This window comes from Sphingomonas sp. IBVSS2 (assembly GCF_002127225.1).
In the GTDB taxonomy this organism is placed as follows: Bacteria; Pseudomonadota; Alphaproteobacteria; order Sphingomonadales; family Sphingomonadaceae; genus Sphingomonas.
The window spans coordinates 224864-337344 of the sequence record NZ_NFUR01000004.1; the positions used below are offsets into that span (position 1 = coordinate 224864).

Annotated in this window: 110 protein-coding genes, 1 tRNA gene and 2 pseudogenes (2 of these 113 running past the window's edge); 81 read left to right on the plus strand and 32 right to left on the minus strand. The window is 67.9% G+C overall.

What is annotated here, in order from left to right; translation table 11 throughout:
- The 14 genes from CAP40_RS14735 to CAP40_RS14800 all read left to right on the plus strand — a co-directional run.
- Nucleotides 1-389, plus strand: the 3' portion of a protein-coding gene (locus CAP40_RS14735; protein WP_086130297.1) for a hypothetical protein. 274 nt of this gene lie to the left of the window's left edge; 389 of the gene's 663 nt are visible here — the last part of the coding sequence; its start codon lies off the left edge, out of view; its stop codon occupies nucleotides 387-389.
- A complete protein-coding gene (locus CAP40_RS14740) occupies nucleotides 386-1702 on the plus strand; it encodes a FliI/YscN family ATPase (protein ID WP_086130298.1) in 1317 nt (438 codons plus the stop codon). The genes CAP40_RS14735 and CAP40_RS14740 overlap by 4 nt, the downstream gene beginning before the upstream one ends.
- Nucleotides 1695-2144, plus strand: coding sequence for a hypothetical protein (locus CAP40_RS14745; protein WP_086130299.1), 450 nt, complete (start codon nucleotides 1695-1697; stop codon nucleotides 2142-2144). Before CAP40_RS14740 ends, CAP40_RS14745 begins: the two co-directional genes overlap by 8 nt.
- The gene (locus CAP40_RS14750) at nucleotides 2141-2926 is read left to right on the plus strand and encodes a hypothetical protein (protein WP_144034378.1); all 786 of its coding nucleotides are present in this window, start codon (nucleotides 2141-2143) and stop codon (nucleotides 2924-2926) included. Before CAP40_RS14745 ends, CAP40_RS14750 begins: the two co-directional genes overlap by 4 nt.
- On the plus strand, nucleotides 2923-3366 hold the full coding sequence (locus CAP40_RS14755) for a flagellar hook capping FlgD N-terminal domain-containing protein (RefSeq protein ID WP_086130301.1): 444 nt from the start codon (nucleotides 2923-2925) through the stop codon (nucleotides 3364-3366). The genes CAP40_RS14750 and CAP40_RS14755 overlap by 4 nt, the downstream gene beginning before the upstream one ends.
- 3 nt (nucleotides 3367-3369) lie before the next feature.
- Nucleotides 3370-4542, plus strand: a complete 1173-nt coding sequence (locus CAP40_RS14760; RefSeq protein ID WP_086130302.1) for a flagellar hook-basal body complex protein — start codon at nucleotides 3370-3372, stop codon at nucleotides 4540-4542.
- Nucleotides 4539-5321 carry a FliM/FliN family flagellar motor C-terminal domain-containing protein gene (locus CAP40_RS14765; protein WP_086130303.1) on the plus strand — a complete coding sequence of 261 codons (783 nt, stop codon included), beginning with the start codon at nucleotides 4539-4541 and terminating at the stop codon, nucleotides 5319-5321. The genes CAP40_RS14760 and CAP40_RS14765 overlap by 4 nt, the downstream gene beginning before the upstream one ends.
- Nucleotides 5322-5329: 8 nt before the next feature.
- Nucleotides 5330-5647: a FliM/FliN family flagellar motor switch protein gene (locus CAP40_RS14770; protein WP_179188213.1), complete on the plus strand. Its 318-nt coding sequence runs from the start codon at nucleotides 5330-5332 to the stop codon at nucleotides 5645-5647.
- 113 nt (nucleotides 5648-5760) lie between these two features.
- On the plus strand, nucleotides 5761-6072 hold the full coding sequence (locus CAP40_RS14775) for a hypothetical protein (RefSeq protein ID WP_144034379.1): 312 nt from the start codon (nucleotides 5761-5763) through the stop codon (nucleotides 6070-6072).
- Nucleotides 6072-6785: a flagellar type III secretion system pore protein FliP gene (gene fliP, locus CAP40_RS14780; RefSeq protein WP_179188215.1), complete on the plus strand. Its 714-nt coding sequence runs from the start codon at nucleotides 6072-6074 to the stop codon at nucleotides 6783-6785. Before CAP40_RS14775 ends, fliP begins: the two co-directional genes overlap by 1 nt.
- Nucleotides 6782-7525, plus strand: coding sequence for a sigma-70 family RNA polymerase sigma factor (locus CAP40_RS14785; protein WP_086130306.1), 744 nt, complete (start codon nucleotides 6782-6784; stop codon nucleotides 7523-7525). The genes fliP and CAP40_RS14785 overlap by 4 nt, the downstream gene beginning before the upstream one ends.
- Nucleotides 7526-7536: 11 nt before the next feature.
- Nucleotides 7537-8097, plus strand: coding sequence for a M48 family metallopeptidase (locus CAP40_RS14790; protein ID WP_144034380.1), 561 nt, complete (start codon nucleotides 7537-7539; stop codon nucleotides 8095-8097).
- Nucleotides 8098-8110: 13 nt separating this feature from the next.
- Nucleotides 8111-8464, plus strand: a complete 354-nt coding sequence (locus tag CAP40_RS14795) for a hypothetical protein (RefSeq protein ID WP_086130308.1) — start codon at nucleotides 8111-8113, stop codon at nucleotides 8462-8464.
- Entirely contained in the window at nucleotides 8461-9582 is a 1122-nt protein-coding gene (locus tag CAP40_RS14800; RefSeq protein WP_086130309.1) for a tetratricopeptide repeat protein, read from the plus strand. Before CAP40_RS14795 ends, CAP40_RS14800 begins: the two co-directional genes overlap by 4 nt.
- A gap of 594 nt (nucleotides 9583-10176) precedes the next feature.
- On the opposite strand, the gene CAP40_RS14805 is transcribed toward CAP40_RS14800, so the two are convergent.
- The 6 genes from CAP40_RS14805 to CAP40_RS14830 form a co-directional block, all read right to left on the minus strand.
- Entirely contained in the window at nucleotides 10177-12207 is a 2031-nt protein-coding gene (locus CAP40_RS14805) for a flagellar biosynthesis protein FlhA (RefSeq protein WP_256924236.1), read from the minus strand.
- Nucleotides 12204-13277, minus strand: coding sequence for a flagellar biosynthesis protein FlhB (locus CAP40_RS14810; RefSeq protein WP_086130310.1), 1074 nt, complete (start codon nucleotides 13275-13277; stop codon nucleotides 12204-12206). Before CAP40_RS14810 ends, CAP40_RS14805 begins: the two co-directional genes overlap by 4 nt.
- A gap of 1 nt (nucleotide 13278) precedes the next feature.
- Nucleotides 13279-14034 carry a flagellar biosynthetic protein FliR gene (locus tag CAP40_RS14815; protein WP_086130311.1) on the minus strand — a complete coding sequence of 252 codons (756 nt, stop codon included), beginning with the start codon at nucleotides 14032-14034 and terminating at the stop codon, nucleotides 13279-13281.
- Nucleotides 14035-14036: 2 nt separating this feature from the next.
- Nucleotides 14037-14306: a flagellar biosynthesis protein FliQ gene (fliQ, locus tag CAP40_RS14820; RefSeq protein ID WP_086130312.1), complete on the minus strand. Its 270-nt coding sequence runs from the start codon at nucleotides 14304-14306 to the stop codon at nucleotides 14037-14039.
- Between the two features lie 104 nt (nucleotides 14307-14410).
- Nucleotides 14411-15229 (minus strand): HAD-IIB family hydrolase, encoded by an 819-nt coding sequence (locus tag CAP40_RS14825; protein WP_086130313.1) that lies wholly within the window; start codon nucleotides 15227-15229, stop codon nucleotides 14411-14413.
- Between the two features lie 223 nt (nucleotides 15230-15452).
- Nucleotides 15453-16700, minus strand: a complete 1248-nt coding sequence (locus tag CAP40_RS14830) for a MipA/OmpV family protein (RefSeq protein ID WP_256924238.1) — start codon at nucleotides 16698-16700, stop codon at nucleotides 15453-15455.
- Nucleotides 16701-16848: 148 nt separating this feature from the next.
- Here CAP40_RS14830 and CAP40_RS14835 point away from each other — a divergent pair, with 148 nt between their 5' ends.
- The 3 genes from CAP40_RS14835 to CAP40_RS14845 are packed head-to-tail and all read left to right on the plus strand — an operon-like array spanning nucleotide 16849 to nucleotide 20741.
- Nucleotides 16849-17445, plus strand: coding sequence for an RNA polymerase sigma factor (locus tag CAP40_RS14835; protein WP_086130314.1), 597 nt, complete (start codon nucleotides 16849-16851; stop codon nucleotides 17443-17445).
- Nucleotides 17435-18403, plus strand: coding sequence for a FecR domain-containing protein (locus CAP40_RS14840; protein WP_179188217.1), 969 nt, complete (start codon nucleotides 17435-17437; stop codon nucleotides 18401-18403). Before CAP40_RS14835 ends, CAP40_RS14840 begins: the two co-directional genes overlap by 11 nt.
- Nucleotides 18390-20741 carry a TonB-dependent receptor gene (locus tag CAP40_RS14845; protein WP_144034381.1) on the plus strand — a complete coding sequence of 784 codons (2352 nt, stop codon included), beginning with the start codon at nucleotides 18390-18392 and terminating at the stop codon, nucleotides 20739-20741. Before CAP40_RS14840 ends, CAP40_RS14845 begins: the two co-directional genes overlap by 14 nt.
- A 13-nt stretch (nucleotides 20742-20754) precedes the next feature.
- Here the strand turns inward: CAP40_RS14845 and CAP40_RS14850 are convergent, their stop codons facing one another.
- From CAP40_RS14850 to CAP40_RS14875, 6 genes are read right to left on the minus strand one after another with little or no spacing between them, the layout of a single operon-like run.
- Entirely contained in the window at nucleotides 20755-21708 is a 954-nt protein-coding gene (locus CAP40_RS14850; RefSeq protein WP_086130317.1) for a hypothetical protein, read from the minus strand.
- 13 nt (nucleotides 21709-21721) lie between these two features.
- The gene (locus tag CAP40_RS14855; RefSeq protein WP_275915423.1) at nucleotides 21722-24073 is read right to left on the minus strand and encodes a TonB-dependent receptor domain-containing protein; all 2352 of its coding nucleotides are present in this window, start codon (nucleotides 24071-24073) and stop codon (nucleotides 21722-21724) included.
- 4 nt (nucleotides 24074-24077) lie between these two features.
- On the minus strand, nucleotides 24078-25025 hold the full coding sequence (locus CAP40_RS14860) for a FecR domain-containing protein (protein ID WP_086130318.1): 948 nt from the start codon (nucleotides 25023-25025) through the stop codon (nucleotides 24078-24080).
- The gene (locus CAP40_RS14865) at nucleotides 25015-25503 is read right to left on the minus strand and encodes an RNA polymerase sigma factor (RefSeq protein ID WP_256924239.1); all 489 of its coding nucleotides are present in this window, start codon (nucleotides 25501-25503) and stop codon (nucleotides 25015-25017) included. Before CAP40_RS14865 ends, CAP40_RS14860 begins: the two co-directional genes overlap by 11 nt.
- Entirely contained in the window at nucleotides 25469-26371 is a 903-nt protein-coding gene (locus CAP40_RS14870) for a ChbG/HpnK family deacetylase (protein WP_086130320.1), read from the minus strand. The genes CAP40_RS14865 and CAP40_RS14870 overlap by 35 nt, the downstream gene beginning before the upstream one ends.
- Nucleotides 26346-27182, minus strand: coding sequence for a glycosyltransferase family A protein (locus CAP40_RS14875; RefSeq protein WP_256924240.1), 837 nt, complete (start codon nucleotides 27180-27182; stop codon nucleotides 26346-26348). The genes CAP40_RS14870 and CAP40_RS14875 overlap by 26 nt, the downstream gene beginning before the upstream one ends.
- A 239-nt stretch (nucleotides 27183-27421) precedes the next feature.
- On the opposite strand from CAP40_RS14875, the gene CAP40_RS14880 reads away from it, so the two are divergent.
- The 8 genes from CAP40_RS14880 (at nucleotide 27422) to CAP40_RS14915 (ending at nucleotide 35111) form a co-directional block, all read left to right on the plus strand.
- On the plus strand, nucleotides 27422-28882 hold the full coding sequence (locus tag CAP40_RS14880) for a glycosyltransferase family 39 protein (protein WP_086130322.1): 1461 nt from the start codon (nucleotides 27422-27424) through the stop codon (nucleotides 28880-28882).
- Between the two features lie 88 nt (nucleotides 28883-28970).
- On the plus strand, nucleotides 28971-29483 hold the full coding sequence (locus CAP40_RS14885; protein WP_086130448.1) for a DUF2141 domain-containing protein: 513 nt from the start codon (nucleotides 28971-28973) through the stop codon (nucleotides 29481-29483).
- Nucleotide 29484: 1 nt separating this feature from the next.
- Nucleotides 29485-30774, plus strand: coding sequence for an LptF/LptG family permease (locus CAP40_RS14890; protein WP_179188219.1), 1290 nt, complete (start codon nucleotides 29485-29487; stop codon nucleotides 30772-30774).
- Between the two features lie 175 nt (nucleotides 30775-30949).
- A complete protein-coding gene (gene kdgD, locus CAP40_RS14895) occupies nucleotides 30950-31864 on the plus strand; it encodes a 5-dehydro-4-deoxyglucarate dehydratase (RefSeq protein WP_373384949.1) in 915 nt (304 codons plus the stop codon).
- Between the two features lie 32 nt (nucleotides 31865-31896).
- A complete protein-coding gene (locus tag CAP40_RS14900; RefSeq protein ID WP_086130325.1) occupies nucleotides 31897-32787 on the plus strand; it encodes a LysR substrate-binding domain-containing protein in 891 nt (296 codons plus the stop codon).
- Entirely contained in the window at nucleotides 32784-34331 is a 1548-nt protein-coding gene (locus tag CAP40_RS14905; protein ID WP_306298583.1) for a carboxylesterase/lipase family protein, read from the plus strand. Before CAP40_RS14900 ends, CAP40_RS14905 begins: the two co-directional genes overlap by 4 nt.
- A gap of 51 nt (nucleotides 34332-34382) precedes the next feature.
- Nucleotides 34383-34562: a hypothetical protein gene (locus tag CAP40_RS14910; RefSeq protein WP_086130326.1), complete on the plus strand. Its 180-nt coding sequence runs from the start codon at nucleotides 34383-34385 to the stop codon at nucleotides 34560-34562.
- Between the two features lie 18 nt (nucleotides 34563-34580).
- Complete coding sequence (locus CAP40_RS14915) at nucleotides 34581-35111, plus strand: dihydrofolate reductase family protein (RefSeq protein ID WP_086130327.1); 531 nt, start codon at nucleotides 34581-34583, stop codon at nucleotides 35109-35111.
- A gap of 3 nt (nucleotides 35112-35114) precedes the next feature.
- Here the strand turns inward: CAP40_RS14915 and CAP40_RS14920 are convergent, their stop codons facing one another.
- Both CAP40_RS14920 and CAP40_RS14925 read right to left on the minus strand, forming a co-directional pair.
- Nucleotides 35115-36947, minus strand: coding sequence for a hypothetical protein (locus CAP40_RS14920; RefSeq protein WP_086130328.1), 1833 nt, complete (start codon nucleotides 36945-36947; stop codon nucleotides 35115-35117).
- A complete protein-coding gene (locus CAP40_RS14925) occupies nucleotides 36944-38254 on the minus strand; it encodes an MFS transporter (RefSeq protein WP_086130329.1) in 1311 nt (436 codons plus the stop codon). Before CAP40_RS14925 ends, CAP40_RS14920 begins: the two co-directional genes overlap by 4 nt.
- Nucleotides 38255-38531: 277 nt before the next feature.
- Here CAP40_RS14925 and CAP40_RS14930 point away from each other — a divergent pair, with 277 nt between their 5' ends.
- The gene (locus CAP40_RS14930; protein ID WP_086130330.1) at nucleotides 38532-41330 is read left to right on the plus strand and encodes a TonB-dependent receptor; all 2799 of its coding nucleotides are present in this window, start codon (nucleotides 38532-38534) and stop codon (nucleotides 41328-41330) included.
- Nucleotides 41331-41513: 183 nt separating this feature from the next.
- Here CAP40_RS14930 and CAP40_RS14935 read toward each other — a convergent pair.
- A tRNA-Trp gene (locus tag CAP40_RS14935) sits at nucleotides 41514-41590 on the minus strand.
- A gap of 202 nt (nucleotides 41591-41792) precedes the next feature.
- On the opposite strand from CAP40_RS14935, the gene CAP40_RS14940 reads away from it, so the two are divergent.
- From CAP40_RS14940 to CAP40_RS14955, 4 genes are all read left to right on the plus strand, one after another.
- On the plus strand, nucleotides 41793-42326 hold the full coding sequence (locus CAP40_RS14940; RefSeq protein WP_086130331.1) for an RNA polymerase sigma factor: 534 nt from the start codon (nucleotides 41793-41795) through the stop codon (nucleotides 42324-42326).
- The gene (locus CAP40_RS14945) at nucleotides 42323-43357 is read left to right on the plus strand and encodes a FecR family protein (RefSeq protein ID WP_086130332.1); all 1035 of its coding nucleotides are present in this window, start codon (nucleotides 42323-42325) and stop codon (nucleotides 43355-43357) included. The genes CAP40_RS14940 and CAP40_RS14945 overlap by 4 nt, the downstream gene beginning before the upstream one ends.
- 133 nt (nucleotides 43358-43490) lie before the next feature.
- Nucleotides 43491-46064: a TonB-dependent receptor gene (locus CAP40_RS14950; RefSeq protein ID WP_179188221.1), complete on the plus strand. Its 2574-nt coding sequence runs from the start codon at nucleotides 43491-43493 to the stop codon at nucleotides 46062-46064.
- 5 nt (nucleotides 46065-46069) lie between these two features.
- Complete coding sequence (locus CAP40_RS14955; RefSeq protein WP_086130450.1) at nucleotides 46070-47680, plus strand: M20/M25/M40 family metallo-hydrolase; 1611 nt, start codon at nucleotides 46070-46072, stop codon at nucleotides 47678-47680.
- 19 nt (nucleotides 47681-47699) lie between these two features.
- Here the strand turns inward: CAP40_RS14955 and CAP40_RS14960 are convergent, their stop codons facing one another.
- Both CAP40_RS14960 and CAP40_RS14965 read right to left on the minus strand, forming a co-directional pair.
- Nucleotides 47700-50063: a bifunctional diguanylate cyclase/phosphodiesterase gene (locus tag CAP40_RS14960; protein WP_086130334.1), complete on the minus strand. Its 2364-nt coding sequence runs from the start codon at nucleotides 50061-50063 to the stop codon at nucleotides 47700-47702.
- A gap of 200 nt (nucleotides 50064-50263) precedes the next feature.
- Nucleotides 50264-51628, minus strand: coding sequence for a carotenoid oxygenase family protein (locus tag CAP40_RS14965; RefSeq protein ID WP_086130335.1), 1365 nt, complete (start codon nucleotides 51626-51628; stop codon nucleotides 50264-50266).
- A 44-nt stretch (nucleotides 51629-51672) separates the two neighbouring features.
- Here CAP40_RS14965 and CAP40_RS14970 point away from each other — a divergent pair, with 44 nt between their 5' ends.
- A complete protein-coding gene (locus CAP40_RS14970; RefSeq protein WP_086130336.1) occupies nucleotides 51673-52242 on the plus strand; it encodes a TetR/AcrR family transcriptional regulator in 570 nt (189 codons plus the stop codon).
- Nucleotides 52243-52278: 36 nt separating this feature from the next.
- Here the strand turns inward: CAP40_RS14970 and CAP40_RS14975 are convergent, their stop codons facing one another.
- Complete coding sequence (locus CAP40_RS14975) at nucleotides 52279-54051, minus strand: fatty acyl-AMP ligase (protein WP_086130337.1); 1773 nt, start codon at nucleotides 54049-54051, stop codon at nucleotides 52279-52281.
- A gap of 304 nt (nucleotides 54052-54355) precedes the next feature.
- On the opposite strand from CAP40_RS14975, the gene CAP40_RS14980 reads away from it, so the two are divergent.
- From CAP40_RS14980 to CAP40_RS20890, 5 genes and pseudogenes are all read left to right on the plus strand, one after another.
- Complete coding sequence (locus CAP40_RS14980) at nucleotides 54356-54709, plus strand: RecX family transcriptional regulator (RefSeq protein ID WP_373384948.1); 354 nt, start codon at nucleotides 54356-54358, stop codon at nucleotides 54707-54709.
- A 74-nt stretch (nucleotides 54710-54783) separates the two neighbouring features.
- Nucleotides 54784-55368 carry a cold-shock protein gene (locus CAP40_RS14985; RefSeq protein WP_086130339.1) on the plus strand — a complete coding sequence of 195 codons (585 nt, stop codon included), beginning with the start codon at nucleotides 54784-54786 and terminating at the stop codon, nucleotides 55366-55368.
- A 4-nt stretch (nucleotides 55369-55372) separates the two neighbouring features.
- Complete coding sequence (locus CAP40_RS14990; protein WP_086130340.1) at nucleotides 55373-55864, plus strand: DUF192 domain-containing protein; 492 nt, start codon at nucleotides 55373-55375, stop codon at nucleotides 55862-55864.
- Between the two features lie 38 nt (nucleotides 55865-55902).
- The gene (locus CAP40_RS14995; RefSeq protein WP_086130341.1) at nucleotides 55903-56295 is read left to right on the plus strand and encodes an NADH:ubiquinone oxidoreductase subunit NDUFA12; all 393 of its coding nucleotides are present in this window, start codon (nucleotides 55903-55905) and stop codon (nucleotides 56293-56295) included.
- A 197-nt stretch (nucleotides 56296-56492) separates the two neighbouring features.
- A pseudogene (locus CAP40_RS20890) lies at nucleotides 56493-56726 on the plus strand (DUF2155 domain-containing protein); the annotation flags it as partial.
- Nucleotides 56727-56761: 35 nt separating this feature from the next.
- Here CAP40_RS20890 and aat read toward each other — a convergent pair.
- From aat to CAP40_RS15020, 4 genes are all read right to left on the minus strand, one after another.
- Complete coding sequence (gene aat / locus CAP40_RS15005) at nucleotides 56762-57517, minus strand: leucyl/phenylalanyl-tRNA--protein transferase (RefSeq protein ID WP_086130342.1); 756 nt, start codon at nucleotides 57515-57517, stop codon at nucleotides 56762-56764.
- Nucleotides 57514-58248 (minus strand): ParA family protein, encoded by a 735-nt coding sequence (locus CAP40_RS15010; RefSeq protein WP_086130343.1) that lies wholly within the window; start codon nucleotides 58246-58248, stop codon nucleotides 57514-57516. Before CAP40_RS15010 ends, aat begins: the two co-directional genes overlap by 4 nt.
- Before the next feature lie 92 nt (nucleotides 58249-58340).
- The gene (locus tag CAP40_RS15015; RefSeq protein ID WP_086130344.1) at nucleotides 58341-58721 is read right to left on the minus strand and encodes a hypothetical protein; all 381 of its coding nucleotides are present in this window, start codon (nucleotides 58719-58721) and stop codon (nucleotides 58341-58343) included.
- 124 nt (nucleotides 58722-58845) lie between these two features.
- Nucleotides 58846-60243 (minus strand): type VI secretion protein ImpB, encoded by a 1398-nt coding sequence (locus CAP40_RS15020; protein WP_086130345.1) that lies wholly within the window; start codon nucleotides 60241-60243, stop codon nucleotides 58846-58848.
- A gap of 123 nt (nucleotides 60244-60366) precedes the next feature.
- Here CAP40_RS15020 and CAP40_RS15025 point away from each other — a divergent pair, with 123 nt between their 5' ends.
- Complete coding sequence (locus CAP40_RS15025; protein WP_086130346.1) at nucleotides 60367-60906, plus strand: hypothetical protein; 540 nt, start codon at nucleotides 60367-60369, stop codon at nucleotides 60904-60906.
- A gap of 139 nt (nucleotides 60907-61045) precedes the next feature.
- On the opposite strand, the gene CAP40_RS15030 is transcribed toward CAP40_RS15025, so the two are convergent.
- Together CAP40_RS15030 and CAP40_RS15035 are read right to left on the minus strand one after the other, a co-directional pair.
- On the minus strand, nucleotides 61046-62644 hold the full coding sequence (locus CAP40_RS15030) for a VWA domain-containing protein (protein WP_086130347.1): 1599 nt from the start codon (nucleotides 62642-62644) through the stop codon (nucleotides 61046-61048).
- 109 nt (nucleotides 62645-62753) lie between these two features.
- Nucleotides 62754-63251 carry a DNA-deoxyinosine glycosylase gene (locus CAP40_RS15035; protein ID WP_086130348.1) on the minus strand — a complete coding sequence of 166 codons (498 nt, stop codon included), beginning with the start codon at nucleotides 63249-63251 and terminating at the stop codon, nucleotides 62754-62756.
- Nucleotides 63252-63273: 22 nt separating this feature from the next.
- On the opposite strand from CAP40_RS15035, the gene CAP40_RS15040 reads away from it, so the two are divergent.
- Nucleotides 63274-63606 carry a DUF962 domain-containing protein gene (locus CAP40_RS15040; RefSeq protein WP_086130349.1) on the plus strand — a complete coding sequence of 111 codons (333 nt, stop codon included), beginning with the start codon at nucleotides 63274-63276 and terminating at the stop codon, nucleotides 63604-63606.
- On the opposite strand, the gene CAP40_RS15045 is transcribed toward CAP40_RS15040, so the two are convergent.
- Nucleotides 63603-64070 carry a hypothetical protein gene (locus CAP40_RS15045; protein ID WP_086130350.1) on the minus strand — a complete coding sequence of 156 codons (468 nt, stop codon included), beginning with the start codon at nucleotides 64068-64070 and terminating at the stop codon, nucleotides 63603-63605. The genes CAP40_RS15040 and CAP40_RS15045 overlap by 4 nt on opposite strands.
- Nucleotides 64071-64215: 145 nt before the next feature.
- Entirely contained in the window at nucleotides 64216-64419 is a 204-nt protein-coding gene (locus CAP40_RS15050; RefSeq protein ID WP_086130351.1) for a hypothetical protein, read from the minus strand.
- Between the two features lie 170 nt (nucleotides 64420-64589).
- Between CAP40_RS15050 and CAP40_RS15055 the strand changes: the two genes are divergently transcribed.
- The 25 genes from CAP40_RS15055 (at nucleotide 64590) to CAP40_RS15165 (ending at nucleotide 92869) form a co-directional block, all read left to right on the plus strand.
- A complete protein-coding gene (locus CAP40_RS15055; protein WP_086130352.1) occupies nucleotides 64590-65582 on the plus strand; it encodes a cysteine synthase A in 993 nt (330 codons plus the stop codon).
- 84 nt (nucleotides 65583-65666) lie between these two features.
- On the plus strand, nucleotides 65667-65963 hold the full coding sequence (locus CAP40_RS15060; protein WP_086130451.1) for a hypothetical protein: 297 nt from the start codon (nucleotides 65667-65669) through the stop codon (nucleotides 65961-65963).
- Between the two features lie 599 nt (nucleotides 65964-66562).
- Nucleotides 66563-67048: a division/cell wall cluster transcriptional repressor MraZ gene (locus tag CAP40_RS15065; RefSeq protein WP_086130353.1), complete on the plus strand. Its 486-nt coding sequence runs from the start codon at nucleotides 66563-66565 to the stop codon at nucleotides 67046-67048.
- Nucleotides 67045-67998, plus strand: a complete 954-nt coding sequence (gene rsmH, locus CAP40_RS15070) for a 16S rRNA (cytosine(1402)-N(4))-methyltransferase RsmH (RefSeq protein WP_086130354.1) — start codon at nucleotides 67045-67047, stop codon at nucleotides 67996-67998. Before CAP40_RS15065 ends, rsmH begins: the two co-directional genes overlap by 4 nt.
- A 1-nt stretch (nucleotide 67999) precedes the next feature.
- Nucleotides 68000-68584: a hypothetical protein gene (locus CAP40_RS20895; protein ID WP_086130355.1), complete on the plus strand. Its 585-nt coding sequence runs from the start codon at nucleotides 68000-68002 to the stop codon at nucleotides 68582-68584.
- Entirely contained in the window at nucleotides 68581-70296 is a 1716-nt protein-coding gene (locus CAP40_RS15080) for a penicillin-binding protein 2 (protein WP_086130356.1), read from the plus strand. Before CAP40_RS20895 ends, CAP40_RS15080 begins: the two co-directional genes overlap by 4 nt.
- Nucleotides 70293-71708: a UDP-N-acetylmuramoyl-L-alanyl-D-glutamate--2,6-diaminopimelate ligase gene (locus tag CAP40_RS15085; RefSeq protein ID WP_086130357.1), complete on the plus strand. Its 1416-nt coding sequence runs from the start codon at nucleotides 70293-70295 to the stop codon at nucleotides 71706-71708. The genes CAP40_RS15080 and CAP40_RS15085 overlap by 4 nt, the downstream gene beginning before the upstream one ends.
- Nucleotides 71705-73078: a UDP-N-acetylmuramoyl-tripeptide--D-alanyl-D-alanine ligase gene (gene murF / locus CAP40_RS15090; protein ID WP_086130452.1), complete on the plus strand. Its 1374-nt coding sequence runs from the start codon at nucleotides 71705-71707 to the stop codon at nucleotides 73076-73078. The genes CAP40_RS15085 and murF overlap by 4 nt, the downstream gene beginning before the upstream one ends.
- Nucleotides 73078-74148 (plus strand): phospho-N-acetylmuramoyl-pentapeptide-transferase, encoded by a 1071-nt coding sequence (gene mraY, locus CAP40_RS15095; protein ID WP_086130358.1) that lies wholly within the window; start codon nucleotides 73078-73080, stop codon nucleotides 74146-74148. The genes murF and mraY overlap by 1 nt, the downstream gene beginning before the upstream one ends.
- Nucleotides 74145-75521 (plus strand): UDP-N-acetylmuramoyl-L-alanine--D-glutamate ligase, encoded by a 1377-nt coding sequence (gene murD / locus CAP40_RS15100; RefSeq protein ID WP_086130359.1) that lies wholly within the window; start codon nucleotides 74145-74147, stop codon nucleotides 75519-75521. Before mraY ends, murD begins: the two co-directional genes overlap by 4 nt.
- Nucleotides 75518-76750, plus strand: a complete 1233-nt coding sequence (locus CAP40_RS15105; RefSeq protein WP_256924242.1) for an FtsW/RodA/SpoVE family cell cycle protein — start codon at nucleotides 75518-75520, stop codon at nucleotides 76748-76750. Before murD ends, CAP40_RS15105 begins: the two co-directional genes overlap by 4 nt.
- Complete coding sequence (gene murG / locus CAP40_RS15110; protein ID WP_086130360.1) at nucleotides 76747-77898, plus strand: undecaprenyldiphospho-muramoylpentapeptide beta-N-acetylglucosaminyltransferase; 1152 nt, start codon at nucleotides 76747-76749, stop codon at nucleotides 77896-77898. Before CAP40_RS15105 ends, murG begins: the two co-directional genes overlap by 4 nt.
- Nucleotides 77895-79307 carry a UDP-N-acetylmuramate--L-alanine ligase gene (murC, locus tag CAP40_RS15115; RefSeq protein WP_086130361.1) on the plus strand — a complete coding sequence of 471 codons (1413 nt, stop codon included), beginning with the start codon at nucleotides 77895-77897 and terminating at the stop codon, nucleotides 79305-79307. The genes murG and murC overlap by 4 nt, the downstream gene beginning before the upstream one ends.
- Nucleotides 79304-79498 (plus strand): hypothetical protein, encoded by a 195-nt coding sequence (locus tag CAP40_RS15120; RefSeq protein WP_086130362.1) that lies wholly within the window; start codon nucleotides 79304-79306, stop codon nucleotides 79496-79498. Before murC ends, CAP40_RS15120 begins: the two co-directional genes overlap by 4 nt.
- The gene (gene murB / locus CAP40_RS15125; protein WP_256924243.1) at nucleotides 79471-80412 is read left to right on the plus strand and encodes a UDP-N-acetylmuramate dehydrogenase; all 942 of its coding nucleotides are present in this window, start codon (nucleotides 79471-79473) and stop codon (nucleotides 80410-80412) included. Before CAP40_RS15120 ends, murB begins: the two co-directional genes overlap by 28 nt.
- The gene (locus tag CAP40_RS15130; RefSeq protein ID WP_256924244.1) at nucleotides 80409-81344 is read left to right on the plus strand and encodes a D-alanine--D-alanine ligase; all 936 of its coding nucleotides are present in this window, start codon (nucleotides 80409-80411) and stop codon (nucleotides 81342-81344) included. Before murB ends, CAP40_RS15130 begins: the two co-directional genes overlap by 4 nt.
- The gene (locus CAP40_RS15135) at nucleotides 81341-82234 is read left to right on the plus strand and encodes a cell division protein FtsQ/DivIB (protein ID WP_086130364.1); all 894 of its coding nucleotides are present in this window, start codon (nucleotides 81341-81343) and stop codon (nucleotides 82232-82234) included. The genes CAP40_RS15130 and CAP40_RS15135 overlap by 4 nt, the downstream gene beginning before the upstream one ends.
- An 82-nt stretch (nucleotides 82235-82316) precedes the next feature.
- Nucleotides 82317-83576, plus strand: a complete 1260-nt coding sequence (gene ftsA / locus CAP40_RS15140) for a cell division protein FtsA (RefSeq protein WP_086130365.1) — start codon at nucleotides 82317-82319, stop codon at nucleotides 83574-83576.
- A 114-nt stretch (nucleotides 83577-83690) separates the two neighbouring features.
- Nucleotides 83691-85220, plus strand: coding sequence for a cell division protein FtsZ (gene ftsZ / locus CAP40_RS15145; RefSeq protein WP_086130366.1), 1530 nt, complete (start codon nucleotides 83691-83693; stop codon nucleotides 85218-85220).
- A 90-nt stretch (nucleotides 85221-85310) separates the two neighbouring features.
- Complete coding sequence (locus tag CAP40_RS15150) at nucleotides 85311-87302, plus strand: SPOR domain-containing protein (protein ID WP_086130367.1); 1992 nt, start codon at nucleotides 85311-85313, stop codon at nucleotides 87300-87302.
- A gap of 319 nt (nucleotides 87303-87621) precedes the next feature.
- Nucleotides 87622-87879, plus strand: a complete 258-nt coding sequence (locus CAP40_RS20210) for a hypothetical protein (RefSeq protein WP_179188223.1) — start codon at nucleotides 87622-87624, stop codon at nucleotides 87877-87879.
- A gap of 147 nt (nucleotides 87880-88026) precedes the next feature.
- Nucleotides 88027-88203 carry a hypothetical protein gene (locus tag CAP40_RS20495; protein WP_179188225.1) on the plus strand — a complete coding sequence of 59 codons (177 nt, stop codon included), beginning with the start codon at nucleotides 88027-88029 and terminating at the stop codon, nucleotides 88201-88203.
- Nucleotides 88204-88341: 138 nt separating this feature from the next.
- A complete protein-coding gene (locus CAP40_RS15155) occupies nucleotides 88342-89514 on the plus strand; it encodes an HlyD family efflux transporter periplasmic adaptor subunit (RefSeq protein ID WP_256924245.1) in 1173 nt (390 codons plus the stop codon).
- The gene (locus tag CAP40_RS15160; protein ID WP_256924246.1) at nucleotides 89475-91646 is read left to right on the plus strand and encodes a peptidase domain-containing ABC transporter; all 2172 of its coding nucleotides are present in this window, start codon (nucleotides 89475-89477) and stop codon (nucleotides 91644-91646) included. The genes CAP40_RS15155 and CAP40_RS15160 overlap by 40 nt, the downstream gene beginning before the upstream one ends.
- A gap of 56 nt (nucleotides 91647-91702) precedes the next feature.
- Nucleotides 91703-92869, plus strand: a complete 1167-nt coding sequence (locus tag CAP40_RS15165; RefSeq protein ID WP_086130369.1) for a deoxyguanosinetriphosphate triphosphohydrolase — start codon at nucleotides 91703-91705, stop codon at nucleotides 92867-92869.
- Between the two features lie 54 nt (nucleotides 92870-92923).
- Here the strand turns inward: CAP40_RS15165 and CAP40_RS15170 are convergent, their stop codons facing one another.
- A complete protein-coding gene (locus CAP40_RS15170; protein ID WP_086130370.1) occupies nucleotides 92924-93199 on the minus strand; it encodes a hypothetical protein in 276 nt (91 codons plus the stop codon).
- 227 nt (nucleotides 93200-93426) lie between these two features.
- Here CAP40_RS15170 and CAP40_RS15175 point away from each other — a divergent pair, with 227 nt between their 5' ends.
- From CAP40_RS15175 to CAP40_RS15200, 6 genes are all read left to right on the plus strand, one after another.
- A complete protein-coding gene (locus CAP40_RS15175) occupies nucleotides 93427-94989 on the plus strand; it encodes a DUF1800 family protein (RefSeq protein ID WP_086130371.1) in 1563 nt (520 codons plus the stop codon).
- Between the two features lie 5 nt (nucleotides 94990-94994).
- Nucleotides 94995-96152: a DUF1501 domain-containing protein gene (locus tag CAP40_RS15180; protein ID WP_086130372.1), complete on the plus strand. Its 1158-nt coding sequence runs from the start codon at nucleotides 94995-94997 to the stop codon at nucleotides 96150-96152.
- Between the two features lie 122 nt (nucleotides 96153-96274).
- Nucleotides 96275-96967, plus strand: coding sequence for a GDSL-type esterase/lipase family protein (locus CAP40_RS15185; RefSeq protein ID WP_179188227.1), 693 nt, complete (start codon nucleotides 96275-96277; stop codon nucleotides 96965-96967).
- A 141-nt stretch (nucleotides 96968-97108) separates the two neighbouring features.
- A complete protein-coding gene (locus CAP40_RS15190) occupies nucleotides 97109-98212 on the plus strand; it encodes an acyltransferase family protein (protein ID WP_086130374.1) in 1104 nt (367 codons plus the stop codon).
- Between the two features lie 245 nt (nucleotides 98213-98457).
- Nucleotides 98458-99429 carry a hypothetical protein gene (locus tag CAP40_RS15195; RefSeq protein ID WP_144034384.1) on the plus strand — a complete coding sequence of 324 codons (972 nt, stop codon included), beginning with the start codon at nucleotides 98458-98460 and terminating at the stop codon, nucleotides 99427-99429.
- An 80-nt stretch (nucleotides 99430-99509) separates the two neighbouring features.
- On the plus strand, nucleotides 99510-99935 hold the full coding sequence (locus tag CAP40_RS15200; protein ID WP_086130376.1) for a hypothetical protein: 426 nt from the start codon (nucleotides 99510-99512) through the stop codon (nucleotides 99933-99935).
- Between the two features lie 4 nt (nucleotides 99936-99939).
- On the opposite strand, the gene CAP40_RS15205 is transcribed toward CAP40_RS15200, so the two are convergent.
- Complete coding sequence (locus CAP40_RS15205; protein ID WP_179188229.1) at nucleotides 99940-100593, minus strand: TetR/AcrR family transcriptional regulator; 654 nt, start codon at nucleotides 100591-100593, stop codon at nucleotides 99940-99942.
- Between the two features lie 180 nt (nucleotides 100594-100773).
- Between CAP40_RS15205 and argS the strand changes: the two genes are divergently transcribed.
- The 8 genes from argS (at nucleotide 100774) to tatC (ending at nucleotide 107394) form a co-directional block, all read left to right on the plus strand.
- Nucleotides 100774-102498 (plus strand): arginine--tRNA ligase, encoded by a 1725-nt coding sequence (gene argS / locus CAP40_RS15210; protein WP_086130378.1) that lies wholly within the window; start codon nucleotides 100774-100776, stop codon nucleotides 102496-102498.
- A gap of 9 nt (nucleotides 102499-102507) precedes the next feature.
- A complete protein-coding gene (locus CAP40_RS15215; RefSeq protein WP_256924248.1) occupies nucleotides 102508-103233 on the plus strand; it encodes an SPOR domain-containing protein in 726 nt (241 codons plus the stop codon).
- Between the two features lie 80 nt (nucleotides 103234-103313).
- Nucleotides 103314-104321, plus strand: a complete 1008-nt coding sequence (gene nagZ / locus CAP40_RS15220) for a beta-N-acetylhexosaminidase (RefSeq protein ID WP_086130380.1) — start codon at nucleotides 103314-103316, stop codon at nucleotides 104319-104321.
- A gap of 70 nt (nucleotides 104322-104391) precedes the next feature.
- Entirely contained in the window at nucleotides 104392-105126 is a 735-nt protein-coding gene (locus tag CAP40_RS15225; protein ID WP_086130381.1) for a ScpA family protein, read from the plus strand.
- On the plus strand, nucleotides 105123-105728 hold the full coding sequence (gene scpB / locus CAP40_RS15230; RefSeq protein WP_086130382.1) for an SMC-Scp complex subunit ScpB: 606 nt from the start codon (nucleotides 105123-105125) through the stop codon (nucleotides 105726-105728). The genes CAP40_RS15225 and scpB overlap by 4 nt, the downstream gene beginning before the upstream one ends.
- Before the next feature lie 72 nt (nucleotides 105729-105800).
- Nucleotides 105801-106034 (plus strand): twin-arginine translocase TatA/TatE family subunit, encoded by a 234-nt coding sequence (locus tag CAP40_RS15235; RefSeq protein WP_086130383.1) that lies wholly within the window; start codon nucleotides 105801-105803, stop codon nucleotides 106032-106034.
- A gap of 56 nt (nucleotides 106035-106090) precedes the next feature.
- Entirely contained in the window at nucleotides 106091-106618 is a 528-nt protein-coding gene (tatB, locus tag CAP40_RS15240) for a Sec-independent protein translocase protein TatB (protein ID WP_086130384.1), read from the plus strand.
- Complete coding sequence (gene tatC, locus CAP40_RS15245; protein WP_086130385.1) at nucleotides 106615-107394, plus strand: twin-arginine translocase subunit TatC; 780 nt, start codon at nucleotides 106615-106617, stop codon at nucleotides 107392-107394. The genes tatB and tatC overlap by 4 nt, the downstream gene beginning before the upstream one ends.
- A gap of 47 nt (nucleotides 107395-107441) precedes the next feature.
- Here tatC and CAP40_RS15250 read toward each other — a convergent pair whose 3' ends face one another.
- The 3 genes from CAP40_RS15250 to CAP40_RS20500 form a co-directional block, all read right to left on the minus strand.
- Complete coding sequence (locus CAP40_RS15250; protein ID WP_086130386.1) at nucleotides 107442-107576, minus strand: entericidin A/B family lipoprotein; 135 nt, start codon at nucleotides 107574-107576, stop codon at nucleotides 107442-107444.
- 296 nt (nucleotides 107577-107872) lie between these two features.
- On the minus strand, nucleotides 107873-109447 hold the full coding sequence (locus tag CAP40_RS15255) for a sensor histidine kinase (RefSeq protein ID WP_086130387.1): 1575 nt from the start codon (nucleotides 109445-109447) through the stop codon (nucleotides 107873-107875).
- A gap of 10 nt (nucleotides 109448-109457) precedes the next feature.
- Nucleotides 109458-109604, minus strand: a complete 147-nt coding sequence (locus CAP40_RS20500; protein WP_167300909.1) for a NepR family anti-sigma factor — start codon at nucleotides 109602-109604, stop codon at nucleotides 109458-109460.
- 304 nt (nucleotides 109605-109908) lie between these two features.
- Here CAP40_RS20500 and CAP40_RS15260 point away from each other — a divergent pair.
- The 3 genes and pseudogenes from CAP40_RS15260 (at nucleotide 109909) to CAP40_RS15265 (ending at nucleotide 111670) form a co-directional block, all read left to right on the plus strand.
- A pseudogene (locus CAP40_RS15260) lies at nucleotides 109909-110704 on the plus strand (response regulator).
- A 73-nt stretch (nucleotides 110705-110777) separates the two neighbouring features.
- A complete protein-coding gene (locus tag CAP40_RS20505; RefSeq protein WP_167300653.1) occupies nucleotides 110778-110915 on the plus strand; it encodes a hypothetical protein in 138 nt (45 codons plus the stop codon).
- A gap of 95 nt (nucleotides 110916-111010) precedes the next feature.
- Nucleotides 111011-111670: a sigma-70 family RNA polymerase sigma factor gene (locus tag CAP40_RS15265; protein ID WP_086130388.1), complete on the plus strand. Its 660-nt coding sequence runs from the start codon at nucleotides 111011-111013 to the stop codon at nucleotides 111668-111670.
- A 77-nt stretch (nucleotides 111671-111747) separates the two neighbouring features.
- On the opposite strand, the gene CAP40_RS20510 is transcribed toward CAP40_RS15265, so the two are convergent.
- Complete coding sequence (locus CAP40_RS20510) at nucleotides 111748-111921, minus strand: hypothetical protein (protein ID WP_179188230.1); 174 nt, start codon at nucleotides 111919-111921, stop codon at nucleotides 111748-111750.
- A gap of 74 nt (nucleotides 111922-111995) precedes the next feature.
- Between CAP40_RS20510 and CAP40_RS15270 the strand changes: the two genes are divergently transcribed.
- A protein-coding gene (locus CAP40_RS15270) for a bifunctional [glutamine synthetase] adenylyltransferase/[glutamine synthetase]-adenylyl-L-tyrosine phosphorylase (protein WP_086130389.1) crosses the window boundary here: on the plus strand, nucleotides 111996-112481 show its 5' portion. It continues 2202 nt past the right edge of the window; the window shows 486 of its 2688 coding nt (coding positions 1-486); it begins with the start codon at nucleotides 111996-111998; the stop codon falls past the right edge of the window.

Consider the following 112481-nt stretch of genomic DNA (forward strand, 5'->3'; position numbering starts at 1 on the left):
AGGGGCTGGAACAGGCCCGGACGGATTTCGCCGCGCGGCTGGAGTCGCTCGACCGGCTCGCCCCGGAACTCGCCCGCGCCGCGCTGGCCAAGATGTTCGCCGAAGGCGAGGGCTGGGCCGCTCCGGCGGAGGCGATGATCGCGCGACAACTCGCTGCTCTGCGCCGATCGAGCGTGATCGCGATCCATGTGAGTCCGGAGGATTTCCCGGACGCCGCCGCGCTCGCGGCGCTTTCGGCCGGGCTCGGCACGGAAGGGCTGCGCGTCGAGACCGACCGCGCGCTGCGCGCCGGCGCCAGCCGGATCGAATGCCGGCTCGGCCAGGTCGATCTCGACGTGCGCACCCAGTGGCAGGCGCTGTCGGCGCTGCTGGCCGAGATGGCCGGATGACCATCCATCCCTTCCTGCAGCGGCTGCGCGATCTGGAGCTGGTTCATTCCATCGGCTTCGTGCGCAAGGTGGCGCATGGCCATTTCGAGGCGACCGGCCCGGCCTGCACCGTAGGTGACCTTTGCGAAGTCGCCGGGGAGGGCGCCGCCGTGCGCGTCGAAGTCGCCGCGGTGGACGAGGCCGGGCTGATCCTGGTGCCGCTGGAACAGAATTGTCAGGTGCGCCCGGGCGCCCGGGTGACCGCGCTGTCCGGCGGCGGCTCGGCAGCGGTGGGGGACGGTTTCGCCGGGCGCGCGATCGATGCGTTCGGGCGGCCCTTCGATGGCGGAGGGGAAATCGCCGTCGAGGCTCGGACGGCGCTTGCCGGATCGGTGCCGCGCCCGCTCGATCGTGCGGCGCCCCGGCGCATGGTGAAGACCGGGCTGCGCGCGATCGACGGACTGCTGACGCTGGGCGAGGGGCAGCGCGTCGGCATCTTCGCCGCCGCGGGGGTGGGCAAGACCAGCCTGCTCGAGCAGCTCGCGGGGCAGATCGAATGCGATCGCGTGGTGCTTTGTCTGGTCGGCGAGCGGGGGCGCGAAGTCGAGGCGATCTGGCGCACGCTTGCCGCCCGCGCCGATGCGGAGCGCTTCACCCTGGTCGCCGCGACATCCGACGAAACGGCGGCATTGCGTGCCCGGGCCGCTAATGTGGCGCTGTGCCTGGCCGAACATTGGCGCGATCGCGGCGAGCATGTGCTGCTGGTCGTGGATTCGGTCACGCGCCTTGCCATGGCGCTGCGCGAGATCGGCCTCGCCGCCGGGGAGCCGCCGACGGTGCGCGCCTATACGCCGAATGTCTTCGCGGCCCTGCCGCGCCTGGTCGAGCGGTGCGGCGCCACCGGCGGCGGCGGTGCGATCACCGCGGTGATGACCGTGCTGAGCGAGACCGACGATGTCGACGATCCGATCGTCGAAGTGATGAAATCATTGCTCGACGGCCATATCGTGCTGTCGCGCACGCTCGCGGAGCGCGGCCATTTCCCGGCGATTGACGTGTCGCGCTCCATCAGCCGCCAGGCGGCGCGGCTGATGGAGCGCCAGCATGCCGGCGCGGCACGCACGGCCGTGACGCAGCTCGGCGTCTATGACGAGGCACGCGTGATGATCGAGAGCGGCGTCTACAAGGACGGCGCCAATGCCGAGATCGATCAGGCGATCGCGATGCGCGCGAAGCTGATGGCGTTCCTGCGCCAGGGGCAGAACGAGAATTCGGGTTTTGCCGATACGCTTTCGGGCCTGCGCATGGCTGCCGGGAGCAGTGGCCATGCATGATCGCCGCACCCGTCGCGCACTCGCCGACATCGCGGCGCTCCGCGTCGCGCAGCGCATGGCCGCGCATCAGGAACTGGCCGCGGCGCAGGTCCGCGAGCAAGAAGCGGCGGATGCATCGCGTCGCGCGGATCTGCGCACCGAAACGGCCGTCCAGGCCTGGGACGCGCATCTCGGCAGCGCGGACTTCGCGCCGGATTTCGCCCGCGCGCTTGCCGCCGAGCTTGTCGAGCACGGCCGGGCGAGCGCTGCCGCCCAGGCGCATCGCGCGCAAATGGTCGAGGCGTGCGCGGTTGCGGAGCGAGATTGGCACGACGGTGACGCGCATTGCCGCCTTGCCGACCGTGCGCTCGACACCAGCCGCCGCGCGCGCCGCCGCGACCGTGACGAACGCGCGCTCGATGCGCTGGCGGACCGCATAGCTTCGAACTGGAGGCGAGCATGATTGGACCTCTCCCGCATACCGGCCCCATGCCGCCCGAGGGGCGGGGCGATTCCGCCGACCAGCAGCACGGGCAGGCGCCGAGCGACCTGTTCGCGCAGCTGCTCGGCGCCGGCGGCGCGTTGGCGGCAGAACAGGCGGCGCTGGCCGAAGTGCCTTCTATGCCGGTTCCCGACGCTGCGCTGCTCGCCCCCGATGTCGTTGGTGCGGACCCGGCGCGGCAACCGCCCGCGCCGCTTGCGCGCGTGTTCAACCAGGATGGCTTTTTCGGCCATGCGAGCAAGACACCGGGCCAGGCGGTAATGCTCGAGCGAGAGGAGTCGACGCTCGCACAGGCTCCGGGCCTCCCGCCGGAGGGGCTGGCCGCGGGGCTGCGCCCGGAAGCCGCGTTCCCCGCCATCCCCGGGGTCGGCACCATGGTGCGATCGGGCGCGGGGCATGGGCCGCGGATGCCCATCGCCAAGCCCGGCCAGGCGACCATCGTCGCCAAGCCGGCGAGCGGCGTAGCGGCCGCGCCGCTGGCGACCGAGGAGAATGAGGCAGCCGATCCCGTCGCGCCCCTGCGACATCGCGCCTATCGCACGCCCGGCGCCGCGCGTTCGGCGCTGCATGTGGCACTGCACGAGATCGAGAGCGGCTTGCAGATCGCGGCGCGGGTCGAGGGGCTGGACGAAGCGGAACGCCATCAGTTGCGCGACGAGATCGCCGCGCTGCTCGGCCGCCACGGGCTTTCCGCCGCCCGGATCCAGATCAACGCCATGCCGCCACGGGAGAGTGAACGATGATCGCGCAAACCGCGCCAGTGGGCGCCGCTGACGGCGGCAAGCAGAATGCCAGCACCGCCAATGCGGCGACCGATGCCTTCGGCCTCGGCTTCGATGCGCTGCTGAAGATCATCCTCACCCAGCTGACCTATCAGGATCCGCTGAAGCCGATGGACAATTTCGAGTTCGTCTCGCAGCTCGCGCAATTCTCGCAGATCCAGCAGAGCCAGACGATGAACGACCGGCTCGAGGCGCTGGTCTCGGCCCAGGCGACCAGCCAGGCGACCGGCCTGCTCGGCACCACGGTCGACGTGCCGGCGGGGGCGACCACGCTCACGGGCACGGTAACCGCGGTCACCTTCAGCAACGGTACGCCGCGGATCACGATCAAGACGGCGGACAATCGCACGATCAGCAACCTCGCGATCGCCAGCATCTCGCAAGTCAGGAAGGGGAACTAAGCCATGTTCGGTGCCATCTATATCGGCCTCAGTGGCCTCAACGCCTATTCCCGCGGGCTCGAGCAGGTCAGCAACAATGTTACCAATCTCAACACTTCGGGCTTCCGGGGTTCGACGGTGACGTTCCAGAACTATTATGGCAGCGGCAGCCAGGGCGGGCTTTCGCACGACACCGACAGCAATGGCGGCGGCAACGGCGTGGGCATCGGCCAGAGCCGGCTCGACCTGAGCGCCGGCCAGCTGCGGCAGACCGGGCGCGACCTGGACCTGGCGATCGACGGCGGCGGCTTCCTCGTCCTGATGGACGGTGACAAGATGCTCTATGCGCGCACCGGCAGCTTCGAGGTGGACAACAAGGGCTTCATTGTCCTCTCGGGCACGAAATATCGGCTGGCGACGCTCGATTCCTCCGGCCGGCCGGTGAGCCTTTCGATCGATCAGAAGCGCACCAGCGCCCCGCTCGGCAGCACCACGATCACCTTCACGGACAATCTGTCGAACACCGCCGTCAACGCAGTCACGATCAACGACATGGTCGTGTATGACAGCAAGGGCGGCTCGCACAAATGGAGCGCGAAGTTCGAAAAGGGCACGGCTGCCGGCGATTGGACCGTCAAGATCAGCGACGAGAAGGGCGTGGTCGCGACCAAGAACCTCAAGTTCATCGGCAGCATCATCGATCCGAGCAACGCCAAGATCGAAGTCGAGGATACCACCAACAATTTCAAGGTGACCTTGGATTTCTCGGCCGTGCAATCCTATTCCTCGGGCGATGTCTCCAATCTGCGTGCATCCTCGATCGACGGGCACGGCGTGGGCGCGCTGACCACGGTTACGGTGAACGCCACCGGCAATCTCGAGCTTGCCTATTCGAACGAGCAGAAGCTCGACCTCGGCGCCGTCGCGCTCGCCGATTTCCGCGATACCCAGTCGCTGGTCGAGAAGGATGGCGGCCTGTTCACCTATAATGGCAGCGGCGAGCACATGTATCTTGCCAGCGCCGATCCTCGGGTGGGTCTGGTCAAGGCCAGGCAGCTCGAGGCCTCGAACGTCGATCTGTCCAAGCAGTTCGGCGACCTGATCCTGATTCAGCGCGGCTTCCAGGCTTCGTCGCAGATCGTCAGCGTTTCGAACGACATGATCCAGCAGCTCTTTGGCATCCGGGGCCAGGGATGACGCTTCCCTGCCGATCCTGGCTGCCCGACGGGGCGCTTGCGCCCGCTTCGGTCCAGAACCTGCTCGCCGGCATGGTCGAGAGCTGGTCGGGCGAATGGTTCGCGGGCGAGCCGATGCGCGTCGCCGGGGGGCTCGCGCGCATCGCGGCGCCGCGCGCCGAGTTGCGCAAGGCGGTGTGGCATTGCTGTGAGGAAGGCGTGGCGATCGGTCTGCCGCCGGCGGGCCCGATGGCGCTGGGGGCGATGGTGCTCGGCGTGCCCGCAGCCGCGGGTCAGCGCAATGCGCACGATCTGGCCCTGCTCGAGGCACTGGGCAAGGAATGCCTGGACGGCCTCAAGTCTCGCCTCGTCCAGTGTCTCGCGCTGGGCAAGCCGGTCTGGCATCCGTCGGAGGCGGGGCGTGGCGAGGGGCCGGTACACCGGCTCGAGATCGTCACCGCCACGCGCGGGCTGACGCTCCTGGTCGAGCTGTCCGCGCCCTGTTTCGCGCGCTTCGTGCGGGAGGCGCTGCCCGAGCCGGCGGCCGGCGCGCCGCTCGGCTCCGGCAGCGTCGCGCTTGCCGGAATTCCCGTGTCGCTCTCCGCGTTGCTCGGCCGCAGCCATATCACCGTCGCGGATCTCGCCGGGCTCGGCTGCGGCGACGTGCTCGTGCTCGACCGCGCGACCGACGACATCCTGCCGCTCGCGGTGGACGGGGTGCCGCTTGCGCGCGGCCGCTGTGCCGTCGTCGAAGGCCAGCGCGGTCCCGCGCTCGAAATCATAGAAGCTCCAACCCGATGAGTGGCACCGTGACCGAACCGAGTGATATCCTGTCCGCCGGAACCCAGCCCGCCGCAGCCAAGCCGGAGCGACCGGCGCCCGCACGCGTCAGCAGCAAGCTGATCGAGAATGTCGGCGTCCAGCTCGAGGCGTTCCTGGGCGCCGCCCCGATGACCGTCGCCGACTTGACCGGCCTGGCCACCGGCGCGGTGGTGACGCTGGATGCGCAGCTCAACACGCCGGTCGAACTGCGCCTCAACGGCGTGGCCGTGGCGCGCGGGGAACTGGTCGCGGTGGGCGAGAAGTTCGGCGTGCGGCTTACCGAGATCGCGCAATGGCCCGATTGAGTGCAGCATGCGCATGTCTGACGGCATTCCTGGTCCATGCCCCGGCCGCACTCGCGCAGCCGGGACGGTTGGGCGGCGGCGGCGGCCTGAATCTTTCGCTCACGCGGATCGTGATGGCGTTGCTCCTGTGCCTGATGCTGGCGGCGCTGGCCGCGCTGGCGCTGAAGCGGAGCGGCGGGCGGATCGACCTGCCGCGATTGCGCGGGCTGGTTGCGGCATTGCCGGCGCAGCGGCGGGTGGAGGTGCTCGAAACGCGCCGTGCCAGCCAATATGCCGATATCTGCCTGTTGCGCTGCGACGGGCGCGAATATCTCGTCCTTTGCGGGCAGCAACAGCAGCTCCTGCTGCGCGAGAGCGCGTGCCCGGTTCCCGCGTCCGCCCCCGCTTCGGCCGCGTTGCCCGGCGCGGAGGGGGAGGCCGGCTGATGCGCCACGTCCGCGCCGTCAAGGCGTGCCTGCTGGCCGTCGCGCTGCTCGCTCCCGCCACCGCCCTTGCCGCCGACGGGCCCGGCATGAGCACCGATCTGGTGCGCACCATGTTGCTGCTCACGTTGCTGGCGGTCGCCCCGGCGATCTTCATCAGCATGACGAGCTTCGTGCGCATCGTCGTGGTGCTGGCGATGGTCCGCCACGCCTTCGGCATGCCCGAGACGCCGCCCAATCCGGTGCTGATCAGCCTTGCGCTGTTCCTGACCGCCTTCACCATGGGCCCGACCTTGACCGCGGTGAACAGCCAGGCGCTCAAGCCGCTGATGGCCGGCAGCGTTACCGTCGAGCAGGCGATCGAGAAGGGGAGCGGACCATTGCGCAACTTCATGCTCGCCCAGACCCGCGACAGCGACATCGAGGCGATCTATGCCATCGCCAAGGCCCCGGTGCCGGACCGGCCCGAGCAGGTGGACCTGCTCAAGCTGACGCCCGCTTTCATCCTCAACGAGTTGCGGGTTTCCTTCACCATAGGCTTCGTCATCCTGCTGCCGTTCCTGCTGATCGATCTGGTCGTCGCCTCGATCCTGCTCGCGCTCGGCATGATGATGGTCCCGCCGTCGACGATCTCGCTGCCGATCAAGATCCTCATGTTCGTCCTGATCGACGGTTGGGGGCTGATCCTGCAGGGCGTGCTGGGAAGTTTCAGATGAGGCAGCGCCGGGGCGGCACTTCCTCGGGCCTCGACCTGTTGCTGATGCCCCCGCGCGTGGAAGCGTCGCTGTGGCGGCGTTTCCGCTTCGAGCGCGAGTTCAGGTGCCGCGAGCAGATCTTCACGCAGTACCGCTCGCTCGCGCGTGCCCTCGCTCGGCGCCAGCTGCGCACGCGGCCGCGCAACGGCGTCGAGCTCAACGACATGGAACAGTTCGCCTATGAAGGGCTGCTGGTCGCGATCGACCGGTATGATCCGTTGCGCGGCATTCCCTTTGGCGCCTTTGCGCGGCGCCGGATCATCGGCAGCATCGCCGATGGCGCGGCGCGGATGAACGAGAGCGACGCGCAATATAGCTATCGCCGCCGGATCGAGACCGAGCGGCTCCGCTCGATCGCGGCGGAAACCGGCCCGGCCGATCCGCTGGATGCGCTGGCCGACCTCGCCGCCGGCCTCGCGATCGGCCTGATGCTCGAGGGAACCGGCCTGATCGAGCCCGAGGACGGGATCGACCGGCGACCCAATGCCTATGAGAGCCTGGCGTGGCGCCAGCTCAACGCCCAGCTCGCCCGCGAAATCGAGCGCTTGCCCGAGCGCGAGGCAGCGATCATTCGCCAGCACTATGAGAACGGCGTAAGCTTCTCGCAGATCGCGCAATTGCTCGGCCTGTCGAAGGGACGCGTCTCGCAGCTTCACGCCCATGCGCTGGCGAAGCTGCGGACACGGATAGGATATCGTTGATGGAGATGGACATGACGCTTTGCAGTGACGAGGAGATGGCGCAGCTGCTCGCCGCGATGCAGGCCAGCATGCCGGACGAACTCGGTCTCGCCGACCGGCTGATCGAAGCCTATCCCGACGATGCCCGGCTCCACTTCCTGCGCGGCTCGATGCTCGCCGGATCGGGGCGGCCGATCGAGGCGCACGCCGCCCTGAGCCGCGCCGTCGCGCTGGCGCCCGACTTTGCGCTGGCCCGTTTCCAGCTCGGCTTCTTCGAGCTCACCTCGGGCGAGGCGTCGCGCGCTCTCGCTACCTGGGAGCCGCTCGATACGCTGCCGTCCGACCATTATCTCGCGCATTTCGTCCGCGGGCTGCGGCATCTGATCCAGGATCATTTCGGGGAGGCGATCCGCGAGCTGACCGAAGGGATCGCCGCGAACGAGGAGAATCCGCCGCTGAACCACGACATGCGGCTGATCATCGACGAATGCAGCCGCCTGGCCGGCGACGGTGCCTCGGCAAAGCCGGCCGACGAAGAGGCTTCGGCGACGTCGTTCCTGCTCGACCAGATCGAGCGGGGAACGACGCACTGAGCGCGCGCGCGGCATGACACGCATCGGCAATGTCGACCAGGTGCTGCTGCTCCTGCACGAGCAGCTGCAACGGACGAGCCGCAATCGCGGCACGGCGCGGCAGGGCCGGACGTCCCGTGCCGAGACGGCGTCCGCACGCCCGCTCGACCGGGTTCGCGCGCTTGCCGCGCTCGATACGCTGGATGAAGAGGAATTGCGCCGGGCGATGGTCCGCGGACTGCTTGCCGAACAATTCGGCGAAGCGGTCGGCAACGATCCGGCGCTGATCGCCATCGTCGATCAGGTGAGCCGGATGATCGGCGAGACGCCCGAAGGGCGCGCATTGATGGACAGGGCCCTGGCCCAGTTGAGGGAATCCCGAGCATGAACCAGACCGCCGCCGCGCAGAGCCGCCACGATCGCCTTGCGGCATTGCTTGCCGAGGATCCGGACAATGTCGCGCTGATCGCCGACGCGGCGGAAGCGGCCTTCGCCGAGGAACGCTTCGACGCGGCGGAGGAGTTGCTCGACCGCCATGCGCGGCTCCAGCCGCTGACGCCCCAGGCCCAGCATCTGGCCGGACTCGTGGCGATGCGCCGGCTCGACTGGGCGCGCGCCGCCGACCTCTATGCCGCATTGCTGGCCGGGGGAGCGGATGCGCCGCCGGTGCGCTTCAACCTCGCCTGGTCGCTCGCCATGGCCAAGCGCTTCGACGAGGCGCTGGCCGCGCTCGACAGCGCGACCAGCACTGCCTTGCCCCAGGCCGCGCAGCTCGAAGTGCAGCTGCTGCACCAGCTCGGCCAGTTCGACCTGGCCGGGGAGCGCGCACGCATGCTGATCGCGCTCCATCCCGAGCATCGCGGGCTCAATGCCATCGTCTCGACCCTGGCGATCGATATCGAGGATACCGATCTCGCGGCGCGCACCGCGCGGATGGCCGGCGATCATCCCGATGCGCTCACCACGCTCGGCACGCTGGCGCTCGGAGAGGACGATCCCGCTGCTGCGGCCGAGCTGTTCGAGGCCGCGCTCGCGCGTGCGCCGGGCGCTCCCCGGGCCTGGATCGGGCTGGGCCTCACGCGCATGCTGGGCGGCGACCAGGGGGAAGCCGCGCGCGATCTGGACAAGGGGGCCGAGATGTTCGGCACCCATCTGGGCTCGTGGATCGCTGCGGGCTGGGCGCACGTCCTGGCCGGGGATCGCGCCGCCGGCCGCGTCCGCTTCGAGAAGGCGCTGGCGCTCGACGACAATTTCGGCGAGGCGCAGGGTTCCATCGCGGTGATCGAACTGCTCGAGGGGCATATCGAGGAAGCGCGCCGGCGCACCGCGATCGCGCAGCGGCTCGATCGGGAGAGCTTCTCGGCGGCGCTTGCTTCGATGCTGCTCGCCGCGGGCGAGGGGAACAGCGAGCGGGCGGCCAAGATCTTCGAGACGGCGCTCCACACGCCGATCGGGGACGATGGCAAGACGTTGGCCCATTCGCTGGCGAAGCTGGGCGCGCGCTAGGCTGGATCGACGCCCGGCTTGCGCCATGTCGCGGCCGGGCGGATGTGCCAAAGATCGCGAAGATCGCCCACATCGCCGCTGCGCGTCTTCCCTGCCTCCCCGGAAGCCGCGGCACCTTGCCGGGGCATGATCCTGTCTTTCCAACAGCGTCAAAGAACGGCGGGGCCGCTACCCCGGCTGCGCGAGCCAAGCAGGCGAAATCCTACATTGCAAGCGACGGCAAGGGCCGATCGGCATTCAGCTCCGTCCCTTCCATTCCCGGTGGCGAGGGAAGGGATTGAATGTCGAAGCCTCTCTTTTCCGTCATGCTGAACGCGTTTCGGCATCCGATTCTCCACCAAGGATATCGCCGGTGGTACGTTGGACCCTGAAACAAGTTGGCGATTGTCCCCTCGGGACAAGGAGTGCCCGATAGCCGTCATCCCCGCGCAGGCGGGGATGACGGAATGGGGTGTACTTGTCTCTACGGGATAAGTGCCAAACAAGTTAGGGTGACGAAGGAGGTTGGTTCGAAGGGTTCCGCACCACGCCCGTCCTTGCCTGAATGTCGACCAGCCCTGGCCGATGTGGGCGGGGATAGCCGGCCGGCCCGGCTCACCCCTCCAGCCGGACCACGTCGAACGATTTCAGGTTCACGCGCATCGGGATCTCGCTCACCGACAGGATCGAAAGCTTGGGGATGCTGCGGCGCGTGAGGTTCTTCAGGTGGCGGCGGATCTCGCCGCCGCACAGCAGCACCGGCGCGCGGCCCTGGCGGAACATCTCCTCGCTCATCGGCGCCAGGCGGCGGATGATCTGCTCGGCAAGGCGCGGTTCGACCGCGAGCGAGCTATGGCCGGCATTGGCCCCGATGCTGGCGACGATCTGGTTCTCCACACGCGGATCGAGGCTGAGCACCGCCAGGTCGCCATGGCTGCCGCGCAGCTGGTGGCATATGGCATAGCTCATCCGCTGGCGGATCTGTTCGGTCAGCTCGATCGGGTCCTTCTGGATGCGGGCCAGGTCGACGAGATGCTCGACGATAAGGTCGAGATTGGCGATCGACACGCCCTCGCCGAGCAGGTTCTGCAGCACGCGCTGCACGTCGGACAGCGTCAGCGTGTTGGGGATCAGGTCCTCGACCAGGCCGGGCTGGCGCTCGCGCACCTCGCCCAGCAGCCCCGCCACGGTGGCGCGGGTGAGCAGGGTCGAGGTCTCGCTGCGCACGATCTCGCCGAAATGCGTGACCATCAGCGTGATCGGATCGATGATCGTATAGCCCGCCTCGCGCGCGGCCTGGGCCTCGTTCTCGGCGATCCAGAAGGCGGGCATGCCGAAGGCCGGGTCCACCGTCTCCTCGCCGGCGAGCCGGCCCTTGGCGCCCTGGTTGGCGATCGCCAGCACTCGCTCGGGATGGACTTCGGTGGCGCCGTAGCGCGCGCCGAACAGCCGCACCTCATATTCGAAGCTGCCCAGCCCCTGGCCGTCGACGAGCTTGACCGCCGGAAAGCCGATGCCCAGTTCCTGCTCCTGCGCGCGGCGCAGGCCGGCAAGGCGCTCGAGAATGATGGCGCCTTCCTTCTCCCAGGCGCGGCCGAGTTCGGCGCCGAAGCGGATCTCGACCGCGGGCACCGGCGCGGTGCCGGAGGCCATCGTCTCGTCGGTCGCGTCCTCGGCCGTGCCGTCCTGCGCCGCGGTGCGGCGACGCAGGCGCCACCATGCGAAGCCGGCGGCCGCGCCGATCAGCAGGATCGGCCATTTGGGCATGCCCGGCATCAGCATCAGCGCGAGCAGCACCGCCGCGACGATCAACGGGATGCGCGGTTCGGACGCGAGCTGGCGGAAGACTTCGGTGGAAAGCTGCCGGTCCGCCGCCGAGCGGGTGACGATGATGCCGGTGGCGATCGAGATGATCAGCGCGGGCAGCTGGGTGGCGATGCCGTCGCCGATGGTCAGCAGCGTGAAATGCTGCAGCGCTTCGGGCCATTCCATGCCCATCTGGCTGACGCCGACGACCCAGCCGGCGATGATGTTGATCAGCAGGATGATGATGCCGGCGATCGCGTCGCCCTTCACGAACTTCGAGGCGCCGTCCATCGCGCCGTAGAAGCTCGCTTCCTTCTCCAGCTCCTCGCGCCGGCGCACCGCTTCCTTCTGGTCGATCAGGCCCATGTTGAGATCGGCATCGATGCTCATCTGCTGGCCGGGCATCGAATCGAGCGTGAAACGCGCCGCGACTTCGGAGACGCGCTGGGCGCCGCTGGTGACCACGACATATTGGACCACCACCAGGATGGCGAAGACGACCAGGCCGATCACGAAATTGCCCTGCACCGCAAAGGCGCCGATCGATCCGATCACGTCACCCGCATTGCCGCCGGTCAGGATCAGGCGCGTCGCGGCGACGTTGAGCGACAGGCGGTAGAGCGTCGCGACGAGCAGCAGCGAGGGGAAGGTGGAGAATTCCACCGGCTTGCCGACATAGAAGGTCAGCAGCATGATCGTCAGCCCCAGGCCGAAATTGATGATGATCGCCAGGTCGAGAAAGGCCGGGGGGATCGGCACGAACAGGATCACGAGGATCGCGATCGTCGCTCCGACGAGCGCCAGGTCCTTCTGGTTGCGGAACAGCTTGTCGAACATCATGCGGTTTCCGAAGGGTGCGAGGCGCGGCGGAGCGCGATGTAGAGCTCGGCCACTGCCTCATAGGTGGAAGGGGGGATCGCGCCGCCCGCCTGGCAGGCGCGGAACAGGGTGCGCGCGAGCGGCGGCCGCTCGAGGATGGGGATGCCCAGGCGGAAGGCTTCCTCCTTGATCGCCAGCGCGAAGCGGTTGCGGCCCTTGGCCGAGACTTCGGGCGCGATCATCCGTTCGGCATCGTAGCGCAGCGCCACGGCGAAATGCTCGGGATTGACCACGACCAGGTCCGATCCCGGCACTGCGCCCAGGCCCTCGCTCTGCTTGACGAACTCGGCATGGAGCTGCTTGCGCTTCTGCTTGATGCGCGGATCGCCCTCGCGGTCCTTGGCCTCGCGCGTCACTTCGCGCCGGCTCATCCGCATCTGCTTGAGGAATTCGCCGCGCACCAGCACCTGGTCGAGGATGACGAAGCCGATCGCGATCGCGATGAATACGAAGATCAGCCGCAGCCCGGCGCCGGCAAGCGCTTCGGCCAGCCGCTCGCCGTCGCTCGCGGCGATCGCGAAGCGGGCGATGGCGTCCTTGACGACGAACCAGGCGGCGATCGCATAGACTGCCGATTTGAGCACCGTCTTCAGCGTCTCCTTCAGCATCCGCATCGAGAAGAGCCGCTTGAGGCCGGTGGCGGGGTTGAGCCGGTTGAAGTCCGGCTTGAGCGGCTGGGCGGTGAACATCAGCCCGCGCAGCTGAAGGATCTCGAGGAAGATCACCACGGCCATGATCGTGCCGCCGAGCAGCGCGAGCGGCCGGATCGCCGCCCAGGCGATGGTGCCGATCATCGCCTGGGCCTGTTCGGGATCGCCCGCCCGGTCGATGCCGGCGGAAAAGGCCTTGCGCATCAGCTCGGCGATCTCGCCGACCATCGCCGGCCCCGCCACTGCGCCGAAGCCCGCGAGCGCGACCAGCCCGCCCAGGAAGCCAAGTTCGGCGCTGCGCGGGACCATGCCCTTCTCGCGCGCCTTTTTCAGCTTGAAGGGCGTCGGCGCCTCGCTGCGATTCTGTTCCTGCTCGGCCATGTCAGATCAGCCGCGGCATGGTTTCGAGCGCGGTCCGCATCAGCCGGGCGAAGAGCGCGCCGGAGAAGGACAGGGCGAGCGGCAGCGCCGCGATGGTGGCGAGTGCCTTCACCTGGAATCCCAGGAGCAGCACGTTCATCTGCGGCAGGGTGCGCGACAGGAAGGCGACGATCAGGTCGAGCAGGAACAGCACCAGCAGCACGATCCCCGCCAGCCCGATCGCCATCAGGAACACCGTGCCCATATATTCGATCAGCGGCGCCGGATCGCCGCCCAGGCTCGCGGTGCCGAGCGGGACCTTCTCGACCGAAGCCGCCCAGATCGCGAGCAGGTCGCCGGGGGCGCCGATCGCGAAGAATATCGCGGCGCCGGCATAGGCGAAGAACGTGCCGGCCAGCGGCATCTGCGCGCGGGTGGTGGGGTCGACCAGCACCGCCAGCCCGAACCCGGCCTGGATGTCGATCGCGCGCCCCGCGGTGAGCAGGGCCGCGAAGGCGAGCTGGAGCGCGAGTGCGAGCGATATGCCCAGGAAGAGTTCGCCCAGCACGACCACCGGCAGGCCGGCATCCCAGAAGGGCGCGCGCCAGGTCGCGTCCGGATTGCCGGAAACGAGCCAGGCGGAAAGGGCGATCGCCAGGATCAGCCGCACCATCGCGGGAATGCGCAGCAGCGTGAAGGGCTGGGCGAAGCTCAGCGTCGGCGCGATGCGCAGGCTCAGCAGCAGCACCGCCACCGCCTGGTCGGTCAGGTCGCCCATGATCAGCTCGCGAGCGTGGGGATCACCAGGTACAGGCCACGCGCGAAATCGGTGATCCGCGCGATCATCCAGGGCCCGAGCAGGATGAGCAGCATCGCCGCCACGAGCAGCTTGGGCACATAGCTCAGCGTCATTTCCTGCATCTGCGTCGCGACCTGCAATATGCTGATCAATACCCCGACGACGAGCGTGGCGAGCAATACGGGGCCCGCAACGATCAGGCAGTTCCACAACATGTCGTCGAGCAAATTGAGCGCGCGGTCGGCTTCCACGAAATCCCCCCGGATTTTCCGATTGCCACGCCGAATCACCGATTCGGTGCGGATTCGTTAACTATAATCCATGCGGATCCACGCCAAAGCAAATAGCTTTGAATTCAACGGCTTTGGTTCAAATTTCCCGGGGGCCTTCTATCGTCCGCCGACGAGGGGCGCGCCGGCGACGGCGCCTGGCCGTGCAGGCAGGCGATGATGGTGGCGATGACGGTGCGGGTCTCGCCGGGGTCGCGAACCTGAATGGCATCGATGCCGGTGCGGCGCGCAGGTTCGTCATTGCCGCCGGGATAGAGCGCGTCGCCCACGAACAGCATGTCGGCGATGGGGATGCCGCTCTCCCTGGCGAGCCTTGCCAGGCCATGGGCCTTGTCGATGCCGCGGCGGGTCACGTCGATGGACGTCGTGCCGCCCAGCCGGATCGACAGATCGGGCAGCAGGCGCTGCAACTCGGCCTGCAGGGCGGTGCGCTTGCTCCGGTCGGGATCCCATTTCGCCTTGGCTTCCAGCGGCGCATCCTGGCCGAGCCCGGAAAAGGTGAACTGGCTTCCGCGATCCTCGATCCGCTCGCCCCAGATCCTCTCCGCGGGGAGCGTGGCTTTGCCGAGCGCCCGGTCGAACGCGGCGAGGATTGCCGTCCGTTCGGCATCGCCGAAACGCTCGGCATAGATTTCCCGCCATTCGCCCGCATGGCGATAGAGTTTCGTGCCGGTCGTCGGCATCAGCCACAGGCCCTCCCGGCGCGTGCCTGCGGGCAATCGCTCCGCCACCTGATGCCGGAATTGCGGCCAGTCGCCGCCGGAGATCACGGCCGCATCGACGATATCGAGCAGCCGTGCCAGCAGATCGGCCATTTCGCGCGTGAGCATCTGCTTGCTCTCGGCGAGCGTGCCGTCGAGGTCGAAGGCGACCAGACGCTTCATTCGCCCGGTTCCGACACCGGGTTCCTCATGTCCGGGAAGCGAAATATCCGCATCGTGCGGCAATCGATCCGCCCGGGCGAAGGTTCCCTGACTCGATCTTGCTCGCCGGCGAAACTGGCCGGGCCGGACGAAAAATTTCACCGCAGGAGGCGCCATGCGAGAGGGAAGGCCGCCCGTGCCTTCCCTCCTTTGCCGGTTCGGGCGCCGATATGGATGTCCCTCCTCACTGGCCCAGGCGATAGGAGACCGACAGGAAGCCGAGCGGCTGGGTCTTGTGGGCGACGATCGGGCTGTCCTTGACCTTCCCCAGCAGCGTGGTGACCCCGCCGGTGGCGGCGAGGCTGATGCGGTCGGTCAGGCGATATTGGGCGGTCAGCATGGCCGAGGCGTCGTTGAGGCCGCTGCCCGGGCGATATTGCCGAAGGCCCGAGGCGCGGGATTGCGCGGCATTCACGCCGAAATACCGGTCGTTGTGCTTCCTGTCGGCCCAGCTTGCCCCGATCGTGGGAACGAGCATGAAACGCGACGACACGAAGACCGGCCGGGAGAGGCTCGCATCCGCGATCACGCCCTTGGTGCCGCCGGCGAAGCCCTTGGTCGCTCCGATCGTCGCGACGAAACCGGCGGCCTTGAGGCTCATGAAGCCGCGGGCGCCGGCACCGAAGGAGAGCTCGCCGATTCCCTTCGGCGCGTCCTTGCTGCGATAGCCGGGCATCATCGTCACGCTTGCGCCGATGGTGACGTGGTCGGTGTCGACGGCGTTGACGCCGATCCCGTTGCGCAGGTTGGCGAAGAAGGGGCCCCACGCGATATCGATCACCGGCAGCGGCATGACGCGATAGTCGTCGGCGCCCTGATAGGCCGGGGCATAGCCCGCACCGACACCGAGCACGAAATGGTCGCGGTTGCGCTCCGGCTGCGGCTGCGGCTGAATCTGCGCCTGGGACTGGGCCGCCGACGGGGCGCTCGAGAGCGTCAGAATCGCCGTGGCGATCGCGAGGCAGAAGGGCATGCTGATTGGGCTGGTCACAGATACTCTCTCAAGAAGGGCGCCGCGGGGCTCGCGGACGCGGTTGGGGATGGGATGGGGGGCGTTCCGGGCCCGGCGCCGCCGCAAGCGGGTGAGGATCGTTCGCCACCCTCGGGCAGCGCCCATGAGGGAGCGCATCGCGCCGCCTTGCCGGGAGCGTGCCTGCGCGACGACGGCTTCGATCGCGGCGATCTGGCGCGGATCATAGCCGGCGGCGTGGATGCGCCCGCGCTCCGCCGCGGCCACCTCCCGGCCGTGGAGGCGATACAGGATCGCATAGCGGCGAAGCGCCTCGAGGCGCGGGTTCGCCAGGGGCGAATGGGGGCGGGGGCCGAACGGGTAGAGCGCGAATCGCTTCTTCGGCAGGATGCTCGACAATGGATCGCGGCAGGCGAGCGCGAGGACCGTGACTTCCAGGCTCGTCAGCGTTTCGTTGCGCACCGTGCGTCTCCTTTCCTGCCTGAGACACCGGCGCCTTCGACCACCCTCATCAAAAAATCGGCACGTCCGCGCACCGGCCGGTCGCGGCGGTTCGTTACGCTCTCGGCAACGGATTGTTAGCGGTCGGCTCCGGGGCTAGTAACGCGGCATGTCGGACGACGAGCGCGATGGGCAGAGTCTAGCCGGTGGCGGTCTGCTTCGGACCTTCACCGAGACGCGCTCCGCATTGTCGCGCTATCTCGCGCTGCGCGGCGCGACCGCGGACGAGGCCGACGACATTCTCCAGGAGGTTCATCTCAAGCTCCTGGCCGAGAAGATCGGCCCCGTCGCCGAGCCGCGCGCCTATCTCTATCGCATGACGAACAACCATTTCCTCGGATGGCGCCGCTCCGCGGGGAGGCGCGTGCGGCGCGAGGAAGATTGGGTCGACGCGCATAGCGGGGAGGAGCGGGAAATCGACGAGCAGCCATCGGTCGAGGCGCATCTCATCGCCCGCGAGCAGCTCGCGCTGCTGCAGCGCGTGCTCGACGGGCTGCCGGAGCGGACCCGCACCATCTTCCGCCGCTTCCGGATCGATGGCGAACCCCAGCGGCAGATCGCAGCGGATATCGGCATCAGCATCAGCGCCGTCGAAAAGCATCTGGCACGCGCCTATGAAGCCATCGCGGCCGCGAAATTTCGGCTTGATGGGGATGGCGGCGATCCGCGGCATCTCAGGATCGAGAGAGGTCGTCATGACATCTGAGGCACAGGGCAGCGCGCGCGCACGCGCCATCGAATGGCACATCCGCCTTCGCCACGGCGACGACGCGGCATGGGAAGCGTTCGCGCAGTGGCTGGCCGAGGACCCGATCCATGCGGCGCTCTATGACGAGATCGAGCAGGCCGATCTGGCGCTGGAGCCGCTCTTGCCCGCGGTGATCTTCCGGGAAGCGGCCAATGACGCCGATATCGACGACCACGACCAGCGACAGGGCCCGCGCTGGCGCTGGTGGGGGCTCGGCGGCGGCGCAGCGGCTGCGGCGGTCGCGGCGATGCTGGTCCTGGCCCCCCAGGCCACCAACAGCCGCTATGAAGTGGCGACCGGCCCGGGACAGCGCAGGACCATCAGCCTGGAGGCGGGAACCCAGGTCACGCTCAACGGTGCGACGCGCATGCGGTTCGACCGCAAGGATCGGCGCTTCGCCTCGCTCGAGGCCGGAGAAGCGCTCTTCCAGGTCCAGCATGACGGTGCCAGGCCGTTCACGCTCGAGGTTGCCGGCCGCAGGGTCGTGGACGTGGGAACCGTGTTCAACGTCGTGCGCGACGCCGGTGCCGTTCGCGTGGCGGTCGCCGAAGGCAAGGTCCTTTACGAGGCCAAGGGACGAACGATTGCCCTGGATGCCGGGCAGGCGGTGTTCGATTCATCTCTGGCGGAAGCCCCCAGAGTGACTCGGGCCGCGATCGGCGCGGTCGGGGCGTGGCAGAAGGGGCGGCTGGTCTATTCCGGAGAGCCGCTTTCGCAGGTGGCGGCGGATCTCGGCAGGACGCTCGGCGTGCGCATCACCCCGGCACCCGATGTCGCGGATCGCCCGTTTTCCGGCACCATCGCCCTGCGCGGGACGGGGGCCGACGAGCTCGAGCGCCTGACGCCGGCCCTGAACGTGACGTTCAAGCCGGACGCCGGCGGCTGGACGATGACCGCTGCCGGTGCGGAGCGTTAGATGGGCGGCATTCGCCGCGACTTCCATTCTCGGTATCGATACCGCCCATGCGCAGCGCTTCGACGTCGCGCCCGGCCGCCTCGGTGACGTTGCGGCTGCCCTGGGCGCGCAGGGCGGGGCCACCATCGCGGTGACGGACCCGGATCTCGCCGCCAGGCGCTCCCCCGGGGTCAGGGGCAATTTCCCCCTGCGCACCGCGCTCGACCGCGCCCTGCGGGGCACCGGCACGGAAGCGATATTCTATGATCGCTCCACTGTCCGGATCGTGCGGAAGCGGGTCCCGGCGAAGAAGCCCGAGAAACCAAGGCCGCTACCCGCGCCGCCGGTCGAGCCCGATTGGGCTCCCGAGATCGTCGTCACCGCCAGCAAGCAGTCCATCCCGATCGACAGCTATCCGGGATCGGTGAAGCTCGTGGCGCTCGATCCCGGCTGGGTGGCGCGCAATGCCGCCGGGGGCACGGCCGCGATCACGAAGCTGCTGCCCTCGGTCGGGTCCACCAACCTTGGTTCGGCACGCAACAAGCTGTTCATCCGCGGCATCGCGGACAGCAGCTTCAACGGCCCGACCCAGGCCACCGTGGGCCAGTATCTCGGGGACGTCCGGCTCAACTACAACGCGCCGGACCCGAACCTGAACCTCTATGACATGAAGCGCATCGAGGTGCTGGTGGGGCCGCAGGGCACCCTCTACGGCGCGAGTTCGCTGGGCGGCATCATTCGCCTGGTTCCCAACGAACCGGACACGCACAACCTGTCGACGACGGTTTCTGCCGGGGTCAGCGGCACCCGGTTCGGCGGCATCGGCGGCGACGGCGCCACGATGCTCAACCTGCCGATCGCCGATGGCAGGGTCGCCGTCCGCTTCGTCGCGTTCGGCGCGCGCGAGGCGGGGTATATCGATGCGCCTTCGCGCAAGCGGCGGAACATCAACAATACGACCAGCTATGGCCAGCGCATGGCCTGGCGGGTCGAGGACCTGTGGGGATTCACCGTCGATTTCGGCACCGCCACCCACAACACGTCCACCCAGGACGGGCAGTATACGGTGCGCGGCGATCCGCCGCTGACCCGGGACAACGCGATCGCGCAGCCTTTCATGAATACCTATTACCTGGCCTATCTCACCGCGCGGCGGCGGCTCGGGCGCGCCGAACTGGTTACGACCACGTCGATCGTGCGCCACGACCTGCGGACCATTTTCGACGCGACGGGCCATGACGGCTCCGGTGCGGCCGCGCGATACGAGGAAAACAACAATATCACGCTCCTCAACCAGGAAACGCGGCTGTCCGGCGGCGGCGGACGCTACCCCTGGGTGGTGGGCCTTTCGAGCATCTACAACATCAGCGCATCGTCCCGTTCGCTCGGGCCTCCCGAGGCGCCCGCACGGATCGCGGGCGTCGTCAACCGGCAGGCGGAGGCGGCCATCTTCGGCCAGCTCTCGAGGCCGTTGTTCCGTCACCTCACCGGCACGATCGGCGGCCGCGTCACGTTCGCGCGCAGCGTCGGCAACCTGCTCGACAGCCCGGTGGAGAAGTCGAAGGAGCCGTTCATCAACGAGCTGCGCTTCTCGCCGACCGTGGCACTGGACTGGCACCCGAGCGGGAAGTTCTCGGCCTTCCTCCATTATCAGCAGGGCTATCGCGCCGGCGGCCTGGCCGTGGCACCGTCCGGATCCGCGCTGGAATCCCGGAAGTTCGCGACCGACGACCTGATCATGAGCGAGTTCGGCATTCGCCTGGGCAACCAGGAGCGGGACCGCCTGTCGATCCGCGCCGCCTTGTTCTATGCCGACTGGAACAACATCCAGGCCGACCTCATCGACCGTTCGGGCCTTCCCTATACCGCCAATATCGGCAGCGGGAGGATCTATGGCCTGGACGGCGATATCATATGGCGTGCGTCGCCGGAGCTGACGATCACCGCATCGGCCTTCCTGAACAACAGCGATCTCTACGCGCCCGCGCCGGAATATGTTGCGCCGGGTGAGCGGACCCTGCCGAACGTGGCGCGCAACGGCGCGCGCGCCGTTGCCGCCTGGCGGCGCGAGATCGCATCGGGCATCACGCTCAGCGGCGAGGCCTCCCTGCGCCATGTCGGGGCGTCGCGACTGGGCGTCGGGCCGCTGCTCGCTATCCCGCAGGGGAATTATTCCGTCGGCGACATCGGCAGCCGATTGGGCTTTGGCAGGTTCGGCATTTCGCTGGACGTCACCAACCTCGGCGATGTCCGTGGCAACAGCTTCGCCTTCGGCAACCCGTTCGGCCTGGCCCAGCGCAATCAGATGACTCCGCTGCGGCCGCGGACCATCCGCCTGGGCTTCGACGCGCGCTTCTGAAGGTTCCGCCGTCCTATTCCGGCTCGATCGCGGGCCGATCCTTCATGCTTCCGGCGCGATTGGCTCCGGGCAGCCAGCTTCGCAGCATGGGCAGATAGGTCAGCGGCAGCAAGGCGATGTGCGCGGCAATGGTGAGTGCCGCCACCAGCGCGATCGCGCGGGAGGTATCCGATCCGGCCCCCAGCGCGAATATCGTCGCGCCGGCGAACAGCGCGTCCTTGTTCGGGAAGAGCGGCAGGCGCGAGAGCATCAGGCGGATCGTCGCGAGCAGCAGTAGCCAGGCCACCGTCGCCTGCGGGACGAGCACGTGCCACATCACCGCGAGCAGCAGGATCGAGAAGAGCAGCCGCAGCAGATGGGCGGCGAAGATTCGCCAGAGCTCCCGGCGCGACAGGCCGAACAGCGCATTGCGGAACAGAAAGATCGCCAGCGACATGAACGTCACCAGCCCGATGGATATGCCCAATGCCCGCAGCCAGCCGGCATCGATCAGCGACCAGAGCATCGGGGCCGTGGCCGCCATCATCGCCAGTGTCGCGACGTTTCCGGCGGCGGCGGAGAGAATGGCCACGTCCTTGACCGCGGCGGCGGCATTCGCGCCGCCCCCATGCTGGCGGACCCATAGATAGAGTTGCGCGTCGCCCGAATAGCCGAGCAGCAGCTCGTTCGCGATCTGCTTGCGCAGCAACGGCAGCATGCCGCTCGGCGGGAGGCGCCAGAGCTCGCGATAGATCAGCCACTCCACGCCGGGGACGAGGAGGTAGGAGGCAATGAAGGCGATCCAGAACAGCGGGTCGCCGGGCGTGGATCGCAGCAGATCGGCGAAATCGAGCCCGCGGACGGCGAACACGATTGCGCCCAGCGTCACGATCGACAGTGCGATGCCGAGCCAGCGCAGCACGCGCTGGCGCCGCGGGTGCGCCGGATCGGGTGCGGGATCTCCGGTCGTTGGGGCGATGTCCGTCATGCGATCGTCCGTCTCACCAATTGACGGTCATGCCAAGCCTTGCGCTGCGCGGCCGCAGCGGCGTCGCCTGATCGCGCACGACGAGCGTGAAGGGGTTGCCGAAGGCGAACCGATTGGCAGTGGCATTCAGGAGATTGTCGATGTCCAGCGACAATTCGATGCGGCCGATGCGCGCGCCTGCCGACGCCCCGACGACCCAGTAGCGGCCCTGGCTGATGTCGAGGAAATCGCCCGTGCCCAGCACCGAGCGCCCGACATAGTTGGCGGTCACGCCGAAGCGCGGTGCGAAGCGGCGCGTCGGTGCGCTGTAGGAAAGGCTGGCGACGGCGGCGAGCGGGGGTGTCTCCGGAAGGCGGCGATTGTCGCGCTTCGAGGCGTTGGCGATCGGCCCGATGACCCGGTTGGCGGTGAAGAATATCGATCCGCCGGCATGGAGGCCGCTGACCGGCACCCAATCGAAATTGGCTTCGATGGCGCGGATCCGGGCGTCGCCGATATTCGCCGTATAGGGCTGGCCGCGCGGGGTGATCAGATCGGCCTGGATATTGCTCCAATGCGCGGTCGACAGGTCCAGCGAGAAGGCGAGGCCGGTCGGGCCGGCGCGCAGCTTGCGAATGCCGATTTCGCCCACCTGGATGACGTCGGAGAGATAATCCGCGACTCGGCCGGTGCCTGCCGCGACGGCAAGGCCGCCGGTGCGGTAGCTCGTCTGGAAGCGGCCGAACAATGCCAATGTGGGAGCCAGCCGCCAGGAGAAGGCAAGGGTGGGATCGACCCGGTGCGTCGAACGCCCCTTGGTGAAGCTGCCGCCGCGCGGCGTGCTGGAGGGCTCGCCGTCATTCCGTCCCATGGTGGCGCGTGCGCCCAGGGTGAGGGAGATATCGTCGAAAACCGCGAAGCTCGCTTCCCCGAACAGAGAGGCCGCCCGCGACACGTTGGTGACGCCGATCAGCGACCGGTCGGTGGCCGAGATCTCGAGTGCGCGCGAGAGGATGTCGCGATCGCTGACCAGCGTGAAGCCAGCCACCCAGGAATTGCCGTTGCCGAGCGAACGCGACAGGCGGGTTTCGTGGCTGACGAGCAACTTGTCGCGGTCGGCGCGATACTGGGTGGTGGGCCCCGATCCACGCGGCGACGCGTCGAACTGCTCGACCGAATGCTGCGCGACGATTCCGTTCGCGATGATCAGGCGCAGTCCGCTGTCCCAATCCTTCGAGGCGACGACTCGCCCGAACCAGAGCGCGCTGTGGAAGGGCTGCGCCAGGCGTGAGTAGCGGACCAGCGGCTTGCCCGCGACGTCCGAATACTGGCCGTCGCGCATGTCGATCGACTGGACCGCACCGCTCGCCTCCACTCGCCAGCCATTGCCGGGATCCAGGCGCAAGGCCAGTCGCCCGCCGACGGTGTCGATGCGATTGGTGTCGTGCAGGTTCCGCTTGACGTCGTCGATATAGCCGCCGTCGCGCACCCGATAGGCGACGGCGCGCAGGCCCAGGCTGTCGCGTATCACGGGCACGTTGACGATCCCGGCCAGATCGAACCCGGGCTCGCTATGGTCGGTGGCGGTCACGCCGCCGATCATCGACGCGGACGTGTCGGTCACGCTGGCCGGATTGGAGGTCAGCCGGATCACGCCGCCGATCGCTCCCGAGCCATAAAGCGTCCCCTGCGGCCCCTCGAGCACATCGATGCTGTGCATGTCGTAGAGTCGCAGTCCGGCGTCCGGGCCGGAATAGTTCAGCTGGACGTCGTCGAAATAGACGCTGGTCGGCGATTGGGTGCTGCCGTTGAAGCTGCTGTCGGCCACGCCCCGGATGAAGACCTTGTTGCGGCCGGGGCCGAGCAGGGTGCTCTGCAGGATGGGGGTGGAAGCGGCGATGTCCGACAGGCTGTTTCCCGAGGGGGCCGGTATCTCGCTGCCGCGCAGTGTGGTCAGGCTGCCCGGATAGCGCAGCAGGGGCACGCGCTGCTTGTTCGCCTCGACCACGATCTCGTCGGACCCCGCGGGTTCCGTGGTGGGTGCCGGAGCCGGCTTCGGCCGCTGCTTCGGCCGCGACGGCGCGGGAGCGGAAGCGCTTCGCGCACGCACGACGCGGTACCCATGGCTTGCGCGCTCGGCCTTGTAGCCGGTGCCCGCGAGCAGGCGGGAAAGCGCGGTGGCCAGATCGGGGACGCCGCTGACCGCGACGGTCCGCACGTGTGAAAGCCCGGCTTCGGTGCTGATGATCTCCACGCCGGTCTGGCGCGAAAGCATCAGCAATGCCTGGTCGAGCGTCGTCGCCGGTATTGACAGCGTGGTCCGCTGCGCGCGTGCGGGCGAGGACGGCAGCGCCAGCAGCAGCGCGAGCGCCGGCGCCCATGCCACGGCTCTATGGCGCCTCCGACAATATCCAGCGATTGCCCTCACGTCGCGACGTTGCCCTGATCAGTTCGGCCAGATGCGGTACGTCGCGATCGGCAGCTCCGGTGAAGCGGACCATGCCCGTAAAGGGTTTGTTGGACAAGTTCGGGGCAAGTGCCAATTCGGTACCGTAGAGGCGCGTCAGCGCGGCCGCGACGTCGCCCACCCGCGCGTCGTCGAACGACAGGCTGCCCGTGCGCCATCCGCCCACCAGCTCCGGCGCCAGGCGCGAGCGGGTGATTCTGCCGCTGCCCCTGTCGAGCGCCACCGCATCGCCGGCGCCGAGGCGCAGTGCCTCGCGTTCCGGCGCGACCATGACCGAACCCTCGGCCACGGCGACATGGACCCGCCTGTCGGCCACGGCGAGATCGAACACCGTGCCGAGATCGCGTACCGCGACGCCGCCGGCGTTGACCGTGAACGGCCGCGCCGCGTCATGGCGCACATGGAACACCGCTTCGCCGCGCTCGAGCGACGCCACGCGATCGTCGGCGCGGTCGAGCCTGATCGCGGTGCCGCCGCCGAGTTCGATCCGGGTGCCGTCCCCGAGCGTCACCGTCTTGCGCTCGCCGTTCGCCGTGGCGACGACATAGGCACTTGCCGGCGGCTTGAGCAGGCCCGGCTGGAGCGCCACCACCGAAAGGGCGGCGGCGACGGCCCCGCCCGCACCGAGCGCCCACCACCAGCGGCGTGGCCCGGCCGGGTTGTCGTTGTCGGCAACGGGCTCGGGTGGTGCCGAGAATGCCGCCGCGTCCAGCAGCCGGTCGCCGGCCGCCAGGCGGTCATAGGCTTCGGCATGCGCGGGGTCCGCCTCGAGCCAGGCGACGAACGCCGCCCAGCCGGTTTCGTCCGCCTCGGCGAGCCGCAGATGCCAGGCGATCGCCTGGTCGACGATGCTCACTCGGTCAGCCGTCATTGCTGCCCCCTTTCGTCTCGCCCGAGGCATCGGGCTCCGACAGCGAATCGTGAATCTTGCGATAGGCGCGCGCCAGCAGCTTCTCGACGCCGCTCACGCTGATGCCCAGATGCTCCGCGACCGCCCGTTGCGGCTGCTCCTCCAGCCTGAACATGCGCAGCGCCGTCGCCATGCGCTCGGGCATAGCGGCGATCGCCCGTTCCAGCGCCCGCCGATCGTCCGCCGCGGCGATCGCCCCTTCCGGGTCCGCCACCGCAGCGGGCGGAGGCTGCACCGCCAGCCACGCGCCGTCGCGCGCCACGCGCCGCGAGGCCGCTATGCGGCGATCCGTCGCGTGGTTCGCGGCCATCCGATAGAGGAAGGCCGCGGGCTGCGCGATCGGCGCCTGAACATGGTCGAGCTTCAACCATAGGTCCTGGAGCGCGTCTTCGGCATCGTCACGGCTACCCAGCCGCGCGGCCAGAAGCCGCCGCAACATGGGCCGCTGCGCAATGAAAATGGCCTTCAGATCTTCTTGCGACACTTCCGCGCAGACCCTCCGCTCGTCCGGGGAACGCCATCCCGGCGCGCGCAGCCATGTCGGCGATCGGGAGTTTGATCAAGGTCTCCGCTTCACGGCACCGCGCGCCGGCGATCGTGTCATCCTCGCGCGCCCCGGCGCCGGGGTGGCACATCACCAGGTGCATGCCGCGTCCGCCGCGCAGGAAACGGTGGAAGATCCCGGCATAGTCCCGGGCGAAATCATAATGGCCGCCAAAGCTGTCATTGGTCGCGATGCCATAGGCCGCGGCGGCGCGGCGAAAGCCGCGCGTGTGGAAGCTGCTGCCGATCGCCTTGCCCAGGAAGGGGCGCTGCACCATCGCGGAGAGCCGATCCGAACAGGCGCGGACCCAGCTCTGGGGCGCGCGGCAGGCGACTTCGGCGAGCACGATCTCGCGGATGCCGGGCAGGGCATGCGCATGCTGGTGGCCGTCGACGAAATCGGGCGCGCGGCCCATCGCCTGGACGAACGCGGCGAACTGCGCCCGGATCTCGTCGGCGATCTCGCCGAACGGCAGGTTCCAGCGCGCCGCCCTGCGCTGAAGCGTGTTGATGTCGGGCAGCACGCCGCGCGGCGCGAGTTCCGGCATGGGCGTGAGCGGCCGCTCGCCGGTCAGCGTGAGGTGCAGGCCGATCTGGACATGGGGCGGCACCGTCCGGAGCAGCAGGCTGTCCTCGTGCCAGCCGGGCATGCCGGTCATGCAGCTGATGGCGTTGAGCTTGCCCGCCCTGGCGAGGTCGACGATGGTCTCGCTCACCCCCCGCGAATAGGCGAAATCGTCAGCGCACAGAATGAGTCGGGACAAGCTCGGTCTCCTCGATCTGCTGGAACTGGCGTTCGCGGATGCACTGGCTGAGCAGCCGGCGCCGGCGCAGCCGCCGTGAAAGGAAGGAATAGAAGAACCAGTCGCCGGCCCAGGGCGCGGCGGCGGAATAGACGAGCCGCTCGAACAGGTTCCAGCGGATCGAGTGGCGATCCCGCTCGCGGGGCGAGGGCATGCACCACAATGCCTCGGAATAGAGCATCGTGCCCTTGCGCATCATGCGATGGATCACTTCGTGATCCTCCAGCACGAAGTTCCAGCGATCGGGATCGAAGCCGCCCACGGCGCGCAGCGTCGCGGTGCAGAAGGCCTGGCCGGCGCCGCCGGTATGCGACTGGCGCGGCAGCAGGCGCGCCGCCATGCGGATCGTCCCGGCCCGCGTCGCGCGGTCGTCCGCGCTCGCGCCCGGATCGACGAAATAGGCCCCTGCGGTCACGCAATTGCGCCGCGACAGCAACTCCTCGGCAGTCGCGAGATAGTGCGGCGGATAGAGCGTGTCGGCGTCGCAGGTCGCGGTCCAGCGGGTGCGCGACCAGCGGAACCCGGCACGCAGCGCCGAGACCTTGCCGGGCGTGCGCTCGGTGACCAGCATGTGGTCGAGGCCGTGGCTGCGCGCCGCCGCTTCCGCCACCTCAGCGCTGCCGTCGGTCGAGCCATTGTCGACCAGGATCAGCCGGAAGGGCACGATCTGCCGCGCGAGGCTGGCGATCGTGCCGGGCAGGAGCTCCCGCTCGTTGAAGAAGGGAATGATCACCGTCCAGTCCGCGACCGCATTTTCCGCTGTGCGGCGCATCGATGGCGGTGACGCGCGTTCCAGATCGACGTACATATTCCGTCCCCACCCCCGGCACCCTGGAGAGATCGCGTGCGGCGGCGGATTTCCTCGCCCGGTGCCGCATTCGCTCTCCCCGATATCGCCCTGACGACACCGTGAGAGGCGATCCCCACATGGCCTCCGGAAAATAGTTTCCATGACGAGGCAGGCCGAACCTCATAGGATCCGGCGGGGTCGAACCGGGAAAGGCGAGGGGGATGACGAGGGTGCAGGCGCGCCGTAACGCGGCGTGGTTCCTGATTCTGCTGATGTTCGCGGTGGCGGTGCGCTGGCGCGACTTCGGCAATCCGGCGATCCATGTCGACGAGCAATATTATCTGCTCGTCGGCGACCGGATGCTGCATGGGGCGCTACCCTATCTCGACATATGGGACCGCAAGCCGGTCGGGCTGTTCCTCCTGTTCGCCGGCATGCGGCTGCTGCCTGGCGACGGCGTGCTTGCCTATCAGCTGGTCGCTACCCTGTGCGCGGCGTTGACCGGCTTGCTCGTGGCGCTCGGTGCGCGGCGCCTGGGTGCGCGTCCGCTCGGCGCACTGCTTGCCGCCTGTGCCTATGTGCTGTGGCTGTCCTTCCTGAGTGGGCGCGGCGGCCAGACGCCGGTCTATTACAATCTGCTGATGGCGGCGGGCGGATATCTGGCCCTGTGCCTGCCCGAGCGGGCACGGCGCCGGGAAGTCGGCGCGATAATCGTCAGCGGTGCCGTCGCATGCCTGCTCGCCGGCCTCGCCATCCAGATCAAATATACGCCGCTGGTGGAGGGGGCGTTCTTCGGGCTCGTCCATCTCTGGTATCTGCACCGGGCCGGTGCCCGGGTTGCCCTCGTCCTCGGCGCCGGCATCCTGTGGGGCGCGCTCGGGATCGCGCCGACACTGGCCGCGATCCTCTATTTCGAGGCGCTGGGCCCGGCGGCGTTCGACACTTTCTGGTTCTCCAATTTCGCCTCGATCGCCCTGCGCAAAGGCTATCCCGCCAGCAAGATCGCCGCGCGGCTCGCGGGAACGGCGGCGCAGCTTTCGCCCTTCCTCCTGGCCGCCATCCTCGCCCGCCGCTTCTCGGACCGGCGCGAGGAACTGGCGGTCTGCGTCGCCTGGCTGGCGGCCGCGCTGATCGCCTTTGCGATGATCGGCGCGTTCTTCGATCACTATGCGTTGCCGCTGCTCGCGCCGCTGGCGATGATCGCCGGTCTTGCGCTGGGCGCGTCGCGGCTCGTGCAGGGCTTCATGGCCGTCGCCGCACTCGCGCTGGTCGCTTTCCATCTATCGACCGAGCGCGACTATCGCGTGGGCATCTACGCTGCGGCGCGAGAGATCGAGGCGCATTCGCGTGCCGGCTGCCCCTATGTCTTCGCCGGGGATTCGGCGCTGTATGTCCTCGCGCACGCCTGTGTTCCCACGCGATATGCCTTTCCCTCCACCCTGGCCTATGCCGCCGAGCAGGGCGCGACCGGAACCGACGAGGCGGCCGAGGTCCGGCGGATCCTCGCCGGGCGGCCGCCGGTGATCGTCACGCTCGATGCGCCGCTCTCGCCCTGGAACGAGGATAGCAAGGCCGTGATCGATGCGGCGTTGCGGCGCGATTATGTGCTCGCGCTATCGCAGCCGCGCGAGGACGAGCGTCTCCTCGTCTATGTCCGCCGCGGCTTGCCGCCACGCCGATGAGGATTTTTCGCGGGCGGAAGTGAGAGTCGCCCCGCGCCGCGTCGTCTGACCCCCGAAACATCATGGGGGATGGCGGGGAATGCTCTGCATGCGGATTGGTATTGCCTGGGCGTTTGCCTGGGCCGCGATCGCCCTGGCGCCGGCGGCGAGCGCGCAGATCGGCGAAGATTCGGAGTCTTGCCGCAACGGCCGCGGACCGGCCATCCAGGTCAATGTCCAGGGCCTGAAGGATCGCAGCGGCGAGCTCTGGCTCGAACTCTATCCGGCGAACGACACCGATTATCTGCGCTCCGACACCGATCTGGTCGCCGAGGGAAAGGTCTTCCGCCGCACCCGTTCGCGGTTGCCCGCCGCGGGCGATGTGGCGATCTGCGTGCGCGTCCCGCAGCCGGGAACCTATGCGGTGCTGCTCCGGCACAACCGCATAGGGCGCGACAAATTCTCGTTCTGGAGCGACGGTGCCGGCATACCCGCGAACCGGGCATTGGTGCGCAGCAAGCCGTCCGTCGAGCAGGCCAGGGTGGTCGCCGGCGCCGGGATCACGACCGTGAGCGTTCAGATGCAATATCTGCGCGGCTTCGGCTTTTCGCCCCGTAGCTGACGTGATCGGCGGCATCTTCGATCGATACTGGGGCGCGAAGATCGCGGTCCGGTTCGCCGTGATCGTTTCGATCATCCCGGCGATCCTGGCCCTGGAAAACCTGCGCCGCCTGCTCGCGGAAGTGGAGAAGAGCAGCGACGCGATGGCGCTGCTGGTCCGGTTCAGCGTCGCGCAGGTCCCCGAGCATCTGAACGCCGCGGTGCCCGTTGCACTGATGCTGGCCTCGGCGATGGCGGTGCGGCAGATGATCCTGCGTGGCGAGTGGCAGATCGCCGCCGCCGCGGGCATGAGCCGCCTGCGCATCATGGCGGTTCCGCTCGCCTTCGCCGTGCTCGTCGCGGGCGCACAGCTCGCGATCGGGTTCGCGCTGCGGCCCGCCGGCGAACGGGCGCTCGACGGCATCTACCGCGAACTGCAGGCCGGGGAGCATGGCCTGCCCCTGCCGGTCGGCCAGCCGATCGAGCTCGATGCTTCGACCACGATCTTCGTCGGCGGAATTGGGAAGGGCGGCGAGCGCCATCTCGAAGACGTCGTCGTGCGCCGCGGCCAGGACAGTTTCAGCGCGCCGCGTGCCGATATCGGCTTCTCGCCGAGCGGCGGCGTGCGACTGCGGCTTCGCGACGGTGTCGGCGTGATCGGTGCGGAGGCAGGCCAGGTTCGCGCGGTGCGCTTCAATCGGATGGATTTTTCCGGCCAGCCGCCCGCAAGCGGCATGGCCGACAACGACGCGATGCACCGGTTCGACCTGCTTTCGGGCCCGGCCCTGCTGGAGAAGGCGCGCAACGGAACGCCCGCGGAGCGCCAATATGCGCTGACTTCGCTGGTGATGCGGGTGGACAGCGTGCTGTTCTGCCTGCTCATTCCCTGGTTCGCGGTTCCGCTCGGCAAACCGCCCCGGCGCAAGGAAAGCGCGGTCGGAATCCTCGTCTCGATCGTGCTGGTCGTGCTGCATCTGAAGCTGGCGGCATGGATCGAAGCCAATTGCGCCGCGCATATCCTCTTGGCCGAGGCACTGAGCCTGGGCCTGTGGATAGCTGCCGCCGCCGGGCTGATCCATCTCGAGCAAACCAGGGGCGAGGGGATCGTGGATGCGCTCATCGAGCGTGCGGCGGCACCGCTGCGGCGGCTGCGCCGCAAGCGCTTGGGCCGCCGCGCGACCTCCCCCGTCGTCGTCGCGGAGGTCGTTCCCATCTCCGTCAACGCCCGCCGTTCGGCCGCCCGCGCCAGCGTCGCGCCCGATCCGGAACTTTCCGCTTCGGACACGCCGGCACCCAGGGTCGCCGCGCGGTGAAGGGATGCCGGGCCGGCTCCGGCCGGCGATGGATCGAGCCAAGTCTTGCATCGATCCATCGCGGCTTTGGTTTGGACGGCATGTCGCGGACCCAATAGCTAGCGATCGAACCAAGACCCCCCGAACGACGGGCGGCGACCAGGAGACGATCGTGACGAGCTGGAATCCGGTTGAAATGGCGCGCAGCCTTGGCGGCGGCCTCCTGTCCTTTCCGGTCACGCATTTCGATGCCGACGGCGCCTTTGCCGAGCATGCCTATCGCGAGCATTGCGCATGGATGCTGTCGCACGAACTGTCGGGCCTGTTCGCCGCGGGCGGCACCGGCGAATTCTTCTCGCTCACGCCCGCCGAAGTGGTCACCGTCGTCGCCGCGGCAGTGGCCGAGGCGGCGGGCAGGCTGCCGGTGATTTCCGGTTGCGGCTATGGCACCGCCATCGCCACCGAGATCGCCCGGGGTGCGGAAAAGGCGGGCGCGGACGGCCTGTTGCTGCTGCCGCCCTATCTGGTGGGGTCGAGCCAGGAAGGCCTGGCTGCGCATATCGAGGCGGTGTGCCGCGCCACCGGCCTGGGCGTGATCGTCTACAATCGCGACAATGCGGTGGTGAACGACGAGACGCTGGCCGGCCTGTGCGAGCGCAATCCGAACCTGGTCGGCTTCAAGGACGGAGTGGGCGATATCGAGCTGATGACGCGCATCTTCGCGCGGATGGGGGATCGGCTCACCTATATCGGCGGCCTCCCGACGGCCGAGACCTATGCCACGCCCTATCTCACCATGGGCGTGACCACCTATTCCTCGGCGATCTTCAACTTCATGCCGGAATGGGCGCTGGACTTCTATCGCGCCGTCCGCGCCGGCCGGCAGGACGAGGTGATCGCGCGGCTCAAGGCGTTCGTGCTGCCCTATATCGCGCTGCGGAACCGCGGCCGCGGCTATGCGGTGTCGATCGTCAAGGCGGGCATGCGCGTGGTCGGGCGCGACGCCGGGCCGGTGCGCACTCCGCTCACCGATCTCACCGTCGCCGAGCATGACGCGCTGCGCGCGCTGGTCGAGGGCGTCTCCGCCAAGTCCGTCGCCCACGCGGCGTGACAGGGCGCACGGAGGTGCGATAGACCCCGGGCATGTTCGAGCTCAGCCAGCTCCGCTGCTTCGTCGCCGCGGCCGAGGAACTCCATTTCGGCCGCGCCGCGCAGCGGCTGAACATGACCCAGTCGCCGCTCAGCCGGCAGATCCAGCTGCTCGAGCGGATCCTGGGCGTCCTGCTGCTCGAGCGGACCAGCCGCCAGGTGAGCCTCACCCCGGCCGGCCAGGTCTTCCTGATCGAGGCCCGGCGCATCGTGCGGCTCGCCGAAAGCGCGTCGCTCTCGGCCCGGCGCGTCGCGCAGGGCGATGCCGGCAAGGTCGCGATCGGCTTCACCGCCGTCTCCGGCTATGGGCTGGTCCCGCATATCGTCGCCAATGCGCGCGCCAGCCTGCCCAATATCGATCTCGATCTCCACGAGATGGTGAGCGGCGACCAGGTCGATGCGCTGCTTACCGGACTGATCGATATCGGTTTCGTCCGCCCGCCGGTCGACAGGCACGAGTTCGACACGCTGTGCGTGCTGCGCGAGCCGCTGGTGGTGGCGCTGCCGCCCGGCGATCCGCGCCAGTCCCGTCCCGCCTTCGAACTGGCCGATTTCGATAACGAGCCGCTGATCATGTATGCCCGGCAGGGCGCGGGCTATTTCCACGACATGCTGGTGCGGCTGTTCGACGATGCCGGCGTCTCGCCGCTCCATGTGCAGCACGTCACCCAGATCCATTCGATGCTCGGCCTGGTCCATGCCGGTCTCGCGGCGGCGCTGGTGCCGCAATCGGCATCGGGCCTGCACCTGATGGACGTGCAGTTCCGCGCGCTGCGGACCGAGCCGGAGAACCCCGTCGAACTCCACATGGCCTGGCGCCGCGACAACGCCAATCCCGCGCTCGAGCCGATGCGGCAGCTCTGCGCGCAGACGGCGAGCGCGTGATCGACCGGCGCGCAGTGATCGGCGGCGCGATGCTGCTCCCCGCCGGCGCGGCGCTGGCCAGGGCGCCCGGCGATCCGATCGCGACCACTCGCCATGGCCGGGTGCGGGGCGTGCGCGAACAGGGCGTGCTCGTCTTCAAGGGCGTTCGCTACGGCGCGGATACCCATGCCCGCCGCTTCCGCCGCGCGCTCCCGCCACAGCCATGGCAGGGCATCGCCGATGCCACGCGCTATGGCCGCGCCGCGCCGCAGACCAGGGCGGACGAGCCGACCGGCGAGGATTGCCTGTTCCTCAACATCTGGACCCCCGCGCTCGATGCCGGGAAGCGCCCGGTGATGGTCTACCTCCATGGCGGCGCGCACGCGCACGGCTCGGGTTCCGACCCGCTCTATGATGGCGGCCGCCTCGTCCGCCGCGGCGATATGGTGGTGGTGACGCTCAACCACCGGCTGGCGGCGCTCGGCTATGCCTATCTCGCCCAGCTCGGCGGGCCGGCGGAATCGGGCAATGTCGGCAATCTCGACATCGTGCTGGCGCTGCAATGGGTGCGCGACAACATCCCCGGCTTCGGCGGCGACCCCTCGCGCGTGACGATCTTCGGCCAGTCGGGCGGCGGCGCCAAGGTGGTGACCCTGATGGCGATGCCCGAGGCGCGCCCGCTCTTCCACCGCGCCGCGACGATGAGCGGCCAGCACGTCACCGCCGCGGGCCCGATGCATGCCACGGCCCGCGCCAGGGCCTGGATGGCCAGGGCCGGCGCAGTCGATGTCGCCGCACTCGCGGCGCTGCCCGTCGAGCGGCTGGTCGAGGCGATGGGGATGACCGATCCGCTGGAGGGAAAGGGCGAGATCAGCTTCGTCTCGACGCTCGATCACGGCGTGCTGCCGCGCCATCCCTTCGTTCCCGACGCTCCGCGCGAGGCGGCGCATATCCCGTTGATCGTCGGCAACACGCGGGACGAGACCGGCCTCTGGATCGGCGACATCCTCAGGCGTGGCGACACGAGCTGGGACAATCTGGCCGAGCGGGTCGCGGCCCAGGTCACCAAGGATGTCGCGCCCGATTGGGTGGTGAGGCGCTATCGGGAGATCTATCCGGCGAAGACTCCCGGCCAGATCCTGCTGGCGGCGAGCACGGCGGGACGCTCCTGGCCCGGCCACCTGATCCAGGCGGAGGAACGCGCGCGGATCGGGGCGCCGACCTGGATGTACCAGCTCGATTTCCCTGCGCCCGAGGCGGGGGGCGTGCTCGGCGCTTTCCACACGCTCGATATCCCGTTGGTGTTCGACAATACCGGTGCGAAGGGGGCCCGCACCGGCGACGGGCCCGAGGCGCGGCGGCTGGCCGGACGGATGGCGGACGCCTTCATCGCCTTTGCCCGCACCGGCGATCCGAACTGCGCGAGCGTGCCCGCCTGGCCGCGCTTCGATCTCGGCAGCCGGGCCACGATGCTATTCGACAGCGATACCCGGGTGGTGGATGATCCCCGGCGAGAGGAGCGGCTGCTCTGGTCGGTCGCGCCTTACATCAAGCCGGGCGGCTAGCCTTCGGGACCGAGGATTGAACCTGCAATTATGTGCGGCTAGGCTTGGCCCATGCGCGGGATGATCAAATCGCTCCTTTGTCTGTTGGCCGGCGCGATGGCGTATGTGCTTTTCAATTTCGCTCTGACGTCCGTCAACCCCGACCCCTATCGGTGGATGGCGGCGGTGATCGTTCTGGGTTGCATGGGCGCGGCATTCACGATCACGCGTGTCAGGCGCGAAGATAGCTGATCGGCAGGGAGGTCGCGCATGGCGAAGCTGGTCTACGCGTTGAACCAGTCGCTCGACGGCTATGTCGATCATCTGGCGTTCGCGCCCGATCCCGCGCTCTTCCGCCATTTCATCGACGATGTGCGAGGCCTGGCCGGCAGCATCTATGGGCGGCGCATGTACGAAGTGATGCGCTATTGGGACGACGAGCATCCGGAATGGGATGCTCCCCGGCGCGACTATGCCGCCGCCTGGCGGAACATGCCGAAATGGGTGGCGTCGCGCACCCTGGAGTCCGTCGGCCCCAATGCCACGCTGCTCGGCGAGGATCTCGAAGCGGCGGTGCGCGAACTGAAGGCACGGCAGGAAGGCGTGATCGAAGTCTCCGGCCCGGAACTGGCGCATGCGCTCACCCAGCTCGGCCTTGTCGACGAATATCGGATGTACCTGCATCCCGGCGTGCTGGGTGGCGGCAAGCCCTATTTCGCCGGTCCCCGGCCGCCGCTTAGGCTGGTGGCGAGCGAGCGCATCGGCGAGCAGGTGATCCGGCTCACCTATGTTCCGGCCTAGCGCTCACCGGCTCCACGGAAACGCCAGTGTCGGCCGGTTGGCGAAGCGCCGCATCGCCAGCCTGAGCCGCGCGCCGCAGCCCGGCTCGAGCCGCAGCGTGAAGTCCGGCCGGCCGATCGGGATTTCGACGCCGTCGAGCGTCACGCTCTCGATCCGGTGCTCGGCCCAGGCGCCGCCCTGCACGACCAGGGTACGGGGGGCCTTGCCGAGATTGACCAGCGTGACCTCCGCCGAGGCATCCCCCAGCGCATGGACCAGCGCCGCTACATCCTGGGGCACGCCGGCGCGGCGCTTCTCCACGTCGAAATAGCGCAGCCGGCAATGGAGCGGCACGCCGCCCTGGTTGGGCGAAGTGGGCGACCAGGGCGGGCGGGCGATGTGCAGCCCGCCGGTCATCAGCTGGATCAGGCTGGTGATGCTCGCTGGCGTGATGTCCAGCGGCCAGTCGGCGAGGCGCGTATCGGGCGTGGTCGGGTCGTTCGTCTGGGCCTTTTCGCGCGCGGCGATCCGCTCGAGATCCGCCTGCATCGCCGCGATCGGATAGCCGGGGTTCCGGCCCTCGAGGAACGATATCCAGGGATGCTCGCCGGCCGCCGCGCGGTCCTTCGGGTCCTGGGTGAAATACCAGATCTCGAAGCCGTTGCTGCGATAGGGGCCGGGCTTCCAGCCATACCAGCCCTGGGCGCCGTACATGGTCGGCGCCTCGAACTTGCCGTCACGCTGGCGGCCCGCCTCGTTGATCCGCGCGTTCTGGCGGCGCCACAATTCCACATAGGAGAGGTCGCCGGTCAGCACCGTGCCGTTGAAGAAAGCCGTGATCGAGCGGGGCACGCGGTTGCGATCCTCGCGCTTGCCGGTCTGCGGCACGATCGGCGAGAAGCCCCAGCCATAGACGCCGTGCCACCATTTGGCGCCCACGCTGCCGTCCAACCCAATATGACTAGGCAAAATATCGTTGTTCGCCTTGGCCCGTTCCACCCAGGCGTCGAGATAGTCGAGCGCCCAGCGGCGATAGCGCTCGCCGCCGCCCAGCGCATAGGCGTTGAGGCCGAGGGTGGTCGCCTGCAGGTTGAGCGGATTGTCGCCGACCACGTCGCCATATTCGGCATAATGGTCGAGCGTCTGCTGATAGGTCGTCTCGCCATGCTCCATGTGGAAGCGCTCGCCCGCCTCGAACGGGTCGCCCGCCCAGTCGAGCGGCGTCGCCTGGCGCAGCATCGGGCCGCGGCTGCCGTTCATCACGCTGCGGATGATCCGGCGCCCGGGATCGTAGTTCCGCACCGTCGGGTCGCGGCCGGTATAGAAATCGGCATAGCGCATCGTGCGCGCCAGCAGCGTGCGGTCGCGGGGGATCGAGAGCCCCATCACGTTGAAGCTGGTGAGCCCCTCGCTGTTGTGCTGCCAGTCCATCTGGACCGGGAATTCCCGATGATACATGCCCTGCCGCGCGATCGGCACGTCCATCGTCCGGGCGGCGGCATATTGCTTCAGATGCCCTTCCCAGAAGCGCCGGGCGAGCGTCAGGATCTTGTCCGATCCGCCGAGCGCGTGCAGCACCAGCCAGTCGTTGGTCGCCTCGGCCGCGTCGTCGGGCCCGTCATTGGCGCCCCAGCGCGCGAACACCTTCAGCCAGCCGCGCGCGTCGACATATTTGGCGTAGAAGGCCTCGCAGGCGGCGGCGTTGCGGGCGAGCAGCCGGCGCTGCATCACCGCCCAGTCGGGCGGCGCCATCCGCGTCTTCGCGACCAGCCGGGCCGGCGCGGCATGGGCGGCAGCGGGCAGGGCAACCGCACCGGCGGCGCTGCCGAGCAGGAACTGGCGGCGGTCGACGGTCATGCGGCGATCTCCACCCGGCGGATCGGGCCGGCGATGACGAGGAAGGCGAAGATCGTCAGCAGGCAGTGCGCCCCGACAAAGACCAGCGCGAGATCGAAGGAACCGGTGCCCGCGACGATATAGCCCACCACGATCGGCGTGACGATGCCGGCGATATTGCCGAACATGTTGAACACGCCACCCGAAAGACCGGCGAGCTTCTTCGGCGCAACATCCGCCATCACCGCCCAGCCGAGCGAGGCGACGCCCTTGCCGAAAAAGGCGACGGACATCAGCGTGACGACCAGCCATTCTTCCTTCACCCACACACAGGCGATGATCGCCGTGGCGAGCAGCATGCCGATAGTGAGCGGCGCCTTGCGCGCCCAGTCGAGCGAGCCGGTGCGCTTCAGGATGCGATCGGAGATATAGCCGCCCGCCAGTCCGCCGACAAAGCCGAACAGGGCGGGGGCCGCGGCGGCGAAGCCCGCCTGCATGATGTTCAGCCCGCGCTCCTTCACCAGGTAGATCGGGAACCAGGTGACGAAGAAATAGGTGAGCACGTTGATGCAATATTGGCCCAGATAGATGCCCAGCATCATCCGGTTGGCGATCAGCTTGCCGATATTGGCCCAATCGAACGCGGCCGAGGCGCCGGCCTGGTCCTCCATGTGGATCAGCCCGCCGCCGGCCTCGATATGATCGAGCTCGGCCCGGTTGATCGCGGGGTGCCGGGCCGGGCTGTGGATGAAGCGGAGAAAGGCGAGGGTGGCGAGCAGGCCCAGCCCGCCCATCGTCCAGAACACCGAGCGCCAGCCGAAACTGTGCGCCAGCCAGCCCATCAGCGGCACGAAGGCGACGATCGAGAAATATTGCGCCGAGTTGAAGATCGCCGAGGCGGTGCCGCGTTCCGCGGCGGGGAACCAGGCGGCGACCAGCCGGGCGTTGCCCGGGAAGGACGGCGCCTCGGCCAGGCCGACCAGGAAGCGCAGCGCGAACAGCATCGCGGTGGCGGAAAGGATCGGCATCAGCCCCGCAAGGCCCTGGCTGGCAGTGAAGATCGACCAGAGCGCGATCGCGGCGGCATAGACGCGCTTGGTGCCGAACCTGTCGAGCAGCAGCCCGCCCGGGATCTGCGAGAGCGCATAGGCCCAGGCGAAGGCCGAGAGGATATAGCCGGTCTGCACGGGGGTGAGCCCCAGTTCGCCCGCCGCCGCATTGCCCGCGATCGAGAAGGTTGCGCGATCGGCATAGTTCACGCTGGTGATCAGGAAGATCAGTGCGATGATCGCATGGCGCACGCGCGTGGGCCGGCTGCCCTCGGTCAAGTCTCTCTCCTTCGCGCTGCGCGCTTGTTGCCTGCGCGTTGACGGCGTTGCAGGCCTACCGGGCGGCAGGGGACGGGTCCAAGCCAAAAACGGGAATGATCCAGTCCCGGCTTGGCTTGATCATGGCCGCCTTGCCGCGAAGCTCGGCGGATCGGTGCAAGAAGCGCATCGATCCATGTTCGATTGAGGTTGGCCTGTCGCGCGCCTTCACGGCTAACCAGCCTGCAATCAAGTCCGCTCGCCAAAGAAGCGGCATCTCATGGGGAGACTGAAGGCGATGTCCCGCACCCGAATCCTGAAATCCGTCCTCGCTTTGTCCGGCGCGGCCGCCGTCCTCGCGGCCGCCGATGCGCGTGCGCAGGATGCCGCCGCCGGCTCGGCTGCGTCGGTGCCCGCCCAGGATGAAGGCGCGGGCAACGAGATCGTGGTGAAGGGATTTCGCGCCAGCCTCAACAGCGCGCTCAACCTGAAGCGCAACGAGACCGCGACGATCGACGCGATCAAGGCCGAGGACATCGCGGAGTTCCCCGATCTCAACCTCGCGGAATCGCTCCAGCGCATCCCGGGCGTCGCCATCAGCCGTGTCAACGGCGAAGGGCGCAACATCTCCATCCGCGGCCTGGGCCCGGAATATAGCCGCGTGCGCATCAACGGCATGGAAGCGATCGGCACCACCGGCGGCACCGACAATTCGGGCGGCGTGAACCGCGGTCGCGGCTTCGACTTCAACATCTTCTCGTCGGACCTGTTCAACAGCCTGGCGGTGCGCAAGACGGCCACGGCGGACGTCGAGGAGGGCTCGCTCGGCGGCACGGTCGATCTCCAGACCGCGCGCCCGTTCGACTATCGCAAGCCGACCGCCGTGGTGCAGGCGGCGGCGAGCTACAACGACCTTGCCCGCAAGGCCAAGCCACGCGTCTCGACCCTGCTCACCACCAGCACCGCGGACGGGCGCTTCGGCGTGCTGCTCTCGGTCGCCTATGAGGAGCGCGCCCTGGTCGAGGAGGGCGCGAACATCACGCGCTGGACCTATGGCGGGTTCAACGGCGGGTTCAACGCCGCCTCGACGATCGCCGGGAAGACGATCGCCCAGATCAACGACGCCAATCCCGCTACCGCGCTCTATCACCCGCGCATCCCGGGCCTGGTGAGCTATGCGATCGAGCAGAAGCGCCTGGGCGCGGCGCTGGGGGTGCAGTTCCAGCCGACCGAGAAGACGCTGGTCTCGATCGACGGCCTCTATTCGCGGCTCGACGGCACTCGCCAGGAAGCGCAGTTCCAGGCGATCAGCTTCAGCCGCTCGGGCACCGGCAAGCCGCAGACGATCATCCGTTCGGGCATTGTCGACGCCGATCGCAACATCATCAGCGGCACGTTCGATAATGTGGATCTGCGCACCCAGGCGCGCTACGACAAGCTGGTCACCGATTTCTACCAGCTCACCGGCACGCTCGACCAGAAGATCGGCGAGTCGCTGAAGTTCGGCGCGGTGGTAGGCTATTCCAGCTCGCAGTTCCGCAACCCGATCCAGACCACCGTGACGATCGACGCCGCGAACACCAACGGCTTCTATTATGATTTCTCGACGCGGTTCCCCACGATCCGGCCGGGCGTGGACGTGAGCAGCGCGGCGAACTTCGCCTTCACCAACGGCACTTCGGAAGTCCGCATCCGGCCGCAGACCGTCGACAACAGCTTCACCAACGCCAAGGGCTTCCTCGAATGGACGACTTCGCCCGAGCTGAAGCTCAAGGCGGGTGTCGACTGGCGCCGGTTCGACTATAGCTCCACCGAGCAGCGCCGCCTGCAGGGCGAGACGGTGGTGACCACGCTCACTGCGGCCCAGCTCGCCCCGCTGACCACGGTCTTCTCGGGCTTCGGCCGCGGGCTGAACGTCCCCGCGGGCACGCCCACCTCCTGGGTGGTGCCGGATCTCGCGGCCTTCCAGGCCTATCTCAATACCTACAGCAACCCGACCTATGCCATCGGCGGAGTCGAGAACGCCACCGCGCGCGGCTCGTTCGTCACCGTGCGCGAGGAAGATCTGGGCGCCTGGGGCATGGCGGAGTTCAACTTCGCCAATGCGGGCATCCCGATCCGCGGCGACGCCGGCCTTCGCTATGTGAAGACCGACCAATTCTCCACCGGCTATGCCAGCCAGGGCAGCACGGTGAACCTGGTGGGTGCGGACCGCAGCTATGCGAACTGGCTGCCGTCCGCCAATCTCGTCGTCGATGTGCGCGACAATCTGATGGTGCGCTTCGCCGCCGCCAAGACGATCGCCCGCGCCGGCATCGGCTCGCTGACCCCGGGCGGCAACCTCAACGTCTCGGGCGGCAATCGCACCTTCAGCTCGGGCAACCCGGACCTGAAGCCGACCAAGTCGACCAATCTCGACGCCTCGATCGAATGGTATCCGACGCGCGGCGCGATCTATGCCGTGTCGGTGTTCCAGAAGGATATCGGCACCTTCGTCCAGACGCTGAGCACCACGGTGCCGTTCAGCGACCTCGGCCTGCCCGCCTCGCTGCTCAACGGCACCACCGCGAGCCCCACCGACGCCTTCATCGTCAGCCAGCCGGTCAATTCGAAGGGCGGCCTGCTGCGCGGCTTCGAAGTCAATGTGCAGCAGCCCTTCAGCTTCCTGCCGGGCTTCCTCAGCAACTTCGGCGTGCTGGCCAACTACACCTATGTCAGCTCGGACATCGAATATCTGACTTCGGCCAACGGCTCGACCACGGTGAAGGCGCCGCTGCTCGGCCTGTCCAGGCACGCCGCCAACGGCACGCTCTATTTCGAGACCAGGAAATTCTCGATCCGCGGTTCGGTCGCCTATCGCTCCAAATATCTGACCGCCGTGCCGGGCACGGAAGGCAATTCGTACAACGGCACCAACGCGACGACCAACATCGATGCGCAGGTCTCGTACAACATCACCGACAAGTTCAAGGTCAGCCTGGAGATGATCAACCTTACCGACGCACTGAACGACCAGTTCGTCGACGCGACCAATCGCCTCAACGTGCTCACGCATAGCGGCCGTCAGTTCGTCCTGGGTGCGCGGCTGGCCTTCTGACGCTTCCGGGCCAGCTTCCCTCCGCTTCCCGGATCGGGGTCAGCCAGTTCGCCTGGCTGGCCCCTTTTTTGATGGAGACGGCTGGCGTCCAGTCGATGCACCGAGCGCGCTGTCGGCATCCGGAGCTTCGAGCGCTTCCCGCACATCGCCGGGATGAACGAACATTGCTTGGCGGATCGGAAGTGGCAGGGGCGCTCGGATTCGAACCGAGGGCCTTCGGTTTTGGAGACCGACGCTCTAACCAGCTGAGCTACGCCCCTGTGCGGAGAGCGCGTGTAGCGCGGCGGATCGGCCGGGGCAAGGGTGCTGTTCGATTTGGATTAAAATGCTGTAATATATAGAATAATTCTATGACTGACCCGCTGCCGCCGCGGCGGCGCGCGAGCGGGGAGGGCGCTGCTCGCGCTTCGATTTCCCGAAGTGCCGCGATTTCCCGTTTCGGATTCCGCAACGCCGCGCGTTATGCTGTCGGAGGGTGTGACGCCGTTGAACAAGGCCGTGCGACAGGAGCTGACGGAGAACGACCGGCGTTTGCGCCGGGCGCTGGTCGCGTTCTTCGCCCGGCGCGTCCAAACCCTGCCCGAAGCCGAGGACCTGACCCAGGACGTCTTCTTCCGCATCGTGCGCGATCCGAAGCGCGAGGCCCCGATGGCGGATGCCTATGTCTTCCGGATCGCGGCGAACCTGCTGCGCGACAAGGGGCGGCGCGAACGCGTGCGCACCAGCTATCGGGAAGCCCGGGCGATCGAGGATTTTCTGGGCATCGATCCGCTCGATCCCCATCGCGTTGCCGAAGGACGGGAGAATCTCGACCTCGTCGCACGCACGATCGCCGAGCTGCCCGAGAAGACGCGAAGGATTTTCACGCTGTATCGCATCGAGCATATCGACAAGCGCACGATCGCGGAGAGCTTTGGCCTGTCGGTTCGCATGGTCGAGATCCATGTCCAGCGCGCGCTGGAGGCGCTGGCTACCTCCATGGAGGCGTTCCGGTGAGCGGCGGCGATCTCGAAGCGGCCCGCGAACAGGCGGCGGCATGGTTGATGCGGTTCCACGAAGGGCCGATCGACCTGGAGGAGGAACTCGAGCTCGAATTGTGGCTGGAGGCGCATCCGGCCAATCGCGCGGCGCTTGCGAGCATCGAGCGGGCCTGGCGCATGGCGGGCGCGGCCGCGGAGGCCCCCGAACTGGTCGCGGCCCGCGCGGATGCGCTGCAGGCGCTCAGCCAGGCCGATCGGCACTCGCCGCGCGGCTGGCGGCCGGAACTGCGCCACGCGCTTGGGGCGCTCGCCGCCTGCCTCCTGCTGATCGTCGCCACCTTCTATCTCTATCCGCGCGGCGAAACCTTCCGGACCGGGATCGGCGAGCGCCGCGTGGTCATGCTGGACGACGGCTCGCGGCTCTCCCTCGACGCGGCGAGCGCCGTCGAGGTGCGCTATGACGGCGAGCGCCGTGCGCTGCGCCTGCTTGCCGGGCGGGCGCGGTTCGAAGTCGCCAAGGATCCGCGGCGGCCCTTCATGGTTGCGGCCGGCGACCGGATGGTGGTGGCGACGGGAACCGCGTTCAGCGTCGAGCTGTTCCGGGCCGAGATGCGGGTGGTGCTTTACCAGGGCTCGGTCTCGGTGCTCGAGGATGGGCCCGCCGATCAGGCGCCGCGGCACGTCGTGCTGCAAGGCGATGGCCGGACGCCGGCGGACCGGATGCTCGCCCCGAGCACCGCGCTGATCGTGCCGACCGGCGCTTCGGCGGCAGCGCGGCTCGAGACGGTGGACACGGCACGCAGTTCCGCCTGGGAGCAGGGGCAGCTCGTCTTCTCGGACGAGCCGCTGGGGGTCGCAGTGGAGCGGGTCAACCGCTATTCCGGCGCCAGCCTCGCGATCGAGGACCCCGTCACCGCCGCGCTGCCGGTAAGCGGCACGTTCAACGCCGGCGATACCGAGGCTTTCATCGATGGCGTCGTCACGCTCTACGGATTGCGGAAGCTCCGTCGCGGCGAGACCGTGATCCTGCGCGCTCCCGGGCGCTAGCGCCGCGCCCCGGAAGGAAGGGGCGGCCAGTCGGGCCCCGGGGTATTTCGCGATATCGCACCTCGTGCGTCTTTCTTCCCGGAAGCTCCCGGCGAACGAGGAGCGATACAGGGGAACAGGGATGAGGGGATCGATGGCGTTGCTTCGCATTGGGGCTGCCGTGACGGTGGCTGCGATCTGTCTTCCACCGGCATCGGCACAGGCACAGGCCAGCTATAGGCTCGACGTTCCCGCACAGGACATGGAGGCCGCCCTCAAGACCGTGGCGGGCGTGACGCACGAGCAGATCGTGTTCCGCGGCGAAGTCGTGCGCGGCAAGCGGAGCAATGCGCTGCGCGGCTCCTACACGGCCGACGCGGCGATCGCGACACTGATCCGCGGATCGGGGCTGAGCGTTTCCCGCAGCGCGCGCGGCGTGTTCATCGTCGTCGCCGCGACGGCAAGCGCCGCCGCCGCGCAGGATGCCGAACCGGATCTCGAGAAAGCCGTGATGGCCGAGCAGGAGATCGTCGTCACCGGCACCCACATCGCCGGGGCTCCTATCGCCTCGCCGGTCCTCCGGATCGACCAGCGCGAGATGCGGGAGGCCGGGCAGCGCGACCTGGGCGAAGTGATCCGCAACATCCCCAGCAACTATAATGGCGGGCAGAACCCGGGTGCGCGGTTTCAGGCCGGCACGGCTGCCAACACCAATGCGTCCGGCTCCTCCGCGCTGAACCTGCGCGGCCTCGGCCCGGACGCGACGCTCACCCTGCTGAACGGCCGCCGGCTTCCCTATGACGGCACCGCGCAGGCGGTCGACGTCTCGGCGATACCGCTCGATGCCGTGGCGGAGCTCCAGGTCATGCCCGACGGCGCTTCCGCGCTCTATGGGTCGGATGCCGTCGGCGGAGTCGCCAACATCATCCTGCGGCGCGACTTCGAGGGCGTGAGCACCTCGCTTCGCTTCGGCACCTCCACCGACGGCGGTGGATTCCTCCAGGAATATGGCGTGGTCGGCGGCGGCCGCTGGGGCAGCGGCGGCGCGCTGATCGCCCTGCAATATGACCGGCAGAACGCCGTGCGATCGGACCAGCGCGACTATACCCGCTACGTCATCGGTCCCAACACGCTGCTCGACGCGCACAAGCATTTCAGCGGACTCGTCACCGCACACCAGGACATCACCGATCGCCTGACCTTCAGTATCGACGGCCTGTACAGCTGGCGCCACAGCGACGGCGCCGAATATTCGACGGTGGCTTTCGCCGCGACGACCCGCTTCAGCAACGAGAATTATGCGATCTCGCCGACGCTGACCTGGCGCCTGCCCGGGGATTGGAAGGCCTCGCTCAGCGCGTCGTACGGCGCCAACAAGACGCGCCGTTTCGACGACTATATCGACAAGGTGACCGGCTATAACGATGGTGGCAGCAGCATCTACGACAATTATGCCTATGGCGGCGAGCTGGACCTGGATGGCCGGCTGTTCGCGATTCCCGGCGGCGACGTGCGGCTCGCCGTGGGCGCGGGCTATCGCTACAATCATCTCAAGGTCTATTCCGCCACTTCCGCCGTGCCCACCGGCGACGGGCGCGGCAATTACTATGGCTTCGGCGAGCTTTCGGTGCCGCTGGTCTCCGCGGCCAATGCCTCGGCCTTTCTGCATCAGCTGACCTTTTCGGCCGCCCTGCGGCACGAGGAATATGATCGCTTCGACGGCGTCACCACGCCCAAGCTCGGCCTGGTCTATGCGCCGGCGCCCGATCTCGACCTCAAGCTCTCCTGGGGGCGTTCGTTCAAGGCACCGACGCTGCGCAATGCGTTCCAGCTGTTCAGGGTCGGGCTCCAGCCGGCATTCTATTACGGGGGCCATTATCCCGCCGGATCGACGGTCCTGTTCACCTCGGGCGGCAATCGCGACCTGAAGCCGGAGCGCGCGCGCACCCTGTCGACGACGCTCGACCTGCATCCCCGGGCGGTGCCGGGCCTGAAGCTGTCGGCGACGTATTTCGACATCGACTATACCGATCGGGTGGTCCAGCCGGCCAGCAACGCCACGCTCAAGGTGCTGGACAATCCGGCGCTGCAGGAATTCATCGATTATGCCCCGACCCCGGCCCAGCAGGCCGCGCTGATCGCCCGGGATAGCAGGGGCCTGGGCAACTATACCGGCACGCCCTACGACCCGGCCAAGGTGGTGGCGATCATCCGCAACCAGCTCGTCAATGCCGCGCGCCAGCGGATCAGGGGCGTCGATCTCGTCGGCAGCTATCGGATTCCGATCTCGAGCGGCGACGTGACGCTTTCGGGCCAGGCGAGCTGGCTGCGCAGCAATCAGCGAAACACCACGAGCGCGCCGCTCACCCAGCTCGCCGGCGTCAACTTCAACCCGCCGCGCTTCCGCGGGCGCGGCGGCGCCACCGGGCATTTCGGCGCGTTCACGGCGGCGCTGTTCGCCAACTATACCGGCCCCATCACCGATCTGAACGTGGCGCCGCCGGTGCAGCGGGGCGACATGACCACGCTCGACCTGTCGCTGTTGTGGAAGGCGCCGGCGGCCCATGGGCCGCTGAAGGGCTTCGAGATCGGCTTGTACGTGAACAATCTCACGGACGCGCGGCCGCCCTATCTCGCCTCGTTCGACGAGACCACCGTCAACTATGATTCGACCAACTATTCGCCGCTGGGCCGCTTCGTCAGCGTCTCGCTGCGCAAGGCATGGTGAGCGACATGAAGAACCGATCGAACCGCATCCTCCCGCGCGGCGGCGCTGCCGTGCTTGCGCTGGCGCTCGGCGTCTCGCCGCTCGTCGTTCGCGGCCAGGCCGTGGACCTCGACATGACCGATCGCATCGTCGACGAGAGCCAGCGGCGCGGCGAAGTGATGGAGATCGTGCGCTATCTGAGCGACGAGATCGGCAGCCGCCTCACCAATTCGCCGGGTGCGCGCAAGGCAGAGGCCTGGACGCAGGAGAGGTTCCGTGGCTGGGGCCTCGCCAATGTGCACAAGGAGGGCTTCCCCTTCGGGCGCGGCTGGTGGATGGAACGGTCCAGCGTGCGGATGATCGCGCCGCGACCGCTCGCGCTCACCGCCGTCCCGATCAGCTGGACGCCGGGGACGAACGGCGTGATCACTGCCCCGATCGTCTTCGCGCCGATGACGAGCCGGGCCGATTTCGCCCGGTGGAAGGGCAAGCTGGCCGGCAGGATCGTCCTGGTCTCGACCACGGACGAGGTGCGGACGCCGCCGGCCGCTTCGCCCGTCACTGCCGAGGAATTCGCCAGGCTGGCCGTCTACGAGCCGCCCAAATTCACGTCCGACGGCCTGGCCAGGCTGGAGAAATCCTATTTCTTCCCGCGCCAGATGGAGGATTTCCTGAAGGCCGAGGGCGCGCTCGCCTATGCGCGGATCACCAACCGGGACGGCAAGCTGGTGATGGGCGACGGGTATCGCTTCGCCCCGGGCGACGAAGCGCCGCTGCCCGCCGTGGAGATCGCGGCGGAGGATTATCGCCGTCTCGTCCGCTTCGTCGATGCCGGGCATGCGCCGACGCTCGCGATCGAAAGCGTGGTCCATTATGACGACAGCGACCAGCAGGCCTACAACATCTTCGCCGAGATCCCCGGCAGCGACCCGAAGGCCGCCTATGTGATGGCGGGGGCGCATCTCGACAGCGCGGCGGCGGCGGACGGCGCGGCGGACAATGGCGCGGGCGTGGCGATGGTGATGGAAGCCGCGCGCATCCTGTCGAAGATGCCGCGCCCGCGCCGCACCATCCGTTTCGCGCTATGGGGCGCCGAGGAACAGGGGATGATCGGCAGCTCGGCCTTTGTCGAGCGATACCTCGCCCAGCGCGTGCCGCCGGCCGAGCCCAAGGTGGGCGTGGGTGGCCGTTTCTGGCTCCGCTCGATGAGCTGGCCGATCGTGAAACGACCGACCTGGGGCGATATGTCGGTCTATTTCAATCTCGACAACGGCTCGGGCAGGATCCGCGGCGTCTATGCCTATCGCAACCTGGCGGCCGTGCCGATCTTCCAGGCATGGCTCGCGCCCTTCGCGTCGATGGGCGCGACCACGGTCGCCGCGTCGGACAATACCGGGCCGGACAACGAATATATGCAGATGGTCGGCGTGCCGGGCTTCCAGTTCATCCAGGACTGGAACGACTATGGCCGCATGCACCATACTTCGATGGACACGTTCGACCATCTCGACGCCGACGACATGCGCCAGGCCTCGATCATCCTGGCGAGCTTCCTGTGGAACGCGGCGAATGCGGACAAGCCCTTCCCGCGACGCCCGCTGCCGACCGAGCCGCGGCGGAGCGGGCCGGCGAAGTGATCGCCGGGGCGCCGCCGTCTCAGGCGGCGGCGCTGGCGCCGCCCCGCGGGCGGGTGGCGAGCGCGCGTGCTTCCTGCACGGGGAGCGGACGGCCGAAATAATAGCCCTGTACCTTGGTGCAGCCGAGCTGCTGCACCATCCGGTGCTCCTCTTCGGTTTCCACGCCCTCGGCCGTGGTCGCCATGCCCAGGCTGTCCGCCAGCGCCACCACCGCACGGATGATCGCGATCGCTTCCTTGGTACCCTTGGACGCGCCCTGGACGAAGCTGCGGTCGATCTTGATCGAGCTGAACCGGGTATGCGCCAGATAGCCGAGCGAGGAATAGCCCGTCCCGAAATCGTCGAGGCTCAGGCGCACGCCCAGCTCGAGCACCTTTTCGAGCACATGGATCGCCTGGGTCCCCTCGCGCATGAACACGCTCTCGGTCACTTCCAGCTCGAGCCGCTCGGGCGGCAGGCCGGACTGGGCGAGCGCCTGGGCCACCATGGTGGCGAAGCTCGGCGAGTGGAGCTGCTCGGGGCTGACATTCACTGCCACGCGCACTTCCGAATCCCAGCGCGCGGCTTCCTTGCAGGCGGTGCGCAGCACCCATTCGCCGATCTGCGGGATCAGCCGGGCATCCTCGGCCAGCGGCACGAACTTGGCGGGCGAGACCACGCCGAATTCCGGGTGGGTCCAGCGCAGCAGCGCCTCGAAGCCGGCCAGCGAGCCGGTGTCCGCCAGCACCACCGGCTGGTAGTTGAGGTCCATCTCGCCATTCTCGACCGCGCTGCGCAGTGCGATCTCGAGCACGCGGCGCTCCTCGGCGGCCATGTGCAACTGCGGCTCGTAGCAATGGAAGGCGCCGCCGCCGGTATCCTTGGAGCGATAGAGCGCCAGGTCGGCCGAGCGGATCAGCATCTCGGCGGTGCGCCCGTCGCGCGGCCCCACGGCAAGGCCGACCGAGGCGCCGATGAACAGCGTGTTCTGGTCGATCTCATAGGGGCGCGAGACCGTGTCGATGATGGCCTGGGCCAGCCGCTCGATGCCCGCAGTGTCGGTCGCGTCGCGCACCACCACGGCGAACTCGTCGCCACCGAGCCGCCCGACCATCTCGTTCTCGCTCATCAGTTGCTTGAGCCGCTCGGAGACGCGCATCAGCAGCCGGTCGCCCACCGGGTGGCCCAGCGTGTCGTTCACTGCCTTGAAGCGATCGAGGTCGATCATCATGAAGGCGCAGCGCGAGCCCCATTTCTCCGCCTCGGCCATCGCGCGGGCCAGCGTCTCGTTGAGCAGCAGCCGGTTGGGCAGGCCGGTGAGCGTGTCGAACCGCGCCATCTTGCTGATCTGGTCGGCCGAGGCGCGCGCCTCGGTCACGTCCGAGCCGACGCCGCGGAAGCCGATGAAGGTGCCGCCCTCGTCATAGCGCGGGCTGGCGGACATCTCCCACCAGCGCTCCTCGCCATTGACGAAGACCGGCAGCAGCAGGTCGTGGAAGGGATCGCGCGTCTTCAGCTTCTCGGCCAGGTCGCGCAGGCCGGCGGCGAAATTGCCGTCCTCCCAGGTCGGCCCGGCGAGCACCTGGAGGAAGGGCATGCCGTTGATCGCCTTGGGATCGACGCCCAGCGACTTGGAGAAGCGCGGATTGGCGCGGGCGACGCGGCGCTGCGCGTCGATCTCCCACAGCCAGTCCGCCTCGCCTTCGCGCTCGTTCTCGCGCAGGAGCAGGCTCAGCGTCTCGTCGCGCTCGGCGATCGCCATTTCGCCGGCGCGGATTACGACCAGCGCCTTGCCGCGCGCGAAAGTGGCCATGACGAGCAGCACGGTGAACAGCGCGGAAGCGGCGGCGAGCATCGGCGAGGCGATCAGCGACAGCGTCACCACCAGCGCGGTGCCGACGATCGCGACGAAGGTGATGGTGGCGAGCGGCAGCGCGGCCATGGCGACGGCGCTGGCGGTCATCAGCAGCGACACGACGATCCACAGGCCGAGCGCGGCGCTGGCATCCACCAGATGGCCGAAGGCGAGGGGCGGGATCGACCAGACCGCGCCCAATGCCACGCCGTCGAGCACCGTGTCGCGCACATCGCCCAGCGTGGCGGTGACGGCGGTGCGATGGCGCCTGGCGAGGCGCCGGAAGGCGACCGCGGTGCCGGCGGCGGCGACGATCGCGCCCCAGCTTGCCAGCTGCCACAGCGGCACCAGCGGGGCGAGGATGATCGTGACGAGCGAGGCGCCGATCACGTTGGCGGCGAGCATGAACAGGGCCAGCTGGCTGCCGGCATGGAGCTGGGCGGCACGGATCGGCCCCCAGTCGGTGGTGTCCGCCGGGTCGTACAGGCCCAGAAGCGCACGCGCATCGATGCGCGGCCGGGCGAATTGCGAGGTCGTCTGGCTGTTCACCCGGAAGGTGTAGCCCGGCGCTGGTTAGCGAGTGGTTAGGCCGGGAAGGGAAAAGACGAATATGGCTCCCCTCCCTGGAAGGGAGGGGCTTGGGGGTGGGTGGATGGCCGCGTTACGTCGCGATTGGTACTCGGCCAGCAGTATCGCCCGGACCTTACCCACCCCCGGCCCCTCCCTTCCAGGGAGGGGAGGGCAGTGCATCACCCCGCGATCCAGTTGCCATGAAAGCCCGGCGGCACCCGGTGCGGCAGGCGGATGCTGGCCACCGGCGCGCCCGCGAAGTCGCGCGCGTCGAGGATCACCAGGTCGGTCGTCTCGTGCGGCAGGTCGACCACCAGGCCGATCAGCCAGCCCGCGTCCTCGGCCGAATCGGGCGCGGCGGGAACGAAGACGAACTCGCCCGGATGCCGGCCCGGGCCGAAATCATGGACCTGGCGCGTGCCGGCCTCCAGATCATGCTTGTAGAGCTGCGTCCCGGCGATCGCGAAGCCGTTCCCGGGCAGCGCCATCGTATAGGCATAGCGATAGGGCTGGCCGAAGCGCCGCTCGTCGGGGCGGGGGAATTCCTGCGGCGCGGAATCGAGGATGCGCCGCTCGGCGGTGCGCGTCGCGGGATCGAGCACGAACCGCTCGAGCCCGCGCGGGCTCTGGTCGGGGCCGCCCGGCGCGCCGGCGAACATCGTGTCATAGGTCACGGCGTCGAGCACCACCCGGCCATCGGGCAGGTCATGGGCGTTGGCGACATGGAAGATGTAGCAGGGATCGATCTCGATCCAGATAATGTCCTCGCCCCGCCCGTCGCGGGGGAGCAGGCCGATCCGGGCACGATGCTCGGGGTTCCAGCGATAGGGGAAGCGGGTTCCTTGCATCGCTTCCGCCAGCGAGAAGGTCACCGGCAGGTCCATCACCACCGCGTAGCGCGCGGTGAAGGCGCAGTCATGGATCGAGGGGCCGTGCTCCACCGCGATCGGCTCCTCGCGCACCACCATGCCCTCGGCCGAGATCACGACATGGTGCACGGTATCGGGCACCATGGCGGCATAGGTGATCGCATGCTGTTCGCCGGTCAGCGGATCGCGGTGGGGATGGGCGGTGAAGGTGCCTGCCAGCGTGCCGCCGAAATCGGAATAGGCCTGGCGCTCCATATCGCGTGACAGGGCGACCGGCGTGCTGCCGGCCTCGACCAGCGCCAGGATTTCGCCGGCGATCTCGACGACATTGGTGTTCACCGTGTCGAAGCGGCCGTGGCGCGGCCCGGGGGCAGGGGGCTCGCCCAATGCGGCGGCGGCCGGAGTCGAGCGGATCCAGCGGTTGCGATACCATTGCGCCTTCCCGTCCCGGATCGCCAGGCCATGGACCATGCCGTCGCCGACGAACCAGTGATAGCCCTTGGGGTCCGGGTTCACCGGATTGGGGCCGATGCGCATATATTGGCCGTTCAGCGCCGGCGGGATCGTGCCGGTGACCGGAAGCTCGGTAAGGGTCAGTTCCGCGCGCATCGGCGCGTGGATACCGGTGAGGAAGGGGTGATCGGTCGCTTGGTCCAGTTCGATCGCGCTTGCCATTGTCGCCTCCGGGACTATGTTGACGCTGTTTACATAGCGGGCAAATGATAACAGTGTCAACATCCGAGGGCGGCAAGGCCTATCATCATGGCGACCTGCGTACGGCGGCGCTCGAGGCCGGGCTGAAATTGCTGGAGACACGCACCGCCGACGATCTTGGCCTGCGCGAGATCGCCCGGACCGTGGGGGTGAGCGCGACGGCGCTCTACCGGCATTTCCCGGACAAGAAGGCGCTGATGACCGCGCTGGCGGGCGAGGGGCTCCGGCGCCTGTCGGAGGCGCAGCACGAAGCGGCCGACCGCGCGGGCGGCGGCAAGGCGGGCTTTGCGGCGACCGGTGCCGCCTATGTCCGGTTCGCGCTGGCCAATCCGGCCCTGTTCCGGCTGATCTTCGCCAATCCCGACATGGATTCCTCGGCGCTGGCGCACGAAGACAGCGCGATGGCTTTCCTGAGGGAAAACGCCCGCGCCGCGGCCGCCGAGCACGGCGGCGACGCGGAAGTGATCGCCATCCACGCCTGGTCCTGCGCGCATGGGCTGGCGATGCTGATGCTCGACCGGCAGATCCCGGCGGACGACGCGATCATCGATCGGGTGGTCGGCGGGCGTTGGTGAGCTCCCCTCCCCGAGGGGGAGGGGAATCGCCAGGCCTTACGCGGCGAGCGCGTAGGGCTTGATCTCGCCGTTGAGATAGAGGTTGCGGGCCTTGGCGCGGCTGAGCTTGCCCGAGCTGGTGCGCGGCAGGGTGCGCGGCGGGACGAGTTCGATCACGCAGTTCATGCCGGTCACCGAGCGGACGCGCTCGCGGATCTCGTCGCGCAGGCGCAAGCGCTCCTGCTCGTCCGAGGTGCGGCACTGCACCAGCACCGCCGGCGTCTCCTCGCCGCCCGGGGTGGTGATCGCGAAGGCGGCGACGTCGCCCTGCTTGAACGCCGGCAGCTGCTCCACGGCCCATTCGATGTCCTGGGGCCAGTGGTTCTTGCCGTTGATGATGATCATGTCCTTGGCGCGGCCGACGATGTAGATATAGCCTTCGCTGATATACCCCATGTCGCCGGTGTCGAGCCAACCGTCCTTCAGGCAGGCGTCGGTCGCCTCGGGGTCGCGGAAATAGCCGACCATCACGCTCGGTCCCTTGCACCAGACCTTGCCGATCGCCTTTTCGGGAAGCGGCGTGCCGTCTTCCTCGCGGATCTCGATCGTCATGTCGCGTGCGGGAACGCCGCAATTGACGATGGCGCGGAAGCGCTGCGGTCGGTCGCCGCGGGCGACTTCGCCGCCGGAAAGCTGGGTTTCCTCGACCAGCTCGACCATGATGCCTTCGCCCGGCGGCATGATCGAGACGGCGAGGGTGGCTTCCGCCAGGCCGTAGCTCGGCAGGAAGGCACTGGCCTTGAAGCCCGCATCGGCGAAGGCGTCGACGAACGACTGCATCACGTCCGGGCGGATCATGTCGGCGCCGTTGCCGGCGACGCGCCAGCGGCTGAGGTCGAAACGGTCGCTGGCCTTGGTCTGGCTCGACATGCGGCGGGCGCAGATGTCGTAGCCGAAGGTCGGCGAATAGCTGAGCGTGTTGCCCTGGTTGCGGCTGATCAGGTCGAGCCAGGCGAGCGGGCGCCGGGCGAAATCCTCGGTCTTGAGATAGTCGGTCGAGACCTGGTTGGCGACGACCGAGAGCAGGCAGCCGACCAGGCCCATGTCATGGTACCAGGGCAGCCACGAGACGCAGCGATCGCCATCGGTCACGTTCATGCCATGGCTGTGCGCCGCCAGGTTGTTGAGCAGGGCATGGTGGGTGATCACCACGCCGTGCGGGAAGCGAGTCGAGCCGCTCGAATATTGCAGATAGGCGATGTCGGTCGTCTTCGCCTCGGGCAGCTGCGTCGGCGCCGCGTCGCGCTGGACGAACTCGGACCAGTCCACGCCCGGCACGCCCCGGCCGCGCGCGGCCTCGGCGCACATCGCGCCGATCTCGGGCGGGAAGAGCAGCATCGAGGGGTCGCAGCTCTGCAGCTGGACGGTGAGCTGGTCGATATAGGACTGGGCGCCGCCGAAGCTGGTCGGCAGCGGCAGCGGCACCGGCCAGGCGCCGGCATAGATCACCCCGAAGAACAGCGAGGCGAATTCGGCGCCCGTCTCCGCGATCAGCGCGATGCGATCCTCGGGCTTCACGCCCGCGGCGATCAGGCGCCAGGCCTGCTTCAACGCATCCTCGCGCAGCTCCGCGAAGGGATAGGGGCGCACGAGATTGCCGCGCGCATCGTGGAAATTGAGCCCGCGCTTGCCCTTGGCGGCATAGTCCAGCGCTTCGCCCAGCGTTTCGAAATCCGCAAGGCGACGCGGCAGGCTGTCATCGGTAGGCGTAGGCGCGAGCGTTCCCGCTTCCTTTTCTGCCTCGAGCGATCCCGTAACGTCCAATACCATTCTTTATTCCGTGCCCCTGCGTGGTAGCCAACGTCGTGCCCCCACGACGAATTTTTTGAGGCTAGCCTCTGCTACGCACTGTCGTTCAAAATCGGTTGCCACTGTGGCACAATCATGGCGCATGCCCGCCCAGAGACGCCCCCTCCCACCGCTGAATAGCGCCGATCTGGAGCGTTATGCGCTCCGCTATGTCGAACGTTACGCTACGACAAGGGCCAAACTTGCGATCTATCTGTCCCGAAAACTGCAGGAGCGCGGCTGGGACGGAGAAAAATCCCCCGATCCGGAGGCTTTGGCCGAACGCATGGCCGAGCTCGGCTATGTCGACGACCGGCTCTATGCCGAATCCAAGGCCGGGGCGATGGCGCGGCGCGGATTGGGCGCCCGCCGGGTGCGCGAGGCGCTGCGGTTCGCCGGCGTGGAGGAGGAGGATGCCGCCGCGCTGGCGCCGGCGATCGCGGCGGAAGGCCTTGCGAGCGCGATCGCCTTTGCCCGGCGCAGGCGCATCGGCCCCTATGCCCGCGAAGCCGCGGACCGGCCGCTGCAGGAGAAGCAGATGGCTGCGATGATCCGTGCCGGGCATGCGCCGGGACTGGCCCGCGCGATCGTCCGCATGGCGCCGGGGGACGACCCGGAAACCATGCTCGGCGAGGCTTGATGCCAGATCGGCAACAAAGGCAATTCCATTTATGGAAAATACCATGTTAATGTGACCCTTCGGGGGAACAGGAAATGCGTGCTGACCAACAGGTTGCGCAGAACGACTATACAGACACGCCGAACGATAACGGGGGGATTGGCGAGGACCCGGTGGATGAGAACCAGGTCTTTGCCGGTGTCGTGAAATGGTTCGACGTTACGCGGGGATTCGGCTTTCTGGTCGCCGATGACGCTGCCGTGGGCGACATCCTGATCCACTTCACCGTGCTCCAGGATCATGGCCGCCGCTCGCTGCCCGAGGGGGCTCGGGTGGAGTGTACGGCGGTGCAGCGCCAGCGGGGGCTGCAGGCGCGCGAGATCCTTTCGATCGATCTCAGCCAGGCGGTCGAGGCACCCAAGCGACAGGCCGACCGGGCCGACCGGGTGAAGCTGATCGCCACTGCCGGCCCGTTCGAGCCGGTGACGGTGAAATGGTTCAATCGCCTCAAGGGCTATGGATTCCTCGTGCGCGAATCCGACTCGGCCGATATATTCGTCCATATGGAGACGTTGCGCCGTGCCGATATCGAGGAGGTCGAGCCTGGCCAGTCGCTCAGCGCGCGCATCGTCGATGGCGAAAAGGGGCCGCTCGCCGTGGCGGTCGAAAGGACCGGCTGAGACGATGAAGTTCCTGCGTGGGTGGGGAGCGGCGCTCGCCGCTTCCGTGCTGCTCGTCTCCGGTGCGTGCCAGGGTGAGGCGGAGACCGGGCCGCCTGCGGTGCAGGCTGCGCGGAAGATCGACGTGACGGTCGACAGCGCCAATGGCCCGCACGTCTTCCATGTCGAACTCGCCCGCACCACCGCCGAGCAGGAGCGCGGGCTGATGTTCCGCACCAATATTCCGCAGGACGGCGGCATGCTCTTCGCGCCCTATCCGGCCGACGGCCCGCCGCGCGAGGCGAGCTTCTGGATGAAGAACACGCCCACCGCGCTCGACATCCTGTTCATCCGCGAGGACGGCACGATCGCCCGGATCGGCGAGAATGCGGTGCCGTTCTCGGAGGAGAATGTGAAATCGGGCGAGCCGGTGGCCGCGGTGCTCGAGATCAATGCGGGCGTCTCGGCGAAGCTCGGCATCCGGGCCGGCGACAAGGTGCGCTGGGCGAAGCAGTAAGCATTGCCTCTCCGCGCGCTCCCCGCTAATCCGCGCCCATGGGTCTCAATCTCAATCCCTTCACCTGGTGGAACGGCGCCACCTTCGGCACCTGGATGGGCCTGCGCGGCAAGACGCGCGTGGGCGAGGACGATCTGGGCAACGTCTATTACGAGGGCGGCCAGGATCCCAACGGCATCCCGCGCCGCTGGGTGATCTACAACGGCTCGAACGACGCGAGCCGGGTGCCGCCGGAATGGTTCAGCTGGCTGCACCACCAGATCGATTCGGCGCCGGACCAGGCGCTGCCGGCGCCCAAGGCGTGGGAGAAGCCCGCCGAGATGAACCTGACCGGTTCGCAGCTCGCCTACCGTCCGAGCGGCGCGCTGGAGAAGGGTGGGCATCGTGCCCGCGCCACCGGCGACTACGAGGCCTGGACTCCCGGCGCATGATCCGTTGCCGCGCCGGAGCCGCCGCGGCCGGGCTGCTGCTCGCTCTCGGCGCCTGTTCGGGCAGTGGCGGCGGTCCCACGAACAATTCGGTTTCGGACCAGATCGTCACCGGCGGCGGCGATTCGGACAAGGCGGCGGCCGACGTGATCACCGTCGATCGCGACGGCAAGGCGATCGAGGATGCGGCGGCGACGCCGATGAAGGACCGCGTCGCGGTGCTCGGCATCCTCAACAAGCGCAACGGCGAAGCGCGCGAATTCAAGCTGAAGCCGGGCCAGGCGGTGCGGATCGGCGATGTGATCGTCCGCCTCAGGGCCTGCGACAAGACCGCGCCCTGGGAGGCGGACCAGCTCACCGGCGCCTTCGTGCAGGTCGATGTGCTCGAACTCGACAAGCAATGGCACCGCGTCCATTCGGGCTGGCTGTTCGCGGAACGCCCGGCGCTCAACGTCGTCCAGCATCCGATCTACGACGTCTGGCCCAAGAGCTGCGCGATGACCTTCCGTGACAGCGGGCCCGACACGGTGCCCGCGCCCGCGGCGGGCGGCAGCGGATCGGGCAATGCGTCGAGCGCGAAGAAGTCGCCGTCGACCGAAGGCGCGCCGACGGAAAGCCCGGCCGCCGAGTCGCCCAGCGCACCGGCCAGCAACGCGACATAGTCGTCACGGGGGATCTCGACCGCGCCCAGCGTGGTGAGATGCTCGGTGATGAACTGGCAATCGAGCAGCGTGAACCCGCCGGCGCCGAGCCGCGCGACGAGGTGCGCGAAGGCCACTTTCGAGGCATTGGGGACGCGGGTGACCATCGATTCCCCGAAGAACGCCCGGCCCAGCGCCAGGCCGTACAGGCCGCCGGCGAGCGTATCGCCGTCCCAGCATTCGAGCGAATGGGCGAAGCCGCGGCGATGCAGCTCGAGGAAGACCCGTTCGATCGGGCCGTTGATCCAGGTATCCGGCCGGTCGGCGGCGCTTTCCGCGCATAGCCGGATGATGTGCTCGAACGCGGTATCGGCGGTCAGGCGGAAGCGGCCGGACTGGATGACCTTCCTGAGCGAGCGGGAAAGGTGGAAGCCGTTCAACGGCAGCACGCCGCGCAGCTTGGGCTCGACCCAGTAGACGCTGGCCGCGCCGCGATGATCGGCCATGGGAAAGACGCCCATGGCATAGGCGCGCAGCACCAGGTCCGGATCCAGCTCCTGCTGGGGCGGCTGGGCGCGGCTCAACGCTTCTTGCCCGCCAGCCGGCGCTCGATCGCTTGCCACAGCCCGGCAAAGGCCTGGGCGCCAAGGGTGCGGGGGGCATAGTCGCCCACCGCGGCGCGATGCACGCTCATCGCCTCGACGATGCTCGCCATCGGGATCACGGGCCAGTCGGGGCGCGCGGCCACAGCCTCGACATGGAGCTTCCGCCGGCGATCGACCATCGAATGGACCGGCATCAGCGGCACCTTGCCCCCCTTGCGGGCGAGATGCGCCGAGACTTCCTCGAAGGCACGGGTGGAGAGCGGGGAGGGGATCACCGGCACGACGATCAGATCGGCGGCGCGCATCACCTGCTCGCTGGTCTCGGTCAGGCCGGGCGGGCAATCGAGCAGCATCCGATCATAGGCCCGGTCGAGCTCGGCAAGCAGCTTGGCCAGCCGCTTCTTCTTGTCGAGTTCGTGGAACGTCAGGTCGAGGCCGCGCAGCGACGTGTCCGCACCGATCAGGTCGAGCCGTTCGGTGCCGGTGTGCTGGACCAGCTTGGCCGGCGCCACGTCCTTGGTGAAGATCGCCTGGGCCTGGTCGCGGGTCTTGCCCTGCGGCTCGACCAGGAAGGTGGAGGCGGCCTGGGGATCGAGATCCCAGAGCAGGGTGCGGCGCGCGGAGAGAGTGGCGGAGGCCCAGGCGAGGTTCACCGCCAGCGTCGTCTTACCGACGCCGCCCTTCAGGCTGTAGATCGCGACTGTCGCCACCCGGATTCGCTCCCTTCGCCTTCAAGCCTCGCATGAAAAAGGGCCGGCGGGAATGCCCGCCGACCCCTGGATGAAAACACTCGGTGCCGCGATCAGGCGTGGCAGGCGCGCGAGCCCTTGCCCGGAATCTCGATCGTGGCGTTCTTGGCGGTGCCGGTGACCTTGTAGCCGCCGTCGGCGACGAAGGGCTGGCCGGCTTCCGGCGCCTTGAGCATCTTGCCCGGGCCGTCCTTGGCCTCCTTGATCAGGACCTGCTTGTCGCCCTTGTAGAAGTCGGCGAACACGACGGTGTTGTCCTTGCAGCGCATCGAGACCGACGAAGCGATCGACGGCGGCAGCTCGACCTTAGGGGCGTTCTTCAGCGCTTCGGCCTGGGGGTCGGGCGCGGTGCCCGTGACTTCCTCGGGCTTGTTCTCACAGGCCGCGAGCGACAGGAGCACGGCGGCGGCGGCAAAAAAGGGGGCTTTCTTCATAGCGGGCAGGAGCTTTCGTTCACCATGCAAGAATCGTCAAGCGATTCGTGTTATAGAGTTACATTCCAATTGTGCGGTGCGGTATCACGTCTGGAATATTGCGATCCGATGACAGACACCGATGTCATTCATGGAATTCGCTCATTTCCGGAATACGTCCGAAAGCGATCTTTGTCCCTACCCGGTCGATTCTGCCGCCGTGCAACGGGCCGACCGAAACGGCGTTGCGGCCGAACCTATGGTTAATCCGGTCCATCGCACGGCTGAGCGCCAGCGTGCGGGTCTCGCGGGCCAGCGGATCGTTCGGATCGAGCGCGGCGAAGAGCGAGCCCTGTTCGCCCTCCACCGCCGTGATTTCGCAGAGCGTCACGCCCACCATGCGCAGCCGGAAGCCGCCGGGCCGGCCACGCCCCGCTTCGGCCAGGCGGGGGAAGAGCTGGTCGAGCGCATGGAGGATGACGAAGCTGTCCTGCGTGTCCGGCAGGCGGATCGACGCGCGCCAGCCGGACTTGTCGTCCTCGAACTTGCCGTGGAGCACCAATAGCCGGGCGCGATAGCCCTTGCGGCGCAGGCGGCTGGCCGCCTTGAGCGCCAGGCGGCGCGCGGTGAGCCGGGTGGGCTCGAGCCCGCGCTTCTGCGGGCTGAGCACATGGCTGTGCCCGATCGTGCGGCTCTGCGTCGGCTTGTCGGGCAGCTCGACGCCGTGGAGCAGATACCAGAGCCGGTCGCCATTGACGCCGCCCCAGGCATTGCCCGCGTCGCGCGGGCGGCGCTCGCAATATTGGCGGATGTCGAGGATGCCGTCCTGCGCCAGCCGCTTCTCCATCTTGGCGCCGATGCCCGCGATCTCGCGCAGGCGCAGCGGATAGAGGCATTGGGGGAGCTTGTCCGCCGTCAACACCACCAGGCCGTCGGGCTTCTGCATGTCGGAGGCGAGCTTGGCGAGGAGACGGTTCGGCGCGATGCCCACCGAACTGGTGAGGCATTCGCCGACATGCATGCGGATTCCCGCCTTGATCCGGTGCGCGAGCGCCACCGCGGCCGCCGGATCATTCTCGTTGTCGAGAAGCCGGCAGGCGACTTCGTCGATCGAGCAGACATGCGTGACGGGGACGTGCTTCCAGATTTCGGCGAGGACAGCCTCGTGGAACTCGACATATTTCTCGTGCCGGGCGGGGGTGATCCGCAGATCCCGGCACAGGCGCTTGGCCTCCCAGACCGGCGTGCCGGTGGAAATGCCGTACCGCTTCGCCTCGACCGAGGCGGCGATGGCGACGGTCGTGTCGCTGTCCACCGGCGCGACGATCACCGGGTGGCCGCGCAGATCGGGGTTCAGCTGCTGCTCGACGCTGGCGAAATAGGAATTGAGATCGAGATAGAGCCAGCGCAGCGGCCGGGGCGGGAAGGCGAGGATCGGCGCCGGATGCGCATGAACCGTACGGTGCGGGGCCCCGGTTTCGCTCTCCTCGAGCGCCGGCGAGGGCGGCGAAGGGGTGGCGGCAAGGCGACTCGCGTCGGTCATGGATTGGAACAATATAGGAACATTGTCTTGCATGACAGCGGGAATAGGGAGCTTGGAGCGGGGCTCGTGGCTTGACCCGGCGGGCGCGGCCCGTGCAGGGTCGCGGCCGAGGGAGGATGGTAAATGCGCGCATTCGCCATTGCCAGTTTGCTCGTGCTTGCGGGCTGCGGATCGAAGGAAAAGACCGAGGCGCCGGCGGCCAGGCCGAGCCCCGTCGGGCCGCGGCTGGGCGAAGTGCCGCTGGATCAGCCGCTACGCGCCACGGACAACGCGCTGACCTGGTCGCTCGAGGTCGCGCCCGGATCGATCACGCTCACGCGCTTCGCCGGGCGCGGAACCGAGGGCAGCGTGACGCAATTCTACCCGGTCTCGCCGCAGGTCCAGGAGGGGAAGGCGGTGTGGACCACCAAGGACGTCGCGGGCACGCCGGTGACGATCACTTTCACCGGTGCGCGTTGCATCGAAGGCGGCGATCCGGCGATCGAGCGGCCGCTCACGGCGGATATCCGCATCGGCGACAAGCAGCTCCATGGCTGCGCGGGCGCACGGCCGGCGGACGGGCTGAATTCGCAGCCGGCGGCGGAGAATGTCGCCGACAATATGGCCGTGCCAGAGGATGCGGTGGTGAACCGGCGCCAGGCTGAGGGCCCAGAACGCCCTTGAACCTATGTCCGTCGTCCCCGCCTGCGCGGGATGACAAGTTGGTGTCAGGCAAACGGGTGCCGCGGCCCGGCCTCAAAGGGGGGGGAAGGCCGGGCCGCGGCGGCCGGCGGCGCCCTGGATCGCCGCCGGATGCGGGGAGCTAGAGCGCCCGGTCTTTGTCGCTGCGTTCCGTCGAAGCGGTGCGCGCCTGGGTGTTTGCGAGGTCGACCAGGCGCAGGAACTCGCTCCGCCACCAGGCTTGCTGGCTGAAGCCCCATTGCCTGCCGGCGAGGCGCCTGACGTCGGTATAGCCCCAGTCTCCGAGCAGGTCGTCGCCGCGCAGTTTCTGCGCGAAGCCCGCCACCGCCACCGCAAAGGCCAGGTCGCCGCGCGGCGCCGGTGCGTTCCGCAACTGGCCGGCGTCGACCGGCCGGGTGATCAGGCGCGAGGCGCCGCCCTCGGGGAGCTTGTAGCGCAGCCGCACCTGGGCGAGTTCGCCATTCGCCGTGCCCGTGCCCTGGCCTTCCTCGGGCCGGCGATTGGCGGCGAAATGGCGGTCGGGCAGCCAGCCCCTGGCGCCGGCGGGAACGATCTCGTAGATCGCGGTCACCTGATGCCCGGCGCCGATGTCGCCTGCATCCACCTTGTCGTTCTGGAAATCCTGCTCGCGCAGCGCGCGATTCTCATAGCCGATCAGGCGATACTGGCTCACCGCCGCCGGGTTGAACTCCACCTGGACCTTCACATCCTTCGCGATGGTGAAGAGGGTGGAGGCCAGCTCGGTGTCGAGCACCTTCCGTGCCTCGTCGATCCCGTCGACATAGGCATAGTTGCCGTTCCCCTTGTCGGCGATCGACTCCATCATCGCATCGTTGAGATTGCCTTGGCCGAAGCCGAGCACGGTGAGGGTGATGCCGTCGTCGCGGTTCTTCTCGATCAGCTGTTCGAGCTGGGTCTGGTCGGTAGTGCCGACGTTGAAATCGCCGTCGCTGGCGAGGATCACGCGATTGACCCCGTCTTCGCGGAAATTCCGCCGCGCCATCGCATAGGCGAGCGCGATCCCTTCGCCGCCGGCCGTGGAGCCGCCCGCGCTGAGATCGCTCAGCGCCGCCCGGACCTCGGCGGGGCTGGAGGTCGGCTCGAGCACCACGCCGGCCGCCCCGGCATAGACGACGATCGAGACATGGTCGCCGGCCTTCATATTGTCCGCGACCATGCCGAGCGCGCGCTTCACGAGCGGCAGCTTGTCCGGTTCGTCCATCGATCCCGAGACGTCGACGAGGAAGACGAGATTGGCCGGCGGACGCTGGGCGCGGCTCAGGTCGTAGCCGCGCAGGCCGATGCGCAGCAGCCGCGTCTCGGGGTTCCACGGCGTCTGCGCTACATCGGTGGTGATGCTGAACGGCGCGGCCCGATCCTGGGGCAGGGGATAGTCGTAGCGGAAATAGTTGATCAGTTCCTCGGCACGAACGGCGTCCTTCGGCGGAAGCTGGCCCTGGGTGAGGAAGCGCCGGACATTGGCATAGGCGGCGGTGTCGACGTCGACCGCGAAGGTGGAGACCGGTTCCTGCGCGACGGCGCGGACCGCGGCCACATCGTTCCGCGCATAGCGCTCCGCATTTTCGGGAGCCGCAGCCTGGTCCGCCTCCGCCATTTCCCGCGGGGCGGACTGGTAGCTGGTCGTGCTGCCCTGCTGGCTGTTGCAGCCGGCCAGAAGGACGGCGGGAATGGCGACGGAAATCAGGAAGCTGGCACGCATGCATTCTCTCCTTGCCCGGATATTGCCTCAATCTTGCCGCAAATGTGGCATGATTGTGGCGAAAGCGGCGGAAAGCGGCAAGCGGAAAATTCACAGCGTTTTAATGGGATTATTCGACCAGGCTGCGCAGCGCCTCCCAGTGCGGCAGCTTCTTCTCGAAGCCGATGGTGTGGAGCGGGCTCGACGAGGGCAGCGCGACGATCGCGTAGCGCGCTGCGGCGCTGCCCAATTGCCGCGACCCGGTGCGGAATGCGGTGCCGCCGTTGAAGGCGATCGCGCGCAGATCGGGCAGAGTCGCGGCCAGTGCGGCGATGTCATGCCCTTCGACGTCGCGCAGCGCCGCGTCGGTGCTGCCCATGCGCCGCGCGCTGGCGACGACGTCCCACAGGCCGATATGCGCATCGAGCAGGGCGGCAAGGCGGGCGTCATAGTCGAGCGCGGCAAGGTCGCGGCCGGCGGCGGGGGAGGCCAGGCGCCAGAACTGGTTCTGCGGATGGGCATAATAGCGCTGCTCGGCGAGCGAACGCTCCCCGGGGAGCGAGCCGAGGACGAGCAGGCGGACATGGGCATCGACCACCGGCGGGAAGCTGTGCTTGCGCGGATCCATCAAGCGGGGTTAGCCTCTCGCCATGGCAGGCACCATCACCACCTATCGCGACTTCTGGCCCTTCTATCTTCGCGAGCATGCGAAGCCGAGCACGCGGGCGCTCCATTATGTGGGCACGATCCTGACGCTCTGGTTCCTGCTGCTGGCGCTGGGCGGTGCCGGCCTGTGGTGGTTCGCGGCGATTCCGCTGGCCGGCTATGGCTTTGCCTGGGCCGCGCATTTCGGCGTCGAGAAGAACCGGCCGGCGACCTTCACCTATCCGCTCTGGTCGCTGGTCTCGGACTATCGGATGTTCTTCCTGTGGTTCGCGGGGAAGCTGGACGCGCATCTCCAGCGGGCGGGCGTGCCGGCCTAGCCATTGGCGAGCACCCGGCCGCCCAGCCGGGCAAGCGCCGCGCCGAGCGGGCTGCAGGGATAGGGCATCGGTTCCGACAGGAATATCAGGTCGGCGGCGCCGTCGTGCTCCGAGGCGAGCGCGGCGATCGGCTCGGCGATCTCGAAAGCGAGGCTGGTGGACGGATGCGCGTCGATCTCGGCTTGCCGGCGGGCATGGCGGATGCCGGCGGTCCACAGGGAGACGCCGCGCCCTTCGATCGCAACGAAGCCCAGCGCGCGGGCCGTTTCGGCGGCGCCGAGCAGGCGGCTGCCATCGGCGCAGTCGAGATCGAGCATGCGCACCGCGCGGTGGCCATGGTTGCGGAACTCGGCGAGCGCCCTGGCGATGCGCGCGTCGGCGGGGGCGTGTCGCGATCCCTCGGGTTCGCTCGACAGCCCCGCGCGGCGCAACAGGCCGCCGAGCGAGAATTGCGTGGCCATCATTGGTCCTTCTCCTGAATGGCGCGCCGGATCCCTAGCGACAGGGATCCCGGAATCCGGCGATGGGATGGGGCGTTTCGCTGCGCGGCAGGCGGAGCAGCGCGGCGAGGGCGAGGGTGAGCGCGAGAAGCGCGGTCATGGCCGGGCATCAGTGCGACAGGATCGAATGGAGCGGCGTGGTGGCGAGCACCATGCGGGCGCCGGGAAAGGCCCGGCATTCGGACAGGGCGAAGCGGACCGCCGCATCGCGCGAGCGGAACAGGCCCTCGAGCAATCCGCCCTCTTCCTGCACCACCCAATGGCCCTGGCTGTCCTGGCCGACGCGCAGGACATGTTCGGAACGCGAAACCATATGCACTCCCCGGATGTGGAACGGAGCGCGAGATAGGGGGCTTCCCCGTTAAGCTTCGAGACGAATTTCGTCCGCCCGCATAAGGGTTCCGTAAAGGCGGAAAGCCCGGCTTCGCCATGCCCTGCCAGCGCTTGCTTGCGGCGCGGCGGAAAGCGCTCCATCTAGCGGCCATGCATTCGACATCCGATACGCTGGCACTGATCGGCAACACGCCCCTGGTGCGCCTGAAGGGGCCGAGCGAAGCCACGGGCTGCGAGATCTACGGCAAGTGCGAGTTCGCCAATCCCGGCGCGTCGGTGAAGGACCGGGCGGCGCTGTTCATCGTCAAGGACGCCGAGGAGCGCGGGCTGATCGGTCCGGGCGGCTGCATCGTCGAGGGGACGGCGGGCAATACCGGCATCGGCCTGGCGCTGGTCGCCAACGCCAAGGGCTATCGCACGATCATCGTGATGCCCGAGACCCAGAGCCGCGAGAAGATGGACACGCTGCGCGCGCTCGGCGCCGAGCTGGTGCTGGTGCCGGCGGCGCCCTATTCGAACCCGGGCCACTTCGTGCACACCTCCCGGCGGATCGCCGAGGAGACGCCCAATGCGATCTGGGCCAACCAGTTCGACAATACCGCCAACCGCAAGGCGCATATCGTCGGCACCGCCGAGGAGATCTGGGCGCAGATGGACGGGCGGATCGACGGTTTCACCTGCGCGGCGGGTACCGGGGGCACGATCGCCGGCGTCGGGCTGGGGCTCAAGGCCAGGGACGAGAATGTCTGCATCGCGCTCAGCGATCCGCACGGCGCGGCGCTCTACAGCTATTATGCGTGCGGCGAGCTGAAGGCCGAGGGCAGCTCGGTCGCCGAAGGCATCGGCCAGGGGCGGATCACCGGCAATCTCGAGGGCGCGCCGATCGATGCGCAGTTCCGCATCTCCGACGAGGAGGGATTGGCGTGGGTCGAGCGGCTGCTCAAGGAAGAAGGGCTCTGCCTGGGCCTGTCCTCGGGAATCAACGTGGCCGGCGCGGTGCGGCTGGCGCGTGAGCTGGGACCGGGCAAGCGCATCGCGACGATCCTGTGCGACACGGGTTTTCGTTACCTTTCAACGCTCTACAGTGCAGAATGGCTCGCATCCAAGGGATTGCCGGTCCCGGAGTGGCTCGTACAAGAGTGAACGCCCCATCTTGGCAACGGGGCAGTTCGGCGTTACATTTATGCAACAGATATGAGCGTGGGTTCGCCTGATACCGCCCAGACGATGCAACGTATCTACGTTGGTCTGACGGGGCTCGCCGTGGTTACGGTGCTGATCGTGCTGGCGAGCGCGGTCGTCGCATGGCGTGCGAACGACATGCCGGTCTCCGCGGTCGGCGCTTCCAACTCGGCCGTCGTCGCCAACATGACGGCCCTGGGCAATTCGTTGGGCGAGAAGACCAAGGAAGAGCCGCTCGCCGAACTGGGCGCGGCGCCCAGTACCACCTCGACCGAGAAGGTCGATGCCGCGGCGATCGCGCGCCGGCAGCAGGAAGCCCAGCAGAACGGCGAGGCGCGCTGATCTCGGCTGCCCCTGCGGCCCCGGAGATTTGGCCCCACCGGCGCAGGGAAATCGCCCGGGTTCCTCGCCCGCAGTGACGCGGCGGGCATGGGGCGGCTCGACTGTCCACAATTTCCTTGCGGCTCGCGCCTGAAACGCCTTGAATCCCGGGAAAATCGGTTGACGCACACCCGTTTTCACGGCGACTCGCTGGATTTCTGCGGTTTCCTGCAAGCATGAGGCTGGTTGGGCGAAAAGGCTTTTGCTAGGCATGGAGCAGGAAAAGCGGGGAAATTGCGTCACTTGGCGATTTCCCGGGATCGGGCGGGATTGCGCCCCACTTTCCGGAATTATCCGTAGCGATTGGGTTCATTTACGGAGGCGTTGTTGAAACAAACAAAGAACAAAAGCCGATTCTAAGTAAAACACCGCCGAAAATCGGGGCTTGGTGGGGCAAATTCCCGCTCTATCCCCAATTCTCCCGTTGTATCCCCGAGCGCTTGTTGGTAAAACGAGATGCTTAAAGGGGGCACACCCTTTTCACCGTCATTTGAAGCGCCGGGCCCGGCCGTGGGGGCTGATTCCGGAGACGGGGAAGCTGTGCCCATTGGGGTATTGGCGTGGCGGATAGGGAGCTCTTCGAGGGATTTGCGCTCCAGGCGGTGGACCAGAAGGGCCGCGTCGCCATCCCCGCCGACCTGCGCAACGCCGCCGAGCGCAATTCCGACATCCGCCAGATCGTCGTGGGCCTGCATCCCTATGATCCGTGCCTATCGGCGCACGACCTCTCCTGGTCCAAGGAGAAATATGAGCGGATCGACCGCAAGGAGCAGCAGGCTGCCGATCGCGGCGAGGATGCCGATTACAAGGCGAAGCGCCGTGCCTTCGGCCAGGTCGAGAAGGCGCCGTACGACGATTCCGGCCGTTTCGTGATCCCGCCCTTCTTCCGCATGAAGGCGGGCATCCAGAAATGGGCGCTGTTCTACGGCAGCGGCGAGACCTTCGACATCTGGGCGCCGGAGCGCCTGATGAGCGACGCGCAGGTGGACCCGACGCTGCGCGAGATCTGCGAGTATCTGTGCCAGGCGAAGGGAGTGAAGCTGTGAGCTCCCCTACCCAGCCGCATGTCCCGGTGCTGCTCGACGAAGTGGTCGACGGCCTCGCCCCTGTGCCCGGCGAGCGCCATGTCGACTGCACGTTCGGTGCCGGCGGCTACACCAACGCCATCCTCGAGCGGGGTGCCGAGGTGGCCGCCTTCGATCGCGACCCCCGTGCGATCGAGGGCGGCCAAACCCTCGTCTCCCATGCGGATGGCCGGCTGATCCTGATCGAGGCGCCGTTCAGCCAGCTGGAGGGCGAGCTCGAGCGGCGCGGCCTCGTGCCGGTCGACGGCGTGACGATGGACATCGGCGTCTCGTCGATGCAGCTCGACCAGGCCGAGCGCGGCTTCTCCTTCCAGCAGGAGGGGCCGCTCGACATGCGCATGGCCGGCGAGGGGATGACCGCGGCGGAGTGGCTGAATTCGGCCGACGAGGGCGAGATCGCCGACATACTCTATCAATATGGCGAGGAGCCGCGCGCGCGCCGCGTCGCGAGCGCGATCGTGCGCGCCCGGCCGCTGGTGACGACCACCGATCTCGCCAATGTCGTCCGCCGCGCGCTCGGCCACAAGCCGCACGACAAGAAGGATCCCTCGACCCGGACGTTCCAGGCGGTGCGCATCTTCATCAACCGCGAGCTCGACGAACTGGCCGAAGGGCTGGCCGCGGCCGAGCGGGTGCTCAAGCCCGGCGGCCGGCTGGCGGTGGTGACCTTCCACAGCCTGGAGGATCGCCTGGTGAAGCGCTTCCTGCGCGAGCGCAGCGGCAGCGAGCCCGCCGGCTCGCGCCACCGTCCCGCGGTCGGCCCGCGCGCCGAGCCCAGCTTCGAACCTCCCGCCAAGGCCGTGCGGCCGGGCGATGACGAGGTCGCCCGTAATCCGCGTGCCCGTTCGGCGACGCTGCGCGTGGCGCGGCGGACCGCGGCGGCGCCGTGGTCCAGTGAAGGAGTAGCGTGAGATGGCGGTTCAGAGCTTCAAGGGACTGGGGTGGCTCCTCTGCGCCGTTGTGGTGGCGCCGGCGTGCTACATGGTCAATTCGCACGGCGCGGCCGAGCAGGCCAAGCTCAACGCGATGAAGGGCGCGATCCTGCAGGCGCAGAAGGACATTCGCGGGCTGGAGACCGAATTCCAGACGCGCGCCAACCTGGCCCAGATCGAGCGCTGGAACGGCGACGTGCTGGCGCTCGCCGCGCCGGCGCCCGGCCAGTATCTGGCGAGCGAGACGGCGCTGGCCAGCCTCGACCAGCCCGCGCAGATCCAGAATGCTTCGCTGATCGTTCCGGCCGGCGCGCCTGGGGCTCACTCCGTCGCAGCAGTGGCGACGGCGGCGGCAACGCCGGTGCAGGCGGCCCCGGCACCGCAGCCGGGCCCGGCTTCGGCGCCGTCGGGCAAGAGCGTGGCGCAGCAGGACAGGGAACTTCACGACCTCATGAAGAAGGCGGACAGGCGCGCGGTGGCAATGGTGGACAAGGGCGTGCTCAGCACCTCGACCATCGACGACCTGAAGAAGCTGGCGCAGCGCGAGAAGCTGGCGCTCCGTTGATCGTCGTCGTCGCCCCGCCGGCTCGCAAGGGCCGTACGGGCGATGCCCGTCAGGCGCTTGTCGCCACGGCCCAGGTGCGACTGATGATCCTGTCGATCCTGTTCGGATTCGGCATGCTGGTGGTGATCGGCAAGCTGGCGCTGCTCGCGCTCTGGGCGGAGCCCGCCACCGCGCGCGACATCGCCACCACCCTGGTGCCCCCGCGCGGCGACATCACCGACCGGCGCGGCGCGCCGCTCGCGCGCTCGATCGATTCCTGGACGATCGCCATTCATCCCAACCAGGTGATCGGCGACAAGGCCGAGCTGGCGCACCGCCTGGCCGAGCTGATCCCGGAGCAAAGCGCCGAGCGCTATTTCGCGCTGCTCAAGTCGGGGGGCAGCTTCGCCTATCTGAAGCGCCGGGCCATGCCGGAGCTGGTGGGTGCGGTGAATGCGCTCGGCCAGCCGGCGATCGAGTTCCAGCGCGAGAACGACCGGCTCTATCCGCAATCGACGCTGGCCGCGCACGTGCTCGGCTATATCGATAGCACCGGCCATGGTCGCTACGGCATGGAGCGCGTGCTCGATGCGCAGCTGAGCGATCCGGCGCGCCGGGGCGAGCCCGTAGCGCTGTCGCTCGACCTGCGGGTGCAAGCCGCGCTGGAGAACGAGCTGGGCACGGCGATGACGCAGCTCCAGGCGCGGGGCGCCGCCGGCGTGATCCTGGACGTGCATACCGGCGAGGTGATCGCGATGACTTCGCTCCCCGCCTTCAATCCCAACGCGATCGCCGGCCCGCCGCCGCGCAACAATGTGACGCAGAGCGTCTATGAGCTGGGATCGACCTTCAAGCCGATCGCCGTCGCCGCCGCGATCGACACCGGCACGATCACGTCGATGTCGCGCCGGTTCGACGCGACCGTGCCGCTGCAGGTGGGCCGCTTCAAGATCCACGACGATCCGGGCGACGAGCAGTTCCGCTGGCTCAACATCCCGGAGACGCTGATCTATTCCTCCAACATCGCCACCGCGCGCATCGCCGACGAGCTGGGCGCGGAGAAGATGCAGGAGATCTTCCGCCGCTTCGGCTTCGACCGGAAGCCGGAGATCGAGCTCGATGCCAGCGCCAAGCCGCTCTGGCCGTCGAGCTGGGGGCGGATCACGGTGATGACGACGGCCTATGGGCACGGCATCGCAGTGACGCCGCTGCACCTCGCCACGGCCTATGCCACGATGGTCAATGGCGGAATCCTGCGCCCCGCGACGTTGCGCAAGGTCGATCCCGCGCATCCGCCCGAGGGCAAGCGCGTGCTCCAGCAGGCGACGAGCGACCGGATGCGCCAGTTGCTCCGCCTGATCGTGCTCAAGGGCACCGGCCGCAAGGGCGAGGCACCCGGCTTCCGCATCGCCGGCAAGACCGGCACCGCCGAGGCTGCGAGCGAAGGTGGTTACGACAAGCATCGCAACGTTTCGACCTTCGCGGCGGCTTTCCCCATCGACGCACCGCGCTATGTGATGATCGCCATGCTCGATTCGCCCAAAGCCAACCCCTCGATCGGCGTCTATCGCACGACCGCTGCGTGGACGGTGGCGCCCGTGGTCGCCCGGGTGGTGAGCCGTACCGGCTCGCTGCTCGGCGTGATGCCCGACGCCAATCGCGACATCGACGAGCGCGAGCTGCTGCCGCTGATCTGGGCGGGGCCAGGCGCCGACAAGAAGGATCCCGAATGAAACTGGGCACGCTGACGGAAGGCGGGGGGGACGCCGTCGTCACCGGATTTGCCATCGATCATCGCAAGGTGGCGCCCGGCACCATATTCGGCGCGTTCGAAGGCGCGCGCTTCAACGGCGAGGATTTCATTCCCGATGCCGTGAAGGCCGGCGCCGTCGCCATCGTCGCGCGGCCCGGCGCGAGGGTGGAGGGGGCGGTCCACATCGCCGACGCGAACCCGCGCGAGAAATTCGCCCGGCTGGCCGCGCGCTTCTTCGCGCCTTTCCCGGCGACCGCGGTGGCGGTGACGGGAACCAACGGCAAGACTTCCACTGTGGAGATGACGCGCCAACTGTGGCGGATGCGGGGCTTCCACGCCGCCTCGATCGGCACGCTCGGCGTCACCACCGCCGACGACACGGTGAGCACCGGGCTGACCACGCCGGATATCGTCACCTTCCTCTCCAATGTCGCCGGGCTGGCGCGCGAAGGCGTGAGCCATGTCGCGTTCGAGGCATCGTCGCACGGCCTGTCGCAATATCGCACCGAAGGCCTGCCGGTGCGCGCGGCGGCGTTCACCAATCTCAGCCGCGACCATCTCGACTATCATGGCGACATGGCCGCCTATTTCCACGCCAAGCTGCGCCTGTTCGCCGATGTGCTGGATCCGGACGGGGTGGCGGTGGTGTGGGCGGACGATCCGCACAGCCCGCGAGTCGAGGAACTGGCGCGGATGCGCGGCAATCGGCTGGTCACCGTGGGCGAACATGGCGAAACGCTCAAGCTGGTCGCCCGCGATCCGACGCTGCTCGGCCAGGGGCTGACGATCGAGGCCGGGGGCGAGACCTATCGGGTGAACCTGCCGCTGATCGGCGCCTATCAGGCCGCCAATGCGCTGGTCGCGGCGGGGCTGGTGATCGCGACCGGCGGTGACGTCGTTCAGACGCTGGGCGACCTCAGCCGGCTGCAGCCGGTGCGGGGGCGCCTGGAGCGTGCGGCGATCACCAGGCAGGGTGCGCCGGTCTATGTCGACTATGCGCATACGCCCGACGCGCTCGAAGCGGCGATCGCGGCGCTCAAGCCGCACACCGGGGGGCGGCTGATCATCGTGTTCGGCGCGGGCGGCGACCGCGACACCGGCAAGCGCGCGCCGATGGGGCAGGCGGCGGCCGCCGGCGCGGACCTGGTGATCGTGACCGACGACAATCCGCGTTCCGAGGACCCGGCGGCGATCCGTGCCCAGGTGCTCGAGGGGGCACCCCAGGCGATCGAGATCGGCGGCCGGCGCGAGGCGATCAGGGCGGCGATCGACATGGCCGGCAGCGAGGACATCGTGCTCATCGCCGGCAAGGGCCATGAGCAGGGCCAGATCGTCGGCGACATGGTGCTGCCCTTCGACGACGTCGCCGTGGCGCGGGAGTGCGCTGCGTGAGGCTGTGGACCGCAGACGAGATCGCCGCGGCGACCGGCGGCACGGCCTCGGTCGCGTTCGAGGCCTCGGGCGTGACCTTCGATTCCCGCGAAGTCGGGCAGGGCGACCTGTTCCTGGCGCTGAAGGGCGAGGCGACCGACGGGCATCGCTATCTCGACCAGGCCTTTGCGCAGGGCGCGGCGGGGGCGCTGGTTTCGGAACCCACGCCGCACCCGCATGTCCGCGTGGCGGATACCATTCGGGCGCTCGACGCGCTGGGCGTCGCGGCGCGCGGGCGGATGCAGGGCCAGGTGATCGGAGTCACCGGCTCGGCCGGCAAGACCGGCACCAAGGAAGCGCTGTTCGCGGCGCTCGACCGCAATGCGCCCGGCGCGGCCCACCGCTCGGTCAAGAGCTACAACAACCATACCGGCGTGCCGCTCAGCCTGGCGCGCATGCCGCGCACGGCACGCTATGGCGTGTTCGAGATGGGCATGAACCATGCCGGCGAGCTGGCCGCGCTGACGCGGCTGGTGCGCCCCCATGTCGCCATCGTCACCACCATCGCCCCTGCGCATCTGGGCTTCTTCGCGAGCGAAGAGGCGATCGCCGACGCCAAGGGCGAGATCTTCCAGGGGCTGGAGCCCGGCGGCACCGCGATCGTGCCGTTCGACAATCCGCATCGCGACCGGCTGATCGCAGCCGCGAGGCCCCATGCGGGGAAGATCGTCACCTTCGGCTTGGGGGAGGGCGCCGACTATCGCGCCGTCGAGACGATGCGCACCCGCACCGGCGCCACCTTCGTCACGGCCCGTTTCGGCCAGCGCGAGCTGAGCTTCACCCTGTCCCAGCCGGGCGCGCACTGGGTATCGAACGCGATGGCGATCCTCGCCGCCGTCGACGCCGTGGGCGGCGATCTCGAGCTGGCGGGCCTGGCGCTCGCGGAACTGGGCGGGCTGGCGGGGCGCGGGGCGCGGCGCATGGTGCCGGTGCGCGGCGGCGAGGCGCTGGTGATCGACGAGAGCTACAACGCCAATCCCGCCTCGATGCGCGCCACGCTGGAAGTGCTGGCGCACGAGCAGGGCCGCAAGCTGGCGGTGCTCGGCGAGATGCGCGAGCTCGGCGTGCATTCGGCGGCCTTCCACGCCGAACTCTCGGGCCCGATCGAAGCGGCGGGCGTCGATTATGCCATTCTCGTCGGCGAAGCGATGCTTCCGCTCGCGGAGGCGCTTGAGGGACGCGTCGATTTCGTCCATGTGCCCGACGCGGTGACCGCGCTGGGCAGGCTCGACGACATGCTCCAGGCGGGGGACGCGGTTCTCATAAAAGGGTCGAACGGCGTGCGGCTTGGGTCGGTGGTCGCGGCATTGGCGGAAAGGGCACCTGCCTGATGTTGTACTGGATCGCGGATCTGCTGGGCTTCCCCGGCGTCTTCAACCTCTTCCGCTATCTCTCCTTCCGAACCGGCGGCGCGGTGGCGACGGCGCTGCTGATCGGGCTGGTGATCGGGCCGCGGTTCATCGGCTGGCTGCGCATCCGCCAGGGCAAGGGGCAGCCGATCCGCGACGACGGACCGCAGAGCCACCTCGCCAAGCGCGGCACGCCCACGATGGGCGGGCTGATGATCCTGACCAGCCTGATGCTCTCGCTGCTGCTGTGGATGGACCTGCGCAACCCCTATGTCTGGGCATGCATGTTCGTCACCTTCGGCTTCGGGATGATCGGCTTCCTCGACGATTACGACAAGGTGCGGAAACAGAAGACCGCCGGCGTATCGGGCAAGGTGCGGCTGCTCGGCGAGTTCCTGATCGCGGGCGTCGCCGCCTGGATCATCTGCTCGCAGAACGGCACCCAGCTCTATGTGCCCTTCTTCAGCTGGATCCATCCGGACATCGGCTGGTTCTACATCGCCTTCGCCGCCTTCGTGATCGTCGCGTTCGGCAATGCGGTGAACCTCACCGACGGGCTCGACGGGCTCGCGACCATGCCGGTGGTGATCGCCAGCATGGCCTTCATGCTGATCGCCTATCTGGCCGGCAACAAGATCTATGCGGTGTATCTGGGCATTCCGCACGTGCCGGGCGCGGGCGACCTGGCGATCTTCTGCGGCGCCATGGTGGGGGCGGGGCTCGCCTTTCTGTGGTTCAATGCGCCGCCGGCGGCGGTGTTCATGGGCGATACCGGCAGCCTCGCGCTCGGCGGCGCGCTCGGGACGATCGCCGTCACCACCCATCATGAGCTGGTGCTCGGCATCATCGGCGGCCTGTTCGTGATGGAGGCGCTCAGCGTCATCATCCAGGTGTTCTTCTTCAAGCGCACGGGCAGGCGCATCTTCAAGATGGCGCCGATCCACCACCATTTCGAGCAGCTCGGCTGGTCGGAGCCGACGGTGGTGATCCGCTTCTGGATCATCGCGTTCGTGCTGGCGCTGGCGGGGCTGGCGACGCTCAAGCTGCGGTGATCACGAGCACGGCCTGGCGCGGCAAACGCTATGCGGTGCTCGGGCTGGCGCGCTCGGGCCTGGCGACGGTGCGCGCCTTGGCGGCTGCGGGCGCCGACGTGGTGGCGTGGGATTCCAACGAGAAAGCGCGTGACGCTCTTTCCCCCTCTCTCCGCTTGCGGGGAGAGGGCCGGGGAGAAGAGGGTGTCGACGGCGCATCGCATGTGCCCCTCTCCCCGCAAGCGGAGAGGGAGATTGTGCTCGCCGACCCTGTCGAGATCGACCTCAGCGGCTTCGCCGGCGTCGCGGTCTCTCCCGGCGTACCCCTCAACACGCATCCCATCGCCGCCAAGGCTGCTGCGGCAGGCGTGCCCATCATCGGCGATATCGAGCTGTTCGCCGAGGGGCGGGCCGAGATGCCCGCGCACCGCGTGGTCGGCATCACCGGCACGAACGGCAAGTCGACCACCACGGCCCTGATCCATCATATCGTCGAGGCCGCCGGCATCCCGGCGCGGCTCGGCGGCAATATCGGACTGCCGATCCTGGGGCAGGACCCGCTGCCCGAAGGCGGTGTCTATGTCCTGGAGCTCTCCAGCTACCAGATCGACCTGACCCACAGCCTCGATTGCGACGTCGCGGTGCTGCTCAACGTCACGCCCGACCATCTCGACCGCTACGCGAATTTCGACGCCTATGCCGCCTCCAAGGCGCGGCTGTTCGCGATGCAGAGGCCCGGCCATGCCGCGGTGATCGGCATCGGCGATGCGCCTTCGGCCGGGATCGCAGCCCAGGTGGCCGCCACGGGCCGTGGCGCGGACCTCACCAGGATCGCCCCCGGCGCCTGCCTCGACCAGTCGCGCTGGCCCGCGCTGCAGGGCCCGCACAACGCCCAGAACGCGCTCGCCGCCATCGCCGCATGCAAGGCGCTCGGCATTCCCCGGGATGCGATCGACCGGGGCCTGGAGAGCTTTCCCGGCCTGCCGCACCGGATGGAGCGCGTTGCGACGAAGCGCGGCGTGCTGTTCGTCAACGACAGCAAGGCGACCAATGCCGACTCCGCCGCCCCGGCGCTCTCCGCCTATCCGAAGGTCCACTGGATCCTGGGCGGCAAGGCCAAGACCAATGACCTCGACGCCTGCCGGCCCGGCTTTCCCCATGTGGTGAAGGCCTATACGATCGGCGAGGCGGGAGAGATGTTCGCCCGGCTGCTCGAAGGCGAGATGCCGGTCGAGCGATCGGGCACGCTCGCGGCCGCGGTGCGGAGCGCGGCGGCACAGGCGCAGCCGGGGGAGACGGTGCTGCTGTCGCCGGCCTGCGCGTCGTTCGACCAGTTCAAGGATTACGAAGCCCGGGGCCAGGCCTTTCGCGACGCGGTGGAGGCACTGGGATGAACGAAACCGTGGAAGTGCCGGAAGCTGGAAGCGAGGTCCGCCGTCGCGTCCAGCAACAGCTCGGCCGTGCGAGCAAGACGCGCGCCGGCATGTGGTTCTGGGAAGTCGATCGCGTGCTGCTCACGCTGGCGCTGCTGCTGATCGCGATCGGGCTGGTGGCGGTCGCCGCCGCCTCGCCGGCCACCGCCCGCCGCTATTCCGATGCCACCCATATCATGGCGCCGATGTATTATTTCTGGCGCCAGCTGATCTGGGTGTGCATCAGCGTGCCCGTATTGATCGCGGTCTCGATGCTGCCGGTCACGGTGGCGCGGCGGCTGGCGCTGATCGGGGCGGGGATATTCCTGGTCTGCCTGGCGCTGGTGCCGGTGATCGGGCACGAAGTGAACGGCGCCAAGCGCTGGATCGGAGTCGGGCTCGCCGAGTTCCAGCCTTCCGAGTTCCTCAAGCCGCTGTTCATCGTCTCCACCGCCTGGATGCTCAGCTTCCGTGCCAAGGATCCGCAATTGCCGGTGCTGTTCGTCACCGGCGCGCTCACCGCGCTGATCGGCGTGCTGCTGATGCTCCAGCCCGATTTCGGCCAGACGATCGTGTTCGGCAGCGTGTGGATCATCCTGCTGATGATCTCGGGCATCTCGCCCGCCGCGATCGCCGGCCTGTTCGGCACGGCGGTGGCGGGCGTGATCGCGGCCTATCTGTTCTACGGCACCGCTCGCACCCGCATCGACAATTTCCTCTTCCCCACCAAGGACGCCGCGCTTGCCGAGCGCTACCAGGTGGAGATGGCGCACGAGACGCTCACCGCGGGCGGCCTGCTCGGGCGCGGGCCGGGCAACGGCATGATGAAGTTCAAGCTTCCCGAGGGGCATACCGACTATATCTTCTCGGTGATCGGCGAGGAGTTCGGGCTGATCGCCTGCGCGGTGATCGCCACCCTCTACCTCGCCATCGTGATCCGCGTGCTGATGAAGCTGCTGGACGAGGAGGACGCCTTCCGCCTGCTCGCCGCCGCCGGCCTGGCCGCGCAATTCGGCGTGCAATCGCTGATCAACATGGCGGTGAACACCGGCATCGCCCCGTCCAAGGGCATGACGCTTCCCTTCATTTCCTATGGCGGATCGTCGATGATCGCGCTGGCGATCGGCTATGGGTTGCTGCTCGCCTTCACGCGGCGAAACCCGTATCTGAAGCGCTCGCCCTATACCGGCCGCTGGAGCACCAACGCATGACTCAGTCCCGAAGCTATGTCCTCGCTGCCGGCGGCACCGGCGGGCACATGGTGCCTGCGGCGGCGCTGGCGGCGGAACTGGCCGAGCGGGGCCACCATGTCGCGCTGGTGAGCGACGATCGCGGCGTGCGCTTCCCGGGGCTGTTCGAGGGAGTCGAGACGCATGTCCTCCCCGCGGGCCGGCTGGGCGGCGGGCCGCTCGGCTATGTCCGTGCCGCGGGCCGGATCATGGCGGGCCGATCGATGGCACTGCGGCTCTACAAGGAGGTCCAGCCCGCCGCGGTGATCGGGTTCGGCGGCTATCCGGCGCTGCCCGCCCTGCTCGCGGCCTTCCGTGCCGGCGTGCCGACGGTGATCCATGAGCAGAACGCCGTGCTCGGCCGGGTCAACCGCTTCGTCGCGGGGCGCGTGGATGCGATCGCCACTTCCTATGACCAGGTCGACCGGCTGAAGCCGGGCTGGCAGGCCAAGGCCCATCTGGTCGGCAATCCGGTGCGCGAGGCGGTGCTGAACCTGCGCAACCGCCCCTATCCGCTGCTCGAGGAGGACGGCATCTTCCGCGTGCTCGTCACCGGCGGCAGCCAGGGCGCGACCGTGCTGAGCCAGGTGGTGCCCGACGGGCTGGCGCTGCTCCCGGTGCATTTCCGGCGGCGCCTGCAGGTGACGCACCAGGCGCGGGTCGAGGATATCGAGACGGTGCGGGCGAAGTATCAGAATCACGGCATCCCGGCCGATGTCTCCACCTACATCACCGACATGGCCGATGTACTGGCCTGGTCGCACATCGTGATCGCGCGCGCGGGCGCCTCGACCATCGCCGAGCTCACCGCCGCCGGCCGCCCGGCGATCCTGGTGCCGCTGCCGACCGCCACCGACGACCACCAGACCGCCAATGCGCGCGAGATCACCGCGGCCGGCGGCGCGCGGACGATCCAGCAGCGCGCCTTCACCGCGGCGGAGCTGGCCAAGCAGATCCAGAAGCTCGGGCTCGACACGGTCGGGCTCGAGAATGCCGCGGCGCGGGCGCGCAGCGTGGGCCGTCCCAACGCCACGCGCGACCTCGCCGATCTCGTAGAATCCATCGATGCGCCCGAAGCTCCGATCAAGGGCCAGCGCATCTCCCTGCAAGGAAGGCCAGCGTTCGCATGAAGGGTGTCGCAACCGACATCGGTATCATCCATTTCGTCGGGATCGGCGGCATCGGCATGTCCGGCATCGCCGAGGTGATGCACAATCTCGGCTACAAGGTGCAGGGTTCGGACGTGGCCGAAGGCTATGTCGTGCAGGGGCTGCGCAGCCGCGGCATTCCCGTCACCATCGGCCATGACGCCGAGAATCTGGGCGACGCGGCCGTGGTGGTGGTCTCCACCGCGATCGTGCGCACCAATCCCGAGGTCGAGGCGGCCTATCAGCGCCGCATCCCCGTGGTGCGCCGGGCCGAGATGCTGGCCGAGCTGATGCGCCTGAAGTCCACCGTCGCGGTGGCGGGTACTCATGGCAAGACGACCACGACCTCGATGGTCGCGGCCCTGCTCGACGCGGGCGGGGTGGATCCGACCGTGATCAATGGCGGCATCATCAACCAATATGGCTCGAACGCGCGCCTCGGCGACAGCGAGTGGATGGTGGTCGAGGCCGACGAGAGCGACGGCAGCTTCCTGCGCCTCGACGGCACCTATGCTATCGTCACCAACATCGATCCCGAGCATCTCGACCATTACGGCTCGTTCGATGCGGTGAAGGACGCGTTCGTCGAGTTCGTCGAGAACGTGCCCTTCTACGGCGCGGCGCTGCTGTGCCTGGATCATCCCGAAGTGCAGGCGATCATCCCGCGCGTGCGCGATCGCCGGATCGTGACCTATGGCTTTGCCGCCAGCGCGGATGTGCGCGGCGTCAACGTGGTGCCGCATCATGGCGGCAACCGCTTCGAGGCGATCATCCGCCACCGCGACGGCACCACCCGCTCGATCGAGGGCATCGAGCTGCCGATGCCGGGCCGCCACAATGTCCAGAACGCGCTCGCCGCGATCGGGGTGGCGCTCGAGCTGGGCATCCCCGACGCGACGATCCAGCAGGGCTTCGCCAAGTTCGGCGGGGTCAAGCGGCGCTTCACCAAGGTCGGCGAGACCGGCGGCGTGACGATCATCGACGATTATGGCCACCACCCGGTCGAGATCCGCGCGGTGCTGGCCGCTGCGCGCGAGAGCGCCGAGGGCAGGGTGATCGCGGTCGTCCAGCCGCACCGCTTCACCCGCCTGAAGAATTTGATGGACGAGTTCGCCCAGGCATTCAACGATGCCGACATGGTCTATGTCACGCCGGTCTATGCGGCGGGCGAACTGCCGCTCGAGGGCGTGAGCGCGGAGGCCCTGGTCGAGAATATCCAGCGCCGCGGGCATCGCGCGGTGGGCGCGATCGAGAGCGAGGACGCGCTGGCGCGCGCGCTTGCCGGGGTGATCCAGCCGAAGGACATGGTCATCTGCCTCGGCGCGGGCGACATCACGAAATGGGCTGCGAACCTCGCGGGCGCGATCGAGGAAGCAAAGGCAGTCGCATGAAGGACTGGCTGACCCTGGGCATCGAGATGCAGCGCGACCTGATCAAAGCGCAGCAGGCGCAGATGGCTGCCGCGCAGAAGATGCTCGATGCCGGGCGCGACGTGATGAAGCTGCAGCAGGCCGGGCAGAAGGCGGCCGAGGCCAATCTGGCGGCGTGGAAGCAATGGTCGAGCATGTGGGGATGGAAGTGAGTGCGGTCTGCACCGCGCTGCCTCCGCTGCGCGGCACCGTCGAGCACCAGGGCAGCCTTGCCGACTTCATCTGGTTCCGCACCGGCGGCCCGGCCGAATGGCTGGTGCGCCCCGACAATGTCGCGAGCCTGGCGGCATTCCTGGCGGCGCTGGATCCGGAAGTGCCGGTGCTGCCGGTGGGTGTCGGCTCGAACCTGATCGTTCGCGACGGCGGCGTGCCGGGCGTGGTGGTGCGATTGCCCAAGGCGATGGCCAAAGTGTCGATCGAGCCAGGCACCGAAAAGGGTTCCTGGCGCGTGCGTGCGGGCGGGGCGGCGATGGGGATCACGGTGGCGAGCGCCGCGCGCGATGCCGGCATTGCCGGGCTGGAGTTCCTGCGGGGCATCCCGGGCACCGTCGGCGGCGCGGTGCGGATGAATGCGGGCGCCTATGGCCGCGATGCCAGCGATATCCTGGTCGAGCTGACTCTCGTGACTCGAAACGGGACGGTCGAGACCTGGCCGGCGGCGAAACTGGGCTATACCTATCGCCATTCGGAGCTGCCCGCAGGGGCAGTGGTGGTCGAGGCGCTGTTCGAGGGCACGCCCGGCGACAAGGCGGAGATCGCTGCCGAGATGGATCGGATCGCGGCGGAACGCGAGGCTTCCCAACCACTTAGGTCGCGGACCGGCGGCTCGACCTTCAAGAATCCGGAAGGTGGCAAGGCCTGGGCGCTGATCGATGCGGCCGGCTGCCGTGGCCTTATGCGCGGCGACGCGCAGGTCAGCGAAAAACACTGCAATTTCCTGCTCAATCTGGGCAATGCTTCCTCGGCTGACATCGAAGCGCTCGGCGAGGAAGTCCGCGCCCGGGTGAAGGCGCAATCCGGAATTGAGCTGGAATGGGAAATCCAGCGGATAGGGGTCGATAAGTGAAGGCGTTGCACGTTGCCGTTCTGATGGGTGGCTGGTCGGCCGAGCGCGAGGTCTCGCTGATGTCCGGCGCGGGCATCGCGGACGCGCTCGAGAGCCTGGGCCACAAGGTGACGCGCATCGACATGGACCGCGACGTCGCGCTGAAGATCGCCGAGGCGAGGCCGGACGTGGTGTTCAACGCGCTGCACGGCACGCCGGGAGAGGACGGCACGGTACAGGGCATGCTCGACCTGATGGGCGTGAAGTATACGCATTCCGGCCTGGTCACCTCGGTGATCGCGATCGACAAGCAGCTGACCAAGCAGGCGCTGGTGCCGCACGGCATCCCCATGCCCGGCGGCCGCATGGTGAAGACCGAGGAATTGCACCAGGCCGATCCGCTGCCGCGCCCCTATGTGCTCAAGCCGGTGAACGAAGGGTCCTCGGTGGGTGTCGCCATCGTCACCAAGGAAGGCAATTACGGCAATCCGATCTCGGCCGATGCGGTGGGCCCCTGGCAGGAGTTCGACGAACTGCTCGCCGAGCCCTTCATCCGCGGCCGTGAACTGACCACCGCGGTGCTGGCCGGCGAGGCACTGGGCGTGACCGAATTGAAGCCCAAGAGCGGCTTCTACGACTATGATGCCAAATATACCGACGGGCTGACCGAGCACGTCTATCCGGCACAGATCCCCGACGAGATCACCGAGGCGTGCAGGCGCATCGCGCTCGAGGCGCACAGGCTGCTGGGCTGCAAGGGCACTTCGCGCTCCGATTTCCGCTGGGACGACAGCCAGGGCGTCGAGGGCCTGTTCCTGCTCGAAGTGAACACCCAGCCCGGCATGACGCCGCTCAGCCTGGTGCCCGAGCAGGCGCGCCATCTCGGCATTTCCTATCCGCAGCTGTGCCAGCGCATCGTCGACGAGGCGATGGGCGGGGGTTGCGCGGGATGAGCCGGCCCCCCGCGAGGCGGGCTGCCACCCGGCGCGGGGGGAAGCCGGCGCAGAAGCGCAAGCAGATCGCGCGCAAGAAGCAGCCCGGGCTGCTGGACCAGGCGCTGGCTGCGCTGCCGCTGAGCCAGGCGACGCTCACGCGCATCGCCACCTGGGGCATCGTCGCCCTGTTCTCGGTCGGGCTGATCACCGTCGCGACCTGGTTCGGCGTGCCGCAGGTGATCGGGGTCGGCGCCGCCCAGGCGGTGGGCGAGGCGGGGCTGCGCGTCGACACGATCCAGATCAACGGCCTCAAGCGGATGAACCGCATGACCGTGTACCAGCAGGTGCTCGACCAGAATGCCCGCGCCATGCCGCTGGTCGACCTGGCCGATGTGCGCACCCGGCTGCTCGCCTATCCCTGGATCAAGGATGCGCGCGTCTCCCGGCGGCTGCCCGACAAGCTGCTGATCGACATCGTCGAGCGCGAGCCCGCGGCGATCTGGCAGAATCACGGCCAGCTGATGCTGATCGATCCCATGGGCGTGCCGCTGGAGCCGGTCTCGCGCGAGGCGATGCCCGATCTGCCGCTGTTGATCGGAGACGGTGCGAACGCGCAGGAGCCGGTGCGGCGCGACCTGATGGACAGCGCGCCCGCGCTGAAGCCGCTGGTCCGCGCGGCGACCTGGGTCGGCAATCGGCGCTGGGACATCATCTTCGACACCGGGGAGAAGCTCCAGCTGCCCGAGGGCGAGAAGGAAGCCCGGGACGCGCTCAAGACCTTTGCCGAGAAGGATGGCGCCTATCGCCTGCTCGGCCGCGGCAATCTGGGATTCGACATGCGCGATCCCGACAATCTCGTGATCCGCCGCCCGGCGGCGATCGGAGCACCGGCGGCGACGGGATTATGATGAACACCGTAGTTGCCTTCCGGGGAAAATACTGATTCATAAGGTGAATCGGTAGTTGGGCGTTTTTTGGAATGAGGGGCAAATGGCGAAGGCTGCACCGGAGGGACTGATCACCGCGCTGGACGTGGGCTCGTCCAAGGTCTCGGCGCTGATCGCGCAAAAGGCGGATGACGGTTCGCTGGTGGTGCTCGGCACCGGCCAGCGCGAGAGCCGCGGCGTCAAGCGCGGCTATGTCGCCGACCTGCACGCGACCGAGCTGGCGATCCGCGAAGCGGTGGAGCAGGCCGAGCGCATCGCCGGACAGAATATCGAGGACGTCTGGGTGAGCTTCTCGGCGGGCGGGCTGATCTCCGACATCGTCCGGCTGGAATCCGACCTGGGCGGCCACCGGATCGAGCAGAACGACGTGGACGAGCTGCTCCGCGCCGGCCGCGACGCGATCGATCCCCAGGGCAAGATGGTGCTCCACGCCCAGCCGACCCGCTACACGGTGGACGGCCTCGCCGGCGTGCGGCGTCCGCTCGGGCTCCATGCGGAGCGCCTGGGCGTCGACATCCATGTCGTCGCCACCGATGGCGCGCCGGTGCGCAACCTGGATCACTGCGTCCGCTCGGCACATCTCGAGGTCCGCTCGATCATCGCCGCGCCGGTCGCCACGGGGCTGGCCTGCCTCACCGACGAGGAGCGCGAACTGGGCGTCGCGCTGGTCGAGATCGGTGCGGGCGTGACCAATGTCAGCGTCTTCTCCCAGGGCGTGCTATCCGGCCTCGCCTCGATCCCGATGGGCTCGGCGGACATCACCGACGACATCGCCTCGTCCTTCGGCACCGCGCGCGCCTGGGCGGAGCGGACCAAGTGCTTCCACGGCTCCGCGAACCTGTCCCCGCGCGACAATCACGAGATGATCGACGTGGTGCCGGCGATCCCGGACGACGGCACCGAGGGCCCGCGCATCACCAAGGCGCAGCTGAACGCGATCATCCGCAAGCGGCTGGAGCGGCTGATGGGCGAGATCCAGAAGGAGCTGAAGAAGCTCTCGTTCGAGGATCCCGCCGGCCGGCAGATCGTCCTCACCGGCGGCGGCGCCGAGTTGAAGGGCGTGGCGGACTATGCCCAGCAGTTCCTGGGCAGCGCGGTGCGTGTCGGCCGGCCCAAGGGGCTGGTGGCGCTGCCCGAGGCGCATGCGGGGCCCGCCTTCGCCACTTTGGCGGGGCTGGCGCGCTTCGCCGCGGCCAATCCGATCGACCTGCGCGCGCTCGAGCCGAATCACCAGATGGTGACCAGGGCGAACCCTGGAGCCCTGATCCAGCGGCTGATCGCGGCATTCCGGGCAAATTATTAGAAGAAATGCGTTGGTAACTTCGCGTTCCCTCTAGAGTCGCCCTCTGCGTTCGTGCAGAACGGGGGCCAGATTACGCGCCTGTGACAGCCACCCGGGCGCAGGGAGACCAAGGCGATGAGTATCGATTTCCTTCCGCCCGATGTGGACGAGCTGACCCCGAAGATCACCGTAGTCGGTGTGGGCGGCGCGGGCGGCAACGCGATCGCGAACATGATCCGCGCGGATGTGCAGGGCGTCGACTTCATCGTCGCCAACACCGATGCCCAGGCGCTCAAGCAGTCGAGCGCCGGCCATCGCATCCAGCTCGGCGCCAAGATCACCCAGGGCCTGGGCGCGGGCTCGCGGCCCGAGATCGGCCGCGCCGCCGCCGAGGAGACGATCGACAACGTCCAGAAGGCGCTCGAGGGCGCGCACATGGTGTTCATCGCCGCCGGCATGGGCGGCGGCACGGGCACCGGCGCGGCGCCCGTCATCGCCAAGGCTGCCCGCGACATGGGCATCCTGACGGTGGGCGTGGTCACCCGGCCGTTCGCCTTCGAGGGCAAGCGCCGTGCGGCTTCGGCCGAAGCGGGCATCAACGAACTGCAGAAGTACGTCGATACCCTGATCGTCATCCCGAACCAGAACCTGTTCCTGATCGCCAATGCGAACACGACCTTCAAGGAAGCGTTCGAGATGGCCGACGAGGTGCTGCAGCAGGGCGTGCGCGGCATCACCGATCTGATGGTCATGCCGGGCCTCATCAACCTCGACTTCGCCGACGTCCGCTCGGTGATGCAGGAGATGGGCAAGGCGATGATGGGCACCGGCGAGGCCGAGGGCGACGACCGTGCGCTCATCGCCGCGCAGAAGGCGATCGCCAACCCGCTGCTGGACGGCGTGAGCATGAACGGCGCCAAGGGCGTGATCGTCTCGATCACCGGCGGCGAGGACATGCGCCTGCTCGAAGTCGACGAGGCGGCGAACCATATCCGCGAGCTGGTCGATCCGGACGCGAACATCATCTGGGGTTCGGCCTTCAATCCCGAGCTCGAGGGTAAGATCCGCGTCTCGGTCGTCGCGACCGGCATCGATGCCGATGCGCAGCCGATGGCCGCGCCGCGTGCCGCCGAGCAGCCGCGCGTCTTCTCCTTCTCCACGCCGCGCCGCACTGCGGCCGCCGAGCCGGCGCCGATCCCGGCCGAGCCGGTGGTGGCGGAGGAGGCTCCGCTCGAGCCGCCGGTGCCCGAGGCTTATACGCCGGAAGTGGCCGCCGAGCCGGCGCCGCTCTCGCCGCCGATCCCTCAGGCCTATGAACCCGAACCGCAGCCGGCAGCGCTCGTGCAGGCGAGCTGGGTCGATGACGGCAAGGACAGCGACGAGGACGAGCTGGTGCTCGGGGCCGAGAGCCTGGTGCCCGAAGCGCCGCGTGCGCCCATCGACGAGCCGGCCCCCACGCCGGCCACGCGCCGCCGCTGGCTGACCGGTGGCGACGAGGAAGAGGCTGCGCCCTCGATCCCGGCCGAGAAGCCGGCGAAGAAGAGCGGCGGCACGCTGTTCGAGCGCATGGCGATGGCGTCGCGCGGTGCCTCCAAGTCGGACGATGACGACGACAAGGATCCGCTCGACATTCCGCGCTTCCTGCGCAGCCAGAACAACCAATAGGCCATTCGTCGCCGGCCGGCCTCGCTTCGGCGAGCCGTGCCGGCGCCGTAATCGGCGGTTCAGCGCAACACGGTGCAAGCTGGCGGGAACATGGACCGGATTCGCTTCATCGGTGCTGCGGCACTCGCGCTGGTCGCGGCTCAGGCCGCGCCCGCCCTTGCCCAGACCGAGGTCGTCGCCCAGCCCAACCCCGATGCCGACCGGCTGGCCAATGACATCCGCATGCTCGCCAGCGACCCGCGCGACCTGCGCACGCTGATCGATGCGGGGATGACCAGCGCGCGGCTCGGCGATACCTCCGCCGCGCTTGCCTTTTTCCAGCGTGCGGAGACGCTCAGCCCCGGCGATCCGCGGATTTCGGCGGGCCGTGCCATGGTACTGGTGCGGCTGGAGCGGCCCGGCGAGGCGCTGCGCCTCTTCCAGGCGGCCGAAGCGCGCGGGCTCGATCCGCGCGAATATGCCGGCGATCGCGGCTTCGCCTATGATCTGCTCGGCCAGCCGGGCCTCGCCCAGCGCGATTACAAGCTCGCGCTCTCGGGCAATCGCGACGATGCCGAGACGCTCCGCCGCTATGCCCTCTCGCTCGGCATCACCGGCGACAAGGACGAGGCGATGCGCACGCTCGACCCGCTGCTTCGCCGCAGCGATCGCGCCGCATGGCGGGCGCGGGCCTTCATCCTGGCGATGAACGGCGACACGGCGGGGGCGGAGAAGATCGCTTCCAGCATGATGCCGGGCACCATGGGGCAGGCGCTCACGCCCTTCTTCCGCCGTCTCGCCGATCTGGGGCCGGCCGATCGCGCCTTTGCCGTGCATTTCGGCGAGCTTTCGCCGAGCCAGGCGCGGCTCGCCGACACGCGGCTTGCGCCGGAGCTGCCGCGCTATGTGCCGGCGGTGCGACCGGTGCAATTGGCGGCGGCGCAGCCGGCGGTTGCGCCCGCGCCGGCGCCCAAGGGAAATGACCGCCGCTCGCGCCGGGATCGCGAGCGCGACGAGAAGCTTGCTGCCGTCGCCGCGGTACGGCCGGCCGCAGCACCGGTGCCGCGGCCTGCGCCCGAGGAGAATCTCCCGCCGCCGCCGCGCTTCGTGCCGCCGCCTGCGCCCATCGTGCAGCCGATCCCGGCGCCGAAGCGCGAGGAAGAGCCGGCGGAAGCCGCCGAGCGCCCGGCGGCGGTTCCGGTGCGCCCGGCTCCGACGCCAGCACCCGTGCGCCTCGCTTCGGTCCCCGCGCCGGTTCCGGTGCGTTCGGAGCCGGCACCGGTCCCCGTCACGCTCGCCCGTGCCGAGCCGGTGGTGCAATCGGCGCGTCCGGCTCCGACACCCGCACCCGTGCGCCTCGCCTCGGTCCCCGCGCCCGTGCCGGCGCGTTCCGAGCCGGCGCCGGCCCCCGTCACGCCCGCCCGTGCCGAGCCGGAGGTGCAGCCGGTGCGCCCGGCTCCGAAGCCCGAACCGACTCCGCCGGGCCCGGCCAGGGTGGGACAGGAGGATTCGGTGCTTGCCGCGATCGTCGGCGGCATCACGATTCCCGCCGACGAGCTCGCGGCCGTCACCGCGACGCCGACCGAGCCGGTGGCTGTGCCGGTCCCCGAGCCGGTGCGCGTCGCGGAGGCCAGGCCTGCCGCATTGCCCAAGCCGAAACCGGAACCGGCTGCGGCCAAGGCGAAGCCCGAGCCGGTCATGGCCAAGCCCGACCCGAAAAAGCCGGATCCCAAGGCCAAGCCGACGCCCGAGGAGGTGAGGAAGGGCAAGCCCGATCCCAAGGCGATGGCGAAGAAGCCGGAAGCCAAGAAGCCCGATCCGGCCAAGGCCGATCCCAGCCGTATCTGGGTGCAGGTGGCGGGGGGCGCCAATGAGGATTCGCTTGCCAAGGCCTGGAAGAGCGTGGTCGCGAAAGCTCCGGCGGCGATGAAGGGCAGGAGCGCATGGACGACGCCGCTGCGCGCCACCAACCGCGTGCTGGCCGGCCCGTTCAAGACCAGCGCGGAGGCGCAGGCCTTCGTCAACACGCTGGGCAAGGCGGGTGTCTCCGGCTTCGTCTTCACCAGCGAGGCGGGGCAGAAGGTGGCCAAGCTCGCGCCGTAACCTGGCTGCGTTCGGCGCTGCCATCGCCTCCTTGCGAGGCGTCTTCGATATCGATCGGAAGCAGAAATGCCTGGCCCGGCGTCGAGCCAGCGATTGCGATTCGAATCTCCGGACGTCGAGCCTTGTGATCAGGCGCTGCGACATGAGTAATGATCGTGTTTCACGGGCGGCTGGAAATACTTTGTAACAAATATTGGCTACCCGTTGGAAGTATATGCGGAATAGACTGCCTGAAATAACTAGATGATATCAATAATCAGTCCATTTTGATTGTAATCAATATATCATCGTATTGACTGATGTTAACTGCGTATAGAGAATGATGCGAGTCCATAATAATGTGGTCTCTTCATTTATAGATGTGGATGTCATCATGTCATATATGGGTAATATTGTAAGCTCTTCTGGATCCATTCAGGAACTTAACCTGGATGAAGTCGATCAGGTTTCGGGCGGTCCCCTGCCTCTATTGGCTATTGCCTATGCCGGTATTGCCATCGACGCAGCAGTATTGATCATCGGTAGCGCGTGGGTGGCTGGCGTGCATACCGGATATAATGTCAACAAGAAGCAGTGATGTGACTCTTATGCCTATGAGGAGCATCATCGCGATGATTGTAGCCTTATATGTCATAAGCGTCGCTGCGTTGGCAGTATACGCCTTTTCCTCCGGATACATTGTTGGGCAAGATTTGGCCCAAGCCGAATCGGATAGGATGTAATCATGGAAAACCAGATTATCAGTCTCGACGATGGTGAGATTTCTTCGGTCAGCGGTGGTCCGCTTCCGTTGGTGGCGTTCCTCGTCGCAGGTGGCCTGGGTGTGATCGGTGCATCGATCGCGGCCTTCAATAATGGCTATACGATCGGCAAGGATATCGCTCAGAACGAACGGCGATAGATTTCCTGAGCACCCTGTCGGAATTCAGGGATATCGACATATCGGGAAATCCCGTCTAGAACCATTTGCCGAAAGACACGATTTCCTGTGTTCCGCGTAGAAGCAATAACGCAGCATCGAGATCGACTGTCTGGCGACGTGGCGATCTCGGTGCCCGTCGCGTGGCAGGTCATCGGATATTTCCTCTTCGTAAGCGTCGTCGGTGCGATACTCTTTCTGGCACTTGCCAGTTACTCGCGCGTGGAAACGGTTACCGGCCTGATCGTGCCCGACAGGGGGATCGTGACTATTGTCGCGCCTCGCAACGGGATCGTCATGTCGATTGCCGTAAGGGACGGACACGACATCAGCGCCGGCACCGAGCTGGCGGCCATTCGCGCGGAGGAAGACGGTGCGGACGCGGTTTCCGTCGCCGGCCGGATGGAAGCGGCGGTCGGGCACCAGGACAGCAGCCTCGCAGCGCAGATGGGAGCGGCGCGGCAAGCTGCGGATGCGCAGCTGCGCCAACTCGCGGCGCAACGCTTCGGCTTGTCGCAGGAGATTGCGCAGCTCCAGTCGCAGATTTCCCTGCAGCGTAACCTGATCGTCTCGGCGCAAAGGGATCATGAGCGCACGCGGACGATCGCAGAGCATGGTTTCATCAGCCAGCGGGATCTGCAGGCACGGGAAGAGACGCTCCTCGTTCGGCAGCAGGGCCTGTCGCAACTGGTGCAATCCCTGGCGAGCAAGCGCGCTTCATTGTCCGAAGTCGAGCGCAGCGCTGCCCAGGTCGAAGCCCAGGCGCAGTCGCAGCACGCAAGCCTTGCCGCCAGCCGCGCGGAGGTCGCGCGGCAGGCCGCCAGCATTGCCGGGTCGCGCGCCTACACGCTGCGCGCGCCGGTTGCCGGTCGCGTGACCGCGCTGACGGCGCGGGTGGGGCAACTCGCCAGTGCCTCCGCTTCGTTGATGACGATCGTGCCGTCAAACTCGGTGCTCGATGCGCAGCTGGCGGTGCCGAGTGCCGCGATCGGCTTCATCAAGCCGGGTCAGGAGGTGCGCCTTGCCATCGATGCATTCCCCTATCAGCGGTTCGGGACGCTGAAGGGCAAGGTGCAACGCGTCGCGTCGAGCGCGGTCAGCATGCAGGCTCCCGGCGGTGCGACGATCCCGGTCTATCCGGTCACCGTCGCCCTGGAGCGGGCCGGTGTCCTCGCCTATGGCAAACGCGAGGCGCTCGTTCCCGGCATGACGCTGACCGCGCGGATCGTCACCGAGAAACAGTCCTTTCTGCAATGGCTCTTCGAACCGCTTTTCGCCGTGCAGCGCCGGTGACGCCGTCGATGCTCGACCTTGGCCTTCTGAGCCGTTCGCGCGTGCGCCTGGTGCGCCAGACCGAGATCGCGGAATGCGGCCTCGCCTCGCTGGCGATGATAGCCAATTACCACGGCCTGGACGTCGATCTGGGCACGTTGCGTCGCCGCTTCGCGCCCAGCCTGCGCGGTGCCTCGCTGCGTTCGCTGATCGGCCTGGCGGACAAGATCGGCCTCACGCCGCGCGCAGTGAAGCTGCCGCTGGAGCAGCTCGCCAACCTCCATGTCCCCTGCATCCTGCACTGGGACATGAACCATTATGTGGTGCTGGAGCGGGTGGCCGCGGGCAAGGCCCTTGTCCACAATCCCGACGGCCGCTCGTCATGGCTGTCGATGGCGGAGGTTTCCGGGCATTTCACGGGCGTCGCGCTGGAGTTGCGGCCCGGCGCGAACTTCCAGGCCGGCAGCCAGCGCGAGCGACTGCGACTTCCGCAACTCTGGCGGCGCATGACCGGGATGAAGCGCGCCCTTGCCCAGGTGCTCGTGCTCAGCCTCGTGCTGCAGATCTTCGTGCTGGCCTCGCCCTATTACATGCAGCTGGCGGTCGACAATGTCCTGCCCGCGCTCGACCGGGACCTGCTGGCGGTGCTGGCGCTCGGTTTCGGGCTGTTCACGCTCATCAATGCCGGTGCATCCCTGCTGCGTGCGTTCGTGCTCCTGATCGCCGGCACGACCCTCGGCTACGGACTTGCATCGAACATCGCGCGTCGATTGCTCCGCTTGCCGATCGACTGGTTCGAGAAGCGGCATACCGGCGATATCCTCTCGCGCTTCCAGTCCATCACCCCGATCCAGAACATGCTCACCCAAGGCGCCGTCGCCGCCATCGTCGACGGGCTGATGGCGATCCTGACCCTGGCGCTGATGGTCTGGTACAGCCCGCTGCTCGCCTTCGTCTCGGCCGTGGCGTTCGGCCTTTATGGCGTGGTCCGGCTCGTGTCCTTCTCGTTCGAGCGCGAGGCCCAGGAAGCCGCGATCATCAGCAACGGCAAGGAGCAGACGACCCTTATCGAGACCATTCGCGGGATCACGACGCTACGGCTGTTCGGGCGGGAAGCGCTTCGCCATGCGCTGTGGCAGACGCGCCTTACGGACGCGGTCAACGCCAATGTCCGGGTTGCCCGGATCGCCATCTGGCAATCGACGGCGAACCTGCTGATCTTTGGCATCGAGAATATCGTCACGATCTGGCTTGCCATCGGCTTCGTCGTCGACGGCGCCGGGTTCAGCCTTGGCATGGTGTTCGCCTATATGGCCTACAAGACGCAGTTCATTCAAAAGGCCGCCGGGCTGATCGATCAAGGCATCGCGTTCAAGATGCTCGGCCTGCATCTCGAACGGCTGTCGGACATCGCGCTTTCGAAGGAAGACTGCAGCTTCGGCGCCGGCGCCGATATCGAGACGCCGCTCAAGGGCAATATCGCGCTGCGGGAGGTGTTCTATCGCTACTCGCCTTCCGATCCGGCGGTTCTCGATGGCGTCGATCTGAAGATAGATCAGGGCGAGCACATCGCGATTACCGGCCCTTCGGGCGGCGGCAAATCGACGCTGGTGAAGCTGCTGCTCGGCCTGGTGGAGCCGGACAGCGGCGAGATATTGGTCGATGGGATGCCGCTCTCCCGTTTCGGCTACAAGAGCTTCCACAACCAGGTCGCGGCCGTCCTGCAGGAGGACAGTCTCTTTGCGGGCACGCTTTCGGACAATATCGCGCTGTTCGACGACGGGATCGACATGGAACGCGTAATCGCCTCGGCGATGATGGCGGCGATCCACGAAGACGTCATGCGAATGCCGATGCAGTATGAGACCCTGGTCGGCGACATGGGATCCACGCTTTCGGGCGGGCAGAAGCAGCGTATCCTTCTTGCCAGGGCGCTGTATCGCCAGCCCAGGATATTGATCCTGGACGAAGGCACCGCCCATCTGGACATGGCGCATGAGCAGGCAGTCAATGCGGCAATCGGAGCCATGGGGATCACGCGCATCGTCATCGCCCATCGCAGGGAAACCATCGAAGCGGCGGAACGGGTTCTGCTGATGGCGGGCGGCAAGCTGGTCGATCCGCGTGCGTTGGACGGGGGCGTGCCTTTGTAGGATCGGGGGCAAGGCGCGGGATGACGGGTGTGGCCGGGTTTGATAGGAGCCCAGGCGTGAAAGCGATCTCTCCCTGGGCCTCCATGCCCGAAGCCAGCCGCGGCCGCCTCCATCCCGAGCCCGGCGGCACTGCGCGGGGGCCGCGCGACGCCTTTCAGCGCGATCGCGACCGGATCATCCACTCGATCAGCTTCCGGCGCCTGCGGCACAAGACCCAGGTGTTCATGGCGCCGGATGGCGACCATTTCCGCGTGCGGCTCACCCATAGCCTTGAAGTCGCGCAGATCGGCCGGGCGATCGCGCGCACCCTGGGGCTCAACGAGGACCTGACCGAGGCGCTCTGCCTGGCGCACGACATCGGCCATCCGCCCTTCGGCCATGCCGGCGAGAAGGCGCTGAGCATGGCGCTGGCCGGGCAGGGCGGCTTCGACCATAATGGCAACACGCTGCGCACGCTTACCGCGATCGAGCGCCCCTATCCGGCCTGGGACGGGCTGAACCTAACCTGGGACACGCTGGAGGGGCTCGCGAAGCACAATGGCCCGATCGACCATCCCGAATGGGCGCTGGCCGAGGCGGATGCCGCGTTCCCGCTGGAGCTGGCGAGCTGGCCCTCGCTCGAAGCCCAGGTCGCGGCGATCGCCGACGATATCGCCTATGACAATCACGATATCGATGACGGGCTGCGGGCCGGGCTGCTCCAGCTCGACCAGCTCTTCGAGGTGCCGATGATTGCCGCGGGCTGGCGCGAGGTGGAGGCGAAATTCCCCGGCTGCGAGCGCCGTCGCCTGATAAGCGAGCTGATCCGCGCCCAGATCGGCGCGATGGTCAACGACCTTATCGGCGCCACGCGCGCCCGTGTCGCCGAGAGCGGCGTGGAGACGGTGGCGGACGTCCGTGCGGCGGGCCGGGTGCTCGCGCACTTCTCCGACGGAATGCGCGAAGCCGAACGCGGCCTCAAGCGCTTCATGTATGCCAATCTCTACCACCATCCGAGCCAGCTCGCCGCGGCGGAGGCGGCCGGCACGGTGGTGGCCGGCCTGTTCGACGTCTATCGCGCCGAACCGTCGCTGATGCCCGTGCAGTGGACCGAGGCGCTGCCCGCCGCGGAGCCGGCCCGCGGCCGCCACATCGCCGACTTCATCGCCGGGATGACCGATCGCTACGCCATTGCGCGCTACCGGGAACTGGTCGGTGCGATCGATCTGCCCGAGGGATTCTGACGCGCGAAAGGCCGGAGCGTCGCCGCTCCGGCCCTTGCGATGCCCTGTAAAGGTTCAGCGTGCGGCGATCTGCGCCGGCGCCTTTTCCTTGGGCGCGCGGAACGAGACGCGCGTGTCGTTCACATAGCCTTCGACCCAGCCATTCTTCACGTTCAGGCGGAATTCGCCGCCCTTGCTGGTGCGGCCGGCAAGGACCTGGGCCTTGTCCTTCGTGGTGATCGAATAGGTGTAGGTCACGCCTTCATGAGTGAAGCTGCGCTCGCCGGCGATCGCCGCCGGGGCAGTGAAGGTCAGGGCGGCGGCCGCCGCCGCAAAGAGGAACTTCGACACGATCTTTCTCCTTGATGGATCAGGAGCCAGACCGGCATCCGGTTTGTTCTGTTCTTGCGTCGATTTATGTTGCGATGCAGCAGGAGCGGCAATCGCAAAGGAGATTTGCACCAGTTGCAGGGAATGCACGCGAAGAAAGGACGAAAGGACGACGTCGAACCGCGACTGTGGCAAACTTCTGCGACACTTTGCGCGTAACCCGGACACATAACGGACAGGGGAGTCGCATGTCGGACGCCAGTATCGCGCTCAATCGCTTCGGTCTCGGTGCCAGGCCGGGCGAGGACGCGGGGGCCGATCCCCGCAAATGGCTCGCCGGGCAGATCGCGGGCTTCGATCCGCGCCCACAGATGATCGCGGCACAGGTGCCGAGCGCCCAGGTGGCGCGCGATCTCGCCGATTTCTACGAACGCCAGCGGCAGATTCGCCAGGCCGAGGGCCCGCGCAATCGGCAGCCCCAGCCGCCCGCTGGGCCGGCGGCGCCCGCGCGCGCGCAGCCGCCGATGGCCGAGGGCGGGGCGATGCAGGACATGCAATCCGCCGCGCCGGCGATGCAGGCCGGCATGCAGCCCGCCGCCAGGCCGCTCTATCAGGGCGAGGATGCCGCGATGATGGCGCGGCGCGAGGCACGGCGCCAGCAGCAGCAAGTCTATGTGAGCATGGTCTCCGCCCGCGCGCTGAGCGCGATCGCCACGCCGACGCCCTTCGCCGAACGGCTCGTCCATTTCTGGGCGAACCATTTCGCCGTCTCGGCCGACAAGCTCGAACTGGTCGGGCTGGCGGGCACCATGGAGTTCGAGGCGATCCGCCCCCATGTGATGGGCCGGTTCGGCGACATGCTCAATGCGGTCGAGCGCCATCCGGCGATGCTGCTCTATCTCGATCAAGCGGTGTCGATCGGCCCCAACAGCCCCGCCGGCCAGCTCGCCGCCCGGCGGCAGGCGCGGCAGCGCGCCGGGCTCAACGAGAATCTGGCGCGCGAGATCATGGAACTCCACACGCTCGGCGTGCGCACCGTCTATACCCAGGCGGATGTGACCGAGTTCGCGCGGGCGATGACCGGCTTCACGGTGGCGGGGCTCGGCCGCGGCGCCGGGGCACGCTATGCCGGCACCGCCGATGGCGAGCCCGGAAGCTTCGTCTTCGCCCCGCGGCTGCATGAGCCGGGCACGCGCACCATCCTGGGCAGGCAATGGCGGGACGAAGGCGAGGCGCAGGCGGCGGCGGTGCTCGAGCATCTCGCCACCCATCCGGCGACCGCGAAGCACATCGCGACCAAGCTCGCCCGGCATTTCGCCAGCGACGATCCGCCCGCGCCGCTGGTCGCGCGGCTGGAAAAGGCGTTCCTGAGCTCGGGCGGCGATCTGCCGACCGTCTATCGCGCGCTGATCGCCTCGCCTGAATGCTGGTCCCCCCAGCCGGCCAAGTTCAAATCGCCCTGGGAATGGTCGATCTCGGCGATGCGGGCGCTCGGCACGCAGCAGGTCCAGGCCAATGCCGTCAACGGGCTGCTGGGCCAGCTCGGCCAGCCGACCTGGAAGCCGGGATCGCCGGCGGGCTGGGACGATGTCGCCGGTGCCTGGGCCGGGCCCGATGCGGTGATGCGGCGAGTCGAGGCGGCCGAGCGCATGGCCCAGCGCGCGCGCGACACGATCGATGCGCGGCAGCGCGCCGCCCAGCTCTTCCCCGGCACGCTGAGCAGCGGCACCGCCCAGTCGATCGCCCGCGCCGAAAGTCCGGGCCAGGGCCTGGCCCTGATGCTCGTCTCGCCCGAATTCATGCGGAGGTAAGCCCGATGACCGCACTTTCCCGTCGCAGCTTCGTCGCCCTCGGCGCTTCGGCTGTCTTCGCTTCCACCTTCGGCGCCCGCATGGCCTTCGCTCGCGCGGCGACCGACCGGCGCTTCGTCTTCATCATCCAGCGCGGCGCCGCCGACGGACTGCACACGGTCGCGCCCGTTGGCGATCCCGCCTATGCGAGCCAGCGCGGCCAGCTCGCCGAGGATTTCGCCTCGGCGCCGAAGCTGGACTCGATGTTCGCGCTTCATCCGTCGATGAAGAACATCCACGGGCTCTATGACGCGAAGCAGGCGCTGTTCCTGCACGCCGTTGCCTCCCCCTATCGCGACCGCTCGCATTTCGACGGGCAGAACGTGCTCGAGACCGGCGGGACCTCCGCCTATCAGGTCAAGGACGGCTGGCTGAACCGGCTGCTCACGCTGTTGCCCGCCGACGACAAGGCGATAGCGCTCGCCGCCACGGTGCCGCTGGCGCTGCGCGGGCCGGTGGAAGTGGCGAGCTATGCTCCCTCGGCACTGCCCGATGCCTCGGACGACCTGCTGATGCGCGTCACCCAGATGTATCAGGGCGACGCGCAGCTCCATGGCATCTGGGAACAGGCGACGGCCACCAGGATGCTCACCAGCGATCTCGCATCGGACAATGGCCGCAACGCCGCCGCCACCGGCGATCTGGCCGCCAAGATGCTGTCGGCCGAGAACGGCTCGCGGATCGCGATGATCGAGACCGGCGGCTGGGACACGCATGCCGGCCAGCGCGGCCGGCTGGCGGGGCAGCTCAACGGGCTCGACCAGATGGTCGGCGCGCTGCAGAAAGGGCTGGGTCCGCTGTGGAGCAACACGGTAGTGCTCGTCGCCACCGAATTCGGCCGCACAGTGAAGGTGAACGGCACGCAGGGGACCGATCACGGCACCGGATCGGTCGCAATGCTGATGGGGGGCGCCGTGAACGGGGGCCGGGTGGTCGCCGACTGGCCGGGCCTTGCCGACGCGGCGCTCTACGAGGATCGCGACCTGAAGCCGACCCTGGGGCTCGATGCGGTGATCGGCTCCACGCTCGCCGCGCATTTCGACCTGACTCCGCAGATCGCGGCACGCAAGCTCTTCCCCGAAGTGCAGATGGCGCGGCCGATCCAGGATCTGGTGCGGGCCTGAGCCGTCGGGCCGTTGCGACGGCGGCGCGGGCGCCAACCCGACCTTAACCTTCGGCCCCTAGCATGCGGCCTGTCGCGTGCTGAGGACTGAGAGTGCCGCTGTCGCCCCGATCGCCCGGACCCTTGCGCATCGCGCTCGCCACGCTTGGCAAGTGTGCGCTCGCGCTCACCGTGTTCACGGTCATCTTCGGCGGATGGCAATGGGTCCTGGCGCGCCAGCCCTTGCCCGGCGCATCGAACCGCCAGGGCGCATGCGTGCTGTGGTTCGTCGGCAGCTCGACGATGAGCCGCTGGTCCTCGCTCCAGGACGATCTCAAGCCCTGGATCGCGCAGAATCGCGGCATGGGCGGCGCCACGATGGCGGAGATCAACCTCCACATCGCGAACGACCAGGCGAAACGCGCGCCCCAGGCGATCGTCTATTATGCCGGCGACAACGATCTCGCCTTTGGCCGCTCGGTGGACGAGACGGTGGGGGATCTGCGCGAGTTCCTTGCCATCAAGTCCCGCCTGTTCGGCCAGACACCGGTCTTCGTCATCTCGCTGAAGCCCAGCCCCATGCGCTGGGATCAGCGCGCCCAGCAGGACCGGTACAACATGGCCGCCCGGTCGATTGCCGGGCAGCGGCCGGACGTCACTTATGTCGACATCGTGCCCTTGCTGCTCGAACAGGGGCGGCCGGGGCCCTTCTACAGCGAGGACGGCCTGCACCTGAACGACCAAGGCTATCGGCGCTGGACGATCGCGCTGCGCCGCGCGCTGGACGAGAACCTGCCGCGCACCGTCCTGCAACGATGCCATGGGGACGTTTCGTAGACCCGGATGCTCGTTGCTGGCCGGCAACGAAGGTTACGACAGTATTCATATCGTTTCGTTGCTGCAAGGAACGGCTGATTAAGCAATTTGATCTAGCCAATTCCCAGTCGACTGCATCCGCAGTTGCGCCGGGGGGCGAGTTTGCGAAGCGAGCGGATTGCCGGCCTGGACAATTGGCGCGCGCTGCTGATGCTGGCGGGAATATTCCTGCATGCCACCACCGTGCAGGAGATCGATCGGCCGGTGTTCGTGCTGATCGCCAAGACATCCTCCAATTTCCGCATGGGCACCTTCTTCGCGGTCGCCGGGCTGCTCAGCCTGTTCGCGATCCGCAAGCACGGCGCCGATCCCTGGCTGGCGCGCCGGAGCTTCCAGATCGGCATTCCCATGGGCTTCGGACTGTTCCTGCTTGCCCCGCTGATGAGCGCCTGCGCCAGCTGGCATGCGTTCGGCACGATGATGCCGGCGCTGCCGGAACTCGGCTGGTGGCATTTCTGGTTCCTCGTCGATCTGCTCGCCTTTGCGCCGATCACCTTCTGGCTCTTTCGCGCCGACCAGAGGCACGCGATCTTCGCCCGGATCGATCGACGAGTGGAGCGCGATCGCCCCTCGGTGACGTTGATCGTCCTGGCCGTGGGCGTGGTGGCGACCATCGGCGTGCTGCTCGTCGCGCGGCTGGCACGCGCCGCGGGGGCGCTGGCCGAGCCGGTCTGGGCGGTCCACCAGATACTGGGCTATGCGCCGCTCTATGCATTCGGCGTGATCCTGGCCGGCTCGCCCGCGCTGTTCCGCCATGTGACCGCGCGTACCGGGCCCGCTTTCACCGTGCTGGCGATGGTGTTCGCGCTCTGCCTGGCCTCGCGGCTGCTGCCTGGGGGCGGGAAGGGGCTTTTCGACGGTCCGGCCAGCCCGCTCAACGTGGTGACATCCTGCCTCTGCCCCCCGGCGGTCACCGTGCTGATCCTGCGTTCGGCGGTCGCGATGGGCGCGACGCCGCCGCTGTTCCGGCGGATATCGGACGCGGCCTTCACCATCTACATGGTGCATTTCCCGATCATCCTGGCGCTCGACCTGCTGCTCGATCCGCTGCGGCTCGATCCCTATGTCTCCTATCTGCTGCTCGTGGGATTGTCGGGCTGGCTCTCCTATCTGGTGCATCGCCTGATCGTCCGGCGCTTCCCCTTCGCCGCGATGCTGCTCAACGGGGTCAGCCCGGCAAGGCCGCGCGCGACCGCCACCGAATAGGGCCGCTGTTCCGAATGCCCCGAACAGCATCTTGTGCAACTTACATACGTTCTTGATTGCATGTAAATGTGCGCCTAGGCTGCCCTTACCGGCGGAGACCGGCGATCGGGGAGGACCAGTTGCGCATCCAGGCCATGGGCCGGTGCGCCATGCGCAAGCCAGTTTCCCGCCTGCCTCTCCGTGCGGACGAGCCGCGCGATCGACGCTGCTCGAAGGAAAAGAACGACAAGCGCAAGGAGAGGCAGATGACGAGACTATCCCGAGCGATATGTACCATGCTGGTTTCCGCCACGGCGCTCGCCGCCGCCCTGCCGGCGTCCGCGCAATCGGTCCCCAACGCGCCGACCGGCCCGGTGGAGACGCAATATTACGCCAATGGCAGCTACGCGACGACCACGACGCGCTCCGCCGCGGCCTGCGATTCCAAGGGTAACCAGTGCGATGTCTTCTATCCGTCGAACATCGCGTCGCTGAACGCCCGCCTGCCGCTGGTGGTCTGGGCCAATGGCACCGGCTCCACGCCGGACAATTACACCAACTGGCTGAAGCACCTGGCCAGCTGGGGTTTCGTCGTGGTCGCGACGCGGGACCAGCAGACGGGCTATGGCAATACCGTGCTGGATTCGCTGGCCTATATGCGGGCCGAGGAAGCGAACCCGTCCAGTCCCTTCTATCATCGCATCGATTTCGCGCATGTCGGCGCGGCCGGCCATTCGCAGGGGGCATCGGGCGCCGCCAATGCGATGTTCCACTCGAGCGGCGTGATCACCACGACGGTGACGTTCGAGCTGCCGAACCAGAATTGGTGCAATCCGGCGGACAATTGCCTGCTCACGCCGACACTGACCGGCGGCTCGGGGTCGATCTTCTATGTGAGCGGCACGGCGGACAGCCTGATCGCGCCCGATACGCAGAGCGGCGGCACCCAGCTCAATTCGCAAACGGCCTATTACAACGCCACGCCGGGGACGATGCTCAAGGCCAAGGGCCTGCTGAAGGGCGCGAACCACAACGACATCACGGGCACCCCGGGATGCGGCGTGCTCGGCTTCCTCAAGGCCTGCGCCAACGGCGTCTACGGCTATATGGGCTTCCCGACCGCCTGGCTCGCCTGGCAGTTGAAGGGCGATGCGGTCGCGGGGGCCGCGTTCAAGAGCGGCACCGGCGAGTTCTTCACCGCGAATGCCTGGACGGGGCGCGTCTCGAACATTCCCTGAGCTTCCGGTCCTGAACTTCTGGTCGCGCGCCGCGGTCCGGGCGGCGCGCGGCCAACCCCTTGTCGATGGAAGGCAGTAACATGGTTCGTACCTGCTGCATCGCCGCGATTCTGGTCGTGGCGGTGGCGGTTGCCGGGTTTTTCGCCTGGCCGCGCAGCGCGCCGGTCGCGGCCGATGCCGGCACGGTCGCGGTGCGGCTGGCCGAAGCTGCGCCCACTCCGGTGCCAGTGCCCGTGGCGGAACCCGTCGCGCCGGCGCCGCAGCCGCGATCGGCGGCGGAAACCGCGATCCTCGCATCGATGGAGGACCCGCGGGCCGAACTGCGCGACGTCGTTGTCCGGCGGGACGCGCCGCAGATCGCCTGTGGCGAGAAGCGGACCGCGCGGGATCCCGTGTTCCGCCGCTTCGTATGGCTCGGGCATTTGAAGATGCTCGCGACCGACGACGGGACGAAGGATTTCGGCAACATCGCCGCGGTCTGCCGGGAAGGGCAGCCGGTTCCCTGATCCGTCAGCCCTTCGGCAACGCGACCGGGCGCCCCCGCGAGTCGATGACGCCCGCGCTCGTCGCGCCGTCGATCAGCAGACGCAGGAAATCGATCGAGCGCCGCATCTCCGCGGGATTCGGCGCAAGGACCTGCGCGATCGACAGCCCGCGCACGGCCCAGACGAACAGGCGGATGCCGGCGAGCACGTCGCCATCCTCTCCGCTGCCGAACTGCTGCTTGATGGTTTCGAGCGACATCTGCTCCACCTTCGCCTGCATCGGCGTGACCAGCTCGGCCAGCTCGGGATCGCTGCGCGATGCCTGGAGTATCTCGAGCACGGCGAGGCCGGAGGGCCTGCTCAGCACTTCCCAGAGCATTTCAGGCCAGTCGGAGAGGCGCGCGCCGCGGCCGGTGTCCGCCGCGATCCGTTCATAGGCGCGCTTCTCGCGCTCGTAGACGGTCCCGATCACATCGGCCATCAACTGGACGCGCGTGCCGAAATGATGGTGCAGCGCGCCGCGAGTCACGCCGGCCTCCTCCGCGATCGCCTCGGTCGAGGTGCCGCTATAGCCCTTGCGGTAGAGCAGTCCGATCGCGGCATCGAGCAGCGCCTCCCGCGTTTCCGCGGTCCGCTCCGCCTGTGTCCGACGCTTGCTGCCCGAAGCTGCTGCCGCCACCTTGTCCCATGTCCTTCCCGATCGCCGGTTCCGGCAACGCAGCCCATTTGGCGGGTCGCGGCAAGGTCCGTCAACACGCGCCGCCCCGCGGAGCGCGAGAATGGCGAAGTTCGGCCGGGGGCTGTGCAGTTTCGGCCGCATCCGCTAAGGCGCGCGCTTCCGCAACCACTGGAACCGTGAATGACGCTCTACGCACGCTTCGCCGCGCATCTGAACCTCGCTCTGGATGCGCTCGTCCTCGCCGGTGATCTGCCTGCGGGGCTGGAGCGACGTGCGGTCACCGTCGAGCCGCCGCGCGACGCCTCGCATGGAGACCTGGCCACCAATGCCGCGATGGTCCTCGCCAAGCCGGCGGGCACCAACCCGCGCGCGCTCGCCGAGAAGATCGGCGCGGAGCTGGAGAAGCTGGAGGAAGTCGCCTCGGTCTCGATCGCGGGCCCCGGCTTCATCAACCTGACGCTCACCGACGCGACCTGGCGCGGCGAGCTGATGGCGATCCTCGATGCCGGCGACGATTATGGCCGCTCCACCATGGGCGCGGGCACGACCGTCAACGTCGAATATGTCTCGGCCAACCCGACCGGCCCGATGCACATGGGCCATTGCCGCGGCGCGGTGGTGGGCGATGCGCTCGCTTCCCTGCTCGAATTCGCCGGGCACAAGGTGATCCGGGAATATTATGTCAACGATGCGGGCGGCCAGGTCGACGTGCTCGCCCGCTCGGCGCATCTCCGGTATCGGGAAGCGCTGGGCGAGGATGTGGGCGAGATCCCCGAAGGCCTTTATCCGGGCGAGTATCTGAAGCCGGTCGGCGCGAAGCTCGCGGCGGAGTTCGGTGACAAATATGTCGGCGCGCCGGAGAGCGAATGGCTCGTGCTCTTCCGCAAGACCGCCGTCGCTGCGATGATGGACATGATCCGTGCCGACCTGGCGCTGCTCGGCATCCATCACGACCTGTTCTCGTCCGAGGCCGAGTTGCAGGCCGCGGGCAAGCCGGAACAGGCCGAGGCGTGGCTGCGCGAGCGCGGCTTCGTCTATGACGGCGTGCTCGAAGCGCCCAAGGGCGAGACGCCTGAGGATTGGGAGCCGGTCGAGCTGCCGCTGTTCCGCTCGACGCAATTCGGGGATGACCAGGACCGGCCGATCAAGAAGTCGAACGGTGCCTGGACCTATTTCGGCGCCGATCTCGCCTATCACTTCCAGAAGGCCCAGTCGGCCGACGCGCTGATCGACATCTGGGGCGCCGATCACGCCGGCACGGTGAAGCGCATCGTCGCCGCGGTGCAGGCGCTCACGGGCGGCGAGACCAAGTTCGACGTGAAGCTGGTCCAGATGGTCCGCCTGCTGCGCGATGGCGAGCCGGTGAAGATGTCGAAGCGCGCGGGCAATTTCGTGACGCTCGCCGATGTGGTGGGCGAGGTCGGCAAGGACGTCGTCCGCTTCACCATGCTGACCCGCAAGGCGGACGCCCAGATGGACTTCGATTTCGCCAAGGTGGTCGAGGCGTCGAAGGACAATCCGGTCTTCTACGTCCAATATGCGCATGCCCGGGTCGCTTCGCTCCAGCGGCGTACCGCGGAGGCCGGGATCGCCTGTGCCGATGTGGATCTGTCTCTGCTTGATACACAGGAGCTCCGGCTGGTTAAGGCCGCCGCGCAGTTCCCGCGGATCGTCGAGGCCGCAGCATCGGCGCGCGAGCCGCATAGAATTGCCTTCTATCTCTATGACTTGGCGGCAGAGCTCCATAGTCTGTGGAATCTCGGCAAGGACGATGCGAGCCGCCGGTTCCTGATTCCCGATCAGGCGGCATTGACGTGTGCGCGGCTTTATCTGGCGCGTTCGATTGGGCAGATTGTGCGTAACGGCCTCCGCATCATGGGCGTCGAGGCTGTCCAGGAGATGTAAGGAATGAACATGCGTGGGGGGGAGGCCGGATTCGGCGACGACGATCGCCTTCCCTGGCTGGAGACGGTGGAGGAGGATTATCGCGAGGGGCCGTCCTTCGGTCGCCTGTTGCTGCTCGTCATCCTGCTCCTCGCCGTGCTCGGCGCGGGGGCGTTCGGCTATTATTGGTACCAGAAGCAGAAGAGCCTGGTCGGCAATGGCGAGCTGATCGCCGCGCCCGAGGGCGACTACAAGGTCAAGCCCGACGAGCCCGGCGGCATGAAGGTGGATGGGGAGGGGGACACCGTCTTCGCCACCAGCCAGGGCGACAGCGGCAATTCGAGCATCGACACCAGCGCGCTTCCCGAGGCGCCGGTGGACGGCAAGAAGGTGACGGAAAAGGCGCCGTCGCTGACCGGCGAGAAGAATGCCAAGGTCGCGATCCCCGCGAGCGCGGCAGCCGCCAAGACCGAAGCGCATCCCAGGCGCGTGCCGGTGATTGCGCCGCAGACCGGCGGCGCGGGCGCGCTGATCCAGCTCGGCGCCTTTCCGGACGAAGGCGGCGCCAATGCCGCCTGGGCGCGCCTTTCGAAGCGCTTTTCCTATCTGGCGCCGCTGGGCAAGTCGGTCGAGCGCGGCGAGAAGGACGGCAAGTCGGTGTTCCGCCTGCGCGTGAACGCCGGCTCGAACGGCCAGGCGAAGGAGCTCTGCGGCAAGCTCAAGGTGGCGGGCGAGAGCTGCTACGTGGCGAATTGACGCCTAACCGTCATCCCGGCGAAAGCCAGGATGACGGTTAGGGGGTTAAACCCGGCCTTCGGCTCCGCTAAGATGCTCCCATGAAGCCTGTAATCTTCGGCGTATCCGGCCTGTCGCTCACGGCCGAAGAGCGCGATTTTTTCCGTGACGCCGATCCGCTCGGCTACATCCTGTTCAAGCGCAATTGCGAGAGCCGCGACCAGATGCGCGCGCTCACCGAGAGCCTGCGCGAGTTGAGCGGCCGGGCCGATTTGCCGATCCTGATCGACCAGGAAGGCGGCCGGGTCAGCCGGATGGTGCCGCCCGAATGGCCGGCCTTCCCGGCGGGCGAGATGTTCGGCAGGCTCTATGACGTCGCACCCGTCTCGGCGATCGAGGCGGCGCGGGCGAACTATCATGCGCTGGGCATGATGCTCGCCGAAGTGGGCGTCACCGTCGATTGCGCGCCGCTGCTCGACGTCGTCACGCCCGAAGTGACCCAGGCGATCGGCGACCGCGCCTTTGGCGGCGAGCCGATGCGCGTCGCGGCGCTGGGGCAGGCCTGTGTCGAGGGATTGCGCCGGGGCGGCGTGGTCGGCGTGGTCAAGCACATGCCGGGCCATGGCCGCGCGCTGGTCGACAGCCATCTCGAACTGCCGCGCGTGCGCGCCGATGCGGCGGCGCTGGAACAGGACATCGCGCCGTTCCACGCGCTCAGGCATGCGCCGATGGGCATGACCTGCCATGTGGTGTTCGAGGCTTGGGACGCCGAGCGCCCCGCCACGCTCTCGCCCAGGGTCATCAGTGAGATCATTCGCGGCCGCATCGGCTTCGACGGCCTGTTGATGACCGACGACATCGATATGAAGGCGCTCTCCGGAACGCCGGGCGAGAAGGCGGCGCAGGCGCTGGCGGCAGGGTGCGACGTGGTGCTCGATTGCTGGGCGCGCATGGAGGAGATGATCGAAATCTCCGCCTTGCTGCCCGACGCCACGCCCATGTGCATCGAGCGGCTCGACCGCGCGATGGCGACCACCGGCGCGGACGAACCCGAGGCGGACTTCGCGGAACTGATCGCCAGGCGCGACGCGTTGCTGGCGCTCGCCTGATCTCCCTCCCTCCTTCAGGGGAGAGGGAGTAGGAGATGACACCGCCGCTCCGACCTGCTTAATTCCCGCCATGGACGTCGAGACACCCGACACCCTGAAGATCGACATCGACGGCTGGGAGGGGCCGCTCGACCTGCTGCTCGCGCTCGCGCGCAACCAGAAGGTGGACCTGCGGCAGATCTCGATCCTCCAGCTCGTCGAGCAATATCTCGATTTCGTGAACCAGGCGCGCGAACTCAGGCTCGAGCTGGCGGCGGACTATCTCGTGATGGCCGCATGGCTGGCCTATCTGAAGTCGGCGCTGCTGCTCCCGCGCAACCCGGAGGAGACGCCGAGCCCCGAGGAACTGGCGCTCCGCCTGCAGTTGCGCCTCGAGCGGTTGAACGCGATGCGCGATGCCGGTGCCCGGCTGATGGCGCGCGACCGCACCGGGCGCGATAATTTCTTCCGCGGTGCGCCCGAGGGGCTCCGCGTGCTGCGCAAGGCGCGCTGGGAAGCCGAGATCTACGACCTGATCGCCGCCTATGGCCGGATCAGCGCGCGCACCCGGCCGGTGATGCACGTGGTCGCGCACCGCGACGTGATGACGCTGGAGGCGGCGATCGAGCGGGTCTCGGCACTGATCGGCACGCGGATCGAATGGAGCACGCTCCAGTCCTTCCTTCCCGAAGGCGCGACCGGACCCTATGCCAAGTCGGCGCTCGCCTCGTCCTTCGTGGCCGCCCTCGAACTCGCCAAGCAGGGCAGGGTGGAGCTGCGACAGAAATCGGCCTTTGCGCCGCTCTATCTCAAGGCCGCCGGATGACTCCCGAAGATGCAGCTTCGCGCGCGGTGGAGGCCGTGCTGTTCGCTTCCGAGCACCCGATGACCCTGGACGAGATCCGCGCCCATGTCGGCGCGGAGATCGACCTGCGCGGCGCGCTGGCCGCGCTGGAGGCCCTGTATGCGGGGCGCGGGATCGAGCTGGTCCGCCGCGGCGACCGCTGGCATTTTCAGACCGCGGCCGACCTCGCCCATCTGCTGCGCCGCAACCGGGAGGAGAGCCGCAAGCTCAGCCGTGCCGGCATCGAGACGCTGGCGATCATCGCCTATCACGAACCGGTGACTCGCGCCGAGATCGAGGCGATCCGCGGCGTGCAGATATCCAAGGGCACGATCGACGTGCTGATGGAGGCGGGCTGGGTGCGCCCGGCCGGCCGCCGCGAAGTGCCGGGCCGGCCGCTGATGTATGCCACCACCGGCGGTTTCCTCACGCATTTCGGCCTTTCCAGCCGCCGCGACTTGCCGGGGATCGACGATCTCAAGGCCGCCGGCCTGCTCGATCCGGTCGACCTCGCCATGGAGGTGCTGGGCGAAAGCGACGCCGCCGAGGTGCCCGAAAGCGAAACTGTCACAGACGACGAATAGGGCGCTCCCGCGTTGGCCATTGCCGCTGCTGCGCGCGGGGCCTAGATAGAGCTTGAATCAAGGAGATTTGTTATGGGTATGGGCAGCATCTGGCACTGGCTCGTGCTGGGCTTGATCGCGATCCTCCTGCTCGGCGGCGGTCGCTTCTCGAACATGATGGGCGACGTTGCCAAGGGCATCAAGCAGTTCAAGAAGGGCATGTCGGAAGACGAAGAGGACAAGCCGGCGACCCGCATCGAAGGCAAGGCGGCTCCCGAGCCTACCGTGCAGCGCGAGGCCGAGGCCGCGCGTGAAGAGAAGCTCTGAACTTCCGCGCCGCTCCCGGCTCAGGGCGCCGGGAGCCGCTTCTGGCGATTTGATCGATGCTTGATTTCAACGCGCCCGAATTCGTGGTCGTCGCCATCGTGGCGCTGATCGTGATCGGGCCCAAGGATCTGCCCAAGGCGATGCGCTTCGTGGGCAAGTGGTTCGGCAAGGCGCGCGCCGTCGCGCGCCAGTTCCGCTCGGGGTTCGACAGCATGGTCCGCGAGGCGGAGCTTGCCGAACTCGAGAAGCAATGGGCGGAGGAGAATGCGCGCATCATGTCCGAGCATCCGCCGGCGGCGCTTCCCGCGCCCGAGGCGGAGGTCCATCCTGTCGCCGATGACGCAGCGCCCGTGATGGTCGAGCAGCCCGCCATCCTGGGCGAGACGCCGGGCGTATCCGCGCCGGCGCCCAAGCCGAAGCGGGCCCGCAAGCCGGCCGCCGCCGCCGAGCCGGTGGCGGAGCCCGCCGCCAAGCCGGTACCCAAGCCGCGCGCGCGCAAGGCCGCCGCCGCTGCTCCGGTCGAGGCGACGCCCAAGCCGCGCACGCGCAAAAAGGCCGCGCCGCCTGCCGAGGCCGCCGAATGAGGGATATCGACGACACGCAGCAACCTCTGCTCGAGCATCTGATCGAACTGCGCCGCCGCCTGCTCTACTGCGTGGCGGCGCTGCTGGTGACATTCTTCGCCTCCTTCTATTTCTCGAAGGAGATCTACGGCTTCCTCGTCCATCCGCTCGCCGTGGCGGGGCAGGACCAGGTCATCTTCACCCAGATCTTCGGGGCATTCTTCGTCCAGCTCAAGGTCGCTTTCTTCTCGGCGATGATGCTGTCCTTCCCGGTGATCGCGACGCAGCTCTGGCAGTTCGTGGCACCCGGGCTCTATCGGCAGGAGAAGAAGGCGCTGCTGCCCTTCCTGCTGGCGACGCCGGTGCTGTTCATCGCGGGCGCTGCGCTTGCCTATTTCATCGCCATCCCCACGGCGCTGCATTTCCTGCTCGGCTATCAGGGCGAACTCGGCACCAGCGGCGTCAAGCAGGTCGCGATGCCCGATGCCGAGAAATATCTCGACTTCGTGATGCAGTTCCTCTTCGCCTTCGGCATCACGTTCCTGCTGCCCGTGCTGTTGATGCTGCTCGAGCGGGCCGGAATCGTCACCTATGAGCAGCTCAAGAGCGCCTGGCGCTACGCGGTGGTCGCCGCCTTCGCGATTGCCGCGGTGCTGACGCCGCCCGATGTCGGTTCGCAGCTTCTGCTCGCGATCCCGCTGGTCGGCCTCTATTTCCTGTCGCTGGCGGCGATCTGGTTCACGCGCCGCCGTCGCCCGGCCGCGAAGGATGCCGAGGACGAGGCCGTCGAGGCCTGACGCGAAAAACCCCTCCCGTGCGGGAGGGGTTTTCCTTTCCGCCTGGCCTATTTGGCGTCGTCCGCGGTCTTGGCGACCGTGTCGCCGGCCGAGGAAACGTCGCGGCCCATGCCTTCGATCGTGTTGCAGGCCGAAACCAGCATCGCGCCGGCAAGCGCCGCGCAGGCGATGATCTTACGCATCTTCACTCTCCAGAATACCGGACCCCATCGAGGATCGCAGGACCAATGCGCAGATCGGCGCAAACGTTCCGTTCGCGCGGCAAGTGCCTGTACATGCTAGGAAAGATGCCGGGTGCCCCGAAATTTTTAGGCCCGGAAGCGTCACCGGGGGGGGGAGGGTTGACGCTTCCGGGCCCATGTCTTGGATAGCGAGAGCGGGGGGGCAAAAGGTCACTATCCGAGGTGCAGAACGGTCCATGCGGGCCCGGGTTCCACGCCCTTCGATTTTTTTCGAACTTTTTTATCCAGGTTATTGCTCAGGGGCGTCCGGTGATCGCGATCGCGGCTTCATAGGCGCCGCTGAGCGGATCGTGATGCAGCTTGGTCCGCAGCTGCCGGGCGAGGCCGCCGATCACGCGGCCATAGCGATTCTCCACCAGCGTCTCGAGCGCGGGGCTCTCGACCAGGGCGGGCGACGAGACGCGGAGGAGTGCCCTGTGCTCGTCGTCGTCGATCGGCTTGATCGAGATGCGTATCTGGGCGGACGGATTGCAGTTCATCGCCAGCTCGACGATCTCGGTGAGCAGGAAGGCGACGGCGATCGCCACGTCCTGGTTCACCAGCACCGGCGAGACGTCGAGCGTCACGCCCAGGCCCTGGGCACGCTCGGGGGCGGTGGCGCGGATATTGGCGGCGAGCTCGCCGATCACCGAGCGCAGGTCGAGCCCGCGATTCTCTTCCAGCTCCGCATAGTGATGGCGATGGACCACGGCGAGCGCGTCCACCCGGCGCTGGATCGAGGCATAGGCCTCGCTCGCTTCCTCGCTCCTGGCGCTGCGGGCGTGGAAGTTTATCAGGCTGGCGATCACCTGAAGGTTGTTCTTCACCCGGTGATGGACCTCGCGGGTGAGCTTGGTCTGGCGCACCAGCCCCTCGGCCAGGTCGGCCTCGTGTTCCTTCACGGTGCGGCTGATATCGCGGAACGTGTCGCCCAGTTCGCGAATCTCCGCGGCGGGCATCTCGCCGAAGCGCTCGATGTCGATGACTTCGCCCGGCTTGTAGGCGCCGACGCTGGCACGCAGGCGGCGGAGCGGCCGGATCAGCAGGATGTCGACGACGAACCAGCTGATGCCCGCTGCGGCGAGCCACATCAGCACCAGCACCACGGTGTTGATGATCATCGGCGAGGTGATCGGCGTGCCCAGCATCGACATTTCGAGTTCGAGCCCGTCGATGCCCAGATTGCTGGGAATGGTCTCGCGCCGATCGAGCGGCCCCGCGGTCTCCAGCTTGCGCAGCACCAGCCGGTCGCCGCGCTGGATCAGCGCCGCGCCATATTCGGGGACGAAGCCGCTCGGCTGGGCCACTGCGGCGAGCATGGCCTTGGAATAGAATGCAGTCGCGGTGCTGCCGGTCCTGCCGCCGATGCGCAGCGTCATGCCGTCCGCCTCGAGCGTGGTCCGCACCTGGCGGTGCTGGAGCCTGGCCCTGTCTTCCGCACGGAATCGCTGGCCGCAGATGATGCGTCCCTCGCCGTCGGCGATCGAGAAGCGGGCTCCCGCCGTGGTGGCGAAGGTACCCGCCAGGCGGGTGCAGGCCGGAACGTCATGGGGGTTGGCCTCCAGCGCGGCCAGCGCGTCGGCGAGCTGGCTTACGTGGTTGACCAGGATATCGCGCAGCACGCCCGAGCTTTCGCCGGCGGCGGCGCCCAGTCGGGCGCGCGCCTCGGTATCCGCGTTCCGCGTGCTCTGCAGCGTGGTGAACAATGCGATCAATGCCAGCGGCAGCAGGCACAGGATCAGGTAGAGGAAGACCTTGGCGCCGGTGGGCAATTGCACCAGCGCCGCGGCCGGACGAATCCTGGCGCGCGGTTCTTGGTCTGCGATGTCCATGGACTCCGGACTAGTCGAGCTTCTTCAGCAGGTCGAGCAGATCGTCGGGAACGGCTTCGCCCAAGGCCTCGTCATAGGCCTGGCGCAGCGCGACGCCGACATTGCGACCGGGGCGACCGGTTTCCTTTCCGCCATCGGATTTGGGCGGTTTTTTCATTTTCTCATCCGCGGAACGCACCAATTCCCCCCTGCGCCGTAGCGTTACCCACGGCCCGGACTAAAAGCGACCTGTTCCGGATGCAACTTCCGGAATTGAACGAAAGCCACCGGTCGCATGGGGCCGGCGGCTGAGCGGCAACACTACGCAGCATCTGCCATGAAACCAAATAGCGCCTCGTTTGTTCCACAGGCGATGCAATATCCGGGGAGGGGCTTCCTTCGGGTGGCACGAATGAGGATTGCAATAGCTCGGAACGGGGATGAAACAACCCGTTCCGCACTCGTAGGAGAATAGTTCGACCATGTCGCTTGGACAGCAACTCGCGCCGCATCTTCCGTTGCTCCGCCGCTATGCGCGCGCTCACCGGCAGCCAGGCCGAAGGCGATCGCTATGTGCGCGCGGCGCTCGAGGCGATCGTCGCGGCGCCGGACCAGTTTCCCCGCGAAGTCGATCCGCGGCTCGGCCTGTATCGCACTTTCCAGGCGATCTGGCAGTCGACCCATCTCGAGGAAGAGGATGTCGTCGCGGACGCCGCCAACGAGAATGAGGCGATCGCCCGCAAGCGGCTTGCGCGCCTGACGCCGCTGTCGCGCCAGGCGCTGCTGCTCACCACCGTCGAGGGCTTCAGCATCGAGGATGCCGGCTATCTGATCGAAGAGGATGCGGGACAGGTGCAGAAGCTGGTGGGCGAGGCCGTGGCCGAAATCGAGCGCCAGACGCGCACGCGCGTGATGATCATCGAGGACGAGCCGCTCATCGCGATGGACCTGGAGCAGATCGTGCGCGATCTCGGCCATGAGGTGACCGGCGTCGCCGTCACCCGCGACGAGGCGGTGGCGCTGGCGATGGAGGACCGGCCCGGGCTGGTCCTCGCCGACATCCAGCTCGCCGACGACAGTTCGGGCATCGATGCGGTGAAGGACATTCTCGCCGAATTCTCGGTGCCGGTGATCTTCATCACTGCCTTCCCCGAGCGGCTGCTCACCGGCGAACGGCCCGAGCCGACCTTCCTGATCACCAAGCCGTTCCAGCGGGAAACCGTGAAGACGACGATCAGCCAGGCGCTGTTCTTCGATCAGGCGACCGTCCCGGCCTGAGCCATTCGCGAAAAATCCGGCGCGGGTTCCACATGATACGGACCCAAAACGGTTTTCACGGGTTGTAGATGGCATGGCTGAGAATGATGAATCCATCCATCTCGACACCGAGCAGGCCCGCGCCGGCGCTACGCCGCATATGACGCGCTACGTACTGGGCTATGGCCTGGTGCTGGTTATCGTCGCGTTCGCCGTGATCCTTCTCTTCTGACCGCGCACGGCATGAATGTGCTGGCAATCGCGGCCACCAAGCCTATCTCTGGAACAGGCCGCTTCCACGCGGCCCACGCAAAAAAGCGGGATCGAATGAGTCAGTCCGAACAGCCCGAGGACAAGGGAACCGAGGCGCCGCAGGAGCATGTCTCGCTCTCCGACCCCGAGTTCAAGAAACAGCTCGCAATGGTCATCCCGCATCTGCGCGCCTTTGGTCGTTCGCTTTCGGGCAGCCGCGACCTGGCCGACGATCTGGTGCAGGAGACGCTGCTCAAGGCCTGGGCGGCGCGCAAGCGCTTCCAGGCCGGCACCAACATGCGCGCCTGGACCTTCATCATCCTGCGCAACCTCTATCTCAGCCAGATGCGTCGCGCGCGCTTCAAGGGCGAGTGGGACGATCTGGTCGCCGACCGGCTGCTCGCCGCACCGGCGAGCCAGGACCGGCATGTCGAGCTTTCGGACATGCAGCGCGCGCTGCTCCATCTTCCCCAGCCGCAGCGCGAGGCGCTGATCCTGGTGGGGGCCGGCGGCTTCGCCTATGAAGAGGCGGCCGAGATCTGCCAGGTTGCGGTCGGCACGATCAAGAGCCGCGTCGCGCGCGGGCGCGTCGCGCTCGAGCATCTGCTCAGCGAAGGGCAATTGCCTTCGCGGCGCCTCGAGCCGGGCACGGCCGAGGGCAAGACGGCGCTCGACACGATCATGGGCGAGGTCGACGATCTCAGCCGCGATCGCGGCGACCTCTCGGCCAAGTAAGCCGTACGCCACGCAAGAATTCAGGCCGCGCTCCCCCCGGGGGGAGCGCGGCCTTCTTCATGCTCGATGTGCAAGGTTCAGCGGGGCCGGTTGAGCTGGCGGAGCATCGCCGCCATGTCGTCCGGCAGCCCCGCGTCGCGGGCATAGGCGTCGCGCAGCGCCAGGCCGATCGCGTCGCTGGCGCGTGGCGCCTCGACCCGATATGCGGGCTGCCGAGCTTCGTTCGCCGGGGCTGAAGTCGTCTGGTTCATGTTGCTAGAACAATTCAATTCTCGTTTTGTTGCTTGACTTTTTGCAATGCACCGTTTCGCAGGTGGCTGATTCCGTGACTGAAACTTCCCTTCCCGCCGATCTTGCCGACGCCGTCGCGCGGGCGCATGCGCATGCGCCGTTCCTCGACAACCTGCTCACGCGCGAAGCGGCCCTGGTCGCGGATCTCGAAGCCGCCCTTGCGGATCCCCGTGCCGCGGCGCGGGCCGTGGCGGGCGAAATGGGCGAAGGGGCGCGGCTGCGCATCGAGCGCCGCCGGCTTGCGCTCCTCGTCGCCCTGGGCGATCTGTCGGGCCGGTTCGACCTCACCCGGGTCACGCATCTCCTAACCGATTTCGCCGACGAAGCGCTGGATCGTGCCATCCGCACGGCGATCCTCGAACGGACTCCGGATGCCGATCCGCGCGGATTCGCCGCGATCGCGCTCGGCAAGCAGGGCAGCCGCGAACTGAACTATTCGTCGGATATCGATCCCATCCTGCTCTTCGATCCGGAGACATTGCCCTGCCGCCCGCGCGAGGACGTGCAGGAAGCGGCGGTG

Excerpts from the sequence above, each read along its gene's own strand:
- CAP40_RS14800 (WP_086130309.1), top strand. The coding sequence starts at position 8,461 with ATGAACCAGACCGCCGCCGCGCAGAGCCGCCACGATCGCCTTGCGGCA.
- CAP40_RS14860 (WP_086130318.1), bottom strand. The coding sequence starts at position 25,025 with ATGACGGCTGACCGAGTGAGCATCGTCGACCAGGCGATCGCCTGGCAT.
- CAP40_RS14785 (WP_086130306.1), top strand. The coding sequence starts at position 6,782 with ATGAGGCAGCGCCGGGGCGGCACTTCCTCGGGCCTCGACCTGTTGCTG.
- CAP40_RS14765 (WP_086130303.1), top strand. The coding sequence starts at position 4,539 with ATGACGCTTCCCTGCCGATCCTGGCTGCCCGACGGGGCGCTTGCGCCC.
- CAP40_RS14970 (WP_086130336.1), top strand. The coding sequence starts at position 51,673 with ATGATAACAGTGTCAACATCCGAGGGCGGCAAGGCCTATCATCATGGC.
- CAP40_RS14815 (WP_086130311.1), bottom strand. The coding sequence starts at position 14,034 with ATGGGCGACCTGACCGACCAGGCGGTGGCGGTGCTGCTGCTGAGCCTG.
- CAP40_RS15160 (WP_256924246.1), top strand. The coding sequence starts at position 89,475 with ATGGCTCTTCGAACCGCTTTTCGCCGTGCAGCGCCGGTGACGCCGTCG.
- CAP40_RS14990 (WP_086130340.1), top strand. The coding sequence starts at position 55,373 with ATGAAGTTCCTGCGTGGGTGGGGAGCGGCGCTCGCCGCTTCCGTGCTG.
- CAP40_RS14740 (WP_086130298.1), top strand. The coding sequence starts at position 386 with ATGACCATCCATCCCTTCCTGCAGCGGCTGCGCGATCTGGAGCTGGTT.
- CAP40_RS14880 (WP_086130322.1), top strand. The coding sequence starts at position 27,422 with ATGACGAGGGTGCAGGCGCGCCGTAACGCGGCGTGGTTCCTGATTCTG.
- CAP40_RS14965 (WP_086130335.1), bottom strand. The coding sequence starts at position 51,628 with ATGGCAAGCGCGATCGAACTGGACCAAGCGACCGATCACCCCTTCCTC.
- CAP40_RS14875 (WP_256924240.1), bottom strand. The coding sequence starts at position 27,182 with ATGCGCCGCACAGCGGAAAATGCGGTCGCGGACTGGACGGTGATCATT.
- CAP40_RS14920 (WP_086130328.1), bottom strand. The coding sequence starts at position 36,947 with ATGACCGTCGACCGCCGCCAGTTCCTGCTCGGCAGCGCCGCCGGTGCG.
- CAP40_RS14995 (WP_086130341.1), top strand. The coding sequence starts at position 55,903 with ATGGGTCTCAATCTCAATCCCTTCACCTGGTGGAACGGCGCCACCTTC.
- CAP40_RS15235 (WP_086130383.1), top strand. The coding sequence starts at position 105,801 with ATGGGTATGGGCAGCATCTGGCACTGGCTCGTGCTGGGCTTGATCGCG.
- CAP40_RS15180 (WP_086130372.1), top strand. The coding sequence starts at position 94,995 with ATGACCGCACTTTCCCGTCGCAGCTTCGTCGCCCTCGGCGCTTCGGCT.
- fliP (WP_179188215.1), top strand. The coding sequence starts at position 6,072 with ATGCGCCACGTCCGCGCCGTCAAGGCGTGCCTGCTGGCCGTCGCGCTG.
- CAP40_RS15250 (WP_086130386.1), bottom strand. The coding sequence starts at position 107,576 with ATGCGTAAGATCATCGCCTGCGCGGCGCTTGCCGGCGCGATGCTGGTT.
- CAP40_RS15055 (WP_086130352.1), top strand. The coding sequence starts at position 64,590 with ATGCATTCGACATCCGATACGCTGGCACTGATCGGCAACACGCCCCTG.
- CAP40_RS15265 (WP_086130388.1), top strand. The coding sequence starts at position 111,011 with ATGAGTCAGTCCGAACAGCCCGAGGACAAGGGAACCGAGGCGCCGCAG.
- CAP40_RS14950 (WP_179188221.1), top strand. The coding sequence starts at position 43,491 with ATGGCGTTGCTTCGCATTGGGGCTGCCGTGACGGTGGCTGCGATCTGT.
- argS (WP_086130378.1), top strand. The coding sequence starts at position 100,774 with ATGACGCTCTACGCACGCTTCGCCGCGCATCTGAACCTCGCTCTGGAT.
- murB (WP_256924243.1), top strand. The coding sequence starts at position 79,471 with ATGGTCGAGCATGTGGGGATGGAAGTGAGTGCGGTCTGCACCGCGCTG.
- CAP40_RS15135 (WP_086130364.1), top strand. The coding sequence starts at position 81,341 with ATGAGCCGGCCCCCCGCGAGGCGGGCTGCCACCCGGCGCGGGGGGAAG.
- CAP40_RS15195 (WP_144034384.1), top strand. The coding sequence starts at position 98,458 with ATGACGAGACTATCCCGAGCGATATGTACCATGCTGGTTTCCGCCACG.
- CAP40_RS15020 (WP_086130345.1), bottom strand. The coding sequence starts at position 60,243 with ATGACCGACGCGAGTCGCCTTGCCGCCACCCCTTCGCCGCCCTCGCCG.
- CAP40_RS15120 (WP_086130362.1), top strand. The coding sequence starts at position 79,304 with ATGAAGGACTGGCTGACCCTGGGCATCGAGATGCAGCGCGACCTGATC.
- CAP40_RS15040 (WP_086130349.1), top strand. The coding sequence starts at position 63,274 with ATGGCAGGCACCATCACCACCTATCGCGACTTCTGGCCCTTCTATCTT.
- CAP40_RS15150 (WP_086130367.1), top strand. The coding sequence starts at position 85,311 with ATGGACCGGATTCGCTTCATCGGTGCTGCGGCACTCGCGCTGGTCGCG.
- CAP40_RS15105 (WP_256924242.1), top strand. The coding sequence starts at position 75,518 with ATGAACGAAACCGTGGAAGTGCCGGAAGCTGGAAGCGAGGTCCGCCGT.
- CAP40_RS14745 (WP_086130299.1), top strand. The coding sequence starts at position 1,695 with ATGCATGATCGCCGCACCCGTCGCGCACTCGCCGACATCGCGGCGCTC.
- CAP40_RS14980 (WP_373384948.1), top strand. The coding sequence starts at position 54,356 with ATGGCCGAGCTCGGCTATGTCGACGACCGGCTCTATGCCGAATCCAAG.
- CAP40_RS20505 (WP_167300653.1), top strand. The coding sequence starts at position 110,778 with ATGGCTGAGAATGATGAATCCATCCATCTCGACACCGAGCAGGCCCGC.
- CAP40_RS15025 (WP_086130346.1), top strand. The coding sequence starts at position 60,367 with ATGCGCGCATTCGCCATTGCCAGTTTGCTCGTGCTTGCGGGCTGCGGA.
- scpB (WP_086130382.1), top strand. The coding sequence starts at position 105,123 with ATGACTCCCGAAGATGCAGCTTCGCGCGCGGTGGAGGCCGTGCTGTTC.
- tatC (WP_086130385.1), top strand. The coding sequence starts at position 106,615 with ATGAGGGATATCGACGACACGCAGCAACCTCTGCTCGAGCATCTGATC.
- CAP40_RS20495 (WP_179188225.1), top strand. The coding sequence starts at position 88,027 with ATGGAAAACCAGATTATCAGTCTCGACGATGGTGAGATTTCTTCGGTC.
- CAP40_RS14940 (WP_086130331.1), top strand. The coding sequence starts at position 41,793 with ATGCTGTCGGAGGGTGTGACGCCGTTGAACAAGGCCGTGCGACAGGAG.
- CAP40_RS20510 (WP_179188230.1), bottom strand. The coding sequence starts at position 111,921 with ATGAACCAGACGACTTCAGCCCCGGCGAACGAAGCTCGGCAGCCCGCA.
- CAP40_RS14755 (WP_086130301.1), top strand. The coding sequence starts at position 2,923 with ATGATCGCGCAAACCGCGCCAGTGGGCGCCGCTGACGGCGGCAAGCAG.
- CAP40_RS14900 (WP_086130325.1), top strand. The coding sequence starts at position 31,897 with ATGTTCGAGCTCAGCCAGCTCCGCTGCTTCGTCGCCGCGGCCGAGGAA.
- CAP40_RS15060 (WP_086130451.1), top strand. The coding sequence starts at position 65,667 with ATGCAACGTATCTACGTTGGTCTGACGGGGCTCGCCGTGGTTACGGTG.
- CAP40_RS20210 (WP_179188223.1), top strand. The coding sequence starts at position 87,622 with ATGATGCGAGTCCATAATAATGTGGTCTCTTCATTTATAGATGTGGAT.
- CAP40_RS14910 (WP_086130326.1), top strand. The coding sequence starts at position 34,383 with ATGCGCGGGATGATCAAATCGCTCCTTTGTCTGTTGGCCGGCGCGATG.
- CAP40_RS14750 (WP_144034378.1), top strand. The coding sequence starts at position 2,141 with ATGATTGGACCTCTCCCGCATACCGGCCCCATGCCGCCCGAGGGGCGG.
- CAP40_RS15215 (WP_256924248.1), top strand. The coding sequence starts at position 102,508 with ATGCGTGGGGGGGAGGCCGGATTCGGCGACGACGATCGCCTTCCCTGG.
- CAP40_RS15255 (WP_086130387.1), bottom strand. The coding sequence starts at position 109,447 with ATGGACATCGCAGACCAAGAACCGCGCGCCAGGATTCGTCCGGCCGCG.
- CAP40_RS15015 (WP_086130344.1), bottom strand. The coding sequence starts at position 58,721 with ATGAAGAAAGCCCCCTTTTTTGCCGCCGCCGCCGTGCTCCTGTCGCTC.
- CAP40_RS14840 (WP_179188217.1), top strand. The coding sequence starts at position 17,435 with ATGACATCTGAGGCACAGGGCAGCGCGCGCGCACGCGCCATCGAATGG.
- CAP40_RS15045 (WP_086130350.1), bottom strand. The coding sequence starts at position 64,070 with ATGATGGCCACGCAATTCTCGCTCGGCGGCCTGTTGCGCCGCGCGGGG.
- CAP40_RS14810 (WP_086130310.1), bottom strand. The coding sequence starts at position 13,277 with ATGGCCGAGCAGGAACAGAATCGCAGCGAGGCGCCGACGCCCTTCAAG.
- CAP40_RS15035 (WP_086130348.1), bottom strand. The coding sequence starts at position 63,251 with ATGGATCCGCGCAAGCACAGCTTCCCGCCGGTGGTCGATGCCCATGTC.
- murC (WP_086130361.1), top strand. The coding sequence starts at position 77,895 with ATGAAGGGTGTCGCAACCGACATCGGTATCATCCATTTCGTCGGGATC.
- CAP40_RS15225 (WP_086130381.1), top strand. The coding sequence starts at position 104,392 with ATGGACGTCGAGACACCCGACACCCTGAAGATCGACATCGACGGCTGG.
- CAP40_RS14775 (WP_144034379.1), top strand. The coding sequence starts at position 5,761 with ATGGCGTTGCTCCTGTGCCTGATGCTGGCGGCGCTGGCCGCGCTGGCG.
- CAP40_RS14865 (WP_256924239.1), bottom strand. The coding sequence starts at position 25,503 with ATGTTGCGGCGGCTTCTGGCCGCGCGGCTGGGTAGCCGTGACGATGCC.
- CAP40_RS14915 (WP_086130327.1), top strand. The coding sequence starts at position 34,581 with ATGGCGAAGCTGGTCTACGCGTTGAACCAGTCGCTCGACGGCTATGTC.
- CAP40_RS14930 (WP_086130330.1), top strand. The coding sequence starts at position 38,532 with ATGTCCCGCACCCGAATCCTGAAATCCGTCCTCGCTTTGTCCGGCGCG.
- CAP40_RS14850 (WP_086130317.1), bottom strand. The coding sequence starts at position 21,708 with ATGACGGACATCGCCCCAACGACCGGAGATCCCGCACCCGATCCGGCG.
- nagZ (WP_086130380.1), top strand. The coding sequence starts at position 103,314 with ATGAAGCCTGTAATCTTCGGCGTATCCGGCCTGTCGCTCACGGCCGAA.
- CAP40_RS15200 (WP_086130376.1), top strand. The coding sequence starts at position 99,510 with ATGGTTCGTACCTGCTGCATCGCCGCGATTCTGGTCGTGGCGGTGGCG.
- CAP40_RS14760 (WP_086130302.1), top strand. The coding sequence starts at position 3,370 with ATGTTCGGTGCCATCTATATCGGCCTCAGTGGCCTCAACGCCTATTCC.
- mraY (WP_086130358.1), top strand. The coding sequence starts at position 73,078 with ATGTTGTACTGGATCGCGGATCTGCTGGGCTTCCCCGGCGTCTTCAAC.
- CAP40_RS14805 (WP_256924236.1), bottom strand. The coding sequence starts at position 12,207 with ATGATGTTCGACAAGCTGTTCCGCAACCAGAAGGACCTGGCGCTCGTC.
- CAP40_RS14795 (WP_086130308.1), top strand. The coding sequence starts at position 8,111 with ATGACACGCATCGGCAATGTCGACCAGGTGCTGCTGCTCCTGCACGAG.
- kdgD (WP_373384949.1), top strand. The coding sequence starts at position 30,950 with ATGGCGCGCAGCCTTGGCGGCGGCCTCCTGTCCTTTCCGGTCACGCAT.
- ftsA (WP_086130365.1), top strand. The coding sequence starts at position 82,317 with ATGGCGAAGGCTGCACCGGAGGGACTGATCACCGCGCTGGACGTGGGC.
- CAP40_RS14985 (WP_086130339.1), top strand. The coding sequence starts at position 54,784 with ATGCGTGCTGACCAACAGGTTGCGCAGAACGACTATACAGACACGCCG.
- ftsZ (WP_086130366.1), top strand. The coding sequence starts at position 83,691 with ATGAGTATCGATTTCCTTCCGCCCGATGTGGACGAGCTGACCCCGAAG.
- CAP40_RS14790 (WP_144034380.1), top strand. The coding sequence starts at position 7,537 with ATGACGCTTTGCAGTGACGAGGAGATGGCGCAGCTGCTCGCCGCGATG.
- murG (WP_086130360.1), top strand. The coding sequence starts at position 76,747 with ATGACTCAGTCCCGAAGCTATGTCCTCGCTGCCGGCGGCACCGGCGGG.
- CAP40_RS14885 (WP_086130448.1), top strand. The coding sequence starts at position 28,971 with ATGCGGATTGGTATTGCCTGGGCGTTTGCCTGGGCCGCGATCGCCCTG.
- CAP40_RS15030 (WP_086130347.1), bottom strand. The coding sequence starts at position 62,644 with ATGCGTGCCAGCTTCCTGATTTCCGTCGCCATTCCCGCCGTCCTTCTG.
- CAP40_RS14975 (WP_086130337.1), bottom strand. The coding sequence starts at position 54,051 with ATGGTATTGGACGTTACGGGATCGCTCGAGGCAGAAAAGGAAGCGGGA.
- CAP40_RS15085 (WP_086130357.1), top strand. The coding sequence starts at position 70,293 with ATGAAACTGGGCACGCTGACGGAAGGCGGGGGGGACGCCGTCGTCACC.
- CAP40_RS14835 (WP_086130314.1), top strand. The coding sequence starts at position 16,849 with ATGTCGGACGACGAGCGCGATGGGCAGAGTCTAGCCGGTGGCGGTCTG.
- CAP40_RS14825 (WP_086130313.1), bottom strand. The coding sequence starts at position 15,229 with ATGAAGCGTCTGGTCGCCTTCGACCTCGACGGCACGCTCGCCGAGAGC.
- CAP40_RS14955 (WP_086130450.1), top strand. The coding sequence starts at position 46,070 with ATGAAGAACCGATCGAACCGCATCCTCCCGCGCGGCGGCGCTGCCGTG.
- tatB (WP_086130384.1), top strand. The coding sequence starts at position 106,091 with ATGCTTGATTTCAACGCGCCCGAATTCGTGGTCGTCGCCATCGTGGCG.
- CAP40_RS15050 (WP_086130351.1), bottom strand. The coding sequence starts at position 64,419 with ATGGTTTCGCGTTCCGAACATGTCCTGCGCGTCGGCCAGGACAGCCAG.
- CAP40_RS20895 (WP_086130355.1), top strand. The coding sequence starts at position 68,000 with ATGGCGGTTCAGAGCTTCAAGGGACTGGGGTGGCTCCTCTGCGCCGTT.
- CAP40_RS20500 (WP_167300909.1), bottom strand. The coding sequence starts at position 109,604 with ATGAAAAAACCGCCCAAATCCGATGGCGGAAAGGAAACCGGTCGCCCC.
- CAP40_RS15175 (WP_086130371.1), top strand. The coding sequence starts at position 93,427 with ATGTCGGACGCCAGTATCGCGCTCAATCGCTTCGGTCTCGGTGCCAGG.